This is a genomic window from Vibrio sp. S/42/10 (assembly GCF_029890535.1).
Lineage (GTDB): Bacteria > Pseudomonadota > Gammaproteobacteria > Enterobacterales > Vibrionaceae > Vibrio > Vibrio cyclitrophicus.
The window spans coordinates 57,672-173,014 of the sequence record NZ_JAKMZC010000006.1 but is presented as its reverse complement, the minus strand read 5'-3'; the positions used below and the strand labels follow the sequence as shown (position 1 = coordinate 173,014).

Genomic DNA, 115,343 nt, shown 5'->3' with positions numbered 1-115,343 from the left:
CGTAAGTGTATACCTTGACGAAGGTGATCCATCGCAGCCAAGTGCTCTTTCCAAAGACCGTCTAGCGTTTGTAGCATCACAGACTTTTCGAAGTTACGCAGTACTTGAGCACCAACCACTTCTTCTTTTTGTTTGTACGAGTCAACCGCCATACCAATAATACGCTCACGCAATGCTTCTTCATAAAGCTTGTCGTCTTCGTCCAACCAACCTTGAATATCAAAGTCTAGATCGAAGTCGTTTTTCAGGCGATCTTGTAGACCAGCGATATCCCACATGTCTTCAAGAGATTGAGGTGCAATGTACTCATCGATAACCGAAGTAAACACGTCTTCACGGTTGTGTTCGATCATTTCGCTGATGTCGTCAGAACTCATCAGTTCGTCACGAAGCTCATAAACCACTTTACGTTGGTCATTAGCTACATCATCGTACTCAAGAAGCTGCTTACGGATATCGAAGTTACGACCTTCCACTTTACGTTGTGCTTTTTCAATTGAGCGAGACAGCATCTTAGATTCAATCGCTTCGCCTTCGTCCATACCACTTTGAATAAGGCCAGCCATACGATCAGACGTAAAGATACGTAGCAGAGAGTCTTCCATTGATAGGTAGAAACGAGAAGAACCCGCATCACCTTGACGACCAGAACGACCACGTAGCTGGTTATCGATACGGCGAGATTCATGGCGCTCAGTACCAATGATGTGCAGACCACCGGACTCAAGTACTTTATCGTGGATAACTCTCCAGTCAGCTTTGATCTTATCGATCTGCTCTTGAGTTGGGTTTTCTAGCTTCTCTACCTGAGCCTGCCAGCTACCACCTAATACGATATCGGTACCACGACCAGCCATGTTAGTTGCGATAGTTACCGCGCTTGGCGTACCCGCTTGTGCAACGATCTCGGCTTCCATTTCGTGAAACTTAGCATTGAGAACGTTATGCTTAATTTTTGCTTTTTTCAGTGCGTTAGACAGTAGTTCTGATTTTTCGATAGAAACCGTACCAACCAGTGATGGCTGACCAGCCGCAACACGATCTTTAATGTCTTCAATGATCGCATTGAATTTGTCTTCTTCGGTACGATAAACCACATCTGGCATATCGTTACGAACCATAGGCTTGTTGGTTGGGATAACCACCGTTTCTAGGCCGTAGATAGACTGGAATTCGAAAGCTTCTGTATCGGCTGTACCTGTCATACCAGACAGTTTCTCGTACAAACGGAAGAAGTTCTGGAAGGTAATCGATGCTAACGTTTGGTTTTCGTTTTGAATCTTTACACCTTCTTTCGCTTCAACAGCTTGGTGTAAACCTTCAGACCAACGACGACCAGGCATAGTACGACCAGTATGTTCATCAACAATAACCACTTCGCCTTCTTCAGTAACGATGTAGTCTACGTTTTTCTCAAACAATACGTGCGCACGAAGAGCCGCATTTACGTGGTGAAGTAAGCTGATATTGGTTGGAGAGTAAAGTGTATCGCCCTCTTCCATCAATCCATTTTTAACCATTAACTCTTCAACAAATTCTTGACCGTTTTCAGTCAGGTGAACCTGTTTAGATTTTTCGTCCATGGTGTAGTGACCTTCACCACGGTACTCTTCTGAATCTTCTTTATCTTGACGCTCTAGAGAAGGGATCAGCGTATTAATGCGCGTATAAAGATCTGAGCTATCTTCAGCAGGACCAGAGATAATTAACGGAGTACGAGCTTCATCGATTAAGATTGAGTCAACTTCATCGACTACAGCGAAGAAACGTTCACGTTGAACTCTATCTTCAGCACGGAAAGCCATGTTGTCACGCAGGTAATCAAAACCAAACTCGTTGTTTGTTCCGTATAGGATATCGGCTTGGTACGCTTCTTTCTTCTCTGGCGGAGCCATATTTGGCACGTTCACGCCAACTGTCATGCCAAGGAATTCAAATAGTGGTCGGTTTGTTTCCGCATCACGCTTCGCTAGGTAATCGTTCACCGTTACAACGTGAACACCTTTGCTTGGTAGGGCGTTAAGATAAGCTGGTAGAGTTGCGGTAAGAGTTTTACCTTCACCAGTACGCATCTCTGCGATTTGGCCAGCATTTAGAACCATGCCACCAATCAACTGCACGTCAAAGTGACGCATGCCGTAAACACGTTTAGACGCTTCACGTACTGTAGCAAATGCTTCAGGTAAAAGTTGATCTAGCGATTCGCCTTTATCTAAGCGCTCACGAAACTCAACCGTTTTAGCTTTTAACTCTTCATCAGAAAGTGCTTCTAACGTTGGTTCGTAGTTATTAATTTCTTTTACAATTTTTCTAAGGCGGCGCAGTGTTCTGTCATTGCGACTGCCAATTACCTTTGTCAGCAGCTTAGTAATCATGTGCTTGGAATCTCTTCGTTCTCAGATCGTCCGCGATCTATTTTAAATGCCGTCAGTCTCTACTAGCTATGAACTAGTCTTCAGTTACTAACCAAGGATACTGAGATAAATCTAGTATCTTTGATATTGTACTTGAGAGTAGAGTTTTCAAGGCTTGAGTTAAAATTAATGCTCTCTAGTGTAAGTAATTTTCACACTAACGACCATTTATAACCCCATTTGTTTGATGTGCTTGGAACTTTTCTTTCTAATTGCTGACGGATTAGCCAGACTGCAGTCTATTGGTAGACAACTTTCGGATGTTGACGACACTGTATCTGGAAAATAGATACAAAAAAACCAGGTCAATGACCTGGTTTTCGAAATCTTATATTGTTGTAAGCAACAATTACGCTAAAACCATACCTGGTTCAGCAAACGCAACTGGAGAGCCTACTTCTTCTTCGAATGTTGCCCATTCCCAAGCTTCTGCGTCAGCAAGTACTGCACGTAGTAGTTGGTTATTTAGGCCATGACCTGATTTGTATGCACGGAACTCACCAATAATAGCGTGTCCACACATATAAAGGTCACCAATCGCGTCTAGTACTTTATGAGTTACGAACTCATTGTCAAAACGTAGACCTTCTTCATTAAGAATTCGGTACTCGTCAAGTACGATAGCATTATCAAAGCTACCACCAAGTACTAGATTTTGGGATTGTAGATACTCAATATCACGCATGAAACCGAAAGTACGAGCGCGAGAAATTTCTTTCACAAAACCTTGTGAAGAGAAATCAAACAACAAACGTTGCTCATCAGATTCAATAGCGGGATGGTTAAAGTCGATCTCAAAGTCCATGCGGAAGCCGTTAAATGGGACGAATTCTGCCCACTTATCGCCATCTTCAAAACGGATAGGCTTTTTGATTCGAATAAAACGCTTCGCTGCATTCAGTGTTTCTACACCTGCTTGCTGTAGCAAATATACAAATGGGCTTGCGCTACCATCCATAATTGGGATCTCTGGTGCATCAACCTCAACAATAATGTTGTCGATACCCATACCCGCTAAAGCTGCGTTAAGGTGTTCCACTGTAGAAATACGTACGCCTTCGTCGTTAACAAGAGCAGTACATAACATAGTGTCACGAACTGATGCTGGATCAGCTGGGAAATCTACAGGTGGATTTACATCAGTACGACGATAAACAATACCTGTATTTGCAGCTGCCGGGCGAAGAGTAAGTGTGACTTTACGACCAGAGTGGAGACCCACACCAGTTGTTTTCACAATTTCTTTCAGAGTACGTTGTCTGATCATCTGCTTGCCTCGTTATCAGTGCTACAAATCACGGTCAGTATTTACCGACCGCGAATTTTACCATTAATTCGACGATAGTCAAATTTTGGGTATTTGTTAATCAGCCTGACGTCGTAAGAATGCTGGAATATCTAAGTATCCACTCTCTTTCTCAGCTTTAGGTGCAGCACTCTGGCTAGCGCCTGTACCTGAAGAAACAGGTGACGTTGTTGGCTGTGGCTTAACTTGAGGTTTAACCTCAGTTTTCTCTTGCAATGGCTGTGCCATTTTCTCTTCCACTTTTGGTGCAGTTTGAGCTGCAACTTGTGGTTGAGGCGTTGGCGCTACTTTAGCCTTGCCACCAGCAACTAATGTAATGTCTGGTTTTTTCTCTGTTCCGATACCTGTTGCAACAACAGTTACACGGATTTCATCCGTCATGTCAGGGTCTAGAGAAGTACCAATCACGACAGTTGCGTTATCAGAAGCGAATGCCTTAACTGTATTACCCACAGTTTCGAATTCATCTAGACGCATGTCCAGGCCTGCAGTGATGTTCACAAGAACGCCACGCGCACCAGCTAGGTCGATGTCTTCTAGTAGTGGGCTAGAAATTGCCGTTTCAGCAGCTTCTTCAGCACGGTCTTCACCTTTTGCGATACCGCTACCCATCATTGCATGACCCATCTCAGACATTACAGTGCGAACATCCGCGAAATCGACGTTAATCATACCAGGGCGAGTAATTAGCTCTGCGATACCTTGTACAGCATTTTTAAGCACATCATTTGCACTTGCGAAAGCTTCTAGCAGTGTTACGCCACGGCCAAGTACCTTAAGTAGCTTTTCATTTGGAATCGTAATTAAAGAATCCACATGCTTAGAAAGCTCTTCAATACCTTGCTCTGCAAACGCTAAACGTTTTTTGCCTTCAAAGCTAAATGGCTTAGTTACAACAGCAACTGTTAGCACACCTAGCTCTTTCGCAACTTCAGCAATAACTGGAGCAGCACCTGTACCCGTACCACCGCCCATACCAGCTGCGATAAATACCATATCGGCGCCAGTTAGAACTTCTTTAATTCTTTCTCGATCTTCGAGAGCTGCATCACGGCCTACTTGTGGGTTTGCACCAGCGCCCAAACCTTTAGTGATATCACCACCAATTTGGATCACGCTGCTCACGCTTGTTTTACGAAGTGCTTGGGCATCAGTGTTAACACTGATGAATTCTACGCCTTCGATTGATTCACGTACCATGTGCTCAACAGCGTTACCGCCACCGCCACCAACTCCAACGACTTTAATTACTGCATCGTCAGACATTTCCATCATCGGTTCAAACATGTGTTATCTCCGTTTTTTCCTGCAACTCAGGTTAAAACTCTTTTTGTATCCAATTACGCAATTTGCCAAACAAGCCTGACATAGAAGGTGCTGAACGCTTAGGTTCGCTGTAATCACCTTCATCACTTATCTGACAATCTCTTGCGTAATGAAGTAAACCAACCGCCGTAGAATGATACGGCTCTTTAACATAGTCAGTTAAGCCACTAACTTCTAATGGCTTACCAACTCGAACTTGATTGCGGAAAACGCGTTCCGCACACTCTACCAATCCGTCAATTTGTGCCGCTCCACCAGTGAGAACGACGCCAGCTGCAAGGTGGTGTTTAATACCTTCATCGCGTAGCTGTAATTGAACCGTATCAATAGTTTGGTTAACGAGCCCCATAAGTTCAGTGTAACGTGGTTCAATCACTTCCGACAAAGTTTGTCGTTGCAAACTTCTCGATGGGCGACCACCAACACTTGGGACGTTAACAGAGTCATCCTTGCTTACGAGTTCACTCAGAGCGCAACCATGGTTTACTTTTATCTCTTCAGCATCGCTCACTGGCGTGCCGAAAGCGAAGGCAATATCACTGGTTACTGCATTTCCTGCGTAGGAAAATACTTCTGTGTGTCGAAGCGCGCCGCCAGTCCATATGGAAATATCCATTGTACCCGCACCGATATCTACCACACACACTCCAAGCTCTCTCTCGTCTTCAGTAATTACCGCGTTACTTGAGGCAAGTCCTGAAAACACGATCTGTTCTACTGTAAGACCACATCGTTCAACAGCTTTAATAATGTTTCTCGCCATGTCGCTATGGCAAGAAATTAGGTGAACACTGACTTCCATTCGAACACCAGATAAGCCAAGTGGGTTCTTAATCCCTTCTTGATAATCAATGGTAAATTCTTGTGGGATCACGTGCAGAATTCTCTGCTCATCACCTATTTTAATTGATTTCGCGGTATGGATCGCTCGATCCATATCGTCTTGAGACACTTCTTCATCTGAAATAGTGCCCATGCCTTTTTCAATTCGGCTTGCGATATGTTTGCCTGATAGCGAGATAAACACATTGCTGATTTGGCATTCCGCCATCAACTCTGCTTGATCAATAGCTCGCTGAACCGACTTAACTACCGACTCTAGGTCGTTTACACCACCTTTATCCATACCTCTAGATGGGCTTTGCCCTGATCCAATGATATTGATTTGACCATCAGGCAATATTTCACCAACCAGAGCTGATATGGTCGCAGTGCCTATATCAAGACCAACGATTATGTTGTCATCTGCGGTCTTAGTCATCTGTGCTCTCTTCTAACTCTTGCTCTGGAAACCAGCCTACAGCGGCTCCCGTATCATACCTGAGGTCGATGTAGCTCACTTGATTCGCCTTACTACCTAATTCGTTGTAAAGCGAAATGAAGCGTTCAACACGCTCATCTAAAGAATCTTTACCTAGTTCTAAACGGATACCGTTATCTAGGATTATTTGCCACGCGCGACGCTCATTGAGAACGAGCGAGGTAACGGTTAACCCTAGACTATTAATCAAAGGAGTTATCTGTCGCCATTTTTCTATCACTTCTTGGCTGGTGCCGTCTGGGCCGTAAAGCTTGACTCGATCGCCCTTTAATAGGCCGATATCACCATTAAACACCTGACCATCGTCATTAAGCAGCATGTTACCGTTCCAGATTGCTGCTGCATGATACTCAGTCAAAAATACTTTTATTGTGTCTGGCCACTGTTTACGAATTGAGACAACAGACACCCAAGGCAATGCTTCTAAACTGTTTTGCAACACACCAATGTCCTGTGACATGAATGTTCCAATATGCTCAAGCTCGCCAAAGGCATGCTGAACATCACCAGCCGTTACATAAGTTAAGTCGCCCTGAAGTACTATTTTGGAAAGAGGCAATCGCTGATCGTCCCACATCCAAGTCAGTGTGATATAGAAAAGAAACCCAATGAATAGCAGCACCACAACAAAAAAAGACCCGCCTAAGGCGTGTTTCTTGAGCGACGGTAAACTGAATAGGTGGCGGTTTTCGCTAAAAGTACTTTCTACCAAAGCCCGCATTCCCTGTCGTTGGTTCGCAATTCTATTCCCTATCTTCGTAATAGAGGTAAAAGCACTTACTTTAACCTATGAATTATACTGAGCAAAATCAAACTATCAAACGTTGATAATAAGATTTTTGGTCAATTTTAGGTCAATCGCAAGAAGTGAGCGATCAACCACAGTCTGTAGACGGTATTCTGTTACGCGTTCTGCATTTTATTAATGTCTAATTGTAACGATTCAAGCTGCTTCGCTACACGGCCAACATCACCTGCACCCTGCGTTAAAACAAGATCACCACCTTGAATTACGTTAGCAAGAGCCGACGGCAGCGCGTTGATATCAGCAACAAAGATTGGATCTATCTTACCACGACCACGAATAGTTCGACTTAACGAACGCCCGTCCGCACCTGCAATAGGTTTCTCACCTGCCGAGTACACATCTAATAAAATTAGAACATCAACCTGCTCAAGAACGTTAGCAAAGTCATCATACAGATCGCGAGTACGGCTATAACGGTGAGGTTGGAAGATCATCACAAGACGTTTGTCAGTCCAGCCGCTGCGTGCAGCTTGGATAGTAACATCCACTTCAGTTGGGTGATGACCATAATCATCAACCAACATTGCAACGCCTTTACCGGTTTCGTACTCACCTAAGTGATCGAAACGACGGCCTGTGCCTTCCGTTCCTGCCATCGCTTTTAGAATTGCTTCATCACTGATGTCATCTTCAGTCGCAACCGCAATTGCAGCTGATGCATTTAACGCATTATGACGGCCCGGAATGTTCAATGTAATATCAAGGTTAGCTTTGCCTTCACGTACCACAGTGAACTTGCCTTGTTGCCCTTCTTGTACGTAATTTTCAATACGGATATCAGCATCTTCTGAGAAACCGTAAGTAATCACTTGGCGACTCACCTGAGGAATAAGCTCACGTACAACAGGATCGTCAACACACATCACAGCCTGACCATAGAATGGCAGGTTGTGTAAGAAATCAATAAACGTCTGCTTTAACGTTTCAAAATCACCGCCATAGGTATCCATATGATCCGCTTCAATGTTAGTCACAATACTAACCATTGGTTGCAGATGCAGAAATGACGCATCACTTTCATCAGCTTCAGCGATAAGGATACGACTTGAACCTAAGCGAGCATTAGTGCCTGCACTTTTCACCAAACCACCGTTTACGAAAGTGGGATCGAGGCCTGCTTCCGAGTAAATCTGTGTAACTAGCGCTGTGGTCGTTGTTTTACCGTGCGTACCAGCCACGGCAATACCGTGACGAAAACGCATCAGCTCAGCCAGCATTTCCGCACGACGAACAATCGGTGTACGCGCTTCACGAGCAGCAACAATCTCTGGATTTTCTTCGTTGATAGCGGTTGAAACCACCACTACACTTGCATCAGCAACGTTACTTGCTTGGTGGCCAATGTAAACTGTCGCCCCCTTGCTAACTAAACGATCAGTCACTGGGTTTTGAGCAATATCAGAACCCGTGATCTGATAGCCTTCATTTAGTAAGACTTCAGCAATCCCGCTCATTCCAGCACCACCAATACCAATGAAGTGGATAGATTTAACACGGCGCATTTCTGGCACCATTGCACGGATTTGCGCTAAGTCTTGGGTATGTTCAATCGTCATCAATTCAGTCTCGTTATTTTGCTAAAGCTTTAATTGCTTCAGCGACGGTCACATCAGCATCAAGCTTGGCTGCTTGACGAGCTTTTGTTGCCATCATTTTTAATTCATTTCTATCAAGCTGAGCGATAGCGTTCGCTAGCTTATCAGCCGTCAGTTGTGGCTGTTCAATCATTAATGCTGCGCCACATTCAACTAAATGGTCGGCATTCAACGCTTGCTGCCTGTCTTTGTGCATGAACGGAACAAAGATAGAACCAACACCAGCAGCTGACACTTCAGATACGGTTAATGCACCTGAACGACAAACTAATAGATCTGCCCATTCATAAGCTTGCGCCACATCATCAATAAATTCAGTTACTTGAACATTATCTACAGAGTGTGATTTGTATTGTTCAATCACTTGCTGTTGATTGTTCTTACCGGCTTGATGCACCACAGTAAAACCTTCACCAAGCTGGGCCATGGTCACTGGCAAGGTATCGTTCAGAATTTTAGCGCCCTGACTGCCGCCCATCACTAGGATACGAATATCACCGTCGCGCTCTGCCATGCGTTGCTCGGGTTCAGCTAAGGCAACCACATCTTCACGTACTGGATTACCCACTACATCAGCAGTAGGGAAAGCACCTGGGAAAGCTTGGAATACTTTTTTGGCAATTTTAGATAGCCATTGATTAGTTAAACCCGCCACTGCATTTTGTTCATGCAGAACTACTGGAATACCGGATAACCATGCCGCGATACCACCGGGGCCACTCACGTACCCCCCCATTCCAAGCACTACATCTGGCTGCCATGCTTTGATGTGATGTCTTGCTTGAAGTATGGCATTAATAATCTGGAATGGCGCTTTAATTAACTTGCTAATGCCTTGACCACGCAGGCCTTTCACTTTGATAAAGTCGATCTCAATACCATGTTTTGGCACTAAGTCCGCTTCCATTCTATCCGCGGTTCCTAACCAGCGAATTTCCCAACCTTGTTGCTGAAGCTTTTTAGCCACGGCTAAGCCAGGGAAAACGTGACCACCAGTACCACCAGCCATCACTAAAAGTTTTTTGTTTTGTTTCATAACGTTGGATTCTTATTCTACTAATTCGTTTTGATTGTCGGCTTGTTCTTCTTGTTGTATTCGACATTCGTGATCAATGCGCAATAGCATTGAAACCGCGACTGACATGACGATAAGACTTGAACCACCGTAGCTGATCAATGGCAATGTTAGACCTTTGGTTGGAACGATACCTGAAGCGGCACCTACGTTAACAAGCGTCTGAAATGCAAACCAAATACCAATACCAAAAGCAAGATAACCGCTGAATAACTGGTCGTTCTCGAATGCTTTCTTACCAATTAAAATCGCTTTCAGTACCAAACTAAAGATCAGAATCAGCACGAGAGTTACACCAACAAAGCCTAACTCTTCTGCCAATACAGCAAACACAAAATCGGTATGTGCTTCAGGCAAATACTCTAACTTCTGAACCGAATTACCAAGACCTTGTCCCATCCAATCACCACGACCAAATGCCATTAGTGATTGAGTTAATTGGTAGCCACTGCCGAACGGGTCATTCCAAGGTTCCCAGAATGAGGTCACACGTCGAACACGATAGGGTTCTATAACAATTAATCCAACGACCGCGGCAATGCCCGCCACCATCAAGGCAATAAACTGTGAAAGCTTAGCACCTGCAATAAACAGCATGCCAAACAAGGTCACCAACATTACAACAACCGTACCTAAATCGGGCTGGCCGAGAAGCAAAACAGCAAAGGCACCAAACACCATGATTGGCTTACCGAAACCGCCGAAAAACGTTTTTCTGACCTCGTCTTGTTTACGAACCAGATAGCCCGCCATAAAGATAAACAGCGATAACTTAGCGACTTCTGCGGGTTGTAAGTTAAACAGTCCAAGTGGAATCCAGCGTGATGCACCATTAACCGACTTACCAACGGCCAGCACCACCACTAGCAAAAAGAAGGACAAACCCAACAGATACATACTGTATTGAAACCATCGCTTCATTGGGATCTGCAATATTACGCTGGATACACCTAGCGCCAACACAAGGAAAATGGCGTGGCGAAACATAAAGTGAAATGGCTGATCGGTTAAACGAGCACTGATAGGAAACGAAGCCGACGTTACCATCACCAAGCCTGTCAGCATCAGTCCAAGAGCAATCCATACTAATTGACGGTCGTAAAGCGCCTCTGGTGTGGCACGATTAAGCCATTGCCAAATAGATTGATTGATCTCTTTCACTCTTTGCACTGAATGTCAGTCCTTCAACACGTTAGGCGTATTCATGAGCGAGTTCAGTGAAAGCATCACCTCTCGCCATGAAGTTATTAAATTGATCAAAGCTTGCACACGCTGGAGACAGCATCACCATATCACCGGGCACCAACTGCGTTGAGATGCTTTCGATAATGTCACTCATGGTTTCAAACGTCTTAGCCGATTGATGCAACGACATAAATTGCGCTGCATCTTCACCGAAGCAACACAGCTGAACACGCTCCAGTTGCGCCAACACAGGCTTGAGCTCACTAAAGTCAGCACCTTTACCTACACCACCAACCAAAAGATACAAAGTACCTTGGCACTCTAGCCCCGACAAAGCCGCCAATGTACTGGCTACGTTGGTCGCTTTCGAGTCGTTAACCCACTTGATAGAACGCTTATCAGCTACCACTTGGCAACGATGCGTTAAACCGTTGTAGGTCTTCAGAGCTTCAAGGCTTTTGCTGTAATCAATACCGACTTGTTTAAGCAGTGCTAGCGAGACTAGCGCATTTGCCACATTGTGACGTCCAACCAATGTTAAATCTTGAGTAGGAAGTACTGGCTTGCTGCTATCCACCAACCATTCAGTACCATCAATCGTCGCCACACCAAACTCTTGGTCGTCGAGTCCGAATGTCACTAATGGCATACTGTTGTCAGGATAAGTCTCTTTGTCTTCGCGGTTTACAATCGCGTACTGAGCGTTGTAAAAAATTCTTAATTTGGCGTCACGGTAATCGGCCATGCCTTGATAGCGATCCATATGATCTTCTGACAAGTTCAAAAAGGCCGCCGCTGCAAGGTTTAAACTGGATGTTGTCTCTAGCTGAAAGCTTGAAAGCTCAAGGACATATAAGTCGGCATCAAGCTCTAAAAGATCTAAGGCAGGAATACCGATGTTACCACCAACACCAACATTGAGACCTGCGGCTTTCGCCAGTACACCTGTAAGATCAGTCACCGTGCTCTTGCCGTTTGAACCTGTTATTGCCACAACGGGTTTATTTACCGCCCAGCCAAACAGTTCAATATCACCAACAACCGGAACACCCGCTTGAATAACATCTTGTATTTCCGGGGTCGCTAAGGCGATACCCGGGTTAGCAACGACTAAATCCGCTCCCGCTAACCATTGGCTATTCCAACTTCCAGAATGCAGTTCCACAGATTCAGGCAAAGATTCTCTGCCCGGTGGTAGCTCGCGAGTATCAATCACCTTCACATGTGTGTGAGGTTGATATTTTACGAGATGTTTAACGACAGAGAGCCCGGTAATACCGAGCCCCACAACCACTACATTTTGAATATTTTGCCAACGTTCCATTTAAACAAGATGCTCTTAATAGTTTTAAAGAGCCTCTAATCTGAGGCTCACATAGGATTAACGAACTTTCAGTGTCGCTAGACCAACCAATACTAATACCATTGAGATGATCCAAAAACGCACGATTACACGCGGCTCCGGCCAACCTTTAAGTTCGTAGTGGTGATGAATCGGTGCCATGCGGAAAATACGCTGACCACGCAATTTGTAAGAGCCTACCTGCAGAATCACTGACAAGGTCTCCATTACAAACACACCGCCCATGATAACCAGTACCAATTCTTGGCGAACTAACACAGCAATCACACCCAATGCACCACCAAGCGCTAGAGAACCAACATCGCCCATGAATACTTGTGCTGGGTAGGTGTTAAACCATAGAAAGCCGAGACCTGCACCCACGATAGCAGTACATACAACAACCAGCTCAGAGGTGTATGGGATGTATGGAATGTGTAGGTACGCGGCGAAGTTAACGTTACCTGTCGCCCAAGCAATCACAGCAAAGCCAGCCGCAACCATCACCGTTGGCATAATGGCCAAACCGTCTAGGCCGTCCGTTAGGTTTACCGCATTACTGGTACCCACAATAACAAAGTACGTCAGCACTATGTAGAACAAGCCTAACTGTGGCATCACATCTTTGAAGAAAGGAACAACCAATTGTGTTGCCGCAGTATCGTGACCATGAGCGTATAGAGCGAATGCGACAACCAATGCAATCGCCGATTGCCAGAAGTACTTCCAACGAGCAATCAAGCCGTCTGTATTTTTACGAACGACTTTACGGTAGTCGTCAACAAAGCCAACCGCACCGTAACCGCCAAGAACAACCAATACCGCCCAAACGTAAGGGTTAGAAAGGTCAGCCCACACTAATACCGTAATAATGATCGCAGCTAGGATCATCACGCCACCCATGGTTGGTGTACCACGCTTACTGAAGTGAGACTCAGGGCCGTCATTACGAACAACTTGGCCAATTTGTAGCATTTGCAGACGCTCAATTAAACGAGGTCCCATCCACAGTGACAGACATAATGCCGTCAAAATACTCGCGATTGCACGAAACGATAGGTATTCGAACAAACGGAAAAAAGAAAAGTGTGGCTGTAGTAGCTCTGCAAGCCAAATTATCATGAAAAGTTCTCCTTTAAAGCAGCGGCTATTTTACTCATTCCTGCACTGTTTGCGCCTTTTACCAACAAGGTATGTGACGCGTTTTCTGGCAAGCATAAGTGCTGCTCTATGTGCGCGATCATCGCTTGATGCGTTGCAAAGTGAGTACCATTACAGACCTCACTAATCACCTTAGTATCATTACCGTAAGTGAGTACATGCTCAAAAGCGAATGGGGCAGCATATTCACCGACTTGACGGTGAAGTGCAAGGCTTTCGTCGCCTAATTCAGCCATATTGCCTAAAATCAACCAACGTTGACCTTTGAAGCTCGATAGCAATTTAGCTGCCGCCTTCATTGCAGGCACGCTGGCGTTATAACTGTCATCTATCAGCTTGATATTCTGACTTAATTGTTGAACCTCAACTCGTCCTTTGACTGAGATAAGATTCGCTAAACCATTTTTTATTTCATCGAGCGTTGCGCCAAACTGAATGCTCAACGCTGCTGCTGCTAAGGCATTCGCTACGTTATGCTGGCCGATAATGCCAAGTTCAACGGGCACAGAACCTTTTGGTGTCTGCATATCAAAGCACGCTTCACCTTGCTCGTTGATACGAATATTTTTGGCAAAGTAATCCGCTGTATCATCACTTTCTGAAAAGGTCAGAACCGCTTTATCTGCGAGAACTTCACTCCAAAATTCGCCACCGTTACTCTCTAAACTAACAATAGCAGTGTCACCAGCTGCAAGCCCCTGAAAAATTTCACCTTTTGCTTGCTTCACACCATCAATTGAGCCAAATCCTTCTAGGTGCGCCGCTGCCACATTATTTACCAAGGCAACCTGTGGTTTCACAAGCTGGGTAGTGTAGGCGATTTCACCGATATGGTTAGCGCCTAATTCGATCACCGCATAGTCATCGCTTGGTTCACTACGTAGCAAAGTCAAAGGCACACCAATATCATTATTGAAGTTACCTGCCGTAAACAGCACCTTGCCACGTTGTTGCAGAATGCTCGCCACCATCTCTTTGACGGTCGTCTTGCCACAACTGCCAGTAATCGCCATGGTTGGCACGTCACATTGTTTATGGATCCAAGCACTTAACTGACCTAAAGCAAGTTTAGTGTCTTCAACAACAACTTGAGTAATATTTAAGTCAAGTTTTCGTTCGACTAACAACGCACTCGCATTCGCCTCAACGGCTTGATGACAAAAGTCATGCGCATCAAAACGTTCTCCGACGAGAGCAACAAACAATGCGCCCTCTTCAACGGTGCGAGTATCCGTAGAAACGGCATTAATTACGTTATGACTGGAGTTGACAGCCTCAATCAACTCGCCGCTGACTGCTGAACAAATTTGTTCGAGTGATACATCAATCATGATGAAATACCTAAAAGTTGAAGCGCAGACTCTCGGTCTGAGTAATGTACCGTATTGTCTTTCAATACTTGGTAATCCTCATGGCCTTTACCAGCCAAAAGAATAATGTCATTGCTGTCTGCCTGCTCAAGTGCAAACTTAACCGCTTGGTAGCGATCGTGCTCGACGAACGCCGATTCCGGCTCACTTAAACCAGCAAGCATATCTTTGACAATCAAAACCGGATCTTCGCTGCGAGGGTTGTCATCTGAAATAATAATTTTATCGGCAAACTGCTCTGCGGTCGCTGCCATCATCGGGCGTTTCCCTGTGTCACGATCTCCACCGCAACCAAAGATAGCCCACAATTTTCCCGAGCAGTGCACGCGCAATGCTGCCAGAGCTTTCTCTAACGCGTCTGGTGTATGAGCGTAATCAACAACTACTTTAGCTTTGCTCGGCACTTGGAACAGTTCCATACGACCAATAACAGGCTGAAGCTGAGGTGCAGTATCGACTAATATTTTCTTATCGATGCCCAATGAAAGCAGAGTCGCGAAAGCAACCAATACATTTGATGCGTTAAACTGACCAATTAAAGGAACCGAAAGATCGCCTTGTCCCCAGTTACCATCGAAAGACATCTGAATACCAGTTTCTGCATAAGCGACATCAGACGCCCATACCGATTGTTGATAACCCGCTAGCGGTGATAGTGAAACAGCAATGGCCTTGGATAAATCTATCATCCAAGCCTTACCCACTTCGTCATCCACATTAATGACGGCATGCTTGCATTTGTGTTGAGTAAACAAGCTCTTCTTCGCCAGAGCGTACTCTTCCATGGTGCCATGGTAATCAAGATGATCACGACTCAAGTTAGTAAAGACACCAACTTCAAAGTCCAAAGCCTTTACTCGACCTTGCACCAAACCATGAGAAGAGATCTCCATCGCAGTATAAACGGCTTTTTCTTCAGCCAACTCACTCAGCGTGCGCTGTATTTCAATCGCGCTGCCTGTGGTGTTAGCCGCTGTTTTTAGATTATCTAGGAAACCATTACCTGTGGTGCCCATTACCGCAGAGCGTTGACCAACGAGATCAAGCCATTGAGCAATCAATTGAGTGATGGTGGTTTTGCCATTGGTGCCAGTAACACCAATCAGTTTGGTCGCTTGAGAAGAATAAACTCGACCAGCCAGTTCAGAGAGAATTGAATTTAGCTCCGCTACATAAACAACAGGAACTGCATTTAACCACTCAACCAAGCCATGAGCTTTGTCATCACCAGCCTGTGCAATGACGGCTTTAGCTCCTTGAGCGACCGCTTTGTCGATAAAACGGCGACCATCAACGGCATGTCCAACAATGGCGACGAAAATATCACCTTTCTTGATGGCACGACTATCCAACTCCAATTGCTCAACAGCAATCGACTCTAGTTCTGTTGAATCAAAGTCCCCCCAAGGAGAAAGTAAAGATGACAGCGTGAGGCTATTACTCATATTGAATCCTGATTAACTCTATTCTTGAAACTTATTTTCATCAGCCGGGACATTCATGATTTGTAGTGCACCCTTCATGATCTCAGAAAATACAGGGGCTGCGACTGAGCCACCATAGTAAAGGTCACCTTGAGGCTCATTGACTACAACAACCAACGCAACTCTTGGGTCACTTACTGGGGCAAAGCCTGCAGTGATCGCAATGTATTCATCACTGTATCCGCCAGCCTCTGCCTTACGAGATGTACCCGTTTTGGCTGCAACGCGGTAACCCGGAACGGCGGCTCTTGTCGCCGTTCCACCTTTTTGAGTCACCCCTTCGAGCATGTTCAAAACCAGTTCAGCGTTTTCTCGCTTGATAATCTGCTTAGAAAAATCTTGGTCGTTGCTCTTAATAATATGAATTGGCTCATATAAGCCTTTGTTGGCTAGCGTCGCATAAGCATGTGCTAACTGCATCGGTGTAACAGACAAACCATAACCAAACGCTAAGGTCGCAATCTCAAACTTTGACCAGCGACGGCGATTCGGGAAAATACCGCTCGTTTCACCAACCAAATTCAGCCCAGACATCTCACCTAGACCAACCGAGCTGTACATACCAAGCAAGGCTTCGAGTGGCATATTAAGCGCTAATTTCGCAACACCTATGTTACTCGACTTTTTGAGGATCAACGCTAAGTCAGCCTTACCCACTTTAGACGAATCTCGCACACGACTACCACCGATCTGCATAATACCGTTGCCAGTATCAATAACGACATCTGGGTCTGCGGTGCCGTTCTCTAGCGCCGCTAAAACCACAAAAGGTTTCACGGTAGATCCAGGTTCCATGGCGTCGGTTAATACGCGGTTTCGCATCTTAAAGCTTTGTAGGTCAGCACGGTTATTCGGGTTGTAAGATGGCGCATTGACCATGGCTAACACGGCACCTGTTTTTACATCGAGCAGTACCGCAGAGCCTGAAGTCGCCTTATGATCGGCCACCGCTTGCTTGATCGCTCGATAAGCAATGGCTTGTAATCGTTGGTCGATGGTTAATTCTAATGGCTTGCCTTCTTCACGCTCTTCTAAGGCAATATTTTCGACAACGCGTCCATAGCGATCTTTACGAATGGTACGTTTACCCGCTTCACCAGTGAGCCACTGATCATAACTGCGTTCTACACCTTCAAGACCATGACCATCGATACCGGTTACACCAATAAGATGAGCACTGATTTCACCTGCAGGGTAGTAACGACGAGATTCAGCTTTAAGCCCCACACCCACGAGTTTAAGATCGCGGATATATTTAGCCATCGCAGGGCTAACTTGTCTCTGAAGATAAATAAATCGGCGGGATTTGTTACTAGAGATCTTATCGATCATCGGTTGTCGTTCTAGGCCAAGTACATCAGCTAACGCATACCAACGATCAATTTGAGCCATACCATTTTTATCGAAAATGGTTTTCGGGTCAGCCCATACCGCTTCAACAGGAACACTGACAGCAAGTGGCTCACCATTGCGATCAGAAATAATGCCACGAGCAGAAGGAATAGCCTTAACACGCACCGAACGAAGGTCGCCCTGACGAATTAAGTTATCTGGTTCAATGATTTGTATATAAGCCACACGACCAACAAGTGCAGCAAAGGCAAGAAACACGAAAGCAATAACGACGTTAAAACGCCATTTTATCAGAACTGGATCCGAATCCTTTTCGCTCTTCACACGCTTTTTCGTTGATTTATTAACGGTTTTCGCGGGTGATTTTTCCTTTTTACCGGTCATTTCAGTGTGATCACAACTTCTTTATCAGAGTCTGGACGTTTCATGTCTAACTCTCGTTTTGCCGATGCTTGAACGCGACTGTGTTCAGCCAAAGCTGTCTCTTCAAGCATTAAATTTCGCCACTCATCATCTAGCTGCTCTCGTTCGACTAATGCCATGTCTTTTTGCGTAATCGCCTGACGTGACATATGTGTCGTAAGAACGACCCCCATCGCACTCGCAAAGATACAGATAAGAATCACCAATGGGACCTTACCCACGGAGATCAAATCAAAAAATATTATCTTGGCTAAGTTAGGCTTGGAGGTCTTCATTGACTACAGCTTTTCTGCGATTCGTAGTACTGAGCTGCGTGAACGAGTATTTTCATCCACTTCACCTTTAGAAGGCTTGATCGCTTTACCAATTGGTTTTAGATCGGCACTGCCTAAAGCTTTAATTTGATCTTCTGTTAATGGTAAACCATGAGGTACCTGAGGGCCTTGACTCTCTTTACGGATGAAGCGCTTCACCATACGGTCTTCAAGAGAGTGAAAACTGATAACAGAGATACGACCTTGGGGAGCAAGAATACTTGCAGCGCCTTTCAGTGCGGTATCGATCTCTTCAAGTTCACTATTAATGTAGATACGAAATGCTTGGAAAGCTCGTGTCGCTGGGTGCTTTTTCTCTTTAAAGTTCTTTGGAGCGACATCAGAGATAAGCTTAGCCAATTGGCCAGTACGTGTTAACGGTTCGTTCTCTTCGTTCTCTTGATAAGCAATGATGCCCTTCGCGATACGACGAGCGTGTTTATCTTCACCGAACTCACGGATAACCCATGTGATGTCATCAAGATCCGCATCAACTAGCCACTGAGAAACCGGAATACCCGTCGTTGGATCCATACGCATGTCTAGCGGGCCGTCTTTCATGAAGCTAAAGCCACGTTCAGCATCATCTAGCTGTGGTGAAGACACACCTAAATCCAGTAAAACACCATCCACTTTACCCACTAAGTCATAACGCTCTGCATATTCAGCCATACCTGAGAATGGGCCGTGAATAATCGTAAAACGGGGGTCATCAATCTTCTGAGCTTCAGCAATTGCTTGTGGATCGCGGTCGATACTAAAGAGTCTTCCATTCTCGCCCAGTTTAGACAGGATTGTACGGCTGTGCCCACCACGGCCAAAAGTACCATCGATGTAGGTACCGTCAGGTTTGATCGCAAGTCCGTCAATAGATTCGTTAAGCAATACTGAAATATGTTTGAATGCTTCTGTCATAGTCTTCTCAGTGAGTGGATTGAGCCATTAGTTCGGCAATAATTTGTTCTATTAACGTTTTAGTGTACTGATTTCACGCTGTATCTCCACCATATTGTGTATAGGCATTTGGAATTTTTGACCCAAGCTTATATCAGGGTGAAAGATTTTAAGGAAATCTAAATAATTTACGTCAATATAAAGCAAAAAACCCATCACTACGGTTAAGTAATGATGGGTTCTTTATATAGGTGGAGTTGACACATACGCCGGGTTCTGTTCCGCTTGCGCGGTGGTAACCATTCGTCTAGGCCTGCAATCGCTCACAGGCTCAAGCAATCTACCCGCCCCCATACGCGAGCAGCGCAATGCGAGGGCCTATTTGATCTTGCTCCGGGTGGAGTTTACCTTGCTACGAACTGTTGCCAGTCGCACGGTGCGCTCTTACCGCACCCTTTCAGCCTTACCTGTGCCTCTTCCGAAGAAATGAGGCCATCGGCGGTCTTCTCTCTGCTGCACTTGTCGTGGGCTCGCGCCCCCCAGACGTTATCTGGCACCCTGCTCTATGGAGCCCGGACGTTCCTCCCCTCTACCAGTCTCCCGAAGGACTTCAACGTCAGTTTCCCGAAGGACCTCAACGTCAGTCTCCCGAAGGACATCAGCAAAGCAGCGATTACCCGTTCAACTCCGAAGGCGGATTGTATAGAGATTCGTGTGCAGTGTCTAGCGAGATCACAAATATGGTGCAAACCTCTAAGCAACTGCGTGAATTTCACACAATCCAGACAAAAAAAGAGGAATGACGGCAATACCATCATTCCTCACAAGCTTTTCAATACAGGTTAGCTACTCTTTAAAGAGGTATCTAGTTGTCTAGATACTCTAGGCCCCATTTATATAAAGCGTTCTTTTTCAGATTGTAGATTTCTGCCGTCATCGCCGCCGCTTTTTTAAGGGGTAGCTCTTTGGTTAGAATACCTAGCGTGCGAGTCGCTTCGTCTGGTAATTCTGTGGTCGCTTCTTCACGGTGACCATGAATCAGCAGCACCATCTCACCACGTTTGCGGTTAGCGTCTTCTTCAATCCACTCAATCAGCTCACCAAGTGGCAGCCCTTGGATGGTTTCGAAGGTTTTGGTTAGCTCACGCGCCAATACAACTTCACGGTCAGGTCCTAGAATATCTAGCATATCCTGCAGAGAATCCGTAATACGGTGCGGTGATTCATAGAAGATACACGTGCGTTCGGCTTTTGCGATCTCTAAGAACTTATCTTTGCGACCCTTACTCTTTGGTGGCAAGAAGCCTTCAAAGCTGAAGCGATCCGACGGTAGACCAGAAGCACTTAACGCAGTAATCACTGCACAAGCACCAGGAAGTGGCACAACTCTCACACCCGCTTGACGACATTGTGAGACAAGATGGTAACCTGGGTCACTGATTAAAGGAGTACCCGCATCAGAGACTAATGCGATAGACTGACCTTCTAATAACCTTTCGACTAGAACTTGTGCTTTAGTTTGTTCATTATGATCATGTAAAGCGAACGTTCTGGTTGATATATTGAAGTGAGCAAGCAGCTTACCCGTGTGGCGTGTGTCTTCGGCTGCAATAACATCGACACTTGATAAAATTTCAATTGCTCTTTGAGTGATATCTCCCAAATTTCCGATTGGGGTTGGCACAATGTAGAGAGTTGGGCTCTCTGTGAGCAAGGTTTTGTTATCTGTCATTTGTTTACCATCACTTCAACGATTAATATAGATACAAATTTATACGGAATTTAAAGAACTCATGGCAACGATGAACCATAAGAGACTCAGTGTACCACGCTTACTAACTCCAATTGCATTAGCAATTACATTGGCGGCTTGTTCTTCAGGTCCTCAAGCACCAACGAGCGTTGATATTACACTAGATCCAGCGCAATCAACTGAAAGTTACATGATGCAGGCGGATAGTAGTCAAGGAAGTCTACAAAACGACTGGTTAATCATGGCGCTTAAATCTTCTGTGCAAGCTGGAAAAACCGATCAAGCAACACTGCTTATCAAACGCTTAGCAAAACAAGAACTAAGTGAAGTTCAACAAGCGGAATGGCAATTAGCTCGCGCTCAGCTGCTAGTGAATAACTCACAGCCTGATCAAGCTTATAGCCAACTGAACTTTCAGCCTTGGTGGAAGCTACCTGACGAACAGTGGAAAGATTATCACGAGCTACGCGCGAACATCTCAGAGATGAAAAGTGAGTATTTCGAGGCAAGCCGTGAGTTAGTGCTCTATTCAGAGTACCTAGACACTGACGACGAGCTTCAACAGCAAACTGCCGACCGTATTTGGCAGAATCTGAATAGCTACTCTCAATACAAGATTCTAGAACTGAAAACATCGCCGACAGAAGATGTGCTTTCAGGTTGGTTACAACTGGCTATCTACATGAAGACGCTCAACTCGAACCTTCCAAACCTACAGGAAACTCTATCTGATTGGTTAGCCGAGAATCCTCAGCACCCTGCGGCTACTTACACACCTCAAGCGATCACCGATATTTTAGCACTAGAGATCAGCAAGCCAACTAGCACAGCACTGTTGCTGCCGCTAACGGGTAAGTATGGTAAGCAAGCACAACTGGTACGTGATGGCTTCATCTTTGCGATGATGAACGACAAAGAACGCGAAGAAGATGCAACACTGACCGTTATGGATACCAACGTGCAAAGTGCTGCTGAAATCAAAGCGACATTGGAAGAGAACAACGTTGATTTCATCGTTGGCCCGCTGATTAAGAGCAACATCACTAAGCTTCAGCAAGCACAGAAAAACCACGATAACTCGATTCCAGCTTTAGCTCTGAACATTCCAACGCAACTAGAACCTGATACCAATATTTGCTATCTCGCTCTATCACCTGAACAAGAAGTCGCTCAGGCCGCGAAACACCTTTTTGCTCAAGGTTACAAGTACCCGCTAATCCTTGCGCCAAAAGGACGTTTGGGTAATCGAGTTGAGCAAGCTTTTAAGGAAGAGTGGAAAAAATACAGTAGCAACGACGTCGCGATGAGTTTTTTCGCTGATAAACGTCAGCTGCAGCGCACGGTAAACCAAGTCTTCGGATTACAAGAAAGCCAGCAGCGTATCGCTCAAATGGACGGGTTACTGAACCTAGACCTAGAAACAGAACCACGCAGTCGCCGTGATATCGATTCTGTCTACATTGTGGCTAAGAACTCGGAGCTAACGCTAATCAAACCGTTCATTGAAGTCGCAATTAATCCAGATGCTAGTCAACCAGCACTGTTCTCAAATTCACGCAGCAACAGCGGTGATAAACAGTATGAAGACCTAACCGGTGTTTTCTACAGCGATATCCCACTGTTAGTTGAGAACAAGAACGAGCTCAACAAAGAGCTAAACGACTTATGGCCTGCACATTCAAACGGCCAAAAACGTTTGCAAGCTCTGGGAATGGATGCTTATTACCTAATGGATGCACTGCCACAGATGAAAGCTGTACAAGGTTACAGTATTCCGGGTGAAACCGGTGTGTTAACCATCGATAATAATTGTGTCGTACAACGCGAAATCAGCTGGGCAGAGCATGGGGCTTTTTAGCCGTACGTTTTTGTCCAAAGCAACCGTCACCCACAAACAAGTGGGTGATAAATACGAGACCGTGGCGAAGAATTATTTAATTGGCCACGGTTTATCGTTAATTCAACAAAACTTCATAGCTAAATGTGGCGAGATTGATCTTATAATGCGCCATAACAATACCGTAGTGTTTGTCGAAGTAAAATACCGTAAGCAAACCCGTTACGGACATGCCGCTGAAATGGTAACAGCAAAGAAGTCACACAAGCTGCTCAAAACAGCCAATGTTTGGCTTATGCAGCAAGGCTTGTCAGTGCATTCTACGGATTTCAGGTTTGATATTGTTGCCATTGAAGGGCCGAATGAACATATCGACTGGATTCAAAACGCAATTACCCAAGGATAAACATGCTAGACAGCATTAAAGAAAGTTTTACAGAAAGTATTCAAATCCAAATTGCGGCTGCAGAAGCACTGCCAGACGCAATCACGCATGCCGCTCAAGCTATGGTTGCTACCCTGCTCAACGGAAACAAAATTCTTTGTTGTGGTAATGGTGGTTCGGCGTCGAATGCTCAGCAATTTGTATCATGCTTACTCAACCGCTTTGAAACAGAACGCCCTAGCCTTCCAGCGATGGCACTCATGGCTGATAACACCACGCTAACTGCAGTGGCAAACGACTATCACTATGAAGAAATCTTCTCTAAGCAGGTACGAGCATTTGGTCAAACAGGTGACATCTTACTGGCTATCTCGACTAGCGGTAACAGCAAGAACATCATCAAAGCGATGGAAGCTGCGGTAACACGCGACATGACAATCATTGCCTTTACTGGTAAAGATGGTGGTGAAATGGCAGGCTTACTTGGTGAGCACGATGTTGAAATTCGTATCCCTTCACACCGCACAGCGCGCATTCATGAAGTACACATGGTGACACTACACTGCCTATGTGACCTAATCGACCAAGTACTCTTCCCTGCTCACGAAGAGTGATATACGGAGCATCACAATGAAATCATTAACCTCTATGAAGCTGTTCAAGCTGATTAGTGTTTCGCTACTTACACTGTCCCTATCTGGTTGTGCTGGCATTTTCATTGCTGGTGCGGCAACCACAGCAAACCTAGTCACGGATACGCGAACCACCAAAGAAATTTGGAACGATAACAACATCGAATTTGAAGTTGCGGCGATAACCAATAAACAACCATTTCGTGGCAATGTTCGTGTCACTGCCAGCTCTTACCGAGGTTCTGTCGTGCTGATGGGACAAGCCATGACAGACTCTGAACGTCGTGCTTTTGAAAACCAAGCCAAGGATGTTACCGGTGTAAAGAGCATTCACAATCAAGTTCGAGTTAAAGAACCACTATCTGTTAGCGCTATTAGCAAAGACAGTTGGATTACCACCAAGGTGAAGTCTGCACTACTTGCCAATGCTGAGCTTAACGGCATTAAAGTAAAAGTCATCACTGAAGATTCAGAAGTATTTTTGCTTGGATTGGTTTCTCGAGAACACGCTGATATCGCAACAGAAGTTGCACGTAATATATCTGGTGTGAAGCAGGTAATTCGAGCGTTTGAATATGGTGAAGAAGAAGAGACTTCGGTTAATTAACGAATCAATCTATATGCTCAATACTGGATAATGCAGATGCTCAGTAGCCCGTTCAAAAAGCTGGGCAGTAACTGACTGAAGACAGAATAAGAAAGCACAAAAAGAAAAAGCAGCGATAGATCGCTGCTTTTTTATTTGGTTGTTATTTTACTAACGTTATTTGATAACGCGAAGGCTTGGGCGACCTTTCGCAGGACGAGGAGGCTCAGGATCTGAGTCAGGCTCTTCTTCAGCGTCTTCGTCTGCCGTTGCTACGCTCAAAGATGGGCCTTTTTCTGGTTCTTCAAAAGGACTTTCTTCGATCCCTTCTTCAAACGCTTCCATGTATGCCTCTTCAGGTTCAAACATGGTACCAGCACCGTTTTCACGAGCATAAATCGCTTGTACTGCGTAAAGCGGAACGATCACAGAATGTGGACGGCCACTAAAGCGAGCACTAAACGTTACTGCTTCGTTACCCAATTCAAGTTGCCCAACAGCACGAGGCGCGATGTTCAGAATGATCTGGCCATCTTGAACAAACTCTTCAGGAACTCGCACACCGGGTAATGTTGCTTCAACAACCAAGTGAGGCGTTAATTCGTTATCAACCAGCCATTCATAAAATGCACGAAGCATGTATGGTCGGCGTGGGGTCATATTAGAAATATCCATAACGCTTAGCGAACGAGTCGCATCTCACGCTCAGCTTCAGTTAGAGAAGCTAGGAATGAATCACGTTCGAATACGCGGTTCATGTAAATCTTAAGCTCTTTAGAACCAGGACCAATTAGTTCGATACCAAGCTCAGGTAAACGCCATAACAGCGGAGCTAGGTAACAATCAATTAGGCTAAACTCTTCGCTCATGAAGTATTCATATTCAGCGAAGATAGGAGCAAGAGTCAGTAGGTCATTGCGCAGTTTAACGCGAGCAGCTTCTGATTCTTCAGCGTTGCCTTTAACGATTTTCTCAGCAACTGAATACCAGTTACGCTCAATGCGGTACATCATTAGACGGCTATTACCACGAGCAACCGGGTATACAGGCATCAATGGTGGATGAGGGAAACGCTCATCAAGATATTCCATAATGATCTTTGAGTCATATAAAGCAAGCTCACGATCAATAAGGGTAGGTACTGATTTGTACGGGTTCAGTTCAACAAGCTCTGCTGGTAGATTTTTTTCATCAACCAACTCAACTTCAACACTTACGCCTTTTTCAGCAAGAACAATGCGCACCTGATGGCTATACATATCAGAAGCACTTGAGAAAAGAGTCATCACAGAACGTTTATTGGCAGCTACAGCCATGGAGCCCTCCAGTACACTTTAAATAAAAACAATGGAGGCCTAAAAGCCTCCATTGAACATTAACATAATTTGGGAATTAGCACGGTATTATAGCACAATTAGTGCACATCACGCCAATACTCTTTCTTCAGTAAAATCACAATGATAGTGAAGATTACTAAGAAGGCCATTACCCACCAACCCATAGCGTGGCGCTCAAGTTGTACCGGGTCGCCCGAGTAAACAAGGAAGTTTACAAGGTCGCGAACCGCTTCATCGTATTCACCAGTGCTTAGCTCACCAGAACCGTCAGTTTCAGTGCCAACAACAACCTTCACTTCCTCACCATCTACCATGTGAGTATCGTAGATTGGCGTTGGGATTCCTTGTAGCTCTTCAAGAACATGTGGCATACCAACACTTGGGAAAACGATGTTGTTCACCCCAAATGGACGAGACGGGTCTTCATAGAAAGTACGAAGATATGTGTATAGCCAATCTGCACCACGAACACGAGCAACCAGAGTTAAGTCAGGTGGCGGAGCACCAAACCAACTAGCCGCTTGATCAGAAGGCATAGCATTAACCATCAAACTACCAATTTTCACTTCTGGGTCGAAAATCAGGTTTTCCTTCATTAGGTCTAAAGGAATTTCTAAATCATTCGCAACACGCTCATAACGTTGGTACTGCGTTGAGTGACAAGCGAAACAATAGTTCATGAACATCTTAGCGCCATTTTGCAATGAGGCTTTGTCTGTTAAATCATTGTTCGCTTTGTCTAATGGTACGCTTGCACCCGCTGCCATCGCCAGTGACGGCAACATAGCAAATAAAATTACAATCCACTTTTTCATTTGAATGTCACCCTTTCTGGTAATGGTTTCGTCGCTTCATTTTTACTGTAGAACCACAGCAGAACGAAGAACATGAAGTAACCTAAGCTAAAGATTTGAGCTAGTAGCGTGTATGTTGGCGTCGCTGGAAGCGCACCAAGGACACCAAGCGCAATAAAGCTTATTGTGAATTGGATGATGTTAATCAAATGCAGTTTGCTACGGTAACGGTAAGAGCGCACTTTACAACGATCGAACCAAGGTAGTAGGAAGAGCACGACAATAGAGGCGCCCATTGCTACTACACCTAACAGCTTATCGGGAACAGCACGAAGTACAGCGTAGAACGGCGTGAAGTACCAAACTGGAGCAATGTGCTCTGGTGTTTTCAGTGGGTTTGCAGCTTCAAAGTTTGGCGGCTCAAGGAAGTACCCACCCATTTCTGGGTTAAAGAACAGCACGTAACAGAACAAGAATAGGAAGCCAGCAACACCAACCATATCTTTTACCGTCCCGTATGGGTGGAAAGGAATAGAGTCAATGATGTCGTATTTCTTAGTGTAATCCTTGTGGAATGGGAACTGAGTCTTGTAGTCGTCGCCCATCGTACCTTTAGGAAGCTTGGTTTCGATACCGTCAGGGTTATTCGAACCTACTTCGTGCAGTGCTAGTACGTGAAGTACGATAAGCAGCAATAGTACGATTGGTAAAGCGATAACGTGCAGTGCGAAGAAACGGTTCAGCGTTGCACCAGAGATGATGTAGTCACCACGGATCCAAAGCGTTAGGTCATCACCAATAACTGGGATTGCACCAAACAGAGATATGATTACCTGAGCACCCCAGTAAGACATTTGACCCCATGGTAGTAAGTAACCCATGAAAGCTTCAGCCATAAGCACTAAAAAGATCAACATACCGAAGATCCAAAGTAGCTCACGAGGTTTTTGGTATGAACCGTAGATTAAACCACGGAACATGTGCAGGTAGATAACCACGAAGAATGCCGAAGCACCCGTTGAGTGCATGTAACGCAGTAACCAACCGTATTCTACATCACGCATGATGTATTCAACAGAAGCGAACGCACCTTCACCAGACGGTACGTAGTTCATTGTTAACCAAATACCCGTAAGGATTTGGTTAACCAGTACCAACATTGCTAAAGAACCGAAAAGGTACCAAAAGTTAAAGTTCTTAGGCATTGGGTATTCAGATAAATGCTTTTTATAAGCATTCATCGCAGGTAGACGTTTCTCTACCCAATCAAGCAATCCTTGCATTACGCGTCTCCCTCGTCCACACCGATCATGATCTTAGTGTCACTCAAATACATATGCTTTGGTACAACAAGGTTCAATGGAGCTGGTACGCCTTGGAATACTCGACCTGCCATATCAAACTTTGAACCATGACAAGGACAGAAGAAACCAGACTTAACACCCTGAACTTGTTCTGCAAAAGAATCCGGTAGGTAAGTTGGAGAACAACCTAAGTGCGTACAGAAACCAACAGCAACGAAGAATTCCGGCTTAATCGAACGGAACTCGTTCTGTGCGTATTCAGGTTGTTGTTCAGCTTCAGATTGAGGGTCACGAAGTTGACCACCGATCGCTTTTAGGTTTTCTAGTACCGATTCAGCTCGGCGTACAACCCATACAGGCTTACCTTGCCACTCGACACGAACCATTTGTCCCGGTTCTAACTTACTGACTTCCACTTCCACCGGGGCGCCTGCAGCTTTCGCCTTAGCACTCGGATTCCATGATTTAATAAAAGGCACGGCTACAGCAGCTGCTCCTAAACCACCAACAACGGCTGTTGTTGCGGTTAAGAAACGCCTGCGACCGTTATTTAAAGGCGCGTTGCTCATCCAAACATTCTCCCATTTGCTCCTTATGGATTGAAATAATTCCGAATAAAGAGCATGGCTAACAAAATATGTATTTAGTTCTATTTATTGACGGCAAATGATAAATAAAACCCTACTTTTTGACAAGATAAAGCTACCTTTTTGTAACAATCATGAGGCAAAGCGCACATTGGGTTACAAAAGCTTTCAAAATATAAGAATTTGGAAATAAAACGAGGGAGGGAAAGCGTTTAGAGGGGGTATAAAAACAAAAAGCCCGGCATATAGCCGAGCTTTGAACCACAATTCCAGTCGTAAAACTGGGAGCGTGTACTTTTTCGTAAAGAAAAATTAACGCTTAGAGAATTGAGGTTTACGACGTGCTTTACGTAGACCAACTTTCTTACGTTCAACGCAACGAGCGTCACGAGTAACGTAGCCAGCTGCACGTAGAGCAGGACGTAGAGTTTCATCGTACTCCATAAGAGCGCGAGTGATACCGTGGCGGATTGCGCCAGCTTGACCAGAAATACCACCACCAGAAACAGTGATGTAAAGGTCAAGTTTCTCAGTTAGTTCAACTAGCTCAAGAGGTTGCTTAACAACCATACGAGAAGTTGGACGACCGAAGTAAACATCAAGGCTACGCTTGTTGATTACGATCTCACCAGAGCCTGGTTTGATGAAAACACGAGCTGCTGAGCTTTTGCGACGACCAGTGCCGTAGTATTGATTCTCTGCCATTTTCATAATCCCCTTAGATGTCTAGTACTTGTGGCTGTTGAGCAACATGGTTGTGCTCAGTACCAGCGTACACTTTAAGCTTACGGTACATCGCGCGGCCTAGAGGACCACGTGGAAGCATACCTTTAACTGCTAGTTCAAGAACCATTTCTGGTTTCTTAGCAATTAGCTTTTCAAAAGTGATAGTTTTAAGACCACCTGGGAACTCAGAGTGACGGTAGTAAACCTTACCCTTAGCTTTGTTACCAGTTACAGCAACTTTCTCAGCGTTAACAACGATGATGTAATCACCAGTGTCTACGTGAGGAGTGTATTCTGCTTTATGCTTGCCGCGTAGGCGAGAAGCGATTTCACTTGCTAGACGGCCAAGAGTTTTGCCTTCAGCGTCTACAACATACCAGTCGCGTTTTACAGTTTCTGGTTTAGCAACGAAAGTTTTCATGCTAATAATTACCTATTTAAAAAATTTACACTTAAGGAATACTCGCGTACTCCCACTGTCTAAGAGTTACCATTCATCACCCCTTCGAGTGTTGGAAAACTCTTGGCATAACGTGATTTTACTCATCGCTAGAGGCCCGCAGTAACGGTAGGTCGCAGGATTATAGAGAAGAGCGAAGAAAAAATCACCTCTTTTTGAACAAAATCACGATTTTTTTAATTCTCTTTCTTATTCGAGATAATCAAAGCTAACTTAAGTGTTCTTTTGCCAAATATTCGTGGCTCTGCATTTCGATTAAGCGCGACTGACAACGTTTAAATTCAAACTCCAGCTGACCATGAGTATACAAACTTTCTAGCTCAACCTCTGCTGAAATTATCAGTTTAACATTGCGCTCGTAGAACTCATCGACTAACGCAATAAAGCGTCGTGCCGCGTCATCTGAGGTGGAACCCATTTGCAAAACATTTGCCAATAATACCGTGTGATAAACCTTAGACAGTTCAATATAGTCATTCTGGCTACGGGCCGACTGACAAAGCTGAGCAAAGGTTCCATGTAGAACGCCGTCACTTGCTTCTATTACGTCTAATTGACGATGGTTAACCTCTATTTGCTTTAACTTCTGTTTATCTTCGCCCACCAACTGTGCGTAGTACTTTTCAAGATTGATATTCGCTTGGCTATCTAATGGGTAATGATAGATTTCAGCTTGCTCTAAAGTACGCAGTCGATAATCGATCCCGCTATCGACATTAAGAATGTGACAGTTGTCTTGAATAAGCTTGATTGCAGGTAAGAATCGCGCGCGCTGCAAACCATTGCGATACAAATCTGCAGGTGGGATATTTGAGGTCGCGACTAAAATAACGTTTCGTGCGAAAAGTTCTTGGAACAAAGTCCCTAGAATCATTGCATCCGTAATGTCCGAAACAAAAAACTCATCGAAACAGATAATGTCCGCTTCTTCTTTTAGCTTATCTGCCACCAAAGGCAATGGATCGCTCACATTACCTAATGCTTTCAACTCATCATGCACGCGATACATAAAACGGTGAAAGTGAACTCGCATTTTATTTGTGGTCGGTAAGGCATCATAGAACGTATCCATTAAATACGTCTTACCGCGCCCTACACCGCCCCAAAAATAGAGACCTTTGGGTGGTTTCGGTGATTGAACTTTTTTCCCTAGTAGCTTCTGAAATCGAGTCAGCTCAGGAATAGGAGTATTCATATATTCTTGGAACTGATGAAAGAGTTCATCTAAAGATTTAACGGCTTGCTCTTGTGCTGGATCTCTTTGAAATCCATGTTCTTTTATATCTTGTTCGTATTTTTTAATGGGATTCATGACGACATTTCCACAATGAAAGCAATATCAGACAGCGAAGAAAAATGAGCCTAAACAATTCTAGAGTTAATGCCATACGGCGAATAAAGCAGCACTAAACTGCTAACTAGCGCACACGCATTTCTCTTTATACTGCGGCTTTCTCATAGTACCATGGAGCCGTACCACGTGTAACTAAGCAGTAACAAACATGTTAAAAAACAATAATAAGGAGCTGTTATGCCTTGGATGTATGCCGTTGCCGGTTTACTAGTCGGAGTTATTTTAGGGGTCGCTATTTCTCGTCTCATGACACCTGAATACAAAAAACAAAAGAACGTACAGAAAGAATTAGATAGCGCAAAGTTTGCCCTTGAGCAACAGCGACAAGAGCTGGCTGACCACTTTGCGAAATCAGCAGAAATGCTGGATACCTTAGGTAAGGACTACACGAAACTGTATCAGCACATGGAAAAAACGAGCTCAGAACTCATCCCTAATCTACCTGAGCAAGACAATCCATTTGTGAAAACAGCGGCTGCACACTCAGACAAGCCACAAGATAAAGCTTCTGTTAAAGAGGCAACACTTGAGGAACAACCCAAAGATTACGCCAATGGCGCAACGGGGTTATTTACTGAGCAGAAGAAAGAAATTATTGATGCTCCGGATGTCGTTACAGCAAAAGCATCGTAAACATTTAATACTTCTGTGAACTTTACAAAGGTTTTTGAGTCATAACTTTCACTCAGGTCATTTGAAATTTCTCATATCTATAGCAAATATGAGAAGGCTAAGACCTTAACTAGAGAGGAGTTTATGATGAAAAAACCTTTGCTTGCTTTATCGGTACTGACTTTAAGCTTAAGTTCAATCATCACGCCAATTCAAGCGACAGCCGCACTTCCCCTAAGTGTGGGTAATGAACAATTACCTAGCCTAGCTCCTATGCTTGAGCAAGTTACCCCCGCAGTGGTTAGTATTGCTGTAGAAGGCAAACAAGTACAACGTCAGCAAATCCCTGAACAATTCCAATTCTTTTTTGGCCCAGAGCAAACTCGAGAGCGACCGTTCCGAGGTTTGGGGTCGGGTGTCATCATTGACGCTAAAAAAGGCCATATCGTCACCAACTATCACGTAATTAATGGCGCCGACGATATCAAAGTGAAACTTCATGATGGTCGAGAATATGATGCCGAACTCATCGGTGGCGACCAAATGTCTGATATTGCGCTTCTGAAATTAGAGGAAGCCAAGAACCTAACCCAGATAAAACTCGCAGACTCAGATCAATTAAGAGTCGGTGATTTTAGCGTGGCTATCGGTAACCCATTTGGACTCGGGCAAACTGTCACATCAGGTATCGTATCGGCCCTAGGAAGAAGCGGCTTAAACCTTGAGAACTTTGAAAACTTCATTCAAACCGATGCCGCGATCAATAGTGGTAACTCTGGTGGCGCGCTAGTCAACCTTAACGGTGAACTGATTGGTATCAACACCGCCATTCTTGGCCCTAACGGAGGCAATGTCGGTATCGGTTTTGCCATCCCGTCTAATATGATGAAAAACCTGACAGAACAGATTCTCGATTTCGGTGAAGTGAAGCGCGGTATGTTGGGAGTTCAAGGTGGAGAAGTGACCTCTGAATTAGCAGAGGCGCTCGGTTATGAATCAAGTAAAGGTGCGTTTGTTAGCCAAATTGTACCAGACAGCGCAGCAGATAAAGCAGGCCTGAAAGCGGGTGATATAATTACCTCTATCAATGGTAAACGCATTGATACCTTTAGCGAATTAAGAGCCAAAGTGGCCACTCTCGGTGCAGGTAAGCAAATTGAGCTTGGAATCGTTCGTGACGGAAAAAGCAAAACCTTTGATGTCACGTTAGGCGAATCAACCAATAACAAAACACAAGCTGAAAAGCTCCATGAAGGACTTGCGGGTGCTGAGTTGACCAACACTAACGATAGCGATGCAGCTACAGGAGTGAAGGTATCAAATGTGGCTAAAGGCTCACCAGCAGAAGCCTACCAGCTTCTGAAAGATGACATCATCATCGGCGTAAACCGCCAAACGGTTAAGAACCTTGCGCAGTTCAGAGATATTTTAGAGAAACAACCTGGCGTATTGGCATTGAATATCCAACGAGGAAATAGAACTATCTACCTAGTCATTCGTTAATAATTTGTCAGTATAACCAAAGGGAGGCCGCATAAGTTTGCTTGAAACTTACTCAGTCTCCCTTTTCTTTAGATGAATCAAAATGCTATGCTTCACTTGTAATTAAGTCATCCATTCGCTGATGGCTTCGTACCTTACTTGTTGAAGAGGGAAACATGCTGTCCTTTCTATTTCGTTCTATTTCCCTTGGACTTGTTTCAGCGGCGCTTATTCTTCTCGCATTTCCGAGTTTAAGATCAGGCATTGTTTCTGACGTCACCACCCCTAAAGTGGATAATATCGCCTCTCTTCAGATTTCATTTAACCAAGCAGTACGCCGTGCAGCACCTGCTGTTGTGAATATCTATAGCCGTAAATACGCAGAGAGCGATCGCAACAAACTGCTGACTCAAGGCTTAGGGTCAGGAGTCATTGTCAGCGAAAAAGGCTACATCATTACCAACTTCCACGTTGTAGCTCAAGCTGACCAAATTGTAGTAGCACTTCAAGATGGACGAGTCGCTGCCGCGCAATTAGTCGGTTCTGATAAACGCACCGATATCGCAATACTTAGAGTCAGTGGTGACAACCTACCCGTGATTCCACTCAATCCAAGTTACAAGGCCAATGTCGGTGATGTGGTTCTGGCGATCGGTAACCCATACAACCTAGGTCAAACGACCACTTTTGGCATTATCTCAGCTACGGGCCGATCTTCGATCAGTGCTGACGGCCATCAAGCCTTTATCCAAACCGATGCTGCGATCAATGAAGGTAACTCAGGGGGAGCACTCGTCAACTCACAAGGCGAACTAGTCGGTATCAATACCGCGTCTTTCCAGCAAGCCACAGACATGGAAACCTACGGGATTTCATTTGCTATCCCCTACCCACTGGCTAATAAAATCATGGAAAAGATCATTGCAGATGGTCGTGTAATTCGTGGCTACATTGGTATTGACGGGCAAGACATCAACTCAGTAACGTCACGCTTACTTGGCAATAAGAACATTGGTGGCATTGTCGTATTAGGCATTGACCCGAACGGCCCTGCAGCAGATGCTGGTTTTGAAGCACAAGATATAATTATCAGTATCAATAATACCCAAATTAACGGGAGACAGAGCGTGATGGATATTGTTACTGATCTTCGACCGGGTACGGTGATTGAGGTTGGTATATTGCGCCAAGGAGAGAACAAAACTCTCAAGGTTACGATAGCGGAAGATACTCGCTTGTAGAGCGAATCATGGCGCTAGATTCAAACCACTAAAGTACGCATAGAAAAGAACATAGATACAAAAAACCCAGCTCTCAGGCTGGGTTTTCTTTTATCTAGTCACGAGAACCTAGAACAAACGTCTTTATGATTCGCTAGGAGCTTCGATATCGATGCGAGTCACTCGCTGTAGACCTCTTGGCAGCAACCCTCCACGACGGCCACGCTCACCACGGAAGTTTTCAAGATCTGCAGGTTTCAAGCCAAGCTTACGTTTACCCGCGTAGATAGTTAGCGTTGCATTCTCAGGGATAGCCATTAAATGCGAGACAAACTCTTCACGCTCTTTTGCTTTCGCAGAAGGAATGTTGATGATCTTGTTACCCTTACCTTTACTCAACTGAGGTAGGTCTTTAATCGGGAACAACAACATGCGGCCTTGATTAGTAATCGCCAGAATCTGGTTAGTATCCAAGTCAGCAATCGGGCTTGGCAACATCACTTCAGAAGCTTGTGGCAAGTTAACTAACGCTTTACCACTCTTGTTCTTAGACAATAAATCACTGCCTTTACAAACAAAACCGTACCCAGCATCAGAACCCACTAACCATAGCTGCTCATTCTCTCCCATCACCACTTGGCGAATCGAAGTGCCAGGGCTGACGTTCAGGCGACCTGTAATAGGCTCACCTTGGCTTCGAGCCGACGGTAATGAATGAGACTCAAGGGAGTAACTTCGACCATCACTGCCCAGGAATACCGCTTGTTGGTTACTCTTACCCTTAGCGCTCGCCAAGAATTTATCACCAGATTTGTAGTTCAAGCCTTCAGCATCAACTTCATGCCCTTTAGCATGACGAATCCAACCTTTCTCAGACAACACAACCGTGATTGGCTCGCTTGGTACTAAGTCGCGTTCTGTTAGCGCTTTCGCTTCAGCACGTTCAATCAACGGAGAACGACGATCATCGCCGTATTTATCCGCATCTGCTTGGATCTCTTTTTTGATCAGCGTATTCAAGCGACGCTCTGAACCAAGTAGCTTCTCAAGCTTTTCACGTTCAGCTTCAAGCTCTTCTTGTTCAGCTCGAATCTTAAACTCTTCTAACTTAGCTAAGTTACGAAGTTTAATATCAAGAATCGCATTGGCTTGAATTTCAGAAATATTGAAACGGCTCATCAATACAGGACATGGTTCGTCTTCTGTACGAATGATCTCAATGACTTCATCGATATTAAGATAAGCAGCAAGCAAACCTTCTAAGATGTGCAAACGTGCCAGTACTTTATCTAAACGGTACTGAAGACGGCGGCGAACCGTTGTACGGCGGAACTCAATCCACTCTTTCAGAATTTGAACCAGGCCTTTAACTTGAGGGCGACTGTCTAAACCAATCATGTTCAAGTTAACGCGGAAGTTCTTCTCTAGATCCGTCGAAGCGAACAAGTGACTCATCAGTTGATCACAGTCGATACGGTTCGAACGAGGAACCACGACGATACGCGTTGGGTTCTCGTGATCAGATTCATCACGCAAGTCGTCAACCATTGGCAGCTTCTTAGCGCGCATCTGGTTAGCAATTTGCTCAAGTAACTTAGCACCTGACACTTGATGAGGAAGAGCCGTGATAACAATATCAGAGCCTTCCTTGTGCCAAACCGCGCGCATCTTAATGCTGCCACGTCCAGTGCGATAGATCTTTTCGATGTCCGACTTTGGCGAAATAATTTCAGCCTCTGTCGGGTAATCAGGGCCTTGAATGAAACCCATCACATCAGGAAGCTCTGCTTTCGGCGTGTCAATCAAATGAATCGCTGCATCCGCCACTTCACGGACATTGTGAGGGGGGATGTCGGTCGCCATACCAACCGCAATACCAGTGATGCCGTTAAGCAGGATATGAGGCAGGCGAGCTGGCAACATTTGAGGCTCTTTCATCGTGCCATCAAAGTTGGGTTGCCAATCAACGGTGCCTTGACCTAGCTCACCTAGAAGAACCTCAGCAAACTTAGATAATTTCGCTTCGGTATAACGCATTGCAGCGAACGATTTCGGGTCATCCGGAGCACCCCAGTTACCTTGACCATCTACCAATGGGTAGCGGTAAGAGAAAGGTTGTGCCATCAATACCATCGCTTCGTAACAAGCAGAATCACCGTGTGGGTGATACTTACCTAACACGTCACCAACGGTACGAGCTGATTTTTTATATTTCGATGCAGCTGATAAGCCGAGTTCTGACATCGCATAGATAATACGACGCTGTACTGGCTTTAAGCCATCACCGATATATGGCAATGCACGATCCATGATCACGTACATTGAGTAATTTAAATAGGCGTCTTCAGTGAACTTGCGCATCGGCAGTTGTTCAACACCATCATATGTAATTTCGTTAGACATCCATTATACCTCGGCCATATCACCGTTAGTCTGTAGCCATGTACGGCGATCATCTGCACGCTTCTTACCAAGCAGCATGTCCATCATCTCGTTGGTTGCTTCGTTGTCATCAATCGTTAATTGAACAAGGCGACGAGTGTTTGGATCCATGGTGGTTTCACGCAACTGAAGTGGGTTCATTTCACCCAGACCTTTGAATCGTTGCACGTTAATCTTGGCTTTCTTCTGCGATAGTCGCTCAAGCACACCATCTTTCTCTGCGTCATCGAGTGCGTAGAACACTTCTTTACCGCAATCGATACGATACAGAGGAGGCATTGCCACATAGATATGACCCGCTTCAACCAGAGCATGGAAATGGCGAGTAAACAGTGCACATAGCAGTGTCGCGATATGAAGACCATCCGAGTCCGCATCGGCAAGGATACAGATCTTACCGTAACGCAGGCCCGACAAGTCATCGTTATCAGGGTCGATACCCAGAGCAACCGAGATATCGTGTACTTCTTGTGAAGCCAAGACTTGGTCTGCTGACACTTCCCATGTATTTAGGATTTTACCACGCAGTGGCATTACCGCTTGGAACTCACGATCACGAGCTTGCTTAGCAGAACCACCCGCCGAATCCCCTTCCACGAAGAAGATTTCGGTGCGACTTAAATCTTGAACTGAGCAGTCAGTTAATTTACCCGGCAACGCTGGGCCAGATGCGATCTTTTTACGAACAACTTTCTTACTCGCGCGCATACGGCGGTGAGCATTGGCAATACAAGCTTCAGCCAATTGCTCTGCCAGTTGCGGTTTTTCATTCAACCATAGGCTGAAGGCATCTTTTACAACACCAGAAACAAACGCTGCGGTTTGACGAGAAGATAGACGCTCTTTTGTTTGACCAGCAAACTGCGGATCTTGCATCTTCACCGATAGTACGTATGAACAGCGATCGAAGATGTCATCACCCGTTAGCTTAACGCCACGTGGTAGTAGGTTACGGAATTCACAGAACTCACGCATTGCATCAAGCAAACCTTGACGAAGACCATTTACGTGCGTACCACCTTGCTTGGTTGGTACTAAGTTCACGTAACTCTCGGTGATCATATCACCGCCTTCTGGCTGCCAAATGATTGCCCAGTTAGCCATTTCCGTTTCAGCAACGAACTCACCAACATATGGGTCTTCAGGCAATAAGGTGTAACCTTTTACGCCCTCAGCTAGATAGTCTTTTAGACCATCTTCATAGAACCATTTATGCTCTTCACCACCAACTTTATCAACAAAGGTAATTTCTAAACCAGGGCAAAGTACCGCTTTTGCTCGTAGGTTATTGATAAGACGAAGTGTCGAAAATTTAGAGCTATCGAAATACTTTGGATCCGGCCAGAAATGCACCGTAGTACCAGTATTGCGGTGACCACAAGTTCCTGTCGCTGTCAGGTCAGTAACAGCATGACCACCTTCAAGGGCGATCTCATGCACTTGACCATCACGACGAACCGTTACTTCAACACGTTTTGACAGCGCGTTTACGACCGAGATACCTACACCGTGCAAACCACCAGAAAACTTGTAGTTGTTGTTTGAGAATTTACCGCCAGAGTGGAGCTTAGTTAAAATCAGCTCAACACCTGAGATCCCTTTTTCAGGGTGGATATCAACAGGCATACCACGGCCATCATCGGTAACTTCTAACGATTGGTCAGCATGAAGCACAACTTTGATTTTCTTAGCGTGTCCCGCTAATGCTTCATCGACCGAGTTATCAATGACTTCTTGGGCAAGGTGGTTGGGTCTTTCTGTCTCGGTATACATTCCCGGGCGGTGTCGCACCGGATCGAGACCTTCAAGTACCTCGAGGTCTTTTGCATTATATTGTTCAGTCATAATACGGAGTTTACTCAAAAAGTTTGCGTCAGTTCGCTGGCTCTAGTTTCACTAAAGCAGAATCATTACTATGAACCGTCATAGTAGAGCGAATGAGCGAAATATTGGGGAATATAGTCTGGAAGCTGAGTAATGATGTCAAGCTAGTTCAAAAACTAAGACATCAAACTATGATATTTCACCATTGATAGATGAAATAACAGACAAACAAGAGAAAATTACTCAGTTAATGGAACAGGTTATAAATCTAAAAAAGTAATGATTTGTTGTGGGTAACGCTCAAAATCAACAAAGCTATGATCCCCACCCTTTTCTATTGTTTGTGTTGCACCTTGGTACTTTTCGACAGCTTGTCGATAATCCAGAACTTCATCTTCCGTTTGCTGAAGTAACCAGAAATCACTCGGCTGAGAAAGAGCCGGAACCTCTAACGCCTTCAGTTCATCAATATGCTTTGTTTCCAGTACATATCGCTCATGTGTGTATGGGTTTACTTGTTCACCCAAATAGTCGGCAAGAAGCTCATACGGCTTCACTGCTGGATTTACAACAACCGCTTTAAAACCATAATGACTATTCAGCCATGTTGAAAGATAGCCACCCAATGAGCTACCGACCAATGCAATCTGATATTGCTCTTTATATTGTTCCACCAGCTGTTGCAGATGAAGTGCCGCTTGCTGAGGGAAACTCGGCAGTTGAGGAGTGACGACTTTGATATCAGCCCGATGCTCCGCACAGTAATTAGCCATCACATTCGCTTTATGAGAACGAGATGAACTGTTAAACCCATGAATATAGAGAAGCAATGATGGCTTAGCGACTTGCTGATTAGAACCGGACATTAATAGCCTCCTACAACAATAATCACTAACATCAATAACCACCCGCTTCAAAATCAGGTAAGAACTGCCCATTAGGCAAGCGGCGCACTTGAGTGCTTACTGTGCCATCTTGATGTAATTCAATCTCTCTCCAACCCGGAGACAATGTATCAACGGCAAAGTCATCTGAATTAGGTTTGAATTGCACACAAGTCGACGGGGTTGCCATGACTTGCACACCATGATGATCTCGATTCATGTCTTGATGAACGTGGCCACACAGTACCGCTTTGACATTGGTATGCTGCTGAACCACATCCCAAAATTGATCCGCATCTTTTAGGTTATGTTGATCCAGCCATGCGCTGCCCACTAATAACGGGTGGTGGTGCAGTAAAACCAAGGTATTACGCTCAGGGAATTCGATCAATTTTTGTTCTAACAGATCAAGTTGTTGATCGCTTAGACGCCCATGAGGCACACCAACCACTTGCGAGTCCAGCATCACCATCTGCCAGTTATCACCCAGTAAGACATGGTCAACGCACTGTATTTGAGGTGATGGTAAGACACTGCCCATATTAGGCTTGAAATCATGGTTTCCTGGCAACCAATAACATGGCTTTTCCAGAGGTTGAATACCTGATTCAAATTTTTGATACGACTCAGCACTGTGATCTTGAGAGATATCACCCGTCGCCAAGATCGCCTCATAATCGAAGCCTTGGTTAACAATGCCATCAACTACAGCACGAAAGCTATCTTGAGTATTGATGCTTAATAAGCTGCCATTGCTCGGCGCAAACAAATGCGTGTCCGTTAGCTGTACAAGCTTAATACTGCTCTCATCAAATTTTGAAGTGTGTGATAATTCCAAAATACCAAATCCAGATACGTTACTGTTTAAACTTTAAAGTGTTTTTACAATGGGGCTCAATTAAAAAGGAATTGGCGAACGGCTGATACCCGTTTTTAAACAAAACGTTAACCATTCTCCAAGAAATTTGTTCAACTGAAATTTCTCATCCTTTTGCAGAAGCTTAGTGTTGGGATAGTCATATTTCGCTTTGACTCGTGAAAAATCCCCGCTAGCGCACACTTCTGCAACTCGAGCGTCGTGATATAGCCTGACAGACATTTTTGGCAAAGGAAACACTGGCGTCTCGTCACTCTGACATATGTCTATTAATGTGGTGTATTTTGTGACCTCATTCACTGTCAATTGATACACCATATTAACGGCTTGGTAACAGCGAACATCACCAACCTCATGCCCTACCGGTAACAGAGCGTTAAGCTTGGCATAGTTAGTCTCGTAAACTCGCATCAGTTCAGCAAGATCAACATGATACGGTTTCTTGACTGCTATATTTGGCATAACGTTAATCTATCCACTCTGACTGTAATTCTTGGTAGTTCAATTGTAGCCACTGCAGCGCAATAATTGTGGCCCCATTTTCAAACACACCCTCTTTTACTAACTGATAAGCCGCATCGCGAGTCATCACTTGTACGCGAATATCTTCACCTTCGTAATCTAAACCGTGTACACCTTTTGCTGTGGTTGTATCAACACAACCAACAAAGACGTCGAGCTTTTCTGAACAACCGCCAGATGAAGGGTAATACGAAGTGATAGGCAATACAGATCCGACTTCAACGCCCGCTTCTTCCATCGCTTCACGACGAGCAACATCTTGTGATGATTCGTTCGTATCAATGATCCCGGCCACAATTTCATATTGCCAAGGGTTCTCATGCTCTAGAGCGCCGACACGGATCTGTTCTACGATCACCACTTCGTCACGAATAGGATCATAAGGTAACAAAGCGGCAGCATGACCACGTTCAAACATCTCGCGTTCTATAGGTTGGCTCCAGCCCCCCTCAAACAGCTTATGTTTAAATGTGTATTTAACCATTTTGAAAAAACCACGAAACAGCGTCTCTTTTGAGACTATTTCCACATCTTGAGGAGTAAACTCGTGTCGTTGATTATCATACTGTTGCATTTGGTACCTCACTAAGTGATCTTTATAGTTTACTCATTGTCCGAGTTAACTACCAAGGATAAGGTTCAACTTTTTGTATAAATTTTATAATTAAAGTTAAGTTTTAAAAAATAAATATTGCACAAGTGGACAGTTAAATGTAAAAAAGTGCAAAGTTTCGAGTAAATTACCATCAAACTGGGTTAAACTCTTTCAGAGAAAATTCTATTAAAGGCAGGAATAGGAAAATGAAAAAACTGCTTCCACTATTTATCAGTGCAGCAATTGGCAGCCTGAGTTCGTCAGCTTTCGCTGATACGCTAGCTGAAGTTTACGACCAAGCAAAACAGAACGATCCACAACTTCTTCGTTCAGCAGCGCAGCGCGATGCCGCTTTTGAAGCAGTAACGTCAAGCCGTAGTGATTTGCTACCACAAATTAACCTAACAGCGAACTACGATATTAACCGTGGTGACAGAGATACTTCTGGTTCAGGTAGCTCAAGTATTGATAATAACACTTGGGGAGCAGCGATCGGCTTCACTCAAGAACTTTATCAACGCTCTTCATGGATCACGTTAGATACAGCAGAGAAAACCGCTCGTCAGGCTGATTCAGCGTATGCAGCAGAGCAACAAGCTTTGATCCTGCGTGTAGCAACAGCATACTTCGAAGTACTGCGTGCTCAAGATAACCTAGAGTTCGTTCGTGCAGAAAAAGCAGCGGTTGCTCGCCAACTAGAGCAAACAAAACAGCGCTTTGAAGTAGGTCTTTCAGCAATCACCGATGTACATGATGCGCAAGCTCAATACGATGCTGTTTTAGCTGATGAAGTTTTAGCAGAGAACACTCTGATTAATAACTACGAAGGTCTACGTGAGATTACTGGTCAAGAACACTCTAACCTAAGCATCCTAGACACTGACCGTTTCTCAGCAAGCAAATCTTCTGAGTCTGCGATTGCACTGGTTGAACAAGCTGAGCAAAAGAACCTTAGTCTACTTGCTGCTCGTATCTCTCAAGACGTAGCAAAAGATAACATCTCCCTAGCAAGCTCTGGTCATCTACCTAGCCTAACTCTTGATGGTAGTTACGCTCTTACAGATCAATCAAACAGCTCAACTGATTATGATCAAGATAACCTAAACCTAGGCTTGAACTTAGTGGTACCTCTATATACGGGTGGTAGCACAACTTCTTTGACTAAACAGGCTGAATACAACTACGTTGCAGCAAGTGAAGATCTAGAAGCAACTTACCGTAGCGTTGTAAAAGACGTACGTGCCTTCAACAACAACATCACAGCTTCTATTGGTGCTCTACGCGCTTACGAACAGTCTGTTGTTTCAGCTCAGTCTGCTCTAGAAGCAACAGAAGCTGGTTTTGATGTGGGTACTCGTACTATCGTTGACGTACTAGATTCGACTCGCCGTCTATACGATGCGAACAAAAACCTTTCAGATGCTCGTTACAACTACATCCTAAGTGTTCTTCAGCTTCGTCAAGCGGTTGGTACACTAAGCGAACAAGACATCGTTGATGTAAACGCAGGTCTAAAAGTAGCAAGCAAGTAATTCTTAAATCCTAGTTAAAGACTCTAATCAAAGTCTTTAATAAAGCGACTAGATTACCGTTACAAAAATGCCGCTCATTGAGCGGCATTTTTATTATCTATCAAAAGTTAGATTTACAATCTGACTATGAGCTTGAGGCTAAAGGTTTTATACTCGAAGGCGAAGGGTTAACCTCGACCACCTTTAATCGCTTTGATAATTTCAGTTGTAGAGCAACCATCTTCAAAGTTAAGTACTTTAACTTCGCCACCAGCCGCAATCACTTCCGCACCGCCAGCGATATCTTCAGGTTTATAATCCCCGCCTTTTACCAAAATGCTTGGCAATACTTCAGAGATCAAACGTTGAGGCGTATCTTCAGAAAACGGAACAACCCAATCAACCGCACCTAAACCAGCCAATACCGCCATACGACGATCGGTTGGGTTCACTGGACGACCTGGGCCTTTCAAGCGTTTCACTGACTCATCAGTATTAACGGCAACGATCAAACGGTCACCCAACTCAGCGGCATGGTTCATGTAAGAAACATGTCCGGCATGCAGAATATCAAAGCAACCATTAGTCATAACCACTTTCTCACCTTTCGCACGAGCACGTTTCACCGCTTCAACTAATGCCGCTTCAGAGATCACGCCGTAATCGGTATCTTGGCTTCCGTGAATCGCTTCCGCTAACTCAATTGTAGACAGTGTCGATGTACCAAGTTTGCCAACTACCACACCAGCCGCCGCATTCGCGAGTGCACACGCTTCATCTAGAGGTTTGCCCGCAGCCACCGAAGCAGCCAATACTGAGATAACCGTATCGCCCGCACCGGTCACGTCATACACTTCTTTCGCTTGAGTCGGCAAATGGAATGGCGCCTGCCCTTTACGAAGTAAGGTCATGCCATGCTCACTACGAGTCACTAACAAGGCTTCAAAGTCGTATTTTTCGATTAAGGCGATGCCTTTCTCGATAAGATCTTCTTCCGATTTAACCTTACCTGCAACCAACTCGAACTCAGACATATTTGGCGTAAGCAAAGTCGCACCACGGTAGCGTTCTAAATCAGCACCTTTCGGGTCGATAAATACCGGAACCTTTGCCGCACGAGCTTTTTGAATAAAACTTTGCACATGCTCTAACGCACCTTTCGCGTAATCAGAAAGAATGACCGAACGTACATTTGGAAGCGCTTGCTCCATGCGAGACAAAATAAGCTCAGGGTCTGTATTCTCAAACTTGTCTTCAAAATCAAGACGGATCAGCTGCTGACCACGGCTCATTACACGCAATTTAGTAATGGTTGGGTAATCTTCTAACTCAACGAAATCACATTTAACCTTTAGTGCGCCTAAGGTATTTTTTAACACCTCAGCAGGCTCATCTTTGCCAGTTAAACCAACAACATGAGCGTGACCACCGAGAGACGCAATATTCATTGCTACGTTGGCAGCACCACCTGGACGCTCTTCGTTATTTTCTACTTTAACAACGGGCACAGGTGCTTCAGGTGAAATACGGCCAGTTGGGCCATACCAGTAACGATCAAGCATGACGTCACCGACAATAAGAACACCTGATTGGCTGTAGTCAGGTAGAATTGGTTTCATTATTGATCTCCAAAAATCAAATCTGGCTAGAGTCTAGCACACTGATTACAGTGGCTAAACTATAGATAAATGGGTAAAAGCTTATCAAGATAGACACAGCAGCCACTACGCAATGGCTGGGTTACGCTTCCATCCACTGCTTCCATGCTTGCACGACATGCTCTCTTTCCATTTCAAACTTATCGATCGCCACATCCGCATCAAGGTTAAGTAGATTACGGTGGTGGATTTCATCCCTTAATGTGGTGTACGCATTGGTCAATGCCATACCTTGTTGCTCGCCCATTATTCCTTGCGACAACAAGCTTTCAAAGATTCTCACATTGTCACACCAACGAGTAAGCTTAGGTTTCTCGTTGCTGTATCTAAGTACTAAATATTGCGCCAAAAACTCAATATCAGTGATACCACCAGCATCTTGTTTCAGCATGAACCGGTCGACTTTTTTGCCACCTAAATGACCACGCATTTTTTCACGCATATCGACAACTGACTTTTTGAGTGTTGCCTCATCTCGTGGCAAGCACAAAACCTCATGCCGAGTTTTGTTAAACGCAGATGCCAATAAGTCATCACCGTAAATCATACGAGCACGAGTGAGCGCTTGGTGCTCCCATGTCCACGCGTCATTGTGCTGATACTCATCAAAAGCATCTGTAGGGCTCACAAGCAAGCCAGAGACACCTGAAGGTCGTAGGCGAGTATCGACCTCGTATAAAATTCCAGAAGCCGTTCTGGTCGAGAAAATATGAATAATTCGCTGCGCCAACCTTAGGTAAAACTGGCGTCCATCTATCTCTTTTTTGCCATCAGTATAGATGTGTACCGGGCAATCGTGTATGAACACAATATCGAGGTCGGAGTTGTATCCAAGCTCCCAACCACCAACTTTTCCATAACCAACCACCGCAAAACCACGCCCTTCGCGATCTTTGACATGGGTAGGTTCGCCAAACTTAGCCGAGACCTGCAACCAAGCTTGGTTAACACCAGCTTCTACTATCGCTTCAGCCAAATACGTCAGGTGGTCACTGACCTTCATCACCGGAAGCACACCTGCAATATCAGCCGCTGCGATACGGAGAATGCAAGTCTGCTTAAACTGACGCAGACCTTCCATCTGCTGCTCCATATCATCTTCTGGGATACGAGCAAGGTAATCACGCAGCTCCGTCTTGTAAGATTCCAATGGCACAGGGTTATAAAGTTGCTGAGGATCGATAAGTTCATCCAGCAGAATAGGATAGCGACCCAGTTGTTCCGAGATCATCGGGCTTGCTGTACATAAGCGAACTAACTGAGTCAGCGCTGCTGGGTGTTCATCCAATAGCTCAAGGTAAGTGGTACGCGTCACTATTTTTTGCAGTAAATGTAGCACTCGCGACAAACCAAACTCGGCGTCTTTATTCGTATATAAAGCTTGAAATACTTTAGGCATTAAACGATTCAGGACTTCCCGCCCACGAGGGCCAAGGGTCTTTTTAGCCAAATCGGCTTTAAACTGAATGATCGTTTTCGCCGCATCAGGCGGGCTCGCGACCGCAATATCGTGTTCCAACACGTGCTCAATTACATCGGGTTTATGGGCCATATCCCACAACTCGCTAAAGTGGCTCGCGATTGGGTTCGCATCTTCTTCATCGACCCCAATCAAGTCTTCAAATACCGTATGTACATTTGCCATATGAGCACGGGTCGCATCAATCAAACCATCCCAATCGGAAAACTGCATGGCGACGGCTAGCTGTAACTGTTCGAATTCACCATCGGGTAGGGTTTGAGTTTGCTTATCGGCCATCGCTTGTAATAGGTTTTCTAGGCGGCGTAAAAACAGGTAAGCTTCACGTAAATGTCCCACCTCTTGAGCTTCCAGAAGGTTAAGTGACTCAATCGCACTCAAGGTTTCTAATAATCCTCGGCCACGAAGGCTTGGTTCGCGTCCACCACGAATCAATTGGAAGACTTGGGCTATAAACTCAACTTCGCGAATACCACCAGAACCAAGCTTGATATTGTTTGAAAGGCCACGGCGGCGTACTTCGCTGCTGATCATTGATTTCATACGGCGCAGAGATTGAATCGCACTGAAATCGATATAACGACGGAACACAAATGGACGCAACATTTGGCGAAGCTCTTGGTATTCAGGGTACATTTCGCTGCCCATCACCCGTGCTTTCACCATCGCGTAGCGTTCCCAATCACGACCTTGTTCTTGGTAGTAATCTTCCAAAGCCGCGTAACTCATGACCAATGGGCCACTCTCACCAAACGGGCGAAGGCGCATGTCGACTCGGTAACAGAATCCATCAAAGGTTTGTTGATCCAACGCTTTGATAATACGTTGCCCTAAACGCGTGAAAAATTGCGCGTTGGCAATGCTGCGTCTTGCTCCTTGGGTTTCGCCATTCTCAGGGTAGGTAAAAATCAGATCGATATCAGAAGAGAAGTTAAGCTCACCACCACCGAGCTTGCCCATGCCAATGATCAACATTGGCTGCGCTTCACCTTGCTCATTGCAAGGTGTACCCCACTCTTTACAACAAATATCGTACTGCCATTGGTAGGTTTCGAAGATCATCGCCTCAGCCAACATCGATAGATGGTTTAGACTCTGCTCTAGCTCCCACGCCCCCATAAAATCGCGCCACGCAATGTAGGTCATTTCTCGATTACGGAATTGGCGTAACACACGTTGGCCACTCATTTCATCCGTGCAACCAGAAAGCAACTCGGCCAATCGCTCACGATACCCTTCAGCACGATCTTCGCATGCCAACATATCAGGTAAAGTACTGGATAGTATCGTGTCTCGTTGTAAGCAATCACCCACAAAACAACTCAAGCCCAATACACGCTTAAGATCGTCAATAAGTGGCTCGGGCCAAGTACTAATAGCTTGACTTTGGTGCTCTAACAATTGCTCAAAAGCAGGCTGGGAATGAGTGACGAGTTGAGAAGGCAATGGCATGTTTCTTCCTTGTGTTAGCTGCGAGCCGAAAAATCAGTTTTGTTTTTAATAAAGAGTTCTAGTAGACGAGTTTCAATGACTGTTTAGAAAAACAAAAGTAAGTTATACCAAAGTTACGCCAATAAAAAACGCCCACATTAGCAATGTGGGCGTTTTATCAGTTAACTTATCGAGTAGTGCCTTCGTCTATCGTAATAAACCTCTAGGGATATCCCCCTGAGAACAAAGGCTAGAACCTAAAATTTACACCTTAAACTGCTTAATCTTACCGTCCAGTTCTTGCGCGTTGGTTTCCATGATCTGAGATGTTTCAAGAAGCTCACCAACGACAACTACAGATGCTTCAACCAACTCACGAACATTGGTGAGGTTGACACTCATCTCTTCCGCTACGCTGCTCTGCTGCCCCGCAGCCGTTGCAATTTGGAAGTTCATATCATTAATCTGATTTACTTGGCTCACGATACCATCGAGTTCAGACCCAGCATTAGTAACAAGTTCAACACCTTCAGCCGCTTCCACCACGCTTTTTTCCATCAGTTCTACCGCAGAGTTAGCGCTGCTTTGTAGGTGACTGATCATGTCTTGGATTTCTACTGTTGCTTGTTGAGTACGCTGCGCAAGGTTACGAACCTCATCGGCAACAACCGCAAAACCGCGTCCAGCTTCACCCGCACGCGCTGCTTCTATCGCTGCGTTCAGTGCCAGTAGGTTAGTTTGCTCTGAAATGCCTTGGATAGTGCCCACAACGCTACCAATTGAGTCAACGCGCTCTTCAACTTGGTTTACCGCAGCAGCAGAGGCTGCGATATCTGAAGACAACTCACTCATCTTGGAAACAGAACCTTGAACGAACTTTTGACCAGTCAGAGCTTGGCCTGAAGCCTGCTCAGTCAATGAAGAAGCACTTTGTGCATGCTCGGCTACGGTTTGCACGGTAGATGTCATCTCACTCATTGCAGTTGCTAGCTGGTCGATTTCGTTGAACTCTTCTTGAGCAGAATCTTTGGTTTCAGACATGCTTATGGTCATCACTTCGGTCAAAGCGAATAGCTCGTCTGAAGATGCCACTTGAGTTTTAATCATGTCATTCAATTGAACACGAGTTTTTTCAAGCTCGCGTGCCACATCACCGTATTCATCTTTACAGTCCATTTCAATCGGTACTGATAAGTTCTTATCGGCCATGGTTTTAATAGCATCGTTTAGGTACTGGGTTTGACGCAACATCACGCGAGCGGCAGCTAATAAGAGAACCACAAACACGACGATCATTAAAGCGGTTTGCCATGCGACTTGAACTAGATAAGTCTCATAGTGCTGCTGAGCAACCTGCGCATTGTTCGTTACTGCAAGCAATGAATCATAAAACGTACTTGCGTCCCATAGCTGTTTTGAAATGATCAAAATAGTGCTGAATATCATCAGCATGACCATTTTCGGAACGAGACGAACGTCAGAGATTACCCTTTCCCACGGCTTGAATGACAGTTTAGTCATTGTCAGTTCTCCATTAATTCTTATATATTGATGGCTTCTATATCCGCGAGGTGGCTATGTCAGTCAAAGTCGCGATTTATTTTGAGCCTCGTATGAATGTTGAATAGTACCAAAGACGCAACCAAGCCGATGAGCTTATTATCACTGATTCTCTCTTTCTTAGCGTTATTTGTGATCTCAGGCTTATTGTTTGCACCGATTGATAAAGAATCAAAACAAGTCCTTATCGGCCTCGATTTTGTAATCTGTAGTGTTTTTCTTTTTCAGCTCACAATTGATCTATTCAGATCACAAAACAAGAAAGAATATCTAAAAGTACACTGGATCGATTTCTTAGCAAGTCTCCCAATGATCGAACCTCTTCGTTTCGCTCGCATTTTTCAAATCCTGCGTGTCATTCTCGTTTTGCGGTCAGGTAAACGGGTTTTCAGAGAGCTCTTTCGTAATCGAAGAGAGACCACGCTCGCCTCAATCATTCTACTGCTGGTTATTTTATTGACCATAGGTGCAGGCACTATCCTGCTCTTGGAGCACAAAGATCCCAATGCCAACATTACCACTGGCCAAGATGCTTTATGGTGGGCTTTTGTTACCATCAGTACTGTAGGATACGGTGACCATTATCCTGTGACGAGCTCAGGCAAATTAGTTGCCTCTCTGGTGATCATCTGTGGTGTGGGTGTGTTCGGTATGATTTCAGGCTTGATTACTTCTTTGATCACCTCTCCAACTCACCATGAAAATAAACGAGCAGAAAACAAAGAGAAGCACCTTGAAAAGATCATAGAGCAACAACAAAAAATACTAGAGCGACTAGAAAAGCTCGAGCAACAAACAAAAAAATAGGGCCGAGGCCCTATTTTCAAATTCATATTAATATTGATACCGGTATTGGGTTTAGTCTTGCCAGTACGGCTCAACCTCAACACTGATTTGGCGCGTCTGCTCCATCGCATGCAGAATAGACACTTCTTGGCGAGCCAACCAACGCTCTAGCTGAACCTTCTCGTCGCCTTCCAGCTTCTCAGTCAAAGGCTCTAATGTTTTAAGTGCTAGCAAGTCATCAATGCCTTGCACCATATCGGCCCATGGCAAGCGGAAGCTGTTTCGTTCAGCGTCATCATACAAACTCGCGAAACCAACGCCAGAATATAGGTTTCGCATCAAACGGTATTGCTGATCAATATACGCTTGGCTGGTCATGACACGTTCTGGTGGGAAGGCTTCCATCAACTCTGCCCACGTTCGATCGAGTTGCTGCACTGAAAACCATTCAATACCACGTTCCATTTGCTCACGCGCTTTATCATCAAGAAACGGCTGCCAGCCACGAGACAAGATCCAGCGGCTCAAATCCAATAATAAACCAGTGTAACGTGCCGAACTTAGCAAAGTGAGTAAGTCTTCACGATCAGGAAGCTGATCTTGCATTTCTTTAAGCTCAGCTACCAAGAATTTACGTGCGTCCAATTTGCGCAGCACATGGCCTTTGTCTTCAAGTAAATCCTCGAAATGGTCATAGATCTTAAGCCAATCGAGTTCTTGCTCAAGCCACTTCAACTCTTGACGCAGAATAGCACTCGCACGGCGTGGCACGATACCGCCATAAATGGTGAAAGTTTGACGAATGAAACTCAGCGAATGACTGATCTCATGTAACGCTTCAATCGATTGGCGTTCCGTGAAAATCTGTTCGTGATAATGCCAATGAGCGAGAGCGTGCTCTAAAGATTGAATGAAACACGATTCAACAGTATCACTTTTGCTAGTATCAACTAAGGTCAAAGGAGTGACTTCATCCCCTTGATAACCTTGGGCAAGACGATACCCCTTAGCCGCTTTGCTAAGGTTACCCAGGCGCATGCCTCCTTGCTCGCAAAATTGACGAGAAAGTGTAAACAGCGCATCCGTTTGACCAGATTTAAGTTCTAACTCAACTTCACAAATGGGTTCTTGCAGCTCACCGGATTCAACAAAGCCTTGGTCAAACGCAACCTCGACTTGGCTACCATCAGGCATACCAATCAACCACTGCTCGCGCGTGAAGTTAGTAGAAAATAGAGGCGTCAGCTCAGCTTGCAACGTTTCAATATCTTTACCCTCAGGCCAAATGTCTTCTGGATGTAAAGATAACTTGGGTTCGTTGCTGTCATGCTCAGCATTGTATTCAGGCCTTTGGTGCAGGCCAGCGACCACACGACCAGCGGTCTTTACGGTTTGTACAAATACGTCATCAAAGCGTCGAATGCGCAAGCCTGTATCGTGCTTACGTAGCCAGTTGTCAGGTGTGTCAAAGTAGATGTTACCTAGCTCTCGACAACTGTGCTGAAGTACTTTAGTTTCAGCAATTTTATTGCGTAAAGTCTCTGAAAAATCAGGCGAAACAAAAAACTTCAGTTCTATCTCGGTTTCCATAGTTATACCTTTCTGTGAAGATAGGGACAGGATATTGCCAATTTCAAAAGTCAGCAAGTCAGAAATATCGCCCTTATGATGATCTAAAACAGTTTTAATGAGACATTGATTAGGTTAACATGCGCGACTTTGTAGCCATCGCTTAACATTTCACCATGAATATGGTGTATGTTGTTTTAAGGTTATTATTTATTAGGTTGGATGACCATGCCAGTAAATACAATTATGGGGTTATTTGCAAAGTCCCCAATTAAACCTTTGCAGCGTCACGTAGTATGCGTGAACGAATGTTGTTCTCACCTGGTTAATTTCTTTGAAGTTTCTTCAAAAGGTGACTGGGAAAAAGCATCAGAAATTCGAGCTCAAATTTCTCACCTTGAGAAAGAAGCTGACGTACTAAAACGTGAAATTCGCCTTAAACTTCCTCGTGGTTTGTTTATGCCAGTTGATCGCACCGACATGTTGGAGCTATTAACGCAACAAGACAAACTCGCAAACCTAGCGAAAGACATTGCTGGCCGTGTATATGGTCGACAACTTGTCATTCCTGCTCCTATGCAAGAAAACTTCATCGCTTACGTTAAACGTTGTTTAGATGCAGCGAACCAAGCACAAAACGTAATCAATGAATTAGACGAATTACTTGAGACTGGCTTTAAAGGCCGTGAAGTAACTCTCGTTGCTGAAATGATTCATCAATTAGATGTAATTGAAGATGACACGGATGCGATGCAGATCGAACTACGCCAACAACTAATGGCGATTGAAGGCGATCTGAATCCAGTTGATATCATGTTCTTATACAAGATTCTTGAATGGGTCGGTGGTATTGCAGATCAAGCACAGCGTGTAGGCGCTCGTCTTGAAGTAATGCTTTCTCGATCTTAAATCATACGTTAACCATATAACGAAGAGCATTTTTTGAACAAACCACTTATGCGCTGAGTATTTCTCTCGCTGAGCGGTTTTTTGCGTCTAAATTTGTTCCGCTTGTTATCAAACAACTAGGTATTACGATGGATATCCTTGCTAACTACGGCACTGTCCTGATTATTGTTGCAGCAGCTTTCGGTTTCTTGATGGCTATTGGTATTGGTGCAAATGACGTTGCGAACGCAATGGGCACCTCAGTAGGCTCTAAAGCTCTAACCGTAAAACAAGCGATCATTATCGCAATGATCTTTGAATTCGCAGGTGCTTACCTTGCGGGCGGCGAAGTAACTGACACAATCCGTAAAGGTGTTATCGAAACATCTCTTTTCGCAGACCAACCTGACGTACTTGTTTACGGCATGATGTCTGCACTACTTGCTGCTGGTACATGGCTACTTCTAGCGTCATACATGGGCTGGCCAGTATCAACAACTCACTCAATCATCGGTGCAATCATCGGTTTTGCGTGTGTGTCTGTAGGTACAGAAGCAGTAGACTGGAACAGTGTTCAAGGTATTGTTGGTAGTTGGATTGTCACACCGTTGATTTCCGGTATTTTCGCCTATCTCATCTTTGTCAGTGCTCAACGACTGATATTCGATACAGAAAACCCGCTATTCAATGCGAAACGTTTTGTACCTGTATACATGTTCATTACCACAATGGTCATTGCACTTGTAACGATCAAGAAAGGTCTTAAGCACGTAGGTCTTCACCTAAGCAACTCTGAAGCGTGGATGTGGTCTGCTGGCGTATCTGGCCTGATCATGGTCGGCGGCTACCTATACATTCAGAAGAAATTTGCTAACCGCGAAGAAGACCATGGCTTTACTGGCGTAGAAGGCATCTTCAGCGTACTAATGGTTATCACAGCTTGTGCGATGGCATTTGCACACGGTTCAAACGATGTAGCAAACGCGATTGGCCCACTATCAGCGGTTGTTTCAACGGTTGAGCACATGGGTGAAATCTCAGGTAAGAGCACCATCGCATGGTGGATTCTTCCTCTAGGTGGTATTGGTATCGTTGTTGGTCTTGCGACCATGGGCCATAAAGTAATGGCAACCGTAGGTACTGGTATTACAGAACTAACACCTAGCCGTGGCTTTGCAGCTCAACTAGCGACAGCATGTACAGTTGTATTGGCTTCTGGTACTGGTCTTCCAATCTCAACCACACAAACATTAGTTGGTGCGGTTCTGGGTGTAGGTTTTGCTCGTGGTATCGCGGCGCTGAATTTAGGTGTTGTACGTAACATCGTTGCATCTTGGATTGTAACGCTACCAGCAGGTGCTCTGCTTGCTGTTGTATTCTTCTACGCAATTCAGGCTGTGTTTAGCGTGTAATAGCGATTTCGTTAGTGAATACTAGCGTCAGAATACTGTGAGCTTCAGTAACGATATGTAAATGCCATGTCATTATTGACTCAAACGCACAGAAAGGGAGGCTTTGCCTCCCTTCTTTGTTGCACCGCATAAAGAAACTAAATATTATTTGTGGATTGAGGCTGACTCATACGCCTACCCAATTTGAATCGTTAAGGGATTTACTGTGAAAAAACTGATTAGCTTAGTTTTGTTCGCAATGCTTGCGGCTCCAGCTGCCTTTGCACAAGACCGTTATATTGCTGACAAACTATTTACTTATATGCATTCTGGCCCAAACAATACGTTCCGTATCATCGGTAGTGTTGACGCTGGTGAGAAGATTACCTACTTACAAACGAACAAGAGCACGGGTTACACCCAGGTTCAAGACAGCCGTGGCCGTAAAGGTTGGGTTGAAAGTAAGTTTGTAAGCACACAAGAAAGCATGGCACTGCGCATGCCTAAGCTAGAAAAAGAACTCGCTGAAGTAAAAGGCAAGCTAGCGAATGCTCGTCAGAGTGCTGACAGCGAAAAAGCAGGCCTAGCGAGCTCTCTAGAGTCTCGTAACAAGCAGATTGCTGAACTAGAACAGAACTACAGTGAAATTAGCCAACAGCTAACGAGCTCTCAAACAGAGAACCGTGAACTACGCGCTAAACTAGACACTCAAAAAGATGATCTACTATTGAAGTACTTCATGTACGGTGGTGGTGTTGCTGGTATTGGTCTACTTCTGGGCCTTGTCCTACCACACATTATGCCTCGTCGTAGAAAGTCACCAAACGGCTGGGCGTAAGCGATTCGTTTGTCGATTTCTCGTGTTGTACGTGAATCAAAGTAAATTCAGTATCGAATATCAAAAAGGAGCACCAAGGTGCTCCTTTTTATTTGCCTTTTATCTAGATGCTTTTAGAACTCGCTAGCCTTTCCATTCATACAGCGCGGGAATTTCTATCTTCTGCTGATTGAATTCAATCACTATCGATTGAGGTTTAATCTCAAGCAACTGAATGTCCTGTCCTATCCAGTCTCCTTGCGCCACTTCTTGGCCATTCACTTTGACCCAACGCTTCGTTTCACTGCTTGAGTACATGTGAGTTTGTAGATCTAACTTGGGTAACACTCCAGATAAGCTATTGCTATGAGACTCGAGTTCTATTGTCTGAGATTCCGTTTGTGTTGCTGGTCTTGAATCCATTGGTTCGGGCGCGTCTTGCTGCTCTCCCATAATCGATTCAAGCTTCAACGCCAGATCAGGAGGCAGTTCACTGAAGTCTAGCCCTTGCAGTAAATCACTGTCCGATTGCAAATCACGGCTCTCATCGCTCGCTGTAGGTTGAGCTGATGATTGCACCGTTGATGAATCAGAGCTGGCTGTCGCTTGTGTATGGTTGTCTGCGTTTGCCGCAATCACGTTTGAGCCACCAGCACGATTGCCGCTATCTGAGTCAATCTGTGCATAAACCGCTTGGCGTGGCAGTGCTGCTAATGTCTGACTTACCGGAGCAGCACGAACAGCAAACAACGCTTTGTTTTTAACTCCTTCTGACGCAGTATCCACACTTTGCGTACCAGCCTCAGCTATTTCAACTTCAACGTCTGGTTGAGGTGCCTGTTCTAGTTGCACGACGTCAACGGGTTGCTTTGCTGATGGTGACTGTTGTTGGTCGTTATACGATTGATAAGCTAAAGTTCCACCCACTATCAGGGAAGGAACCAACATAAAGAGTAAGCCCATAGCAACCGAGGAACCTTTCTTTTTACTGATCGCCATTGCAGAGTTCGGTACATGATGACTTTGATAACCTCTAAGCTCAGATTGTTTAAGCTCGTGCATAATGCGTGACATTAGCTTGCACCTCCATCCAGTGACATCAGCTTAGGAGAATCGAGTTGAGCTAACCTTTGAAGTCTTGCTAGCGTGCGTTTTCCAGCGATACCATCTACCGACATCCCTTGCCAAATTTGAAAGGCTTCGACCTTCATTTTCAATTCGCTATCGAAAATATCACTGCCAGATACAACATCATCCAAAACTTCAGAAAGTAACAGATCAAGCAGTGCAACTGCCTCACCTTGATAACCTTCTTTAAGCGTCTCTCTTAATGGCTGTTTCCAAATCGCGACATAATCACCTTGCCATATTTGCTCTAGAGATCGCTTAGGCATTACCAAAAGCTTTTCATTAACTAATAATTCCACCGAATCTTCGGACGCACCATAAAGTACCGCGAACACAGGTTCTTGCTCAATATCTAACTCAAGGACAACAGGCACACCAAGCTCTAATAAGGACTCTAGATTGGACTGGTGTTGCTCACATACGAAAACACTTTGCGGCTCACTTAAACACAAGCCATCACGTAGTGAAGACTGATAACCCCATAAAGTATAGAGATCTTTAATCGCCAGAGAACGGTTGGTTCCCTGCATCAAATGCTGCTGAATGTGTTGTGGTAATGCAAATTTTGAAGATTCAGGTTGCAAGACCAATTCTGGTGAGCCTACCACTAAAGAGCGCTGAACGGTTGGAAAGGCTTCAATGCTCGCTTCGCTTAAAGGCTCAGTAGATAACCAGGAGTCGATATACGATGGCGCGAAATTAAAGGTCGCGAATGCTAAACCAATGCTTAACACAGCAACACTTGCGTATTGGATTAACTTTGGAGCCACATAAGCCATGCGAGGTTTTTCAACGTGATAGACCTCGGCTTGAAAGGCCATGATCTGTTGGCAAGCTCGGCTAACCGTGTCATTCGAAGGAGCTCGTTCACCATCATGAAAAGAGAGCTGAAGCGCTTTATCACACACCAAGTTAATCAACCTTGGGATGCCATGGGTATATTGGGCAATTAACTTAACCGAGCGATTTGAAAACAACATCTGCTCGCCACCCGCCGTTTCCAAACGAAACGCGATGTACTTGCCAGTTTCCTCAATATTGAGTGGCAGCAAGTGATAACGCCCCGTAATACGCTGCGCTAGTTGACGTAGCTGAGTGGTTTGTAAGTGTTGCTGTAATTCAGGCTGACCAACCAACAAAACTTTTAATAATTTACGACTGTCAGTTTCTAAATTAGTCAGAAGACGCAACTGCTCCAGCACATCGGCTGCGAGATGTTGGGCTTCATCGATCACCAATAAAGTTTGAATGCCTTCGGCATGGCTATCGAGTAAGAAGTGATGAATCGCCTGAGTCAATTGTTTCAACGATGCCTGTTCAGGGTACTCAACCTCAAACTCATCGCAGACAGCTTCAAGTAAATCAGTATTGGAAAATGTAGGGTTAAGTATAAGGCCAGCTTGAGTCTGACTATCGAGAGAGGACAGCATTGCCTTGGCGACCGTAGTTTTCCCTGTACCAACCTCACCGGTGAGCATTGCAAAGCCCCCACCTTCGCCTAAACCGGCTTGTAGGTTCTGCATCGCCTCTTGGTGACGCTGACTCAAAAACAAATAGCGAGAATTTGGTACAATCGAAAATGGCATCTCAACGAAGCCAAAATATTCCTTATACATGTGCTGCCCTATAATTACGATTAATGGAAAGTACCATTGCTTGCAGTAAAGTCCAGCAGTGATAAAACATTTCGAGGTGATAAGTTGCAAATATTCGATAGCCTACCAAAAGAGAATGGGCTACAACGCTATCTCGTCGGCGGTGCGGTACGCGACCAACTGCTCAACATTGAAAGTTATGATAAAGATTGGGTGGTCGTCGGAAGTACTCCTCAAGAGATGGAGAGCCTTGGCTTTACCGCTGTCGGGAAGGATTTCCCTGTCTTCTTACATCCAAAAACCAAAGAAGAGCACGCACTGGCTCGTACCGAAAGAAAGTCTGGCTCAGGTTACACCGGCTTCGAATGTTACTTTGCGCCAGACGTAAGTTTGGAAGAAGATCTGATGCGTCGAGATTTGACGATCAACGCTATTGCTCAAGATGACAAGGGCCAACTTTACGATCCTTACCATGGCGAGAGAGATCTCTCTGATCGAATTCTAAGACACGTTTCTGATGCGTTTATAGAGGATCCTCTACGAGTGCTGCGCGTCGCTCGCTTTGCAGCAAAACTTCACCATCTTAACTTCACGGTTGCACCTGAAACCATGGATATGATGAGTAAGATCGTCCAATCCGGTGAACTCGCACACCTCACCGCAGAACGAGTTTGGCAAGAGTGGCATAAGTCTCTTAGTACATCACATCCAGAGGTGTTCCTTTCCGTTTTAAGAGAATGTGGCGCATTGGCTGTTGTATTACCTGAAATTGATGCTCTATTTGGCGTACCTCAGCCTGAAAAATGGCACCCTGAGATCGACACGGGGATTCACACTCTGATGGTTGCTCGACAAGCAGCACTCTTAAGCCAGTCATTGCCTGTGCGCTTTGCTGCTCAAGTGCACGACTTAGGCAAAGGCGTCACACCAGAGAAAGAATGGCCAAGCCACAAAATGCATTGTCACACTGGTTTAAAGATCATTAAAAGGCTTTGCCAAAGAGTACGAGTGCCCAATGAGTTTAGAGATTTAGCACTGCTGGTATGCGAGCAACACTCTAATATCCATCGAGCAAGTGAGCTCAAACCAGCCACTTTCCTCAAAATTCTCAATAAGTTCGATGTTTGGCGTAAACCAGATAGGCTAGATAACATATTACTTTGCTGCCAAGCTGATCACGCAGGTCGTAAAGGATTAGAAGATCAGCCTTATCCTCAGAAAGCGCGTTTTGAAGTGGCTTACCAAGCGGCGCTTCAAGTCGAGGTTAAATCGATTATTGCCGATGGTTTTCAAGGTAAAGAGATTCGAGAAGAGCAAGAGAAACGCAGAGCTGCAGCCATTGAAAACGCATTATCAGAGCTCACTAATACTTAGTCTTCACTCCATTAGTAAGCACGCATTAAAAAGCCCGCGAGTCAGCGGGCTTTTTATTTCAATCTTTACGACGAGACTGTTATCAACGTCTGTTATTGCATCATTAAGAAAGCAAACAGACCACAACCTAGAATTAGGCGGTAGATAACAAATGGTGTCATACCCATGCGTGAAATAAGCTTCAAGAAGAAGTGAATACAGATGTAAGCACTGATGAAAGACACCGCAACACCCGTTAGCAGAGTGCCAACATGGATTGGGTCACCGCTTGTCACCAACTTAAGACCCAAGTAGCCACCAGCCAAAGTGATGATTGGAATAGACATCAAGAAAGAAAATCGAGCTGCCGCTTCACGAGTAAAGCCAAGGTAAAGCGCTGCAGTAATGGTTGCGCCAGAACGAGACGTTCCCGGGATAATCGCCATTGCTTGAGCCAGGCCAATAAACAAAGCCTTTTTCCAACCCGCTTGGTATTCGTCATCACGTAGGCTTGAATTCTTATCCACCCACCATAGCAATAGGCCAAAAATGATCGTCGTCGTTGCAATCACCCACGCGCTACGCAAGTAAAGCTCAACAATGTCTTTCATCAACAAGCCAAAGACACATGCCGGGATCGTTGCGAGAATGATCATCCACGCTAACTTCGCTTCTTTACTGCGATCACCCTTAAATACCGAGCCAAAAAACGCACTCAACAAAGAGACCACTTCTTTGCGGAAATAAATAACCACTGCAGCCAACGTACCAACATGTACTGCAACATCAAAAGCCAAACCTTGATCTTCCCAACCCAATACCGCGGAAGGAAGGATTAAGTGTGCTGAACTGGAAATAGGTAGAAATTCAGTAAAGCCTTGTACCAACGCCAATATAAACGCTTCAAAATAACTCATTACTTACCTTAAAAATTATAGTTTTATGTCTACGACAGAGAGCGAGTCTAGTTGCTGCATCTTCTGCCATATTTCACCGACGGTTCGTCCGTCTTGCGGGATGACTCTCGCAGGACAGAGATCATAAAGTGGTTGTGTTACAAAAGGATATTTATAGATATCACTGCGTGGTAATTCTGGATCGCTCTCAGAAACCACCTCTCCAAACAACACAATATCAAGATCGAGCTTTCGATCTTGAAGCTTATGAGCGTCTTCAGAGCGACCCCATTTAAACTCAATCTTACGCAGTTGCTGTGAAAATTCAGTCAATGATAGTGATGTGTCGAGTTCTATCACAAAGTTATAAAACGAGTGGCTTTTAAACCCCACAGGCTCACAGTGATAGATTTTAGAGCATTTAAGGTTAGTCCCTAACGATTGAAGCTCTGTCCATGCCACCCTTGCATGCTTGTCGCGGTCTATGTTCGTGCCGACACCAACATAGGCTATTGTCATGCCTGACCTCGTTCGATGATCACACCCACAGCTTTCGCTTGTGGCACTGCGCCAGGTTTAGCCAAACGGATCTTAATCCAAGGCACAGAGAATTGAGTCATGATCAATTCAGCGACTTCTTCTGCTACACGTTCAACCAATAAGAAGCGACCATTAGCAATATGATCTAATACCGCAGTGCTCACTGTCGAATAATCCAAAGCATCGACTACATCGTCACTTTTTCCCGCAGGGCGGTTGTCATGAGCCATTTCAATATCAAGTACAAGTTTTTGTTTAATCTCTTGTTCCCAATCGTAAACACCGATCGTTGTAATTACTTCTAGCTGTTCAATGAAAACTTTATCCAGTGCCATGACTTGTCCTTTTAGAGGTCGGATACCCATATTGGGGAAAAAAACGTATTATTCGTGTAATTCCAGATATGATATCAATTACTCTTGGATTGAGCATTATTTTCCCACCGTTAGGCTTACAACCGTTTAAGGAAAAACATGACCCCTTTGGCACTTATCATGATCATTGCAGCCTATTTGCTAGGTTCAATTTCGAGTGCGGTCTTGATATGCCGAGTCTTAAGACTTCCTGATCCAAGAACGGTAGGCTCCAACAATCCAGGGGCCACCAATGTACTCCGCTTGGGCGGTAAAGGCGCCGCGGCAGCCGTGCTACTTTGTGACATGCTTAAAGGCACCATTCCAGTCTGGCTTGGCTACTACCTCAATATCGACTCGATCATTTTAGGCGTTGTCGCTATTGCTGCATGCCTTGGTCATATGTACCCGATATTCTTCCACTTCAAAGGCGGTAAAGGCGTTGCCACCGCACTTGGAGCCATCGCACCAATTGGATTCGATTTAACAGGCATGATCATGGCGACATGGTTAGTGGTGGCATTTTTGTTTCGTTATTCTTCTTTAGCGGCATTGGTTACTGTGTTGCTTGCGCCTTTCTACGCTTGGTTAGTCAAACCTCAATACACACTGCCAGTAGCCATGTTGTGTTGCTTAATCGTTCTACGTCACCATCAGAATATTCGTCGCTTACTCGATGGCAGTGAACCAAAACTCGGGCAAAAAAAATCGGCTTAAACTGTCATGTCTAAGCCGAACCATTTTAAAACCGAGATACGTTTAAAGCGACGTAAGTATGAGTCGATCAATCATACTCAGTATTTTAGAGCTTACAGCAGATGTTTATCTAAAAACGTCTTCAGCATAGCGTTAACAAACTCTGGCTGCTCTAGCGAACTAATATGACCCGCCCCAGGAATCACCACTAACTCACTGCCTGTAATGCAATCGTGCATTAAGTAAGATTCCAATGCTGGACGTGGCTTATCTTCTTGTCCAACGGCAATCAAAACTGGCAATGCAAAGTTCTCTACCACTTCAATCATATCGCGACGTCCAAACACCATTCGACCGATTCGCGCTACTTCTTCAGCCTTATCACCCTCAAGTGATGATAACTGCTGAGTAAAACCGTCCACTAAAGTTGGCGTGTTGGTTTGAGCATCATTCGCAAAGAACAATGGAACCACCGCTTCAACAATCGGTTGAGGCACCATCTTGGTTTGAGTAATGGTGTCTAACATGTGGAAGTATTTAGCATGAGCAACTTCTGGCTCAAGGCCTACGAAAGTATCCATTAGAACCAAAGACTTGATGCGTGCAGGTGCAAGTTCCGCTAACTCTGCTCCCCACATACCGCCAACCGATAAACCAACCACTGAGAATTCTTCGATCTCTAAATGATCAAGCAGAGCCAAAACGTGCTGAGCGTAATCTTTTAGGTTACGCATTGAACTTGGTGCAGCTTGAGATTCACCATGAGACCAAAGCTCTGGAACAATACAACGATACTGCGCTTTTAGCGCATCGTTCTGTGGCTTCCACATCGCACTATCCCAAAGATAGCTGTGGCCGAATACTACGACAGGGCCTTGACCTTCATCGAGGTACGTCATTGACTGATTATCTACAGTAAACTTGTTCATTTTCTTCCCTAATATCTCTCTACGAATATCGCTCAGCTTATAAAACGACGATATATAAAAACGGCCGCACGAGGCGACCGTTTATCGAAACACACTGGTTTATTCTGCGCTTAGTTTTTGTTGATCGACTGTTTTTCGTTGAACGACTGCGACTAGTTAAGCAATTGGCTCTAGTTGGTCAATTGGCCAACGCGGCGTGGCATGAACAGACAAATCAGCCGTTTCACCATTTTTAAGGCGTTGCATACCCGCGTAAGCAATCATCGCACCGTTATCAGTACAGAACTCAGTGCGTGGGTAGTACACCTCACCACCGATTTTCTTCGCCAGCGCTTCAAGCTCAATACGTAGCTGTTTGTTGGCACTTACACCACCAGCAATCACTATACGTTTCATGCCCGTTTCCGCCAAGGCACGCTTACATTTGATTACCAAGGTCGCACAAACGGCTTCTTGGAACGCGTAAGCGATATCAGCACGTGTCTGATCGTCGTTGTCATTCGCACGAATCGTGTTCGCAGCAAATGTTTTTAGACCAGAAAAGCTCATATCGAGCCCTGGACGATCGGTCATTGGACGCGGGAACTTAAAACGACCTGGAGTGCCTTTTTCTGCTAAACGAGACAGCAATGGACCACCTGGGTAATCTAAACCCATCAACTTCGCGGTCTTATCAAAAGCTTCACCGGCCGCATCATCAATCGATTCACCAAGAATTCGATACTCGCCGATGCCTTTCACTTCTACCATCATGGTATGTCCGCCAGAAACCAGCAGAGCCACAAATGGGAATGGTGGCGGGTTATCTTCTAACATTGGCGCAAGAAGGTGACCTTCCATATGGTGCACTGGCACAGCAGGCACGCCCCACGCATAAGCAATACTACGACCAATGGTTGCACCCACGAGCAGTGCACCAACTAAACCTGGGCCAGCCGTGTAAGCAACACCATCAATGTCTTTGGAGGTCAAGTTAGCTTCCGCTAATGCCGCTTTAATCAATGGAATGGTCTTTTTCACGTGGTCACGTGATGCAAGTTCAGGCACCACACCACCATAATCGGCATGCAGTTTTACTTGGCTGTATAATTGATGAGAAAGCAGCCCTTGCTCATCATCATAAATCGCGATTCCTGTTTCATCACAAGAGGTTTCAATACCAATAATGCGCATAATTTTCTCGGCACGCTTTCGTCTAAAATGGGAAATTAGCGCAATATTACCCTGCCTAAGCTCTTCAAACAAATATTGTACAGACTATAATCGACAAAGTGCTTTACAAAGCCACTGTGATCGGATTAAAATTCCGCACCATTTTTGATCAAGCTGGTTAATGGCCAAACGCGAATAGAGAGTTAGCTCGATGGTAACTTCTCTGATTTGGTACTGAGTGACCAGCGATAATGAATAACCCCTGAGGTGAAAGGCATATGCCAATAGTTAAAGTACGTGAAAACGAACCGTTCGACGTTGCACTACGTCGTTTCAAGCGCTCTTGTGAAAAAGCAGGTATCCTTTCTGAAGTGCGTCGTCGTGAGCATTACGAAAAACCAACTACAGTTCGCAAACGCGCTAAAGCAGCAGCTCAAAAGCGTCACGCTAAGAAGCTAGCTCGCGAAAACGCACGTCGCGTTCGCCTGTACTAATAACTTAATCCATAAGGACTGAGTTATGGCTCTTATTGAACAACTCAAAGAAGAGCAAAAATTAGCGATGAAAGCCAAGGACAAACCGCGCCTTGGCACTATCCGCTTAGCTCTTTCAGCAATTAAGCAACGTGAAGTTGACGAACGGATCACTCTGAACGACGACGACATTCTTGCTGTATTAGTTAAAATGGTTAAGCAACGTCGCGATTCTGTTGCTCAATATGAATCGGCAAATCGTCAAGATCTTGCTGATGTGGAAAAAGCAGAAATTACTGTACTTGAAGGCTTTATGCCTCAGCCGTTAACCGAAGAAGAAGTTATTGCACTACTTGATAGCGCAATCGCCGAAGCTCAACCAGCGGGCATGCAAGACATGGGTAAAGTAATGGCTATCTTGAAACCACAAATTCAAGGGCGTGCAGATATGGGTAAAGTGAGTGGTTTAGTTCGTTCTAAACTCGCTTAATCCCAAATCAAATTGCAACAAGCCGTGCAATCCTTCGGAACGCACGGCTTGTTTGTATCTGTAACCCATTCAAACTATTATTATCCACACTCTCAGTTAGTGCATTTTTCTAAGGTTTTATGGCAGGACACATCCCGCGCAGTTTCATCGATGATCTCCTAGCACGTCTCGACATTGTCGATATTGTCGACGCACGCGTGAAACTTAAGAAAAAAGGCAAAAACTATGGTGCTTGTTGTCCATTTCACAATGAGAAAACCCCCTCTTTCAGCGTAAGCCAAGAAAAACAGTTTTATCACTGCTTTGGCTGTGGCGTACATGGCAATGCCATCGACTTCATGATGGAGTTCGAACGCCTCGATTTCGTGGAAGCGATTGAAGAGCTTGCTTCCTTTCTCGGGTTAGATGTCCCAAGAGAACAGCGCAGCGGTGAAATATCAACAACACCAAGAGCCAACAGCGAACAAAAACGTAACCTCTACGATTTGATGGGCGGAATCAGTAATTTTTACCGCTCTCAACTGAAGATCTCAGCTAACAAGCCTGCGATTGATTACCTAAAAAATCGTGGACTGTCTGGTGAAATCGTCCAGAAATTTGGTATTGGTTACGTTGCCGACGAGTGGGACCTTGTTCGTAAAAACTTCGGGCAACAAAAAGAAGCCCAAGACATGCTAGTTACTGGCGGCATGTTAATAGAAAACGATAAAGGCAACCGATACGATCGATTCCGTGGACGCGTAATGTTCCCGATTCGTGACCGTCGTGGCCGAGTGATTGGATTTGGTGGTCGTGTTTTAGAAGACGGCACGCCGAAATATCTAAACTCACCAGAAACGCCTATCTTCCATAAAGGTAAAGAGCTTTACGGCCTTTATGAAGTGATGCAAGCCTACCGTGAACCGCCTCAGATACTTGTTGTAGAAGGTTACATGGATGTCGTCGCTCTCGCGCAATATGGTGTCGATTATTCAGTAGCCTCACTGGGCACCTCAACTACAGGTGACCACGTTCAAATGTTATTCCGACAAACCAGTACCGTGGTTTGTTGTTATGATGGCGACAGAGCAGGTAAAGAAGCGGCGTGGCGCGCATTAGAAAACGCATTAGAGTTTCTAAAAACAGGTAATACGCTGAAGTTCCTATTTTTGCCTGATGGCGAAGACCCTGACAGCTATATAAGAGAACACGGTAAAGACGCTTTTGAACAACTGGTACAAAATGCGACCCCGCTCTCGACTTACTTGTTTGATAACCTCATCGAACTGCATAAGCTAAACTTAGGAACAACCGAAGGAAAATCGGCCCTGCGTGCACACGCCAGCGCCCTGATTAATAAAATCCCTGACAGTTACTTCCAAGAACTGCTCGAAAAATTACTCGATGAACGTACTGGATTTGATAACCAATTGAGACGTGCTCGCGTTCATACAAAGAACCCGACACCTCAACCGCATAAAGAGCTCAAGCGCACTCCAATGCGTGAAGTTATCGCTTTGCTTATCCAAAATCCGAGCTATGCTGATATGGTACCGGACTTATCAAGCGTCAAAGGCTTACAGTTGCCTGGACTAAGTTTATTCGTTGAAGTACTTGATAAATGCCACGCGCATCCCCATATCAACACAGGCCAATTATTAGAGCATTGGCGACATAATAAACATGAGGCACTTCTGTCTCGTCTCGCGAGCTGGGAAATCCCCCTCGACGAAGACAATCAAGAAGACATATTTTTAGATTCATTGGACAATATCCTTGCCCAGTGCGTTGAAAAACAAATTGAAAACCTGCAGGCCAAAGCAAGAAGTGTCGGTTTATCAGCCGAAGAAAAAAGGGAGCTACTAGCTTTAATGCTAGATCTAAAAGCGTAACCCTGTTTGATTAGTCAGCATTTAATAAATTTGTTAACATAATTGGTTTGCATTTGAGAATGCAACGTCCTTCACCAGACCTGAAGTTGGATATCATCTATGGATCAAAATCCGCAGTCACAGCTAAAATTACTTGTTATTAAAGGCAAGGAACAAGGCTATCTGACCTACGCCGAAGTAAACGACCACCTACCTGCAGAAATCGTGGATTCTGAACAGGTAGAAGACATCATTCAAATGATTAACGACATGGGTATCAAGGTAGTAGAAACTGCACCTGATGCTGATGATCTAGCTCTTAATGATGACGATGCCAATATAGATGAAGATGCAGCTGAAGCTGCTGCTGCTGCGCTTTCAAGCGTAGAGAGCGAGATTGGCCGTACTACTGACCCTGTTCGTATGTACATGCGTGAAATGGGCACAGTTGAGCTACTAACTCGTGAAGGCGAGATCGACATTGCTAAGCGTATTGAAGACGGTATTAATACCGTTCAACTATCCGTTGCTGAGTACCCAGGCACCATTCCATATATCTTGGAACAGTTTGACCGCGTACAAGCAGAAGAGATTCGCTTAACAGACCTAATCAATGGCTTTGTTGACCCAGACGACGATGGCACAGCTGCGCCAACGGCAACACACATCGGTTCAGAACTTGCTGAAACTGATCTGGAAGACGAAGACAAAGAAGAAGCTGAAGACGACGAGGAAGAGGAAGAAGAAGATACAGGTATTGATCCTGAGCTTGCTCTTGAGAAGTTTACAGCGCTTCGTACTAGCTACCAAAACCGTCAGCTAGCAATCAATGAATACGGCCACGAAAGCCCGAAAGCAACGATTGCAACAACAATGATGCAAGACGTATTCAAAGAATTCCGTCTGACACCAAAACAGTTTGACTACCTAGTAAATGAACTTCGCACTTCAATGGATCGTGTACGTACTCAAGAACGCCTAATCATGCGTCAAACGGTTGAGTACGGCAAAATGCCGAAGAAATCATTCATTGCCTTATTTACTGGCAACGAATCTAGCGAAGCATGGTTGGATGAAGTTCTTGCTTCAGATAAGCCATACGCAGAAAAAATTAAACGTAACGAGCACGACATTCGTCGTTCTATCCAAAAACTGGATATGATCGAACGCGAAACCTCTCTTACTGTTCAAAGCATTAAAGACATCAGCCGTCGTATGTCTATCGGTGAAGCGAAAGCTCGTCGTGCGAAGAAAGAGATGGTTGAGGCGAACTTACGTCTAGTAATCTCGATTGCTAAGAAGTACACAAACCGTGGTCTACAATTCCTGGATCTAATCCAAGAAGGTAACATCGGTCTGATGAAAGCCGTAGATAAGTTTGAATACCGTCGTGGTTACAAGTTCTCTACTTACGCTACGTGGTGGATCCGTCAAGCAATCACTCGTTCGATTGCCGACCAAGCTCGTACTATCCGTATTCCGGTTCACATGATCGAAACGATCAACAAACTAAACCGTATCTCTCGTCAAATGCTACAAGAGATGGGTCGTGAACCACTTCCGGAAGAATTGGCTGAACGCATGCAAATGCCTGAAGACAAGATCCGCAAAGTACTGAAAATCGCTAAAGAGCCTATCTCAATGGAGACACCAATCGGTGACGACGAAGATTCGCACCTAGGTGATTTCATCGAGGATACAACTCTTGAGCTTCCTTTAGACTCAGCAACGGCAACCAGCCTACGCGGTGCAACTAAAGACGTTCTTGCGGGCCTAACTCCTCGTGAAGCTAAAGTACTACGTATGCGTTTCGGTATCGACATGAACACAGACCACACTCTTGAAGAAGTGGGTAAGCAGTTCGACGTAACTCGTGAGCGTATCCGTCAAATCGAAGCAAAAGCACTACGTAAACTTCGTCACCCAAGCCGTTCAGAAACTCTGCGCAGCTTCCTAGACGAGTAATCACACGCTTTAATGTGATTAGCTTTTAAGCTTAAAATAGAAAAGGTGAGCGTTGGCTCACCTTTTTTGTGCCTACATGATTTAAGTGGCTAAGATGTAAGCGGAATTGGCCCCTATAGTGTCTAGACACCATTGAGCGCTTCCCCTATAATCTATGCCCTACGGCCCCTTAGCTCAGTGGTTAGAGCGCACGACTCATAATCGTTCGGTCCCCAGTTCAAATCTGGGAGGGGCCACCAAATTAGAAAAGCCAGAACAGTTTATACTGCTCTGGCTTTTTGCTTTTCTGAAGCAGTACAACTCAATAGCTATATTTCCTACAAATAGCGAATCGTCCCGAACACAATTCCAATTGCCTCTCTGTGACTGAGCTTACTTTTCTTTTATAAAAAAATCGGCAATATGAGAGTACACAAATCATTCAATAGTTCAGGGAAGACTCATGAAAGACGAAACGCTCTCGATTCACTTCGGCTACGAAACCGATCCAACAACCAAATCGGTTGCTACTCCTATTTACCAAACCGTTGCTTATGAATTCGATGATGCACAACATGGTGCCGACCTGTTTAACCTTGCAGTACCAGGTAATATCTACACTCGTATTATGAACCCAACCAATGATGTGTTGGAAAAGCGCATGGCAGCCTTAGAAGGTGGTATTGCCGGATTAGTGGTGAGTGCTGGCAGCGCTGCGATCAACTACGCGATTCAAACGTTGGCCCAAATCGGCGACAACATCGTTTCAACTCCTCAGCTTTACGGCGGTACTTACACCCTATTTGCTCATATGTTACCAAACCAAGGGATTGAAGTTCGCTTTGCAAAAGACGACAAGCCTGAGAGCTTAGCCGCGCTGATCGATGAAAAAACCAAAGCGGTCTACTGTGAGAGTATCGGTAACCCAGCAGGCAATATCATCGACTTAGAACGTGTGGCAGAGCTTGCTCACGCACAAGGTGTACCTGTGATTGTTGATAATACGGTGGCGACACCAGTGCTATGCAAACCTATCGACTTTGGTGCCGATATCGTGGTTCACTCACTCACCAAATACGTTGGTGGTCACGGAACAACGTTGGGTGGTGTTATTGTCGATTCAGGTAAATTCCCATGGGCAGAACACAAAGATCGCTTCCCCGTGTTTAATCAGCCAGAACCTTCTTACCACGGTGTGGTTTATACCGAGGCTTTTGGCGAAGCCGCGTTTATTGGTCGTGCTCGAACGGTTCCACTGCGTAATACGGGTGCTGCGCTGTCGCCAATGAATGCCTTCATGCTAATGCAAGGTCTAGAAACTTTATCGCTACGCATGGAGCGACACACAGAGAATGCACTGAAAGTAGCTGAGTACCTTCAGCAACATGAGAAAGTGAGTTGGGTGAGCTACGCGGGTTTACCAACGTCTGAGTTCTATCCGCTGGCTGAGAAATACATGCAAGGTAAGCCGTCTGCCATTTTATCTTTTGGCTTGAAAGATGGTTATGAAGCAGGTGTTCGTTTCTATGATGCTCTACAAATCTTCAAGCGCTTGGTGAACATCGGCGATGCAAAATCTCTCGCTTGTCACCCTGCCTCTACAACACACCGTCAATTAAGCGAAGCGGAACAAAAGCAAGCTGGTGTATCACCAGAGATGATTCGCCTCTCAGTAGGCATTGAGCATATTGACGATATCTTGGCTGACCTAGAGCAAGCACTTAGCGCTTAATGACGCTACCGCTAGCTCTAACACTGATCGTTAATTAACAGACACAAAAAAAGCCCATCACAGGATGGGCTTCTTATTATCTAATTTTCTTAGATGGGCTAACGATTACTCAACCGTTACTGCTTTCGCAAGGTTACGAGGTTGGTCAACATCGGTACCCTTGATTAGCGCTACGTGGTAAGACAACAGCTGCATTGGTACTGTGTAGTAGATAGGTGCTGTTACTTCACTTACGTGAGGCATCTTGATGATCTTCATGTTCTCATCGCTTTCAAAGCCTGCATCTTCATCTGCGAATACGTAAAGTAGACCGCCACGAGCACGTACTTCTTCAACGTTTGATTTCAGCTTCTCTAGCAAGTCGTTGCTTGGTGCAATAACCACAACAGGCATATCTGCATCGATAAGAGCCAAAGGACCGTGCTTAAGCTCACCAGCCGCGTAGGCTTCTGCGTGAATGTAAGAGATCTCTTTCAGCTTAAGAGACGCTTCCATCGCGATTGGGTAGAACTCACCACGACCCAAGAACAGTGTGTGGTGCTTATCTGCAAAATCAGGTGCTAGCGCTTCGATCTCTTTATCAAACGCTAATGCTTTCTCGATATCAGCAGGCAGTTGATGCAGTGCTTGAACGATCTCTGCTTCTTTCTCTTCATTGATGCGACCTTGCAGGCGACCAATTGACGTTACCATCATCAGCATAGCCGCTAGTTGAGTTGTGAAAGCTTTAGTAGAAGCAACACCGATCTCTGTTCCTGCGCGAGTCATGAAGGCAAAATCAGATTCACGAACTAACGAAGAACCTGCAACGTTACAGATAGTCATTGCTGACATGTAACCTTTTTCTTTTGCAAGACGAAGTGCAGCAAGCGTATCAGCCGTTTCACCAGATTGAGACAGAGTTACCAATAGGCTGTTCGGGCGAACAACGAAGTCACGGTAACGGAACTCAGAAGCGATCTCTACGTCACAACTCACGCCAGCTAGAGATTCAAACCAGTAGCGAGCCGCCATACCTGAGTTGTAAGACGTACCACATGCGATGATCTGCACGTGTTCAACCTTGCTTAGGATCTCTTCTGCCTTAACACCAATTGCATTAGTGATAACAGACGTTTCAGAGATGCGACCTTCCATCGTGTTGATTAACGCTGTTGGCTGTTCAAAGATCTCTTTCTGCATGAAGTGACGGTATTGACCTTTATCACCCGCATCGTGTTCTGCATTTGACTCAACGATGTCACGTTCAACACGCTCACCCGCTACATCAAATACCGTAACATCACGACGAGTTACCTCAGCAACATCACCTTCTTCAAGGTACATGAAGCGACGAGTTACACTTAGTAGTGCCAATTGATCAGATGCTAGGAAGTTCTCACCAACACCGAAACCGATAACAATCGGGCTACCAGAACGAGCCACAACAATACGGCTAGGATCTTTACGATCAACAGCTACCGTGCCGTATGCACCGTCTAATTGTTTTGCTGTTTTTTGCAGTGCTTCAACCAAAGAGTCTGATGTGCGCAATTCCCACTCAACTAGGTGAGCAATAACTTCAGTATCCGTTTGTGAAGTAAACACGTAACCACGCTCTTGCAATAGAACGCGCAGTGCTTCGTGGTTTTCGATAATGCCATTGTGTACAACGGCAATATCGCCAGACATGTGTGGGTGTGCGTTCGCTTCAGATGGCTCACCGTGTGTCGCCCAACGAGTATGAGCGATACCTGTACCGCCAATCACTTGTTGCTCTTCTACTGCGTCAGCTAGCTCTTGTACTTTACCTAGGCGGCGTACACGAGTTAGGTTAGATTCAGTATCGACGACAGCGACACCAGCTGAATCGTAGCCACGGTATTCTAGACGACGAAGGCCTTCTACTAAAATTTCAGCTACATCACGCTGTGCTACTGCACCAACAATTCCACACATAGTTTTACTCCATCAATTTCGTTTATTCCTACTGGCAGCAAGCAAAGGCCATATCTTCAATAGATCAATTATAGGAAGTTAAATGCACAATAATTTAAATTAGGTTTAGGTTGGATCCGTTAGGATCACTCGAACGTCATGTGATTCAATACTTGCTTGGGATTCTTTACCCAAGTCTGTATCTGTTATCAAAATATCGATGTGTTCCCACGCTAGTTCCAAATTAGGGATCTTTCGTCCCACTTTTTCAGACTCAACCATCACGATGACTTCTCGTGACACTTCAGCCATAACTTTGCTCAGACCAATCAATTCATTGAAAGTAGTCGTTCCTCTATCAAGGTCGATACCATCAGCACCAATGAACAATTGGTCAAAATCGTAAGCACGAAGTACCGACTCTGCGACCTTGCCTTGGAAAGAATCCGAATGGGTATCCCAAGTACCACCCGTCATTAATAATGTCGGTTCACTTTCAAGCTCATTAAGCGCATTAGCCACGTGCAACGAGTTGGTCATAACAACCAAACCACGCTTAGTATTAAGTTGCTGGATTAAGGCACCTGTCGTACTACCACTATCAATCACAATACGATTATGGTCACGAATCAAATCTGCAGCGGCTTTTGCTAGTGAAATCTTTCGAGTCGAAACTTTTTGACCCAGTTCTTCGTTCACAACCTCTTTCGGCAATGAAATCGCACCACCATAACGGCGTAAAAGCTGACCGTTTTTCTCTAAAGACGCTAAGTCCTTTCTAATAGTGACTTCTGAGGTTTCAAACTTAGCGGATAATTCATCAACACTAACCTCCCCCTTTTCATTCACTAGGTTAGAAATTGCATGTCTTCTGAGCTGGGTGTTTCGTTTCGACATTTAAAAAAGGCCAATAAGTTTCGATATGAAACACATTATAGTTACAACGAAACTATTTAGTCCATTTATTTTGATCCAAAAAATTAATAAATAGCGATGAAACCTTGTCCTAAGACAATTGTTAAGCAGTGATATTGAAGTCATTAGGTGGTAGAATCCGCACCCGAAAAGAAAAAAAATTACAGAACTGACCGTTATTTTTCTGCAACTTTCACCTGATATGTTGGTGTAAGTCACAGAAACACGACGTTGAATCAAAATCTTTTAGTCATAAAATGACTAAAATTGATGAAAGACTTACAACTCTGAAGGACATATTGGAAGTCCCACGCTTTTACACAACAGGCACAAAATGTTGATGTAGCGGGCCAATCTTCAGAACTTAAATAAATTTCAAATTGTAACAATACTTACCGGAGAGTACCTTCCATGAAAAAGACCAAAATCGTATGTACGATTGGCCCTAAAACTGAATCTGTAGAGAAGCTAACTGAACTAGTAGATGCTGGCATGAACGTTATGCGTCTTAACTTCTCTCACGGTGACTTCGCAGAGCACGGCACTCGTATCGCGAACTTCCGTACAGTAATGGAAAACAAAGGTGAGCAACTTGCTATCCTTCTAGATACTAAAGGTCCTGAAATCCGTACTATCAAGCTTGAAGATGGTAACGACGTAGATCTAGTAGCTGGTCAAGAGTTCACTTTCACAACTGACGCAACAGTTGTTGGTAACAAAGACGTAGTAGCAGTAACTTACCTAGGTTTCGCTAAAGACCTAACTGCAGGTAACACAATCCTTGTTGATGACGGCCTAATCGAAATGGAAGTTATCGCAACAACAGAAACTGAAGTTAAGTGTAAAGTTCTTAACAACGGTGCTCTAGGCGAAAACAAAGGTGTTAACCTTCCTGGCGTATCTGTTCAACTTCCAGCTCTTTCTGAGAAAGACAAAGCTGACCTTAAGTTTGGTTGTGAGCAAGGCGTTGATTTCGTAGCTGCTTCTTTCATCCGTAAAGAAGACGACGTTAAAGAAATCCGTGAGCTTCTAAACGCTAACGGTGGCGAAAACATCCACATCATTTCTAAGATTGAAAACCAAGAAGGTGTAGATAACTTCGATTCAATCCTTGAAGCTTCTGATGGCATCATGGTTGCACGTGGTGACCTAGGTGTTGAAATCCCAGCAGAAGAAGTAATCTTCGCTCAGAAAATGATGATTGAGAAGTGTAACCGTGCACGTAAGATGGTTATCACAGCAACTCAAATGCTTGACTCTATGATCAGCAACCCACGTCCAACTCGTGCAGAAGCGGGTGACGTTGCGAACGCAATCATGGATGGCACTGATGCTGTAATGCTTTCTGGTGAAACTGCTAAAGGTAAGTACCCAGTTGAAGCTGTTACTATCATGGCTCAAATCGCGAACCGCACTGATTCAGCTCTTAAAGCTGAGCTAGGTTCTCGTCTAGACAGCCCACGTCTACGCATCACTGAAGCAGTATGTAAAGGCGCTGTAGACACAGCAGAGAAGCTAGCTGCTCCTCTAATCGTTGTTGCAACTGAAGGCGGTAAGTCTGCACGTTCAGTACGTAAGTACTTCCCAACAGCAAACATCCTTGCTCTAACAACTAACGAAAAGACAGCTGCACAGCTAGTTCTTACTAAAGGTGTTAAACCAGTTCTTGTTGACTCTATCGAGAACACAGACACGTTCTACATCAACGGTAAAGAAATCGCTCTACAATCTGGCCTAGGTAACAAAGGCGATATCGTAGTAATGGTTTCTGGCGCTCTAGTGGCTTCTGGTACTACAAACACGGCATCTGTTCACGTTCTATAAGAATGAACCGATTCGCATAAAAATATAAAAGAGGGCTTCGGCCCTCTTTTTTTATGAAACAAATCTTGCCTAACTTTTCAGTACGCTATATTATCAAACAATATAGAACTACGTACTGTTAATATCCAATGGCTCTTTCCAAGAGATGGATTAGCAGACTAGAAATCAAATATACATGAGGTTTGTAATGTCTAGTCCTACTCTCACTGACAAAGTATCAAAGATGATTCGCCAAGATATTCTCAACGGTGAATTAACCCCAGGTCAAAAGCTCGTTGTTGCTGATCTAAAAAATAGATACAACGTTGGTGCATCTCCAATTCGTGAAGCCCTAGTGCAATTGTCTTGGAGTAAATACGTCAAACTAGAGCCACAAAAAGGCTGTTGGGTTTCTCCTGTTTCAAAGAAAGAACTCAATGATCTTTACGAAAGCCTTCGTGTTGTCTCTTCTGTTTTACTTAAGAAAGCGATTTCTGCAGGCGATGAAAGCTGGGAACTAGAAGTACTGACGTCTTACCATAAACTGTCACGCGTCCAACATGTATCAGAAGAGTTTGATTGTGTTGAGTGGGAAGAACGCCACCAACGATTTCATGCAGCATTGCTCGAAGGTGCAGACTCAGAGAACATGTTTAAGTTCTTTGACGACCTGATTAACCAAGTAAAGCGCTACCGTTTTCTAGCTATGTCAGCAGAAACTGTCGCTGATGATCTGTTCAATATTGATGAACACGAAATGATCATGAAGTTAGTATTGGCTAAAAATATTGAACAAGCGACAGAACTACTCGATCAGCATTTACTAGGCTCAATGAAACGTATTGAAGAGATTATCGAAGCCGCATAATACAAAAATAAGCTTTGATCATATAAAAACGGAGCCTAATAGCTCCGTTTTTTGTTTCCAGCATTACAACTGAACTACCACCCAAAAAACTCTTTATGATGAGTATTGAGCAGCACAACCATAGGTAAAAAATACAACGCACTGAGTTGAAAACCAAGAATGGCCAATGCACCTATAGTTAATCTCACTAAAAAATCGACAAACATACCACGCCTCTTTTAACCAGACAGTATGATCCCCAAACTCTTGCTCCTGCTAACCTAATTCTACTGCTGCCAATCAACTAATTGATAAGGCTAGATAACCAGTTGAATTACGTTAACGGTGTCGTCCTTTACATCTGGTAAACACTTTAATTTACTGTTCCGCTCTATACGGTCCAATTCGAAGCAAGGTAGTTTACTTATCGTTCAGTTTAGCTCAAATTATCACCAGCATTAGACTTTAGTCTAACTGTAAGGATTTCGTGACACAGATCGCTCAAAAGTGAGATTCATAGAAATAGCACCTACCAAAGTGCTGGTTATGACGAGAAAAAGTCGAGTTAAAGTTGGGATCAAAGCGTGGATCTCATGTAGGGTTTAAGAGCGACGTTAAGGCGTTAGACAGATCGAGAGTAGGCAATTATCTACTTGTTTGGTCTAATGAACCAATAAGATAACTACGCCACATCAGCATGACTTGGACACATTGAAACAGTATTACGCCCAGACGATTTTGAGTCATAAAGCCCGACATCAGCGCATTTATATGAACGAGTGCTGTTACTCGTTAAATCCGTAAAGCCAACGCTCACTGTCACTTTAGTACCAACAGACAGTTCTATCTCTATTCGCAAGCGATCCAATACACGTTGAGCTTCAGATAATGAAGTGTGTGGCATCAGAAGGGCAAACTCTTCACCACCGACCCTAGCAACAAAGTCAGTACTACGAAGACTGTCTTGCAAAATCTTAGCAACACAAGCAATCACACGGTCACCTTCATCATGGCCAAGCTCGTCGTTAATTCGCTTAAAGTTATCGATATCGACTAAGGCTAAACAAGTGGTCGCTTCATTAGGGTAACGCTCGACCAAACGAGAATAATACGCGAGCTGTTCTTCGAACTTACGTCGGTTCCAAAGGTTACTCAAAGAGTCTCTCTCACTGAGTACACGCAAACGCACTTCAAGCTCTTTTCTGACAGAAATATCGACTAAGGAAGTAATATAATAGCTGACCTTTCCAGAGCTATTTTTAACCGCTTGGACTCTCATGATCGCGGTGAAAGGAATACGCAGTTTGTTCTTACACTCTACTTCACCTTCCCAGACTTCTTCTTGCTCTAAATGACTCCAGATATCAGAACTTGAGAGCACTTGGTCGGTATTCTCAAGCAATAGCTGCAATGCATTCTTTCCGATAACTTGAGTTTTGCTGTACCCAGTCATGTTCTCAAATTCGTTATTGATCATCATAGTACGGTGGTGCCTATCTGAGATCATCACAGCGGACATACCATTCAAAGCGGCGCGCGCCAACTTACTCTCTAAACTACGACGTCGATAATGAGTCACTAAATAAGCAAACGGGAACGCAAAAACCAGTACCGTCAGTAACACAAACACCTCTTCTTGAGAGAGGTCACTTAGGCTTTGTTCAGCCCTATCCATCAATTGCTTCTGATCAAGATGGATCAGTAGATGGATTTTTTGATTATTGGCGAGCATAACGGTGTTAAACGCAAACAAATTACCATCTTCGAAAACGTACCCTATCTGATCGCTACTGATTGCTTGCCACGTTTTCGGGGCAATATTTTTCAGGTTGTGCCCTTTCCTTTCAGAAATAGCATCACCAAATAGCTTATTACTATTGCTGCTTGCGATGTAGTAGCCCGCCTCATTAATGACTTCGGCTCTTAAGTCATTGTCTGGTGAAAAACTAAGACGTGACGATAATCCCCATACATCGAGGTTGATAACAAGATAGCCAACTCGCTTCTCTGGTGTTTCCACAGGCGTAAATACGTGGATTACTGGCATATAGGGGAAAGTTAGCTCACCGTGCTCCGTTTCAAGCTCAATTCCCCAGCCGCCAATTTGTTCGGCCTCTAAGTTTTGAGCATGTTGGAAATAGCTTGAATCAGACTTGTTTTGTAACTCTTCTGGGATTGTCACCTTTCCAGTGTCTGACGAGTAATTCACTCGAACTAGCTCTTTACCAGTGATATCCAATAAGTGAATCTGGGTATACCATTTCTGATTGACGAGAACAGATTGCCAGACCTCTTCGAGTAGATCTTTGGTTCGTTCCGACGGGGATTCGGCAAAATTGACAAGACTTTGGCTTTGGCTGAGCAGCCCCATTACTGAAACTAATTGAGTCTTAAGCAGATCGTAATCTCGCTTGGCATAAACGAGTTGATGGACAGCTTGTTTCGCTGAGTAGTCGAAGCTCTGCTGTTTAACTTCTTTGTAGCGCTGTAAGTAATAAAGGGCAACGGCAGAACAGAGTGTGATTGAGATAATTAGTAATGTAATTATTGATTTTTTATTTCTCATTACTAGCTCAGGAGGAAAAATAGAGCGGAGGATTATAGCACTCTATAAAATTAACAAAATAAAAGCCGCCTAAAAAAGCGGCTTAAAAGCTGTTTTTAAAAGATTTATTGTTTAGGCTTTCAACGCTCGCTCACCGCGAGCAATACCAACAACACCGCTTCTAGCGACTTCAAGCACTTCTGTTACTTCAGACAATGCCTGAATGAAGGCATCAAGTTTCTCGCTAGTACCAGCCATTTGAACAGTGTACTGAGACGCGGTTACATCCACAATCTGTCCACGGAAAATATCTGCGGTACGTTTAACTTCAGCACGAGCAAAACCACTCGCACGTACTTTTACCATCAATAATTCACGTTCAATGTGCTCAAGTTCAGAGACTTCTTGTACTTTCAGTACATCGATAAGCTTATGTAGCTGTTTCTGGATCTGCTCAAGCTGCATTTCGCTTGAATTAGTGGTGACGTTCAAACGAGAAAGTGTTGGATCATCGGTCGGAGATACATTCAAAGACTCAATGTTATAGCCACGCTGAGAAAACAGACCAACCACTCGAGAAAGTGCACCAGGTTGGTTTTCCATTAATAGTGAAATAATGTGTCTCATATTATGTTCTCTCCGTTTTACTTAGCCACATGTTGTCCATACCCTCGCCTTTGATCTGCATTGGGTATACGTGCTCGGTGTCATCCACACTGATATCGACAAATACCAAACGGTCTTTCATCGCTAGTGCTTTTTCCAAACCTGATTCCAGTTCATCCGGAGATGAAATACGCATACCAACATGGCCATAAGCCTCGGCAATTGCAGCGAAATCAGGAACAGAGTCCATATATGAATTAGAGTAACGACCTTGATAAACAATGTCTTGCCACTGTTTTACCATGCCTAAGAAACGGTTGTTAAGGTTAATAATCTTAACTGGAATATTGTATTGCAGTGCAGTCGACAGCTCTTGGATATTCATTTGAATACTACCGTCACCAGTTACTACAACCACCTCTTCATCTGGTTTAGCAAACTTAACGCCCATACCTGCAGGTAGACCAAAACCCATCGTGCCTAGACCACCGGAGTTAATCCAACGGCGTGGCTTGTTAAACGGGTAATACAAAGCAGCAAACATTTGGTGTTGGCCTACATCAGAAGCAACATAAGCATCGCCATTGGTTACTTTATGCAGTGTTTCAATAACTTGTTGTGGCTTAATTCTCTCAGATGATTTCTCATAAGCTAAACAGTCGCGTTCTTGCCACTGTTTAATTTCACTCCACCAGCTTTCCATCGCTTGCGCATCGTTACTTCCACCTTGTTCAACAAGCAGGTTGACCATGCTCTCTAGAACTTTCTCCGCTGAGCCTACAATCGGTAGGTCCACTTTCACGTTCTTAGAGATAGAAGATGGATCGATATCAATGTGCATGATCTTCGCATCAGGGCAGTACTTATCCAGGTTATTGGTCGTTCGATCATCGAAACGCACGCCAATACCAAAGATCAAATCTGCGTTGTGCATTGCCATGTTGGCTTCATACAAACCGTGCATGCCCAACATACCCAAAGAGTTTCTATGGGTGCCCGGAAAAGCGCCAAGCCCCATTAGGGTGCTAACCACGGGTAAATTCAATGCCTCTGCTAATGTTAACAGTGGCTTATCAGCCTCAGAAATAACCGCACCACCACCGACATAAAGTACTGGCTTCTTCGCTTCAAGGAGTGCTTTTAATGCTTTCTTGATTTGACCTTTATGACCCGTAACCGTTGGGTTATACGAACGCATCTTCAGCGTTTCTGGGTATTCATAAGGAAGCTTGATTTGTGGGTTTAAAATGTCTTTAGGCAGATCAATAACCACAGGACCAGGACGTCCTGTCGTTGAAATATAGAATGCTTTTTTAACGACTTCAGGGATATCTTCCGCTTTCTTCACGAGGAAGCTGTGCTTAACGATCGGACGGGATACGCCCACGATGTCACACTCTTGAAAGGCGTCGTTACCAATAAGGTTATTTGGTACGTTACCAGAAATAACAATCATTGGGATTGAGTCCATGTAGGCTGTTGCGATACCAGTAACGGTATTGGTTGCGCCTGGACCAGAACATACCAGTACTACACCAGGTTTACCGGTAGAACGAGTATAGCCATCGGCCATATGGGTCGCGGCTTGTTCGTGTCTTACTAATACGTGTTTAATTTCAGCAGTTTTAGCATGCAGTGCATCATAGATATCAAGTACAGAACCACCTGGGTAACCAAAGATTTGTTCTACACCCTCTTCAATTAGAGACTGCACCACCATCTCAGCGCCGGATAACATTGCTGTTTCAGGTTTTGTTGTCATATTGCTCTCCTCATCAGTTTCCAATCATATTTGGTGAACATGTTGGGCTGATTTTTCATAGTCTAGGGCTTATTCGTAGCCTAATTCGAAATACTTCCACTTTTTCGGCTATGGCTGTCTGTAGTGATAACAACAAACAGTAATACGAAACAACTTTAACGCTTTATTATCATCTGGTCTAACACCTGTTATCTGACAATCGTGGTAAAAAACCAACTATCAGCTCAAAGCATTAAATAAAACCTAAACTAAGCCCATTAAATAGCTATAACAACTAGATTGACCAACAAAAAAAGCACTTAATATTTAAATGAATCGCTATTTATCTATAAATAACAGCTTAATCAGTGTGCGCTTTCGCACATTGTGTTGGATCGCTAGACACAAAAAATCCCCCTAAAAATGCAATCACATTCGTAGGGGGATTTTTGAACAACTGAAAATTTATCTAAGCAGAAAACTACTTATCTTTAGGCTTTTCATTGTACATTTCTTCGATTTCGTCTTGATACTTATCGTTGATAACTTTACGACGCAATTTCTGAGTCGGTGTCAGTTCACCATCATCCATAGAAAATGCTTTTGGCAGCAGTTTGAATTTCTTTACTTGCTCAAACTTAGCCAGTTCTTGCTGTAGGTTATTCACACGTTTCTCTAGCATCTCGATAATTTGGTGATGCTTAACAAGCTCAACGCGGTCATGATATTTGATATTAAGCTCTTTGGCATACTCTTCTAGAGAGTCATAACAAGGAACAATCAGAGCTGAAACGAATTTGCGTGTATCAGCGATAACGGCTATCTGTTCGATAAAATGATCTTTACCAATCGCGCCTTCAACCACTTGTGGGGCAATGTACTTACCGCCAGAGGTCTTCATCAATTCTTTGATACGATCAGTAATGAACAGGTTACCATTTTCATCAAAATGACCCGCATCGCCGGTTTTCAGGAAGCCATGCTCGTCAAACGTGTTAGCGGTCTCTTCTGGCATCTTGTAGTAACCACGCATCACCATTGGACCACGAACAAGAATCTCGTCCTTAGCACCAATTTTTACTTCAGCACCCGGCATCGACATACCAATCGAATCAGGGTTAAAACAGCGGTCATCCCAGCACGATACTGTTGCCGTGGTTTCTGTCATGCCGTAGCCAAGTTTTACGTTGATTCCGATAGCATGGAAGAAGCGACCAATGGTTTCATCAAGCTTCGCGCCACCACATGGCATGAAGTTGATATTACCGCCTAGCAGAGCTCTCAATTTAGATAGCACAAGTTTATCGGCTAAAGCATGACTCTTCTTCAGCATAAACGATGGAGTACGACCTTCTTGGTGACAAACAGAAAGCTTTGCTCCCATGTTCACCGCCCAAGTAAACAGCACCTTACGGATAAACGGTGCTTTTGATACCTTCTCGTGAATCGCTGAGAAAATCTTCTCGTAGAAACGTGGAACTGCACACATTACTGTCGGTTTCACATCGCTTAGAGCATCACGCACTTGCATCGTGTCTTGTAGGTAACAGTTGGTTGCACCTTTATAGAGGGCATAGAAAGTCCAAGCGCGCTCAAACACATGTGACAAAGGTAAGAAACACAGTGATACATCATCTTTAGTCAAGCTGAGACGTTCATCGTGACCTTTTAATTGATAGCCAATATTGGTGTAATCAAGCATCACACCTTTTGGTTGGCCTGTCGTGCCAGAGGTATAAATAAGGGTCAGTAAGTCATCCATGCTTGCATCAGCCAAACGAACGTCAAGTTCAACTTGTTGAGCTTCAACACCACGTGCCATGAAATCTTGCCACGATACGGCAAAGCTGTGTTCTTGAATGTTGATATCATCAGACATCGCCACAACAACTTCCAGCTGTTCGCACTCTTCAAAGAGGCTAACCGCAGCATCGAATTGAGCTTGCTCACCAACGAATAAGATCTTCACATCCGCATTTTGGATAATGTAAGAAGACTGCGCAGCAGTATTGGTTGGATAAATCGGCACAGTGACAAGACGAGCCTGCAAAGATGCGAAATCTGCCACAGTCCACTGAGGCATATTGTTGGAAAAGATACCGATCTTATCTTGAACTCTCAATCCTTGAGCCAATAGTGCTAATGAAAGCGTATCGATCTGCTGTCCAAACTGCTCCCAGCTAATACCTTGCCATACATTGTCGACTTTGTGCTTCAAAGCTGTACGGTTGCCGCCTTGGGCAATTTGGTCACGAAGTCTTTTTACGATATGAAAATCTAAATTGGCCATCTCTTTACCTTTGGCTTACACCTGTAAGCTTTTTTGAGCGCACAAGTGTACCTCCGATCATAGAAAAGGCAACTGACGAAGCTCAAAGTTATAAGTAATAGTACGTCTCACGCTAAGTTTTCTATCAACAAAAATAGCAGGTACAAAAAAGCCCTAAGCCAGACTCCCAGCTCAGGGCTTATAAATCATAGGGATTAGTGTCTAGTTAAGTGCCACTACTTCGCCACAGATCATCATTAACTGATCTCGTAACCAAATGTGTCCTTTATCCTTTTCACTTGATTCGTGCCAGCTTAGGAAGCCTGAAATTGCCGCATTATCGAATGGGAAATCTAGAATCTGAAGCTGCTCTTTATTTGCTGCATGTTCTACCATCCAACGAGGTGCAATCGTCACTAATTCAGATTGACCAACAACGTAAAGAACGTTGCTCAAGCTCGTACCTTCGTAGAAAGGCGTGCAATCTAGGTCACGGTAAGCTTGCTCAGAGAAGCTACGTTGACCGTGAATACGAGACAATTTTGCGTGCTTTTCATTCAACAACTCAGTTGCTGAAACTTCACCATTAATTCGAGGGTGAGAAGCAGAAGCAACCACAACCAATTCATCTTGGAAGATCTCAGTGCTTGAGAAACCTTGCTCATCAAAACGAGCGTAATCAATCACGAAGTCGATTTCTTGGTAACGCATACGCTCAGAAAGCTGACGATCGAACTCTGCATCCATATGCAGCTTAACGCTAGGTGCTTGGTCGTTGATTGTCGACATAATCTTAGGAGCAAAACGCATATCACAAGGGCTACAAATCGCAAGTTTGAACAGGCGAGAAGACGACTCTGGCGAGAACACAGAACTTGGTAGTTCGTTGCGTACTAACTGCAGTGCTTGGCGGATTGGGCCAAACAGTTGACGAGCACGTTGAGTTGGTTGAATACCACGACCTTGACGCATGAATAGTTCGTCGTTAAACATCACTTTTAGACGAGCAACAGCGTTACTTACAGCAGGCTGAGACATGCCCAGGTTGTGAGCTGCACGTGTAATGTTTTGCTCTTGCATAACTGCATCAAATACAGTCAAAAGATTTAAGTCGACTCCACGAAGTGTGCTTTCCATTCTGTAGCTTGCAATTGCACTCATTGCGTCTTTTTTCTCTAACATTCAAGTTGCCTCTAGTCGCTTCGACAGCGTTAAATTGGTAATGGTATGGCAATAGATAACCACTAATTCTTATATTTACCAGACCGATACTTTTCGGATTGCCATTACTATTAACCAATACATCTCGAGCTACCAACAAGATTGATAAAGAATAATTTAATTTTACCTTAATGATTAAATAACATTTTAAAATCATGCATTTATGGAGTTATAAAAAAACATAAAATAAGACATTTATGAGTTTCATTTCGACTTATTTAGCTGTTCTATCGTTCAGTTACATTTGTTACAATTTATTGAACTCATGAATTGTTTAGCTAGTTAATTCAAAAACTCCACTTATGAATCAGGTTAACGATGCATAACTAGGAAAATCCACCTTATCCCAAAGCTGTTTACTTAAGGCATCTTGGTCAGACCAATTCCCCGCTAAAACCCACTCAACGAGTGCACTTGCCACGTCGGGATAGGTCACTATTTCTGCCTGTTTTTCATTGAGCCAGCTACGTAAAATAGCCGCATCTAAAAAGCTCATCGTTTGTGCCAACCCCAGGGCTTCTAGCGTGGCGACATTGCTCTGTTGTTCGAACTGCCCATCAAGCGGTTTGAGAAGCAACTTTTTACCCAAAGTTAAGGCTTCTGATGGCAATTCGAAGCCACCGTTAGCGACCACACCAGAGCACTGATTCAGGTCAAATTGGAAGCCTGCATGACTGAGTGGTTTGAACTCAATATTTTCGACTCGACTGTGCTCAATAACATTGGGGTGATAACAGATAAAATGATGAGAAATGAACTTCATCAACAACTCCGAAATCGCCTCAAGATCTTCAAACGGTAAATAAACCAAAGTGAAATTTTGTGGCGCTGTCGTTTGTTCATGGTGAGTCAGCGTGTGAACTATAGGAGGTAATATGGGTTGCTCAAAGTGATACCAATGAAGACCAATAGAGTGCTCTGTTGGCGCGAAGTACTGAATCACTGAATGTTCAATCCAGTTTCCTCCTTCTTTAGGCACATCGTAGCGGAACGCATTTTGGTGGCTTATGCCAATACATGGTACACCCTGTCTCTTAGCCGCCCATGCAGTCACAGGTTCAAAGTCATTAAGCACTAAGTCATAAGGCATCAAATCGATCTGGTTAATTTCACGCATAAATCGCCAGATATTATTCTTGATGAATGTTTTACCGTACTTAACCTGCCCTTGCTCACTGAAAAAAGTTAAGCCATCGCGGGTTTGATAGTTCCCAAACTCTTCCATTGAGAAGTACTTGCTCTCATCTCGTCCTGAGAATAGGAAGTCGACATCGATATTTTGTTGGCGAAAAGCCACCGCCATTGCTCTTGCACGAGCGATATGACCATTCCCTGTACCTTGTACGCCATATAATATTTTCATGGGTGTTCCTTTAGGTTTGAGCTTAAGCTCGGCAACGACTGACAAAAGTGATTACAAAATGAAGCTGATGGCTAGGCTAGTACAAGCTATCCCCAAGACAGCGCCAATTAGCACATCCGTTAAAAAGTGCACACCAAGCAAGATTCGCGATCCCGCAATCGCTGCAGCCCAAATCAAACTAAAGAGATACAAGCTTGGATAGAAATGTCCGATTAAAGTCGCCATAACAAAAGCAGCAGCCGAATGTCCAGATGGAAGGCTGTATTTGTCAGATGGAACGATATGGGAGTAAAGCAGTGAAGAGAATTCGGCTGGTCTGCGACGCTTGAGGGTATTTTTGGCAAACCAGTAAATAGGTAACTCGATTGCAAAGGCAGTTAAGCCCACCAAGAGAAAATCTCGGCCAGCATTGCTATCCACCAACAGCGCGACCAGAGCAATCAAAATGTAAAGGTGTCCATCTCCGGTATGAGATATCGCTTTACTCAGCGTTGCATGTTGCCCGCTATAACGACTCTTCAAACAGAAAACAGAAAATGCCACATCCCAGCGGACAATAGGTTCGATAGTACGCATACGATCTCCTTAACAATCCTTATTCAGTTAAGGCTCAAGTTATGCCTCACAAATGACAGTTAAGTGACGTTTTGAATGAAGTAAAATGAAATTTGTTCTAGAGACTGTGTTGCCACTGGACCATCCGAAAGGCCAAGGATGTACACGAAGAATCGCACCCAGCAAGTTAACCCAGATAGACAAAGACTCAACCAATAAAAAAGCGACACTAGGTCGCTTTGTTTTAAATCGATTTCGCTCCTTTATAAAGGAGTCAATACAACGTCTATAATTCGAGTGGCTCGTGCTTTTTCACTAAACCAAAGTCCGCCAGTATCGCGTAAGCCGCCGGAATCATAAACAGCACTAGCAAGGTCGAAGCAAAAATACCAAACACAATTGATATCACCAGCGGTTGGATAACCTGAGCCTGCAAGCTGGTTTCTGTTAGCAGTGGTAGCAAACCTGCTGCTGTGGTCATTGAAGTCAAAAATACTGCTCGGAAACGCTCGCGACTCGCTTTCACCACTGAGTCATGTACGCTATCGCCTTCATCGACGTGATGGCGAATGTATTGCACTAACAAAATCGAATCATTGACCACGATTCCGGCCAGCGACACAAAGCCCATCATGCTTGGCATACTCAAAGCGTGCCCAAGTATCCAGTGACCAACAACCACGCCAATAAAGGCGAGTGGAATGGCTAACATCACGACCACAGGCTCTAAGTAGCTTCGGAACTGATAGCTAAGAATCGCAAACACACCGAATAAGCCGAGTAAGAACCCTTTACCCATTGATGCTCCTGTCTTAGCGGCATCTTTGGCTTCACCTTCAAAATCAAAGCGCAAGCCTGGGTATTTTTGAACGAGCTTGGCTGCTTCATCTTTTTGGAACTGAGCCAAAATCGCCGACGAGCTCGCCTTCTTATTATCAATATCACCAAAGATGCTGATAGTTCTCAGTCCATCAATACGCTGAATTCGCACGTAGTTACGTTGGAAATCTAATGTCGCCAACGTTGCTAACGGGATCTGACTGCCGTCGGCGGTAATGATCGGGAAGTTAGCCAGCTGCTGTATGTCGCCCGCTTGTTCCTTATCAAGACGCACCTCTATCGAGATATTCTCAACACCGATTTGAATCTCATCCGCCGTTTGCCCGAAGAATGCAGCACGCAACTGAGAAGCAATCATCTGCCCATTCACATTGTAGGTTTCGGCTCCTGGGCGCAGCTTCACTAAGATCTCCTCTTTACCCATGCGCATGTCATCGAGAACACCATGCACGCCATCAAACTGATTGAGGTATTCCTGAATATCCAAAGAAGCCGATTTCAACGCTGCAAGATCATCATGTTTAGCGCGGATCTCAATAGCACGACCGCCAGGCCCCATGGTGGGTTGTTTAAAAACTAACGAGATAGGATCTGCCAAGTCACCGATATCTTCTCGCCATGCATCAATGAAATCATCGATCACCGTGTTTCGACTTTCTGCACCACGCAGATCTAAACGGACAGTCGCGAGATGCGGTCCAGATTCACTGGCATCAGCATTAGCATTAAATTGGCTCGTGATGTGTTCCACCAACTCATTGCCCTCTTCGACCTCTTCACTCCACCGCACGTTCAAACGCTCAGCAGACGCGACTATTTTATCGACGACTCTCTCGGTTTGAGACAATGACGCACCCGGCGGAAGAATGATACGCGCTTCAGCAATGTCTCCATCCAATTCGGGGAAAGGTTGGAACTTAACAGCACCACCCGCAATCAAGGCAATAGAAAGCAACAACAGTGTCAGCACTCCGCCCATAAATGCATAGCGGAACGTCACGACCTTCTCGACCATGTTCATCAAAGTTGTATTGCGGAAGTTCTCAAATTTTTCAAGCAACACTACTTTGAAGCGCAGCGCTGGCTTATCATTTTTTTCTTTGTGTAATGAATGAGATAAGTGATTGGGTAAAATAAGAAACGCTTCGATTAAACTCAGAGACAACACCAAGATAAGTACCTGAGGCACCGCTTTAAGCACCGCGCCCATTTCCCCATCAAGGAATAGTAAGCTACCGAAAATACACACCGTGGTTAAAAAAGAAGATAACACCCCGGGGAGCACTTTCTTAACACCGTTGTACACCGCATCATCAACGTTTTGCCCCCTATCTAAATGGGAGGCTATCGATTCGGCAATCACGATGGCGTCATCCATCATAATACCAATCGCCATTAATAAGCCGACCAGTGACATGATGTTGATCGATAGGCCAAGGTTCGCCATTAAGAACAAGCCACCAAGGAAGGCTACGGGCAAACCTGCCGCAACCCAGAATGAATATCGCAAACTGAAGAACAACCACATAGTAGCAAACACCAGCACAATACCTTGCCAGCCGTTGCGTACCATCATGGTTAGACGATCCCAAAGTACCGATGATAGATCATTGGTCATTTGTAGCGTCACGCCATCGGGTGCAATCGTGCTTTGATCTTCCACGAATCGAGTAACGTTCTCTTTGATTCGTAGCGCATCATCTTCTTTGTTTTTACTGATCTTCAATAGCGCAGAAGGCTTACCATCAAACAGAACCTTCTGTTCATCCAGTTCAAAGCGATCGGTGATCTTGGCAATATCCCTCAAACGGATCACTGAACCATTCGGCGCAGAACCCACCACGATACTCTCTAATTCAACCGGAGTGATGCGTCTCTCATCAAAACGAATCAGGAAGTTTTTGTCTTGCGTTTCAACATTGCCGCTCGGTAGCTTTACATTCTGACGACCGATTTGGTCCGCAATATCACCGACACTCAAACCTAACTGACGAATGGCTTGGGTATCCAGTTCCACACGATATTGGTGATCCGAGAATCCACTGACTTCGACCAATGAAACGTCGTAATCGAGCTTCATGGTACGTTTTAAGTCTTCCGCATAGGCCTTAAGTTCCGGCCATGACGTTTCTGCTGTAATCGCGATATCAACAACCGGTTCATTCCAATCTAGCTCTTGAACAACCGGAGATTCAATCTCGCTCGGAAAATCATTGATCGAATTGATCTGAGTTTGCACGTCCACCAGCATTCGACCGATGTCTGCTTTCTCATTGAGCTTCAAAATTAAACGCGCACTGCCTTCAATCGCCTCACACTGAGTTTCTTCAATGTTGGCTAGGCCATCAACAGCATCTTCCATTCGTACACATAAGCTCTCTTCCACTTCTTGTGGGGAAGCTCCGGGATAAACAATGGCCGCCATGATGTAAGGTGGGTCGTAGGCAGGGAAAGTCTCACGCTTAATGGTTGATAATGAGGTTAAGCCCATAATCAACAACCCAAGCATCAACAGGTTCGCTGCTGTTGGGTGCCTAGAGAAAAACTTGATCATGACGCACTCTCCTGAGTATCAGGTTCAAGTGCCACTTCTTTTGAGCCCGATTCTTTGAGTAACATGCCTTCAATGGCTGGTAATAAGTCATTGAGAACCAGTTTGTCGCCCGTTTGAAGCTCCCCGTTCACAACCACTTGGTTGTCTCTACGATAAAGCACTTCAACATTCACCATTTTCAGACGAGAGTTATCGTCCATTAGATAAATTTTGTCACCATGTAGCGCTCGTTCAGGCAACACCCAACTTAGATTTGCTACACCTTCAATCTCAGCTTTTACAAACATACCGTTGACCAAAGGGGTCGCATTGCTTGGCTGCAGTTGTGAATAGTCTTGAGCGATCTCGAGAATAATCCCCGCCGTCGCTTGGTTTTCATCAACGGTTTCACTAATTCTCGCTACCTTTGCAGGCCAGCTCAGATTCAAACTGCCACTATTCAGTTGAACACTCGCTTTGATCGGTGCTTGGTCAGGGGTTGGAATTCCAGCAGCATCGCGAGGGAATTGAGTAAAACTTGAAGCTAAAGTTTGCATGTCGTGAATAGAAAGTTGTGCCTCAACTTCCATAATATTAATCCCATGAGCAACAAACATTTCTTGCTGAAGATTAACTACTTGGTTTTGTTCGATATCGACTTGAGCAATTCGCATCGCTCTTGGCAAAGTGATGGTCGTCTTATCCAAAGAGCGTTGTGCCTCTTTCACCTTAGACACGTTGACCTTAATCACGGCCTCCGCGACGCGTTTTTCATCAGGCATCAAGGTAATTTGGTTAGCAATATCTAACACTAACTTCTGTTGAGACAACGCGCTTTGTTGTTGGAGGTCGACATCCGATTGAGATGTCAGCCCTTTCTTACGCAGGTCTTGTTTACGTTGTAGCTCTTTATTGCTGATCACCAAGCGATTCTTTTCGATCTTTAGAGTCTGATTCAGGTTGTCTTCTTCTTGATTCAATTTTGCTAGCGAAGTTTGGCTTGATTTAAGATCCGCTTCCGCTTGTATCAGCTTCAGCTCGTAATCCAAAGGATCAACCTTGAGTACAACCGTCCCTGCAGGGATCACTTGGCCTTTATCAAGATCCGGATGTCGATACACAATCTGTCCTGTCACCTCAGCAATCGCTTTCCATTCGACTTTTGGCACCACTTTGCCAAAGCCAACCGCTAATGGCGCTATCAGTTGCTGTTCTAAGCTTAGAGTTTCCACTAAACGAGCTCGGTCACCCGCAGGTTTAGTTGGAAGATCCGGCTTCAAATTAATCGCAACCACCAAACCAATTACACCAACTGCCAACGCTGGAAAAAAGAGGAGTTTTTTACTTATTTTCATTATCTTGGTTCCTGCAAGGTCGAAGTGCTCTCTACATTAATAAAGCCTTCGGTCATCAATTGGATGTTGTGTTCGATTAAACGATTTAGAAACTCTTCATTAAGCTCAATACCATGAATCGCTAGTAAAGGAGGTGGTGCAATAAAGGGGAAAACCATCAAGCTTATATACGAAACACGACACAGTTTTGGATCCATGCTTTGTTTCAATATTCCCTGTTCAACAAGCTTTTCAAAAATGACGTCTTGCGCCGGTTTGGCAACATCGAGGAAGACCTTTTCGAGCAACTCTCTTTGCACTTCCGATGGCGGCATATTCATTACCTGGGCAATCAAGCGAGGAAAATTGGGCACTTTAACCATCTCTTTGTAGTAAGTCCGCATTAAATCGAGAAAGTTCTCATGACTGCTTTCTTCAACTAACTTCTGCATTTGTAGCTGCATCGGACGAAGCGTTTCCCGCAGCATCGCCTCGAACAACCCCGCTTTATTACCGAAGTAATAACGGATCATGGCAATGTTTACTCCAGCACGCTCTGCAATTAGGCGTGTCGATACTTTATCGTAGGATTGAACAACGAACAGATCCCGAGCGTGTTCAATGAGTAGTTGCCGCACATCAAGGTTCTGCTGAGGTCGCCCGGCTTTACGTACTGTCATTGCTTTGACCTGCTCTATAATTAATCGTTTGATTAATTATAGAGATAAACAAGCACAACTGTAGAAGATTAATTACTCATTATTTAATCAATTGATTAATTAATTTCGCCGCACATTCGATTTTGCTGGTGAATCGTTCCAACAAAAAGATTTACTACAAAGTTTTAACCTATACATAAGCCAATCGATAAACTAACCCGCCAACACAAAACCAACAAACAAATGAATAAACCAACATAATGGACAAAAACAGCATAAACCAAACAAAAACACCAGCGATGCACACTGATATTGGATTTTCTTGTTTGACGCTTAGAATAAATTGCGGTAAATATGGTGTTAACAGTTTATTTACGGATATTTGTGTAATGATTTTTTCTTCTTCTCGACTGCTGAAACTTCTCCTTATCGTGAACCAATCGCGCGGGTAAGTTGTGGGTCAAGAACTACACAAATATTAAAACCCGCGCTGAGCGGGTTTTTTTGTAACTGGCACTTTTAAAAGAACATCATTCTTAATAATAATTTGGATAGCAATCGATTCATTATCGATATAAGGAAGCACCCATGAACGATCAAGTAATAATTTTTGATACGACCTTACGTGACGGCGAGCAAGCATTGGCTGCAAGCCTGACAGTAAAAGAGAAGTTACAGATCGCTTACGCTCTTGAGAGACTGGGTGTAGATGTTATCGAAGCTGGCTTCCCTATCTCTTCTCCAGGTGATTTTGAGTCCGTACAAACCATCGCTAAACACATTAAAGGTAGCCGTATTTGTGCGCTTTCTCGTGCCGTTGCAAAAGATATAGACGCCGCTGCAGAAGCACTAAAAGTAGCTGACCAGTTCCGTATTCATACCTTCATCTCAACATCAACGGTTCACGTACAAGACAAATTACGCCGTAGCTACGATGATGTCGTAGAGATGGCAGTGAAAGCAGTAAAACATGCACGTAACTACACCGACGATGTTGAGTTCTCTTGTGAAGATGCTGGTCGCACCCCTATCGACAACCTATGTCGTATGGTTGAGGCCGCGATTAACGCAGGCGCAAAAACCATCAACATTCCAGACACCGTTGGCTACACAGTACCGAATGAATTCGGTGGCATTATCCAAACACTATTTGATCGCGTACCCAACATCGATAAAGCAATCATCTCTGTTCACTGTCACGATGACTTGGGTATGTCGGTTGCTAACTCAATCGCTGCCGTTCAAGCTGGTGCTCGACAAATTGAAGGCACAATCAATGGTATTGGTGAGCGTGCGGGTAACTGTTCTTTAGAAGAAATCGCAATGATCATCAAAACTCGCCAAGAGTTTTTGGGGGTTCATACCGGCTTAGATCATAAAGAGATTCACCGTACAAGTAAGTTGGTGAGCCAGCTTTGCCACATGCCAATTCAAGACAATAAAGCTATCGTCGGTGCCAACGCATTCAGTCACTCTTCAGGTATTCACCAAGATGGCATGCTTAAGAATAAGAACACTTACGAGATAATGACACCTGAGTCTATTGGCTTGAAAAACAAGGCATTGAACCTAACAAGTCGTAGTGGCCGAGCGGCTGTTAAGAGCCACATGGACGCAATGGGTTATAAAGATAATGAGTACAACCTAGATTCATTGTACGAAGACTTCTTGAAGCTAGCTGACCGTAAAGGTCAAGTATTCGATTACGACCTAGAAGCATTAATGCACTTCGCCAATCTACGTGACGAAGATGACTTCTATAAACTTAACTACCTAAGCGTACAATCTGGTAGTGTTATGTCTACCACCAGCATCAAATTGCAATGTGGTGATGAAGAAAAATGCGAAGCGGCTGTAGGTAACGGCCCTGTTGATGCTTTATACCAATGTATCTACCGCTTAACGGGTTACGAAATTGCATTGGATAAATTCGACCTTACTGCAAAAGGTGAAGGCGAAGATGGCTTAGGCCAAGCGGATATCATTGCGAATTATAAAGGCCGTAAGTACCACGGCACAGGTGTTTCAACAGATATCGTTGAAGCTTCTGGTCAAGCGTTACTGCATGTTATCAATAGTATTCAACGTGCAGACACTATCGCTGAAATGAAACAACAAAAATTCGCAACAGTTTAATACCCAATAACAGAGCCCTAGAGCCGATGTTGTTGGCTTTAGGGACAAAATTTAAAACGAGCCAAACCGCTCAGTAACAAGAATTAAAGGATTAACATGACAGATAAATCATACAAAATTGCCGTACTACCTGGTGATGGCATTGGCCCAGAAGTAATGCAGCAAGCACACAAAGTGCTAGACGCGATTGAAAAGAAGCACGCGATTAGCTTTTCTCGTGAAGAGTATGATGTTGGTGGTATCGCCATTGATAACCACGGCTGTCCACTTCCAGAAACGACAGTAACAGGCTGTGAAGAATCTGACGCAGTACTATTTGGCTCGGTTGGCGGTCCTAAGTGGGAACACCTTCCACCAAACGATCAACCAGAGCGTGGTGCCCTACTTCCTCTACGTAAGCACTTCCAACTGTTCTGTAACCTACGTCCTGCGCAAATCCACAAGGGTTTAGAGTCTTTCTCTCCTTTACGCGCTGACATTTCAGGTAATGGTTTCGACATCGTTGTTGTTCGTGAACTAACCGGCGGTATCTACTTCGGCCAACCTAAAGGTCGTGAAGGCGAAGGCGCAACTGAGAAAGCTTTTGATACAGAGGTTTACCACCGTTACGAAATCGAACGTATTGCAAAGATTGCGTTTGAATCTGCACGTCTACGTAACAAAAATGTTTACTCTATCGACAAAGCGAACGTTCTGCAGAGCTCTATCTTATGGCGTGAAGTGGTTGAAGAGATCGCAAAAGATTACCCAGATGTCACGCTAAACCATATGTACATCGACAACGCGACCATGCAGCTAATCAAAGATCCATCTCAGTTTGACGTAATGCTATGTTCAAACATCTTTGGTGACATCATCTCTGATGAGTGTGCAATGATCACAGGTTCGATGGGTATGCTTCCTTCTGCAAGCTTAAACGAAAGCAACTTCGGCCTATATGAACCAGCAGGTGGCAGCGCACCAGATATCGCAGGTAAGAACATTGCAAACCCAGTCGCGCAAATTCTTTCTGCAGCACTAATGCTTCGTTACAGCCTAGGCGAAGAAGCAGCAGCACAAGACATCGAAGCAGCGGTATCGAAAGCACTTTCTGCAGGCGAGCTAACGGCAGACCTTGCAGGTAAGAACCAAGCACTGACTACCTCAGAAATGGGTGACAAGATCGCTGAGTACATCTTAGCTTCATAAGCGAGATGCTTAGATTAGAAGCAAGTACATAAGAATAATATCAAGCCAAGTCTGCTTAAACCGCATGACTTGGCTCGAAACAAACACTGGGACTGATGCTCCCAAGGAAGAAAAGCTATGTCGACAAACCAGCAAGCAAAAACCTTATACGAAAAAGTTTATGACGCTCACGTTGCAGTTGCAGCGAAGGGCGAAACGCCAATTCTTTATATCGATCGCCACTTAGTCCACGAAGTAACGTCGCCACAAGCCTTTGATGGCCTGCGTGAAAAAGGTCGTAAAGTTCGCCAAGTAGGCAAAACCTTCGCGACCATGGATCACAACGTATCGACACAAACCAAAGACATCAACGCTTCTGGTGAGATGGCTCGTATCCAAATGGAAACGCTATCGAAGAACTGTGAAGAGTTTGGTGTCACGCTTTACGACCTAAACCACAAATACCAAGGTATTGTGCACGTAATGGGGCCTGAGCTAGGTATTACTCTGCCGGGTATGACCATCGTATGTGGTGACTCACACACGGCGACACACGGTGCATTTGGTTCATTAGCATTCGGTATCGGTACTTCAGAAGTAGAGCATGTTCTAGCGACTCAAACGCTAAAACAAGCGCGCGCTAAAACCATGAAGATCGAAGTAAAAGGCAAAGTCGCAGAAGGTATTACAGCCAAAGATATCGTACTGGCGATCATCGGCAAGACAACAGCTGCAGGCGGAACAGGCTATGTAGTTGAATTCTGTGGTGAGGCAATTACAGACCTTACAATGGAAGGTCGTATGACAGTATGTAACATGGCAATCGAGCTAGGCGCGAAAGCGGGTCTAATCGCTCCAGATGCAACCACATACGAGTACATAAAAGGTCGTAAGTTCTCTCCAGAGGGCGAAGACTTAGAAGCGGCAATCGAATACTGGAACACATTGAAAACCGATGCTGACGCAGAATTCGATGCAGTTGTCACGCTAGAAGCAGCTGAAATCAAACCACAAGTCACTTGGGGTACTAACCCAGGTCAGGTTATTTCAGTAGACACACCAATCCCAGCACCAGAAAGCTTCGCAGATCCTGTTGAAAAAGCATCGGCTGAAAAAGCGTTGGCTTACATGGGGCTAGAAGCAGGTAAATCTCTATCTGAATACAACGTCGATAAGGTCTTCGTGGGTTCTTGTACTAACTCTCGTATCGAAGATATGCGCGCAGCCGCTGCGGTAGCGAAAGGCCGCCAAGTAGCGAAACATGTTCAAGCATTGATCGTTCCGGGCTCAGAGCAAGTTAAAGCACAAGCAGAAGCTGAAGGTTTAGATGTAATCTTTAAAGAAGCCGGCTTCGAATGGCGCTTGCCAGGTTGTTCTATGTGTCTTGCAATGAACAACGACCGCCTTGGTCCACAAGAACGCTGTGCTTCTACATCAAACCGTAACTTTGAAGGTCGCCAAGGCCGTGATGGTCGTACGCACCTAGTTAGCCCAGCAATGGCAGCCGCAGCAGCAATCGCTGGTCACTTTGTCGATATTCGTGAACTTTAATTAGAGGATTTAACATGTCAGGTTTTCAACAACACACCGGATTAGTCGTTCCTCTAGATACGGCCAACATCGATACGGATGCGATCATTCCAAAGCAGTTTCTACAGAAAGTAAACCGCATCGGTTTTGGTAAGCACTTATTCCACGATTGGCGCTTCCTAGATGATGCAGGCCAACAACCAAACCCAGAGTTTGTAATGAACGCTCCTCGCTACAAAGGTGCTTCAATTCTCCTCGCTCGTGAAAACTTCGGTTGTGGTTCATCTCGTGAACATGCACCTTGGGCGCTTGCTGATTATGGTATTCAAGTGATGATCGCGCCAAGCTTCGCAGACATCTTCTATGGTAACTCGATCAACAACCAAATGGTGCCAGTTCGATTGACTGAGCAAGAGGTAGATGAGCTATTCCAATTCGTAGAAGCGAATGAAGGCGCTGAAATCACTGTTGATTTAGAAGCGATGAAAGTCAGTGCTAATGGTAAAGAATACTCGTTTGAAATTGATGAGTTCCGTCGTCACTGCTTACTGAATGGTTTAGACAACATAGGCCTTACACTTCAGCACGCCGATAAAATCTCAGAATTTGAAGCAAAGATTCCTAGCTTCCTGAAATAAAGAACCATGAAATAGCACAGTCTAGAAATAGAGTAAGCGTTTTCAATAACACCTAAAGGTTGGCCCAGTGCCAACCTTTTTTATTCGATTCAACTTCTTCATTTAACTCAACTCTGTGGTTTAACTGAAGAGCTATGAAAGAAAATAGTAAGCCACAAGGTCTTAGTAGTCAGTCATCAGGAGAATGCCATGAAACAACTACTTGTTATTATCAGCCTACTTTTCTCAACCTTCGCGTGGTCTGCGCCTAAGTCCGAACTTTGGCCTTACTGGAATCAAAGTAATGAAGCCAACTCTGAGCAAGTTTCTCATCAAGATTGGCAACAATTCCTCGATAACTATTTAGTAAAACAAGGTCAACACGCCTTAGTTAGATATCAAACGGTGAGTTCTTCAGACAAAACCAAACTGAAGCAGTACATAAGCCGACTTGAACAGATTGACCCTCTCGACTATCCAAAAGCTGAACAGTATGCCTATTGGGTTAACCTATACAATGCAGTGACTGTTGATTTGATTCTTAATGCATACCCAATTAAATCTATCACTAAGCTCGGCGGACTATTCAGTTTTGGACCTTGGGGAGATGATGTAGTTGCAGTTAATGGAAAGACACTGACACTCAATGATATCGAACATCGAATTTTAAGACCGATTTGGCAAGACCCTCGCACTCATTACGCGGTGAACTGTGCAAGTCTAGGTTGTCCTAATCTACAATCTCAAGCATTTACTTCTGATAATACAGAAATGTTGCTAGAACTCGCTGCAGCTGAGTATATCAATAGTGATAAGGGTGTATTGGTTAACAACAACCAGCTTCAATTGTCATCGATTTACGAATGGTTTGCTGTTGATTTTGGCAACCAACAACAACTGATTAAACACTTAGATAAATACAGAACAAAGCCGGTAACGTACACGGGGAAAATAAGTTATGACTATGATTGGTCACTTAACCAAGCAAACTAGTTCTAACGCGAGAGTTAATCACTAAAGCTAAACAAAAAAAGAGGCTAGAGGTTTTATTAACCACTAGCCTCTTATCAATTCTTTGACCGTATATCCACAATTAAAAGTTTGAGTCTGGTTGCTGTAAGAACTCAACTTCCTCAGGAGTCGAAGTTCGACCTAGTACTTCATTGCGGTGGGGGTAACGACCAAAACGCTCAATGATCATCTTGTGCTTAAACTCAAAATCAAGGTTATTCTCTAGCCCTGTCTGGGAAAAAAGCAGCACCGCTTGTTCATGCATCAGCAAAGATTCGCTGTGCATATAAGGCATGTAGAGGAAGCTTTTCTGTTGTTGATTGAGTTGGTGATCAAAGCCACTCGCTACCGCTTCTTGAGCTAGAACCAACGCCATAGGATCTGCAGTAAACGCATCTGGACTATTTCTACCAAGATTCCGAGAAAACTGGTCAAGCACGATAATCTCAGCCAAGCGACCCTCTGCTGTCTGACGCCATTCAAATAACTCACCTTGAATGGCGGCTTTGTGCAGTTCAGAAAAACGAGACGCTATCAAAGCGTCAATCTCGGCGCCGCCAGTAAACCAATCTTTAGGCGTCAATTCATCGAACCAAAACTCTAGAACATTCTGATACGTTAACGTCATATAATTCCCTTTAATAAAAAACCGAGTAACTTTGTTATTACTCGGTTTGGTGTTCGATTACTTAAAACCTTTGACCTTCTTTATCAGGTCATAAGCATTTTGAATTTCTTGCGATTTTTCTTTCGCAACATTCATCATCTCAGGCGGTAAGCCCTTCGCCATCAGTTTATCTGGGTGATGCTCATTCATCAATTTACGGTAGGCTTTCTTCATCTCTTTACCATCAGCACTTTCACTCACACCAAGAACCTTATATGCATCGCCAAGCTGGTTCTGTTGCGAAGCCTGTTGCCAACCTGATGATTGCCCATGGCCTTGATGCCCCCCAAAGCTTCCACCTTGCTGTTGGAAACGGAACGCTGCTTCCTGCATCTGCAAGCGGCGCTCTAGTTGCTCTGCCGAAAACCCTAGGCCTTGAGCTATCTTATGCAGAACCTGACGCTCACTCGGGTGCAAGCTTCCATCAGCAAACGCAGCAGAGACTTGTAGCTCTAAAAAGAACTGCAAAAGATCAAAACGACCACCCGATGAGATTTTTACACGCTCAAGTACGTCGCTCAGAGGGAAGTCGCTCTCTTTTCCATCTCGGAATGCATCTTGCGCCGCTTTGCGCTGTTCGCCATGCAGGTTCATGCGTTCCATCATGGTAGAAGCGAGTTGAATCTCTTCCGGCGTTACCTGCCCTTTCGCTTTAGCAACGTGCCCCATAACCGCAAAGGCGGATTTAAAAAACTCGTTCTGTCTTTCTGCTTGGCTTGGACCTCGACCAAAACCAGAACTATTGAAACCAGATTGGTTCAATCGGCGAGCTTTATCGAATTGGTGCCCTAAAAATAGGCCAAAAACTAAACCAAGCGGCCCTCCAAATAGAAAGCCAAAAAAAGCGCCCAAAATTTTGCCAAATATTTGCATTATGTGTTCTCTATCTATGAATTTTGTCTGAGTAATGCTGTCTGATGATGCTGAATGCTAATATTTCCTTTATCATAAGGAAAATGGTTTATTAATTGGATTGATACTAGATCAACCCTTCATCTAGTGACACAGGATAGTTCAACTTCATGCAATGTTTTTCCCGCACCTTGTTAGCCGCGTCGATAACGACAGCGTTATACGTGTCGACAACTCAAGCTGAAACAATTACCGATAGTAGTGTGCAGGAAATGCCCTCTATAGATCAATGCTTGATCGAGCCCGCTGCAGAAAACGAGACACAGCTACCCGCTCATGTTGAGTCAGATCGCTTAGAAGCTATCAATGGTGACAAAGCAATATATTCAGGAGATGTAAGAGTTACGCAAGGAAATAAAACCATTCTTGCTGACAATGTAACTCTACACCAACAAGAAAACATCGTTGTAGCTGAAGGCAACGTAAACTTTAGTGATGGTCAAATCAAGTCAGTGTCAGACAGAGCAACGAATAATCTGACTACAGATGAAATGACGCTAGAAAATACCGATTACGAATTTCTTTGCGAGCCAGGGCGCGGTAATGCAGTCTACGTATCTAAGACGGGCAAAGCAGTTTATGAAATCGAAGACGGTTCCATTACCTCTTGCCCTATTGGCGACAACGCCTGGCGCCTAAGAGCATCAAGTATCAGCGTCGACCAGAACGAAGAACAAGCTACTTTTTATAATCCACGCTTTGAGATCCAAAGTGTCCCTGTTTTTTACTTACCGTATTTAACCGTACCAGTCGGTGATACACGTAAAACCGGTTTCTTGTATCCAACCGTGTCATACGGTTCTAGCGATGGTTTTGAAGCGGAGATTCCTGTTTATTGGAACTTAGCTCCAGACTACGACTTGGAAACCACCTTCAAGTATATGCAAGAGCGTGGCACTCAACTTAACAGTAAATTCAGATACTTGAGTGACTTCGGTTCAGGCAGCCTCGAGTCTGAATATTTACCAGACGATCAAAAGTACACAGACAAAGGCGATCGTTGGGGTTTCCAACTAGAACATTCAGGAATATTTCAGCAATCTTGGTTGTTCGAAGTCGATTACTCTAAAGTCAGTGATATTGATTATTTTACGGATATGAGTTCAGGAATCGGTAGTCGTGAAGACGGACAATTACTTCAAGAAGGGCAAGCAACTTACCGTTCTCAAAACTGGGATGCATCAGTATTGGTCCGAGACTTCCAAGTCCTCACAACAAGTAATAACTTGCCTTATCGCTTAATGCCACAACTTGAGTATAACTATTATGCTCCTGAGGTGATGGATTACCTAGACTTCGATTTAATCAGTCATGTTTCATTATTCGATACAGACGCCTCGGGCAAGCCATCCGCAACTCGTGTCCACGTTGAACCTGGTATTACGATTCCTGTCGGCAACACCTGGGGTACGTGGACAACAGAAGCTCGATTACTTGGAACTTATTATCAACAGGATCTTGATGGTGTTGACACTGGTTCTGGTTCCGATTACGAAGGCCTAGAGGAATCGGTAAGTCGAGTGATTCCTGAGTTTAGAAGTCACGCTGGTATCGTTCTAGAAAGAGATACCAAGATAGTCAACAACTACACTCAAACACTCGAGCCACAAGTACAGTACCTGTATGTTCCCGAACAAGATCAAAGCGATATTGGCCTTTACGATACAACGCTACTACAGACCGATTACTACGGCCTATTCAGAAGCCGTAAATACAGTGGTGTAGATCGTATTGCAGCGGCAAACCAGATAAGTTATGGCGCGTCATCTCGATTCTTTGATGACGAATATAAAGAACGTCTTAATATCTCTTTTGGTCAAATTTTTTATTTCGACAAAGACACAAAGCAAGCTCTGAGCAGCAGCGAAGACTCGGGCGAAAAAACCAATTATTCATCTTGGGCTATTGAAATGGACTTCAACTACGATGATTATCTGTTCTACCATGGTGGCGTGCAATACGACATTGACTCAGCTTCAATGCAACTTGCCAACAGTACACTTGAATACCGCTTTGCTGGTGGTTATATACAAACCAACTATCGCTATGTTACGGAAGAATATATTGAGGATAATGTAGGCGAAAGTATCGATGTTGGGTCAATAACTCGTGATGGTATCTCTCAAGCCGGTTTGCTTGGTGCTTATCAAATTTCGCGGAAGTGGAATGCCAGTGCTCAATACTTCTATGATTTAACGACACAAGAGAATCTAGAGTGGTTGGCTCGCTTGAACTATAAATCGGATTGTTGGTATATCGGATTTACGTATAGCAACCAGTTGACAAATAATATTAGTGATCCAAATACTACACCTGAATATGAAAATAACTTTGGTGTGAATTTCGGTATTGTTGGCTTTGGTACTAATCTAGGCTCTGATTCAGGCGCAGTTGGGGATAGTAGTTCAGACAACTCTCTAAGTTACGGTCGCCCATTCTTCTTAAATAATTAATTCTCTTTATTGATAAAACATCAGTAAATTTAAAGGACTACACATGACATTGTGGAAACGCACATTAATCGCTATCGCATCGGCTTGTACTTTATCTGTAAGCTATGCTGCGCCAGTTGAACTCGATAGCGTAAAAGTGATCGTTAACGAAGGCGTAATTTTACAAAGCGATATCGACGCTTCAATGAAGACGTTACGTGCAAACGCGAAGAAAAGCGGTCAAACATTACCATCACAAGACGTGTTGAATGAACAAGTTCTAGAAAAATTAATCATTGATACGATTCAAACTCAAGAAGCGGAACGTATTGGCGTTCGTATCGATGACGCTCGACTCGACCAGGCAATTGAAGGTATCGCGAAAGACAACAATCAAACGGTAGAGCAACTTACCGCATCGGTTGCAGAAGAGGGCCTTAGCTACAATGCATTCCGTGAGCAAGTAAGAAAAGAAATTGCAGCCAGTGAAGCTCGTAACGCCTTAGTTCGTCGCCGCATCAACATTCTTCCAGCTGAAGTCGATAACCTAGCAGACATCTTAGCGCAAGAAACTAACGCGACCGTTCAATACAAAATTGGACACATTCAACTTCGCTTTAACGATGACCAAACAAAGGAAGAGCTAGAAGCTCAAGCTAACGATTTAGTTGAAGAGCTAAACTCAGGTAAAGACTTCAGCACCATGGCTTATACTTACTCTAAAGGCCCGAAAGCACTACAAGGTGGTGATTGGGGTTGGATGCGAAAAGAAGAGATGCCAACCATTTTTGCAGACCAAATCAAAATGCAAAACAAAGGCAGCATTATCGGTCCTTTCCGCAGCGGTGTTGGCTTCCATATTTTAAAAATTGAAGACGTAAAAGGCTTAGAAACCGTTGCTGTTACCGAAGTTAATGCACGTCATATCCTGATTAAACCTACCGTAATCCTGAGTGATGACGGTGCCAAAGAACAACTTGAAGAAATCACTCGTCGCGTGAACGCTGGTGAAGCGACCTTTGGAGAGCTTGCTCAGCAGTACAGCCAAGACCCAGGTTCTGCAGTTCAAGATGGCGAACTAGGTTATCAAACGCCTGATTTATATGTTCCAGAGTTCAAACACCAAGTAGAAACTCTTCCTGAAGGGAAAATCAGCGCACCATTTAAAACGGTTCACGGTTGGCACATTGTTGAAGTATTAGACCGCAGAGAAGTTGATCGTACGGATTCTGCTTTGAAGAACAAAGCTTACCAAATACTATTTAACCGCAAGTTCAATGAAGAAGCTGGCGCTTGGCTACAAGAAGTAAGAGCAAGTGCCTTTGTTGAAATGGTTGAGGACGACCAAAATGACAACTAAACGCCTTGTCATTACCGCAGGTGAACCCGCAGGGATAGGTCCAGATTTAACTCTGGCTTTGTCTCAAGAAAGTTGGCCTCATCAACTCGTGGTGTGTGCCGATAAAAATTTACTCGCGCAGCGAGCGGAAATGTTAGGGATTGAAGTTGAGCTGTTGGATTACGACCCAATGGCGCCTAAGCAACCCCAACGCTCTGGTACTTTAGTAGTGAAACACGTTCCATTAGCTGAAAGCGCCATCGCAGGCCAACTCAACGAAGCTAACGGTCATTACGTATTAAATACTTTAGAAACCGCCGCAATTGGCTGTATGAATGACGAATTTGATGCTATTGTCACCGGCCCTGTTCACAAGGGTGTAATTAACCGAGCTGGCGTTGCTTTTAGCGGTCATACCGAGTTCTTTGCAGAGAAGTCCAATACACCACTCGTGGTGATGATGTTGGCAACTGAAGGGCTGCGTGTTGCATTAGTCACAACGCACATCCCACTAGCTTATGTATCTCAAGCTGTGACCGAAGACAGATTAGAGCAAATTATTGCGATTCTGAATAAAGATTTGGTCGAAAAGTTTGCAATAGAGAAACCGACTATCTACGTGTGTGGCTTAAACCCACATGCAGGTGAAGATGGTTGTTTAGGCCGTGAAGAAATAGAAACCATCACCCCTACGCTAGAAAAAATTCGCCAGAAAGATGGCATCAATTTAGTTGGCCCATTGCCAGCAGATACCATCTTTAATGAAAAATATTTGCAAGATGCAGATGCTGTTTTAGGTATGTATCACGACCAAGTACTCCCTGTATTGAAATACAAAGGGTTTGGTCGCTCAGTGAACATCACACTAGGCTTACCGTTTATTCGTACATCAGTCGATCACGGTACCGCCTTAGACTTGGCAGGGAAAGGCCAAGCCGATACAGGGAGCTTTAGAACAGCGCTCACGCACGCCATTGAATTAGTAGAGAAAAAGCAATGAGAAATGATGTCCACTTAGGGCACAAAGCGCGTAAACGTTTTGGTCAAAACTTCCTTAACGATCCATACATTATAGATGGCATCGTATCGAGTATTAACCCACTACCAGGCCAAAACTTGGTAGAAATTGGCCCTGGTCTTGGTGCTATTACAGAGCCTGTTGGCAAACTTGTCGATAAATTCACAGTAATTGAACTGGATAGAGATCTTGCTGAACGTCTGCGTAATCACCCTGATCTTGCTGAGAAGTTAACGATCTATGAAGGTGATGCAATGAAGTTCGATTTCGAACAACTTGTTAAGCCAAACAACAAGCTACGTATCTTCGGTAACTTGCCATACAACATCTCTACACCATTGATGTTCCATCTTTTTGAGTTCCATAAAGATGTGCAAGACATGCACTTTATGCTTCAAAAAGAAGTGGTGAACCGCCTAGCAGCAGGCCCTGGCACTAAAGCTTATGGTCGTCTAACAGTCATGGCTCAATACTACTGTAAAGTGACACCAGTGCTAGAAGTACCACCAACAGCATTCGTTCCGCCACCAAAAGTAGATTCTGCTGTCGTACGCCTTCAGCCATATGAAGTGCTGCCTTATCCGGCAAAAGATCTTAAATGGTTGGACCGCGTATGTCGCGAAGGTTTTAACCAACGTCGCAAGACAGTACGTAACTGCTACAAAAGCTTAATCAGTAAAGAGGTGCTTGAAGAGTTAGGGGTAAACCCTGGCATGCGCCCTGAAAACCTGACGCTCGAACAGTTTGTCGATATGGCGAACTGGTTGCATGACAGTCACAACACTGAAAAATAAGTCAAAAGGCTCCTACACTACGGTGAGGGGCCTGTTTTTTATGTAAAACTTTTATAGGGTCTTTTGCCCTTAGCATACAAACAACAAAAGGTGCGAATATGGATATATCTACGCCTTGTATCAAATGTCAGGTTCACTCTAAATACATAGAGGAACAATCTGAACCTACGAAGAACCGCTACGTCTTCGCTTACATCATTACCATCAAAAACCTCAGTAAAACAACGGTACAACTTATGTCACGTCGCTGGCTAATTACTGACTCCAACGGTAAACAACTCACTATTGAAGGTGATGGTGTGGTTGGGCAACAACCTGTGATTGAAGCCAACGATGAATATACTTACACCAGTGGTACCGTCATCGAAACTCCTGTGGGTGTTATGCAAGGTCATTATGTTATGACTGATCACAAAGGCATCGATTTCATAACTGAAGTCGACCCGTTCAGGCTCGCCATCCCTAACATTCTTAATTAGTACACACCTCTACTACTTACAGGAAATTATTTTGTCGAATTACATTGTCGGAGACATTCAAGGGTGCTTCGACGAACTTCAGTTGCTGCTTGAAACTATCAGTTTTGATAAACACAAAGATACTTTATGGGTCGCTGGTGATTTAGTCGCTCGAGGTCCTAAATCATTGGAGACACTACGCTTTATTCGCAACCTTGGTGACGCAGCTAAGGTTGTATTAGGCAATCATGACTTGCATCTACTTGCGGTTTCCTTAGGGCTATTTTCGGCTAAGCCAAAAGATAAAACTCAAACTATCCTTGATGCAGAAGATAGGGAGACGTTACTTGAGTGGCTAAGGCAACAACCTTTAATTCAGGAACATTCAGAGTTCGTAATGTCTCATGCAGGTATCTCACCGCAATGGGATCTAGAACGAGCACGTATCGAAAGCCGAGAAATAGCTGACTTATTAAAATCAGAACAATGGCAATGGCTTATCGAGAATATGTACAGCAATACGCCTGATTTATGGCATCAAGATTTAGAAGGCATTGAGCGCTATCGCTATGCGATCAACAGTCTGACTAGAATGCGATTTTGCTTTACTGATGGTCGACTTGATATGGCCTGTAAACTTCCACCAAACGAAATTACCATTGAGCCTTTGGTACCTTGGTTTGACCTTACACAACGTATAGAACTGGATAAGACGGTTTTATTTGGACACTGGGCTGCATTAGAAGGCTACTCAGGGAAAGATGTGATAGGTTTAGACACAGGGTGTGTTTGGGGAGGACAATTGACGGCACTGCGCTGGGAAGACAGACAGTTTTTTACTCAAGAAGCACTATAAAAACACGAAAAAATCATGCTTGCGATATAGCTAAATAGCTAAATAGCTAAATAGCTAAATAGCGCAAGCATGCATCAAGATATTACGACTTAAACCTCAATCTAACGTTCGAGAATAACAAACTCCATGTTGTGCTTATTCTTCTCATCCGATTGATAAGTCTCACTAAAAACTTGCTTCCAACCCTCTCCCCACTCAGGGAACTGAGTATCTCCATCAACAACGAAATCGATGTAAGTCAGGTACAGTTTGTCAGCTTTAGGTAAGCAACTCTCATAAATTGAACCGCCACCAATAATCATCACTTCATCAGCATCATTTAGCAGTTCTAATGCTTGTTCAATCGAAGTAACTGTCGCCACACCTTCAATCTCTAAGTTTTCATCGCGGCTGATTACGACATTCAATCGACCAGGTAGAGGACGTCCAATAGAGTCATAGGTCTTACGTCCCATCACGACAGGTTTACCCATGGTTGAGCGCTTAAACCATGCAAAGTCCGCAGGCAAATGCCAGGGCATCTGATTATCTTTACCGATTACACGATTGTCTGCCATTGCCGCTATCATACTGATGATCATAAATCGAAGGTCCTGTCCTTACTTGAGAGTGAAATTGAAGCTAGACGATAGGTCTACGGCGGTAGAATAACAGGCCGGGCACCGCTAAGCCAACCGCAAGCCCTGCGATAATAAACATCGATTTCAAAAAGTTCTCCATCAACAAAGCCAATAACTCCGGGTTGTATCCTGCCCGGTTAATTTCAACCATGGCAATCATCGCCTTAAAGGCAAACACACCAGGTACCATGGGAATCAGCGCTGCGACGGTAAACACTTTAGGGTGTGCCAAGAGCTTATGTGACCAATGGACTCCAATCATCCCTACCAATGTAGCCGCGAAGAACGTCGCCCACTCAATAGGTATGCCGAAATGCATCATTAAATAACGGCTACCGTGGCCAATAGACCCTCCGAGAGCACAGTAGATCAACGCACGTTGTGGTACGTTAAAGACCAATGCAAAGCCGACGGCAGGTATCGCCGCAAAAAACATATCGTTCAGAAGGCCTACCAATAATTCAAAGATAGTCATTAGCTTGCCCACCCCCACACGTCTGAAAGGCTCATCGCTGCAACAATACCTAAGCTTGTCGCTAGGGTTAATAGACTGGCCATGGTAAAACGAGCCAACCCCATATTGATGTGGCCTTTAAGCATATCCGCAACAGAGTTAATCAAGGGAAAACCGGGCACTAGCATCAATACTGACGAAGCCATCACGATGGTGGGTTGACCACCAATATTGTAGAGCACCGCCTGAGCAGAGATGGTCGTAGTAACGAATGCCGTAATGGCAAAATTTAGTAGTGGGTTAAAGTGACGGTGACCAATCTCTTGTCTTACGATCATGCCGCAAGCGGATGCAATAAAGGTCATGATGAACACGTGCCAATCGCCGCCAGCAAGATGACTAAAAGAAGCACATGATAATCCAATCATCACTACAACCAGCCAACGGTTATAACGTTCAGGGCTGATCCCTTGGATCTTCTTGTAAGCTAAATCATAATCAAGAATCCCTTTCTCCATCATGATACAAACACGTTGAATCTCTGTTATCACCTGCATATTAATGCCACGATCAGCACAGCTTCTAGTTGTCGTTATACAATGGTCATCCATTACTGTTGTCACGACCAACGCATTGGCTGACAGTGCAACTTCAACCTCATTCACCCCACAAGCGATACCGATACGGCGCATAATATCGCCGACTAATGTGCTCTCTGCACCATGTGCTAATAACATTTGTCCTGATTGAGCGACGAGTCTTGAGATCGCTCTTTGCTTCGATGCCATGATTTCCTTCCCATAGGCGTTAATTATCTAAAGATAAATTTTGCATAAAAAATAGAGAGACGTCATGATTTAGATACAAAAAAACCGCAATTTTCATTGCGGTTTAATAAAACTATCAGCGTATCTTAGAAAAAGTGACTAAAGTGCGCATAAGAAACAGCGAGGATTAGTCACGAACGTAGATAACATGACCGTCATCTTCTTCGTCATCCCAATCATCCCAGTCGTCGTCATCTTCAGTTACGACGTTCTTACCGCTCATTGCATCTTTATGGTAGTCATCCCACATAAAGTTAACTTTTTCTTCTTCTTCAATTGCTTCAACTTCACGAGGTAGGTTCTCCATGAACTCACCCAGTTTAAAGCAAAGATCTTTAGTGCCGATTTTGTTCACTGCAGAGATCTTGAAGTACTCGCCTTCCCAACCCAAAGCTTCAACGATTTCTTGAATTTTTTCATCAGCTTCTTCTTCAGGCATTAAGTCAACTTTGTTAAACACTAACCAACGTGGTTTCTGTGCAACTTTTTCACTGTATTGCTCAAGCTCATCAATGATCGTCAATGCATTCTGAATAGGATCAGAGCCGTCAATCGGCAGAATATCGATCATATGCAGAAGAACACGACAACGCTCAAGGTGTTTCAAGAAGCGAATACCAAGGCCTGCGCCATCAGCTGCGCCTTCGATTAGACCAGGAATGTCGGCAACAACGAAACTCTTCTCAGGAACGACACTCACCACACCCAAACTTGGGATCAACGTAGTAAATGGGTAATCAGCCACTTTTGGTTTCGCAGCAGATACTGAGCGAATAAAGGTAGATTTACCTGCATTTGGTAAGCCAAGCATACCAACATCAGCCAATAGAAGAAGCTCTAAGCGTAGTTCGCGAACTTCGCCTTTAGTACCCATTGTCTTTTGACGAGGAGCACGGTTAACAGACGACTTAAAGCGGGTGTTACCAAGACCATGCCAACCACCTTTACCAACCATTACTTTCTTGCCGTGTTCAGCAACTTCAGCAACGATTTCATTAGTGTGAATGTCAACAGCACGAGTACCTACAGGTACTTTCAGTGTAATATCTTTACCACGTTTACCAGTACAGTTGCCACCGCGGCCATTCTCGCCACGTTCAGCGCTGTAAAAACGTTGGAAACGATAATCGATCAGTGTATTTAAGTTTTCATCAGCTTGAATGTAAACATCACCGCCGTCACCACCATCACCGCCATCAGGACCACCTTTAGCAACGAATTTTTCGCGCCAAAAGCTGACTGTACCATTACCGCCATCACCGGCTTCTATTTTTACTGATGCTTCATCAACGAATTTCATTTTTTAACTCCGCACTTACGTTGCGTTACCACTCATCAAGGAGTGATATAAATTCTAGCAGATCCGAGTTTAGATCGATCACCTAAGATCTAGATCGATCTGCAATCAAGGAACAAATAAGGAGAGGTTCTTTGCTTTACGTGTTTTAAAAACCAAGCTGCTTTTTAAAAACCGAACTGTTTATCAAAAAGCCATACAGCTTCCAAAACCCAAGCCAGAGCGTCTACTTTTTTATTCTCGCTATAAATAAAAAACCCTGCCGAATCGGCAGGGCTTTTGAATTCAGCTTGAAAGCTAGTATAAATAATCTAGTTAAAGATTAAATTACTCAGCTTCGATGCTTACAAACTTGCGGTTTTTAGGACCTTTTACTGCAAATTTCACTTTACCTTCAGTAAGAGCGAAAAGAGTATGGTCTTTACCGATGCCAACGTTTGTGCCAGCGTGGAATTTAGTACCACGTTGACGAACGATGATGTTACCTGCAAGAACAGATTCACCACCAAAACGCTTAACACCAAGACGTTTGCTTTCTGAATCGCGGCCGTTATTAGTAGAACCGCCAGCTTTTTTATGTGCCATTGTTAAACTCTCCTAATACTTAAGCGTTAATGCCAGTGATTTTCACTTCTGTGAACCACTGACGGTGACCAGCTTGCTTGCGAGAGTGCTTACGACGACGGAACTTAACGATTTTTACTTTATCGCCACGACCGTGTTGTACTACTTCCGCAGTAACCTTACCACCTTCTACAAGAGGTGCACCAACAGCGATTTCTTCGCCGTTAGCAACAAGAAGAACTTTATCAAATTCAACAGTTGCACCAGTTTCAACGTCTAATTTCTCTAAACGAAGTGTTTGACCTTCGCTTACTCGGTGTTGTTTGCCACCAGATTGGAAAACAGCGTACATATTTTACTCCGCTTTTTCCGCACAGCCTATGGTTGTTAATTGTACAACTCGGGTGTGCGCTAAACTAATCAATAGGGCGCAGATTCTACGGGAATCATGGCGCTATGACAAGCCATATTTTTAAAATATTGGCGAAAACATGTTCGCCAAAGAAAAGTGCGGCAATGATGCCCTTAAGTGATGTATTAATCAACGTTTTTTAGTGTATTATTCAACAATTAAATACAACGTATAAGCCTTACAGGGTCTAACTTCAGCCGGATGAACAATGGATTTTAAAGCTATCCAAACGCTTACTGCCAATGATATGGCAAAAGTGAATGAAACAATTCAAGCCCAACTTAATTCTGACGTAAGTTTAATCAACCAGCTTGGTTTTTATATCGTTAGCGGCGGTGGCAAACGCCTACGTCCTTTGCTTGCTCTTTTATCTGCTCGTGCTCTTGGTTATCAGGGTGAAGCTCATATCACCTCTGCGGCCTTTATTGAATTTATTCACACAGCAACTTTGCTTCATGATGATGTCGTCGACGAATCGGACATGCGACGTGGTAAAGCGACAGCCAATGCTGCTTTCGGTAATGCCGCTAGCGTTTTAGTTGGAGATTTTATTTACACTCGCTCATTTCAGATGATGACAACGCTAGGATCTTTAAAGATCCTCGAGCTAATGAGTGAAGCGGTAAACGTGATTGCCGAGGGTGAAGTTCAACAATTGATGAACTGTAACAACCCCGACACCACAGAAGAAAGCTACATGCAAGTCATCTACTCTAAGACAGCTCGCCTGTTTGAAGCTGCAACACAAATCGGCGCAATTCTCACAGAGTCGTCACCTGAAATCGAAACAGCAATGCAGAACTACGGTAAATATCTAGGTACCGCATTCCAACTGATTGATGATGTGATGGATTACACAGCTGATGGTAAAGAGATGGGTAAGAACGTTGGTGACGATCTTGCCGAAGGCAAACCAACACTGCCTCTACTTTACGCAATGCATAATGGCTCTCCAGAACAAGCAAGTATGATTCGTGAGGCTATTGAAAAAGCCAATGGCATGGAACGTCTTGACGATATTATGGCTGTTATGAAAGAAACAGGTTCTTTGGAGTACACTACAAATAAAGCTTATGAAGAAGCAGATAAAGCCATAACTGAGCTTGCTGTGCTTCCTGACTCAGAATATAAGCAAGCATTAATTACGCTCGCACATCTTGCTGTTAAACGTAGTAAGTGATTCCGACGTCATTAACAGTAGAATAACGACACGCTATAAATAAACAAAAGAGCCTCAGGGCTCTTTTTTGGTTTTAGCGTCTTGTGCGAGTTAAAGCCAATCAATATCTGCTCGACTCTAGAGATAACGGCTGCTCAGTTTCAATTTCTTCAAGCTCAGCCATTGGCACTGCGTACTGATATTGTCCGCTGTAAGTCTCCACTAGGGCAAATTGTTCTTGTTCATCAATAACCAATATTTTCCCCAAACGCCCTAAATATTCGACATTCATTCCTTTTTGAACACTAGACATAACTTTTCCTCTAACTTAGCTATAGAGACCGTTACGAATCGCTTGAGCTAAAGGATCAAAAAAGCCGATCACAATGATCGGCTTTCGTTAACTGTCTTTTTAGCAGAGTTTAGTTATCTATCACTTATTTAGCGAATTCAACACCAATCTCAATATCGCCATTTAACGTTTCTAGCATGCTGTCTAGTGCGTTGCGTTCGAAGTCGCTCAACTCACCGTAGCTAAGGATCGCTTCTGCACCCTCTTTGCCAAGTTTAACTGGTTGTGCGAAGAATGGTGCGTGCTCGCCTTCGCCTTCAACGTATGCACACTCAATCACGTTCTCTTCGCCTTGAAGCGCTTTCACTAGAGCAAGACCGAAGCGACAAGCCGCTTGACCCATAGATAGAGTAGCACTACCGCCACCCGCTTTAGCTTCAACAACTTCAGTACCTGCATTTTGGATACGAGTCGTTAGCGCTGCGATCTCTTCATCAGTGAACTCTACGCCTTCAACTTGAGAAAGAAGAGGAAGGATCGTAACACCTGAGTGACCGCCGATAACAGGAACACGAACATCGCCTGGATCTTTATCTTTAAGCTCAGCAACGAACGTTTCAGAACGAATCACATCAAGAGTCGTAATACCGAATAAACGACGCTTGTCGTAAACGCCCGCTTTCTTAAGTACTTCAGCAGCGATTGGCACTGTTGTGTTTACTGGGTTAGTAATGATACCAACACAAGCTGTAGGACAAGTAACTGCAATTTTCTCAGCTAGAGACTTAACAATGCCAGCATTAACATTGAAAAGATCCGCACGATCCATACCAGGCTTACGAGCTACGCCCGCAGAAATAAGTACAACATCCGCACCTTCTAGTGCTGGTGTTGGATCTTCGCCCGCATAACCTTTGATCGAAACAGGGGTTGGGATATGGCTAAGATCGGCAGCTACACCCGGTGTTACCGGTGCAATGTCGTAAAGTGCAAGATCTGAACCAGCAGGTAGACGGTTCTTAAGTAATAGGGCTAGGGCTTGACCGATGCCACCAGCGGCACCAATAACAGCTACTTTCATTGTTATTCTCCTTGAGAGCTTTCTCTTATAAATTCTTTGTAGGGTAGTTCTTGAGCTAGATTAAGGCTAAAAAGCTAAATTATCGTTAAAAAACTATATTAATCACAAAGTGATTACAATCAATTAACGCCAGCTTTGCGACTTCGCGCAAGTCAATAAAACCGTGCTACACAGCGAGTTCGCATTATGGCGATAATCGACTGAAATAACAAAATAACTCGTCGCAAATAACACATTATTCTATTAAAAATTTACAGTGATATGACTAACAAATTACTGGGATACTTTGGCTAAAATTGAATATGTATGCGAGAATATGCAAATATCTTTGTTAATGAATAAGAATGACATATGCGCAATACAGAAAAACAAGACAACTTAGTTCGCGCTTTTAAAGCTCTATTAAAAGAAGAACGTTTTGGTTCGCAAGGTGAAATTGTTGACGCCCTCAAACACGAAGGTTTTGAAAGCATCAACCAATCCAAAGTTTCGCGTATGTTAACCAAGTTTGGTGCTGTTCGAACTCGCAATGCAAAAATGGAAATGGTTTACTGCCTTCCAGCTGAACTTGGTGTTCCGACAGTTTCTAGCTCTTTAAGAGAGTTAGTACTAGATATTGACCACAACAATGCATTAGTTGTGATACACACAGGCCCTGGTGCTGCACAACTTATCGCTCGTTTATTAGACTCATTAGGTAAGTCAGAAGGCATACTGGGTGTAGTCGCAGGCGATGATACAATCTTCATCACCCCAACCTTGACGGTCACCACTAAGCAATTGTTCGATTCAGTATGCGAACTGTTTGAATACGCTGGCTAATTGTTCCCGGTTTCATAACTATCAACCGTACTAATGGATCATGAATATCTATTTACTTCGTGATCCAAATCACATCCTAGAATATATCCCCCCTCCCCCTGCTATCTACACTAAACCATTGATTTTAAAAAAATCAGTAGCAAATTAAACACGATATCTAAGCCTCATTTGTTAGATTTATTAGCTATATCTTTTAACATTCGAGTAATTTTCTGCCAATTTTTGATATTATTCAGACACTTTTTCATCACATGGATTGAAAAAGGTGCCGTTTCCAAATAGGAAACTCCAGAAACAACTACACTTGTTTCAGGGTTAATAATGAATAAAGGAAGGGAAATTCATGGCATTTACCAAACTGATTAAAGTTGGTGCTATTGCAGCTGCTGTAATGGGCGCTGGCGCAGTTAACGCTCAAGAGTTCATCACAATTGGTACTGGTTCAGTTACAGGTGTTTACTACCCAACTGGCGGTGCAATTTGTAAGCTAGTGAACAAGGGCCGCAAAGACCACAACATCCGTTGTTCTGTAGAGTCTACTGGTGGTTCAATCTACAACGTTAACACCATCCGTGCTGGTGAACTTGATTTCGGTGTTGTTCAATCGGACTGGCAATACCACGGCTACAACGGTACAAGTAAGTTCAAAGATCAGGGCGAATACAAGAAACTTCGCGCTATGTTCTCTCTACATACAGAACCGTTCAACATCATCGCTCGCACCGATGCTGGTATCAACAATGTTGCTGACCTTGCTGGCAAGCGTGTAAACATTGGGAATCCAGGCTCTGGTGATCGTGCAACCATGGGTGTTGTAATGGACGCTATGGGTTGGACTAACGACAGCTTCAAGCTTGCTTCTGAACTAAAAGGTTCTGAGCGCTCGCAAGCACTTTGTGATAACAAGATTGATGCATTCATCTACATGGTTGGTCACCCGAACGGATCAATCAAAGAAGCAACAACGTCTTGTGATGCAAAACTGGTTTCAGCAACAGGTCCACAGATCGACAAGATCGTAGCTGAAAACCCATACTACGCTTACAGCACAGTTCCTGCTGGCATGTACCGTGGTACAGACGCTGACGTAAACAGCTTTGGTGTTGCTGCAACAATGGTAACGACTTCAGACGTTTCTGAAGAAGTTGCATACAACGTTGCTAAGGCAGTATTTGAAAACTTCGCTACATTCAAACGCCTGCACCCAGCATTTGCTAACTTGAAGAAAGAAGACATGGTTAAAGCGGGTATCTCTATCCCACTTCACCCTGGCGCAGTAAAATACTACAAAGAAGTAGGTCTTCTAAAGTAACTCTACTTTAAGCTTACTCTACCAATAAGGAGGCATGCCCTCCTTATTGGCTTTTCACGTTTATAAAAATAACCCAAGTGAAAAGAGCAAACCTTTAAGTTTCTCCAATTTGGAGAACTTACCTTCGTATCAAGCCTAAGACAAAGACGAACAAAAACGCATTTACCTGTCAGTTCACTACACTAGATAAGGGATAAATAATGTCTCGTTGTTCGTAAGAAAGGCAGACCATCAATAAAAGGATAAAGTACATGACGCAGACAACAACACCGTCTCCAGATGTGCAAGAAATGGTGGCACAATCAGATACTGGTGCGCGTAGCCCTCACGGTATCCAAGGCCGTATTTTATGGTTTGTGCCTCTATGTTGGTCACTGTTCCAACTTTGGTATGCATCTCCGCTGCCGTTCATTTTTAACTTCGCAATTTTAAACGATACTGAAGCTCGAGCAATTCACCTTACATTTGCTATTTTCCTAGCCTTTACCGCTTATCCAGCCATGAAAAATTCGCCTCGGGATCACATCCCTGCTGTCGACTGGATATTAGCGCTTGTTGGTAGCTTTTCAGCTTCTTATATCTATATTTTCTACACTGAACTCGCTGAACGTT

General features: G+C 44.3%; 99 protein-coding genes, 1 tRNA gene and 1 other RNA gene (2 of these 101 cut by a window edge). 37 read left to right on the top strand and 64 right to left on the bottom strand.

Annotation, left to right across the window (positions count from 1 at the left end):
- The 17 genes from secA to rsmI all read right to left on the bottom strand — a co-directional run.
- Positions 1-2,375: the 5' portion of a preprotein translocase subunit SecA gene (gene secA / locus L8S15_RS09475; RefSeq protein WP_016767751.1), read on the bottom strand. It extends 352 nt beyond the left edge of the window; only the first 2,375 of its 2,727 coding nucleotides appear in the window; its start codon is at positions 2,373-2,375; the stop codon falls past the left edge of the window.
- A gap of 388 nt (positions 2,376-2,763) precedes the next feature.
- The gene (lpxC, locus tag L8S15_RS09470) at positions 2,764-3,681 is read right to left on the bottom strand and encodes a UDP-3-O-acyl-N-acetylglucosamine deacetylase (protein ID WP_010434751.1); all 918 of its coding nucleotides are present in this window, start codon (positions 3,679-3,681) and stop codon (positions 2,764-2,766) included.
- Positions 3,682-3,777: 96 nt separating this feature from the next.
- A complete protein-coding gene (gene ftsZ, locus L8S15_RS09465; protein ID WP_010434749.1) occupies positions 3,778-5,007 on the bottom strand; it encodes a cell division protein FtsZ in 1,230 nt (409 codons plus the stop codon).
- Positions 5,008-5,038: 31 nt separating this feature from the next.
- Positions 5,039-6,307 carry a cell division protein FtsA gene (ftsA, locus tag L8S15_RS09460; protein WP_010434747.1) on the bottom strand — a complete coding sequence of 423 codons (1,269 nt, stop codon included), beginning with the start codon at positions 6,305-6,307 and terminating at the stop codon, positions 5,039-5,041.
- Positions 6,300-7,079 carry a cell division protein FtsQ/DivIB gene (locus L8S15_RS09455; protein ID WP_280572817.1) on the bottom strand — a complete coding sequence of 260 codons (780 nt, stop codon included), beginning with the start codon at positions 7,077-7,079 and terminating at the stop codon, positions 6,300-6,302. The genes ftsA and L8S15_RS09455 overlap by 8 nt, the downstream gene beginning before the upstream one ends.
- A gap of 191 nt (positions 7,080-7,270) precedes the next feature.
- Positions 7,271-8,731: a UDP-N-acetylmuramate--L-alanine ligase gene (gene murC, locus L8S15_RS09450; protein ID WP_010434743.1), complete on the bottom strand. Its 1,461-nt coding sequence runs from the start codon at positions 8,729-8,731 to the stop codon at positions 7,271-7,273.
- Between the two features lie 13 nt (positions 8,732-8,744).
- Positions 8,745-9,806, bottom strand: coding sequence for an undecaprenyldiphospho-muramoylpentapeptide beta-N-acetylglucosaminyltransferase (gene murG, locus L8S15_RS09445; RefSeq protein WP_016793009.1), 1,062 nt, complete (start codon positions 9,804-9,806; stop codon positions 8,745-8,747).
- Positions 9,807-9,818: 12 nt separating this feature from the next.
- Positions 9,819-11,015 (bottom strand): cell division protein FtsW, encoded by a 1,197-nt coding sequence (gene ftsW, locus L8S15_RS09440; protein ID WP_010434740.1) that lies wholly within the window; start codon positions 11,013-11,015, stop codon positions 9,819-9,821.
- Positions 11,016-11,037: 22 nt separating this feature from the next.
- Positions 11,038-12,354 (bottom strand): UDP-N-acetylmuramoyl-L-alanine--D-glutamate ligase, encoded by a 1,317-nt coding sequence (gene murD, locus L8S15_RS09435; protein ID WP_016767753.1) that lies wholly within the window; start codon positions 12,352-12,354, stop codon positions 11,038-11,040.
- Positions 12,355-12,411: 57 nt separating this feature from the next.
- The gene (gene mraY / locus L8S15_RS09430) at positions 12,412-13,494 is read right to left on the bottom strand and encodes a phospho-N-acetylmuramoyl-pentapeptide-transferase (RefSeq protein ID WP_010434722.1); all 1,083 of its coding nucleotides are present in this window, start codon (positions 13,492-13,494) and stop codon (positions 12,412-12,414) included.
- A complete protein-coding gene (gene murF, locus L8S15_RS09425; RefSeq protein ID WP_010434721.1) occupies positions 13,491-14,864 on the bottom strand; it encodes a UDP-N-acetylmuramoyl-tripeptide--D-alanyl-D-alanine ligase in 1,374 nt (457 codons plus the stop codon). Before murF ends, mraY begins: the two co-directional genes overlap by 4 nt.
- On the bottom strand, positions 14,861-16,348 hold the full coding sequence (gene murE / locus L8S15_RS09420; protein WP_016789749.1) for a UDP-N-acetylmuramoyl-L-alanyl-D-glutamate--2,6-diaminopimelate ligase: 1,488 nt from the start codon (positions 16,346-16,348) through the stop codon (positions 14,861-14,863). The genes murF and murE overlap by 4 nt, the downstream gene beginning before the upstream one ends.
- 18 nt (positions 16,349-16,366) lie before the next feature.
- On the bottom strand, positions 16,367-18,124 hold the full coding sequence (locus L8S15_RS09415) for a peptidoglycan glycosyltransferase FtsI (protein WP_010434717.1): 1,758 nt from the start codon (positions 18,122-18,124) through the stop codon (positions 16,367-16,369).
- Positions 18,121-18,438: a cell division protein FtsL gene (gene ftsL / locus L8S15_RS09410; protein WP_010434716.1), complete on the bottom strand. Its 318-nt coding sequence runs from the start codon at positions 18,436-18,438 to the stop codon at positions 18,121-18,123. Before ftsL ends, L8S15_RS09415 begins: the two co-directional genes overlap by 4 nt.
- A 3-nt stretch (positions 18,439-18,441) precedes the next feature.
- Positions 18,442-19,392: a 16S rRNA (cytosine(1402)-N(4))-methyltransferase RsmH gene (rsmH, locus tag L8S15_RS09405; protein WP_010434714.1), complete on the bottom strand. Its 951-nt coding sequence runs from the start codon at positions 19,390-19,392 to the stop codon at positions 18,442-18,444.
- A 228-nt stretch (positions 19,393-19,620) separates the two neighbouring features.
- An RNA gene (gene rnpB / locus L8S15_RS09400) (RNase P RNA component class A) lies at positions 19,621-20,060 on the bottom strand.
- Positions 20,061-20,236: 176 nt separating this feature from the next.
- A complete protein-coding gene (rsmI, locus tag L8S15_RS09395; protein WP_010434711.1) occupies positions 20,237-21,103 on the bottom strand; it encodes a 16S rRNA (cytidine(1402)-2'-O)-methyltransferase in 867 nt (288 codons plus the stop codon).
- A gap of 61 nt (positions 21,104-21,164) precedes the next feature.
- Between rsmI and L8S15_RS09390 the strand changes: the two genes are divergently transcribed.
- The 4 genes from L8S15_RS09390 to L8S15_RS09375 are packed head-to-tail and all read left to right on the top strand — an operon-like array spanning position 21,165 to position 24,585.
- Positions 21,165-22,982 carry a penicillin-binding protein activator gene (locus L8S15_RS09390; RefSeq protein ID WP_280572806.1) on the top strand — a complete coding sequence of 606 codons (1,818 nt, stop codon included), beginning with the start codon at positions 21,165-21,167 and terminating at the stop codon, positions 22,980-22,982.
- Entirely contained in the window at positions 22,969-23,367 is a 399-nt protein-coding gene (locus tag L8S15_RS09385; protein WP_016797226.1) for a YraN family protein, read from the top strand. Before L8S15_RS09390 ends, L8S15_RS09385 begins: the two co-directional genes overlap by 14 nt.
- Before the next feature lie 2 nt (positions 23,368-23,369).
- Positions 23,370-23,960, top strand: a complete 591-nt coding sequence (locus tag L8S15_RS09380) for a phosphoheptose isomerase (protein ID WP_010434705.1) — start codon at positions 23,370-23,372, stop codon at positions 23,958-23,960.
- A 16-nt stretch (positions 23,961-23,976) separates the two neighbouring features.
- Positions 23,977-24,585: a BON domain-containing protein gene (locus L8S15_RS09375; protein WP_010434703.1), complete on the top strand. Its 609-nt coding sequence runs from the start codon at positions 23,977-23,979 to the stop codon at positions 24,583-24,585.
- A 156-nt stretch (positions 24,586-24,741) separates the two neighbouring features.
- On the opposite strand, the gene sspB is transcribed toward L8S15_RS09375, so the two are convergent.
- From sspB to zapE, 8 genes are all read right to left on the bottom strand, one after another.
- Positions 24,742-25,239: a ClpXP protease specificity-enhancing factor gene (gene sspB, locus L8S15_RS09370; RefSeq protein ID WP_010434702.1), complete on the bottom strand. Its 498-nt coding sequence runs from the start codon at positions 25,237-25,239 to the stop codon at positions 24,742-24,744.
- A 5-nt stretch (positions 25,240-25,244) separates the two neighbouring features.
- Positions 25,245-25,880: a stringent starvation protein SspA gene (sspA, locus tag L8S15_RS09365; protein ID WP_010434700.1), complete on the bottom strand. Its 636-nt coding sequence runs from the start codon at positions 25,878-25,880 to the stop codon at positions 25,245-25,247.
- A gap of 98 nt (positions 25,881-25,978) precedes the next feature.
- Positions 25,979-26,716: a cytochrome c1 gene (locus tag L8S15_RS09360; protein WP_010434698.1), complete on the bottom strand. Its 738-nt coding sequence runs from the start codon at positions 26,714-26,716 to the stop codon at positions 25,979-25,981.
- Positions 26,713-27,978: a cytochrome bc complex cytochrome b subunit gene (locus tag L8S15_RS09355; RefSeq protein WP_009848941.1), complete on the bottom strand. Its 1,266-nt coding sequence runs from the start codon at positions 27,976-27,978 to the stop codon at positions 26,713-26,715. Before L8S15_RS09355 ends, L8S15_RS09360 begins: the two co-directional genes overlap by 4 nt.
- Positions 27,978-28,568, bottom strand: a complete 591-nt coding sequence (gene petA, locus L8S15_RS09350; protein ID WP_010434692.1) for a ubiquinol-cytochrome c reductase iron-sulfur subunit — start codon at positions 28,566-28,568, stop codon at positions 27,978-27,980. The genes L8S15_RS09355 and petA overlap by 1 nt, the downstream gene beginning before the upstream one ends.
- 330 nt (positions 28,569-28,898) lie before the next feature.
- Complete coding sequence (rpsI, locus tag L8S15_RS09345) at positions 28,899-29,291, bottom strand: 30S ribosomal protein S9 (RefSeq protein WP_004740758.1); 393 nt, start codon at positions 29,289-29,291, stop codon at positions 28,899-28,901.
- Between the two features lie 13 nt (positions 29,292-29,304).
- The gene (gene rplM / locus L8S15_RS09340; RefSeq protein WP_010434689.1) at positions 29,305-29,733 is read right to left on the bottom strand and encodes a 50S ribosomal protein L13; all 429 of its coding nucleotides are present in this window, start codon (positions 29,731-29,733) and stop codon (positions 29,305-29,307) included.
- Positions 29,734-29,980: 247 nt separating this feature from the next.
- Positions 29,981-31,084, bottom strand: coding sequence for a cell division protein ZapE (zapE, locus tag L8S15_RS09335; RefSeq protein WP_010434686.1), 1,104 nt, complete (start codon positions 31,082-31,084; stop codon positions 29,981-29,983).
- A 219-nt stretch (positions 31,085-31,303) separates the two neighbouring features.
- Here zapE and zapG point away from each other — a divergent pair, with 219 nt between their 5' ends.
- The 3 genes from zapG (at position 31,304) to degS (ending at position 34,461) form a co-directional block, all read left to right on the top strand.
- A complete protein-coding gene (gene zapG / locus L8S15_RS09330) occupies positions 31,304-31,759 on the top strand; it encodes a Z-ring associated protein ZapG (RefSeq protein ID WP_010434684.1) in 456 nt (151 codons plus the stop codon).
- A 126-nt stretch (positions 31,760-31,885) separates the two neighbouring features.
- Complete coding sequence (locus tag L8S15_RS09325; protein WP_010434682.1) at positions 31,886-33,241, top strand: DegQ family serine endoprotease; 1,356 nt, start codon at positions 31,886-31,888, stop codon at positions 33,239-33,241.
- 155 nt (positions 33,242-33,396) lie between these two features.
- Positions 33,397-34,461: an outer membrane-stress sensor serine endopeptidase DegS gene (degS, locus tag L8S15_RS09320; RefSeq protein WP_010434680.1), complete on the top strand. Its 1,065-nt coding sequence runs from the start codon at positions 33,397-33,399 to the stop codon at positions 34,459-34,461.
- Between the two features lie 123 nt (positions 34,462-34,584).
- On the opposite strand, the gene parC is transcribed toward degS, so the two are convergent.
- From parC to nudF, 6 genes are all read right to left on the bottom strand, one after another.
- Positions 34,585-36,843, bottom strand: a complete 2,259-nt coding sequence (gene parC / locus L8S15_RS09315; RefSeq protein WP_010434678.1) for a DNA topoisomerase IV subunit A — start codon at positions 36,841-36,843, stop codon at positions 34,585-34,587.
- A 3-nt stretch (positions 36,844-36,846) separates the two neighbouring features.
- Positions 36,847-38,727 (bottom strand): DNA topoisomerase IV subunit B, encoded by a 1,881-nt coding sequence (gene parE / locus L8S15_RS09310; protein WP_280572796.1) that lies wholly within the window; start codon positions 38,725-38,727, stop codon positions 36,847-36,849.
- A gap of 239 nt (positions 38,728-38,966) precedes the next feature.
- Positions 38,967-39,572: an esterase YqiA gene (yqiA, locus tag L8S15_RS09305; protein ID WP_010434674.1), complete on the bottom strand. Its 606-nt coding sequence runs from the start codon at positions 39,570-39,572 to the stop codon at positions 38,967-38,969.
- 31 nt (positions 39,573-39,603) lie between these two features.
- On the bottom strand, positions 39,604-40,428 hold the full coding sequence (gene cpdA, locus L8S15_RS09300; protein ID WP_010434672.1) for a 3',5'-cyclic-AMP phosphodiesterase: 825 nt from the start codon (positions 40,426-40,428) through the stop codon (positions 39,604-39,606).
- 60 nt (positions 40,429-40,488) lie between these two features.
- Positions 40,489-40,929, bottom strand: coding sequence for a DUF1249 family protein (locus tag L8S15_RS09295; protein WP_010434670.1), 441 nt, complete (start codon positions 40,927-40,929; stop codon positions 40,489-40,491).
- A 4-nt stretch (positions 40,930-40,933) separates the two neighbouring features.
- Complete coding sequence (nudF, locus tag L8S15_RS09290; protein ID WP_010434668.1) at positions 40,934-41,563, bottom strand: ADP-ribose diphosphatase; 630 nt, start codon at positions 41,561-41,563, stop codon at positions 40,934-40,936.
- A 227-nt stretch (positions 41,564-41,790) separates the two neighbouring features.
- Here nudF and tolC point away from each other — a divergent pair, with 227 nt between their 5' ends.
- Complete coding sequence (gene tolC, locus L8S15_RS09285; RefSeq protein WP_010434666.1) at positions 41,791-43,116, top strand: outer membrane channel protein TolC; 1,326 nt, start codon at positions 41,791-41,793, stop codon at positions 43,114-43,116.
- A 167-nt stretch (positions 43,117-43,283) separates the two neighbouring features.
- Here the strand turns inward: tolC and hldE are convergent, their stop codons facing one another.
- The 3 genes from hldE to L8S15_RS09270 all read right to left on the bottom strand — a co-directional run bounded on the left by hldE (position 43,284) and on the right by L8S15_RS09270 (position 49,185).
- Entirely contained in the window at positions 43,284-44,714 is a 1,431-nt protein-coding gene (gene hldE / locus L8S15_RS09280) for a bifunctional D-glycero-beta-D-manno-heptose-7-phosphate kinase/D-glycero-beta-D-manno-heptose 1-phosphate adenylyltransferase HldE (protein ID WP_010434661.1), read from the bottom strand.
- A gap of 121 nt (positions 44,715-44,835) precedes the next feature.
- Positions 44,836-47,685 (bottom strand): bifunctional [glutamate--ammonia ligase]-adenylyl-L-tyrosine phosphorylase/[glutamate--ammonia-ligase] adenylyltransferase, encoded by a 2,850-nt coding sequence (gene glnE, locus L8S15_RS09275; protein ID WP_280572791.1) that lies wholly within the window; start codon positions 47,683-47,685, stop codon positions 44,836-44,838.
- 243 nt (positions 47,686-47,928) lie between these two features.
- Positions 47,929-49,185 carry a methyl-accepting chemotaxis protein gene (locus L8S15_RS09270; protein ID WP_010434658.1) on the bottom strand — a complete coding sequence of 419 codons (1,257 nt, stop codon included), beginning with the start codon at positions 49,183-49,185 and terminating at the stop codon, positions 47,929-47,931.
- A gap of 96 nt (positions 49,186-49,281) precedes the next feature.
- Here L8S15_RS09270 and L8S15_RS09265 point away from each other — a divergent pair, with 96 nt between their 5' ends.
- Positions 49,282-50,031, top strand: coding sequence for a potassium channel family protein (locus L8S15_RS09265; RefSeq protein WP_010434656.1), 750 nt, complete (start codon positions 49,282-49,284; stop codon positions 50,029-50,031).
- Positions 50,032-50,082: 51 nt separating this feature from the next.
- On the opposite strand, the gene L8S15_RS09260 is transcribed toward L8S15_RS09265, so the two are convergent.
- Positions 50,083-51,600, bottom strand: coding sequence for an inorganic triphosphatase (locus tag L8S15_RS09260; RefSeq protein ID WP_016788285.1), 1,518 nt, complete (start codon positions 51,598-51,600; stop codon positions 50,083-50,085).
- Positions 51,601-51,807: 207 nt separating this feature from the next.
- On the opposite strand from L8S15_RS09260, the gene L8S15_RS09255 reads away from it, so the two are divergent.
- The 3 genes from L8S15_RS09255 (at position 51,808) to L8S15_RS09245 (ending at position 54,696) form a co-directional block, all read left to right on the top strand.
- On the top strand, positions 51,808-52,488 hold the full coding sequence (locus L8S15_RS09255) for a TIGR00153 family protein (RefSeq protein WP_010434644.1): 681 nt from the start codon (positions 51,808-51,810) through the stop codon (positions 52,486-52,488).
- Between the two features lie 128 nt (positions 52,489-52,616).
- Entirely contained in the window at positions 52,617-53,879 is a 1,263-nt protein-coding gene (locus L8S15_RS09250; RefSeq protein ID WP_016783976.1) for an inorganic phosphate transporter, read from the top strand.
- A 205-nt stretch (positions 53,880-54,084) separates the two neighbouring features.
- Positions 54,085-54,696: a TIGR04211 family SH3 domain-containing protein gene (locus L8S15_RS09245; RefSeq protein ID WP_010434638.1), complete on the top strand. Its 612-nt coding sequence runs from the start codon at positions 54,085-54,087 to the stop codon at positions 54,694-54,696.
- A 123-nt stretch (positions 54,697-54,819) separates the two neighbouring features.
- Here L8S15_RS09245 and L8S15_RS09240 read toward each other — a convergent pair whose 3' ends face one another.
- On the bottom strand, positions 54,820-55,749 hold the full coding sequence (locus tag L8S15_RS09240; RefSeq protein WP_280572784.1) for a general secretion pathway protein GspB: 930 nt from the start codon (positions 55,747-55,749) through the stop codon (positions 54,820-54,822).
- Positions 55,749-57,419, bottom strand: a complete 1,671-nt coding sequence (locus tag L8S15_RS09235; protein ID WP_280572782.1) for an AAA family ATPase — start codon at positions 57,417-57,419, stop codon at positions 55,749-55,751. The genes L8S15_RS09240 and L8S15_RS09235 overlap by 1 nt, the downstream gene beginning before the upstream one ends.
- A gap of 36 nt (positions 57,420-57,455) precedes the next feature.
- Between L8S15_RS09235 and L8S15_RS09230 the strand changes: the two genes are divergently transcribed.
- Positions 57,456-58,772 carry a multifunctional CCA addition/repair protein gene (locus L8S15_RS09230; RefSeq protein ID WP_016767762.1) on the top strand — a complete coding sequence of 439 codons (1,317 nt, stop codon included), beginning with the start codon at positions 57,456-57,458 and terminating at the stop codon, positions 58,770-58,772.
- A 92-nt stretch (positions 58,773-58,864) separates the two neighbouring features.
- Here L8S15_RS09230 and L8S15_RS09225 read toward each other — a convergent pair whose 3' ends face one another.
- The 3 genes from L8S15_RS09225 to folB are packed head-to-tail and all read right to left on the bottom strand — an operon-like array spanning position 58,865 to position 60,522.
- Positions 58,865-59,668, bottom strand: a complete 804-nt coding sequence (locus tag L8S15_RS09225) for an undecaprenyl-diphosphate phosphatase (RefSeq protein WP_016767763.1) — start codon at positions 59,666-59,668, stop codon at positions 58,865-58,867.
- Between the two features lie 15 nt (positions 59,669-59,683).
- Positions 59,684-60,166, bottom strand: a complete 483-nt coding sequence (gene folK, locus L8S15_RS09220) for a 2-amino-4-hydroxy-6-hydroxymethyldihydropteridine diphosphokinase (RefSeq protein WP_010434622.1) — start codon at positions 60,164-60,166, stop codon at positions 59,684-59,686.
- The gene (gene folB / locus L8S15_RS09215; RefSeq protein ID WP_004735969.1) at positions 60,163-60,522 is read right to left on the bottom strand and encodes a dihydroneopterin aldolase; all 360 of its coding nucleotides are present in this window, start codon (positions 60,520-60,522) and stop codon (positions 60,163-60,165) included. Before folB ends, folK begins: the two co-directional genes overlap by 4 nt.
- Before the next feature lie 138 nt (positions 60,523-60,660).
- Between folB and plsY the strand changes: the two genes are divergently transcribed.
- Positions 60,661-61,257 carry a glycerol-3-phosphate 1-O-acyltransferase PlsY gene (plsY, locus tag L8S15_RS09210; RefSeq protein ID WP_016767764.1) on the top strand — a complete coding sequence of 199 codons (597 nt, stop codon included), beginning with the start codon at positions 60,661-60,663 and terminating at the stop codon, positions 61,255-61,257.
- A 92-nt stretch (positions 61,258-61,349) separates the two neighbouring features.
- On the opposite strand, the gene L8S15_RS09205 is transcribed toward plsY, so the two are convergent.
- Positions 61,350-62,165, bottom strand: a complete 816-nt coding sequence (locus tag L8S15_RS09205) for an alpha/beta hydrolase (protein WP_280572779.1) — start codon at positions 62,163-62,165, stop codon at positions 61,350-61,352.
- 156 nt (positions 62,166-62,321) lie between these two features.
- Positions 62,322-63,338: a tRNA (adenosine(37)-N6)-threonylcarbamoyltransferase complex transferase subunit TsaD gene (gene tsaD, locus L8S15_RS09200; protein WP_010434613.1), complete on the bottom strand. Its 1,017-nt coding sequence runs from the start codon at positions 63,336-63,338 to the stop codon at positions 62,322-62,324.
- Positions 63,339-63,595: 257 nt separating this feature from the next.
- On the opposite strand from tsaD, the gene rpsU reads away from it, so the two are divergent.
- The 6 genes from rpsU (at position 63,596) to L8S15_RS09170 (ending at position 69,806) form a co-directional block, all read left to right on the top strand.
- Positions 63,596-63,811 (top strand): 30S ribosomal protein S21, encoded by a 216-nt coding sequence (gene rpsU / locus L8S15_RS09195; protein ID WP_004396009.1) that lies wholly within the window; start codon positions 63,596-63,598, stop codon positions 63,809-63,811.
- Between the two features lie 25 nt (positions 63,812-63,836).
- On the top strand, positions 63,837-64,280 hold the full coding sequence (locus L8S15_RS09190; protein WP_010434610.1) for a GatB/YqeY domain-containing protein: 444 nt from the start codon (positions 63,837-63,839) through the stop codon (positions 64,278-64,280).
- A gap of 119 nt (positions 64,281-64,399) precedes the next feature.
- A complete protein-coding gene (gene dnaG, locus L8S15_RS09185; RefSeq protein ID WP_010434609.1) occupies positions 64,400-66,151 on the top strand; it encodes a DNA primase in 1,752 nt (583 codons plus the stop codon).
- Positions 66,152-66,250: 99 nt separating this feature from the next.
- Complete coding sequence (rpoD, locus tag L8S15_RS09180) at positions 66,251-68,095, top strand: RNA polymerase sigma factor RpoD (RefSeq protein ID WP_010434608.1); 1,845 nt, start codon at positions 66,251-66,253, stop codon at positions 68,093-68,095.
- 163 nt (positions 68,096-68,258) lie between these two features.
- A tRNA-Ile gene (locus L8S15_RS09175) sits at positions 68,259-68,334 on the top strand.
- Positions 68,335-68,537: 203 nt separating this feature from the next.
- Positions 68,538-69,806, top strand: coding sequence for an O-acetylhomoserine aminocarboxypropyltransferase/cysteine synthase (locus L8S15_RS09170; protein WP_010434545.1), 1,269 nt, complete (start codon positions 68,538-68,540; stop codon positions 69,804-69,806).
- Positions 69,807-69,911: 105 nt separating this feature from the next.
- Here the strand turns inward: L8S15_RS09170 and glmS are convergent, their stop codons facing one another.
- Together glmS and L8S15_RS09160 are read right to left on the bottom strand one after the other, a co-directional pair.
- Positions 69,912-71,744 (bottom strand): glutamine--fructose-6-phosphate transaminase (isomerizing), encoded by a 1,833-nt coding sequence (glmS, locus tag L8S15_RS09165; RefSeq protein ID WP_280572777.1) that lies wholly within the window; start codon positions 71,742-71,744, stop codon positions 69,912-69,914.
- 105 nt (positions 71,745-71,849) lie between these two features.
- On the bottom strand, positions 71,850-72,620 hold the full coding sequence (locus tag L8S15_RS09160; protein WP_010434523.1) for a DeoR family transcriptional regulator: 771 nt from the start codon (positions 72,618-72,620) through the stop codon (positions 71,850-71,852).
- Positions 72,621-73,049: 429 nt separating this feature from the next.
- Here L8S15_RS09160 and pykF point away from each other — a divergent pair, with 429 nt between their 5' ends.
- Positions 73,050-74,462, top strand: a complete 1,413-nt coding sequence (gene pykF, locus L8S15_RS09155) for a pyruvate kinase PykF (RefSeq protein ID WP_010434521.1) — start codon at positions 73,050-73,052, stop codon at positions 74,460-74,462.
- Positions 74,463-74,637: 175 nt separating this feature from the next.
- Positions 74,638-75,309, top strand: a complete 672-nt coding sequence (locus L8S15_RS09150) for a GntR family transcriptional regulator (RefSeq protein ID WP_080572722.1) — start codon at positions 74,638-74,640, stop codon at positions 75,307-75,309.
- Positions 75,310-75,970: 661 nt separating this feature from the next.
- On the opposite strand, the gene L8S15_RS09145 is transcribed toward L8S15_RS09150, so the two are convergent.
- The 10 genes from L8S15_RS09145 to L8S15_RS09100 all read right to left on the bottom strand — a co-directional run bounded on the left by L8S15_RS09145 (position 75,971) and on the right by L8S15_RS09100 (position 90,975).
- Positions 75,971-77,854, bottom strand: coding sequence for a diguanylate cyclase (locus tag L8S15_RS09145; RefSeq protein WP_016789709.1), 1,884 nt, complete (start codon positions 77,852-77,854; stop codon positions 75,971-75,973).
- 111 nt (positions 77,855-77,965) lie between these two features.
- Positions 77,966-78,460 (bottom strand): acetolactate synthase small subunit, encoded by a 495-nt coding sequence (gene ilvN, locus L8S15_RS09140; RefSeq protein ID WP_008219984.1) that lies wholly within the window; start codon positions 78,458-78,460, stop codon positions 77,966-77,968.
- A 1-nt stretch (position 78,461) separates the two neighbouring features.
- The gene (locus tag L8S15_RS09135; protein WP_016788295.1) at positions 78,462-80,201 is read right to left on the bottom strand and encodes an acetolactate synthase 3 large subunit; all 1,740 of its coding nucleotides are present in this window, start codon (positions 80,199-80,201) and stop codon (positions 78,462-78,464) included.
- Between the two features lie 460 nt (positions 80,202-80,661).
- Complete coding sequence (locus tag L8S15_RS09130) at positions 80,662-82,470, bottom strand: long-chain fatty acid--CoA ligase (protein WP_016790936.1); 1,809 nt, start codon at positions 82,468-82,470, stop codon at positions 80,662-80,664.
- Positions 82,471-82,671: 201 nt separating this feature from the next.
- Complete coding sequence (gene leuO, locus L8S15_RS09125) at positions 82,672-83,631, bottom strand: transcriptional regulator LeuO (protein ID WP_010434501.1); 960 nt, start codon at positions 83,629-83,631, stop codon at positions 82,672-82,674.
- Between the two features lie 346 nt (positions 83,632-83,977).
- A complete protein-coding gene (locus L8S15_RS09120; RefSeq protein WP_016767771.1) occupies positions 83,978-85,033 on the bottom strand; it encodes an MJ1255/VC2487 family glycosyltransferase in 1,056 nt (351 codons plus the stop codon).
- Between the two features lie 51 nt (positions 85,034-85,084).
- Entirely contained in the window at positions 85,085-85,609 is a 525-nt protein-coding gene (locus L8S15_RS09115; RefSeq protein WP_010434498.1) for a phosphatase PAP2 family protein, read from the bottom strand.
- Positions 85,610-85,874: 265 nt separating this feature from the next.
- Positions 85,875-88,982, bottom strand: a complete 3,108-nt coding sequence (locus tag L8S15_RS09110; RefSeq protein ID WP_280572775.1) for an efflux RND transporter permease subunit — start codon at positions 88,980-88,982, stop codon at positions 85,875-85,877.
- Entirely contained in the window at positions 88,979-90,316 is a 1,338-nt protein-coding gene (locus L8S15_RS09105) for an acriflavin resistance protein (protein WP_010434494.1), read from the bottom strand. Before L8S15_RS09105 ends, L8S15_RS09110 begins: the two co-directional genes overlap by 4 nt.
- On the bottom strand, positions 90,316-90,975 hold the full coding sequence (locus tag L8S15_RS09100) for a TetR/AcrR family transcriptional regulator (RefSeq protein ID WP_280572772.1): 660 nt from the start codon (positions 90,973-90,975) through the stop codon (positions 90,316-90,318). Before L8S15_RS09100 ends, L8S15_RS09105 begins: the two co-directional genes overlap by 1 nt.
- 567 nt (positions 90,976-91,542) lie before the next feature.
- On the opposite strand from L8S15_RS09100, the gene leuA reads away from it, so the two are divergent.
- From leuA to L8S15_RS09075, 5 genes are all read left to right on the top strand, one after another.
- Positions 91,543-93,090, top strand: a complete 1,548-nt coding sequence (leuA, locus tag L8S15_RS09095) for a 2-isopropylmalate synthase (RefSeq protein ID WP_010434490.1) — start codon at positions 91,543-91,545, stop codon at positions 93,088-93,090.
- 96 nt (positions 93,091-93,186) lie between these two features.
- Entirely contained in the window at positions 93,187-94,278 is a 1,092-nt protein-coding gene (gene leuB, locus L8S15_RS09090; RefSeq protein WP_010434488.1) for a 3-isopropylmalate dehydrogenase, read from the top strand.
- 117 nt (positions 94,279-94,395) lie between these two features.
- Positions 94,396-95,808, top strand: a complete 1,413-nt coding sequence (gene leuC / locus L8S15_RS09085; RefSeq protein ID WP_016767777.1) for a 3-isopropylmalate dehydratase large subunit — start codon at positions 94,396-94,398, stop codon at positions 95,806-95,808.
- Positions 95,809-95,822: 14 nt separating this feature from the next.
- A complete protein-coding gene (leuD, locus tag L8S15_RS09080; protein ID WP_010434463.1) occupies positions 95,823-96,425 on the top strand; it encodes a 3-isopropylmalate dehydratase small subunit in 603 nt (200 codons plus the stop codon).
- A 189-nt stretch (positions 96,426-96,614) separates the two neighbouring features.
- Complete coding sequence (locus L8S15_RS09075) at positions 96,615-97,397, top strand: DUF547 domain-containing protein (RefSeq protein WP_010434460.1); 783 nt, start codon at positions 96,615-96,617, stop codon at positions 97,395-97,397.
- A 100-nt stretch (positions 97,398-97,497) separates the two neighbouring features.
- On the opposite strand, the gene L8S15_RS09070 is transcribed toward L8S15_RS09075, so the two are convergent.
- Both L8S15_RS09070 and djlA read right to left on the bottom strand, forming a co-directional pair.
- Positions 97,498-98,043: a DUF924 family protein gene (locus L8S15_RS09070; RefSeq protein WP_280572764.1), complete on the bottom strand. Its 546-nt coding sequence runs from the start codon at positions 98,041-98,043 to the stop codon at positions 97,498-97,500.
- 57 nt (positions 98,044-98,100) lie between these two features.
- Positions 98,101-98,955 (bottom strand): co-chaperone DjlA, encoded by an 855-nt coding sequence (gene djlA / locus L8S15_RS09065; protein ID WP_280572762.1) that lies wholly within the window; start codon positions 98,953-98,955, stop codon positions 98,101-98,103.
- Positions 98,956-99,104: 149 nt separating this feature from the next.
- Here djlA and lptD point away from each other — a divergent pair, with 149 nt between their 5' ends.
- The 6 genes from lptD (at position 99,105) to L8S15_RS09035 (ending at position 105,891) form a co-directional block, all read left to right on the top strand.
- Positions 99,105-101,447, top strand: a complete 2,343-nt coding sequence (gene lptD / locus L8S15_RS09060) for an LPS assembly protein LptD (RefSeq protein WP_081323873.1) — start codon at positions 99,105-99,107, stop codon at positions 101,445-101,447.
- Positions 101,448-101,490: 43 nt separating this feature from the next.
- On the top strand, positions 101,491-102,786 hold the full coding sequence (gene surA / locus L8S15_RS09055) for a peptidylprolyl isomerase SurA (RefSeq protein ID WP_010434450.1): 1,296 nt from the start codon (positions 101,491-101,493) through the stop codon (positions 102,784-102,786).
- A complete protein-coding gene (gene pdxA / locus L8S15_RS09050) occupies positions 102,776-103,765 on the top strand; it encodes a 4-hydroxythreonine-4-phosphate dehydrogenase PdxA (protein WP_016767782.1) in 990 nt (329 codons plus the stop codon). Before surA ends, pdxA begins: the two co-directional genes overlap by 11 nt.
- The gene (rsmA, locus tag L8S15_RS09045) at positions 103,762-104,577 is read left to right on the top strand and encodes a 16S rRNA (adenine(1518)-N(6)/adenine(1519)-N(6))-dimethyltransferase RsmA (RefSeq protein ID WP_010434444.1); all 816 of its coding nucleotides are present in this window, start codon (positions 103,762-103,764) and stop codon (positions 104,575-104,577) included. Before pdxA ends, rsmA begins: the two co-directional genes overlap by 4 nt.
- A 98-nt stretch (positions 104,578-104,675) precedes the next feature.
- The gene (apaG, locus tag L8S15_RS09040) at positions 104,676-105,056 is read left to right on the top strand and encodes a Co2+/Mg2+ efflux protein ApaG (RefSeq protein WP_016767783.1); all 381 of its coding nucleotides are present in this window, start codon (positions 104,676-104,678) and stop codon (positions 105,054-105,056) included.
- Positions 105,057-105,087: 31 nt separating this feature from the next.
- On the top strand, positions 105,088-105,891 hold the full coding sequence (locus L8S15_RS09035) for a symmetrical bis(5'-nucleosyl)-tetraphosphatase (RefSeq protein ID WP_010434437.1): 804 nt from the start codon (positions 105,088-105,090) through the stop codon (positions 105,889-105,891).
- 101 nt (positions 105,892-105,992) lie between these two features.
- Here L8S15_RS09035 and folA read toward each other — a convergent pair whose 3' ends face one another.
- The 6 genes from folA to rplU form a co-directional block, all read right to left on the bottom strand.
- Entirely contained in the window at positions 105,993-106,472 is a 480-nt protein-coding gene (folA, locus tag L8S15_RS09030) for a type 3 dihydrofolate reductase (protein WP_280572753.1), read from the bottom strand.
- A gap of 40 nt (positions 106,473-106,512) precedes the next feature.
- Entirely contained in the window at positions 106,513-106,986 is a 474-nt protein-coding gene (locus L8S15_RS09025; protein WP_016767785.1) for a threonine/serine exporter family protein, read from the bottom strand.
- Positions 106,986-107,753 (bottom strand): threonine/serine exporter family protein, encoded by a 768-nt coding sequence (locus L8S15_RS09020; RefSeq protein WP_010434431.1) that lies wholly within the window; start codon positions 107,751-107,753, stop codon positions 106,986-106,988. The genes L8S15_RS09025 and L8S15_RS09020 overlap by 1 nt, the downstream gene beginning before the upstream one ends.
- Before the next feature lie 166 nt (positions 107,754-107,919).
- On the bottom strand, positions 107,920-109,092 hold the full coding sequence (gene cgtA, locus L8S15_RS09015; RefSeq protein WP_010434429.1) for an Obg family GTPase CgtA: 1,173 nt from the start codon (positions 109,090-109,092) through the stop codon (positions 107,920-107,922).
- Positions 109,093-109,416: 324 nt separating this feature from the next.
- Positions 109,417-109,674: a 50S ribosomal protein L27 gene (rpmA, locus tag L8S15_RS09010; RefSeq protein ID WP_004735905.1), complete on the bottom strand. Its 258-nt coding sequence runs from the start codon at positions 109,672-109,674 to the stop codon at positions 109,417-109,419.
- Positions 109,675-109,693: 19 nt separating this feature from the next.
- Positions 109,694-110,005, bottom strand: a complete 312-nt coding sequence (rplU, locus tag L8S15_RS09005; RefSeq protein WP_004740823.1) for a 50S ribosomal protein L21 — start codon at positions 110,003-110,005, stop codon at positions 109,694-109,696.
- A gap of 268 nt (positions 110,006-110,273) precedes the next feature.
- Between rplU and ispB the strand changes: the two genes are divergently transcribed.
- A complete protein-coding gene (ispB, locus tag L8S15_RS09000) occupies positions 110,274-111,245 on the top strand; it encodes an octaprenyl diphosphate synthase (protein WP_016789716.1) in 972 nt (323 codons plus the stop codon).
- 100 nt (positions 111,246-111,345) lie between these two features.
- Here ispB and L8S15_RS08995 read toward each other — a convergent pair whose 3' ends face one another.
- Both L8S15_RS08995 and mdh read right to left on the bottom strand, forming a co-directional pair.
- Positions 111,346-111,537 (bottom strand): hypothetical protein, encoded by a 192-nt coding sequence (locus tag L8S15_RS08995; protein ID WP_010434417.1) that lies wholly within the window; start codon positions 111,535-111,537, stop codon positions 111,346-111,348.
- Positions 111,538-111,661: 124 nt separating this feature from the next.
- Positions 111,662-112,597, bottom strand: coding sequence for a malate dehydrogenase (gene mdh, locus L8S15_RS08990; protein WP_010434414.1), 936 nt, complete (start codon positions 112,595-112,597; stop codon positions 111,662-111,664).
- A gap of 351 nt (positions 112,598-112,948) precedes the next feature.
- Here mdh and argR point away from each other — a divergent pair, with 351 nt between their 5' ends.
- The 3 genes from argR to L8S15_RS08975 all read left to right on the top strand — a co-directional run.
- Positions 112,949-113,419, top strand: coding sequence for a transcriptional regulator ArgR (argR, locus tag L8S15_RS08985; RefSeq protein WP_010434411.1), 471 nt, complete (start codon positions 112,949-112,951; stop codon positions 113,417-113,419).
- A 343-nt stretch (positions 113,420-113,762) separates the two neighbouring features.
- A complete protein-coding gene (locus L8S15_RS08980; RefSeq protein ID WP_010434410.1) occupies positions 113,763-114,731 on the top strand; it encodes a TAXI family TRAP transporter solute-binding subunit in 969 nt (322 codons plus the stop codon).
- A 251-nt stretch (positions 114,732-114,982) separates the two neighbouring features.
- Positions 114,983-115,343 carry the beginning of a TRAP transporter permease gene (locus L8S15_RS08975; protein WP_016789717.1) on the top strand. It continues 2,219 nt past the right edge of the window, so the window shows 361 of its 2,580 coding nt (coding positions 1-361); it begins with the start codon at positions 114,983-114,985; its stop codon lies off the right edge, out of view.

Excerpts from the sequence above, each read along its gene's own strand:
- cgtA (WP_010434429.1), bottom strand. The coding sequence starts at position 109,092 with ATGAAATTCGTTGATGAAGCATCAGTAAAAATAGAAGCCGGTGATGGC.
- sspA (WP_010434700.1), bottom strand. The coding sequence starts at position 25,880 with ATGGCTGTAGCTGCCAATAAACGTTCTGTGATGACTCTTTTCTCAAGT.
- rsmH (WP_010434714.1), bottom strand. The coding sequence starts at position 19,392 with ATGACAGAAGCATTCAAACATATTTCAGTATTGCTTAACGAATCTATT.
- L8S15_RS09260 (WP_016788285.1), bottom strand. The coding sequence starts at position 51,600 with ATGGAAACCGAGATAGAACTGAAGTTTTTTGTTTCGCCTGATTTTTCA.
- pdxA (WP_016767782.1), top strand. The coding sequence starts at position 102,776 with ATGACAACTAAACGCCTTGTCATTACCGCAGGTGAACCCGCAGGGATA.
- argR (WP_010434411.1), top strand. The coding sequence starts at position 112,949 with ATGCGCAATACAGAAAAACAAGACAACTTAGTTCGCGCTTTTAAAGCT.
- ilvN (WP_008219984.1), bottom strand. The coding sequence starts at position 78,460 with ATGAGACACATTATTTCACTATTAATGGAAAACCAACCTGGTGCACTT.
- murF (WP_010434721.1), bottom strand. The coding sequence starts at position 14,864 with ATGATTGATGTATCACTCGAACAAATTTGTTCAGCAGTCAGCGGCGAG.
- dnaG (WP_010434609.1), top strand. The coding sequence starts at position 64,400 with ATGGCAGGACACATCCCGCGCAGTTTCATCGATGATCTCCTAGCACGT.
- parE (WP_280572796.1), bottom strand. The coding sequence starts at position 38,727 with ATGACTGAACAATATAATGCAAAAGACCTCGAGGTACTTGAAGGTCTC.
- L8S15_RS09415 (WP_010434717.1), bottom strand. The coding sequence starts at position 18,124 with ATGACCGGTAAAAAGGAAAAATCACCCGCGAAAACCGTTAATAAATCA.
- lptD (WP_081323873.1), top strand. The coding sequence starts at position 99,105 with ATGCAATGTTTTTCCCGCACCTTGTTAGCCGCGTCGATAACGACAGCG.
- murG (WP_016793009.1), bottom strand. The coding sequence starts at position 9,806 with ATGAAACAAAACAAAAAACTTTTAGTGATGGCTGGTGGTACTGGTGGT.
- L8S15_RS09130 (WP_016790936.1), bottom strand. The coding sequence starts at position 82,470 with ATGGCCAATTTAGATTTTCATATCGTAAAAAGACTTCGTGACCAAATT.
- rsmI (WP_010434711.1), bottom strand. The coding sequence starts at position 21,103 with ATGACAGATAACAAAACCTTGCTCACAGAGAGCCCAACTCTCTACATT.
- pykF (WP_010434521.1), top strand. The coding sequence starts at position 73,050 with ATGAAAAAGACCAAAATCGTATGTACGATTGGCCCTAAAACTGAATCT.
- rplM (WP_010434689.1), bottom strand. The coding sequence starts at position 29,733 with ATGAAAACTTTCGTTGCTAAACCAGAAACTGTAAAACGCGACTGGTAT.
- L8S15_RS09265 (WP_010434656.1), top strand. The coding sequence starts at position 49,282 with ATGTTGAATAGTACCAAAGACGCAACCAAGCCGATGAGCTTATTATCA.
- L8S15_RS09385 (WP_016797226.1), top strand. The coding sequence starts at position 22,969 with ATGGGGCTTTTTAGCCGTACGTTTTTGTCCAAAGCAACCGTCACCCAC.
- leuA (WP_010434490.1), top strand. The coding sequence starts at position 91,543 with ATGAACGATCAAGTAATAATTTTTGATACGACCTTACGTGACGGCGAG.
- L8S15_RS09145 (WP_016789709.1), bottom strand. The coding sequence starts at position 77,854 with ATGAGAAATAAAAAATCAATAATTACATTACTAATTATCTCAATCACA.
- L8S15_RS09120 (WP_016767771.1), bottom strand. The coding sequence starts at position 85,033 with ATGAAAATATTATATGGCGTACAAGGTACAGGGAATGGTCATATCGCT.
- hldE (WP_010434661.1), bottom strand. The coding sequence starts at position 44,714 with ATGAAACCAATTCTACCTGACTACAGCCAATCAGGTGTTCTTATTGTC.
- L8S15_RS09135 (WP_016788295.1), bottom strand. The coding sequence starts at position 80,201 with ATGACAACAAAACCTGAAACAGCAATGTTATCCGGCGCTGAGATGGTG.
- L8S15_RS09170 (WP_010434545.1), top strand. The coding sequence starts at position 68,538 with ATGAAAGACGAAACGCTCTCGATTCACTTCGGCTACGAAACCGATCCA.
- L8S15_RS09110 (WP_280572775.1), bottom strand. The coding sequence starts at position 88,982 with ATGATCAAGTTTTTCTCTAGGCACCCAACAGCAGCGAACCTGTTGATG.
- folA (WP_280572753.1), bottom strand. The coding sequence starts at position 106,472 with ATGATCATCAGTATGATAGCGGCAATGGCAGACAATCGTGTAATCGGT.
- surA (WP_010434450.1), top strand. The coding sequence starts at position 101,491 with ATGACATTGTGGAAACGCACATTAATCGCTATCGCATCGGCTTGTACT.
- L8S15_RS09255 (WP_010434644.1), top strand. The coding sequence starts at position 51,808 with ATGCCAGTAAATACAATTATGGGGTTATTTGCAAAGTCCCCAATTAAA.
- murE (WP_016789749.1), bottom strand. The coding sequence starts at position 16,348 with ATGAGTAATAGCCTCACGCTGTCATCTTTACTTTCTCCTTGGGGGGAC.
- ftsL (WP_010434716.1), bottom strand. The coding sequence starts at position 18,438 with ATGAAGACCTCCAAGCCTAACTTAGCCAAGATAATATTTTTTGATTTG.
- L8S15_RS09325 (WP_010434682.1), top strand. The coding sequence starts at position 31,886 with ATGAAAAAACCTTTGCTTGCTTTATCGGTACTGACTTTAAGCTTAAGT.
- L8S15_RS09025 (WP_016767785.1), bottom strand. The coding sequence starts at position 106,986 with ATGACTATCTTTGAATTATTGGTAGGCCTTCTGAACGATATGTTTTTT.
- zapG (WP_010434684.1), top strand. The coding sequence starts at position 31,304 with ATGCCTTGGATGTATGCCGTTGCCGGTTTACTAGTCGGAGTTATTTTA.
- mdh (WP_010434414.1), bottom strand. The coding sequence starts at position 112,597 with ATGAAAGTAGCTGTTATTGGTGCCGCTGGTGGCATCGGTCAAGCCCTA.
- plsY (WP_016767764.1), top strand. The coding sequence starts at position 60,661 with ATGACCCCTTTGGCACTTATCATGATCATTGCAGCCTATTTGCTAGGT.
- nudF (WP_010434668.1), bottom strand. The coding sequence starts at position 41,563 with ATGCAACAGTATGATAATCAACGACACGAGTTTACTCCTCAAGATGTG.
- murD (WP_016767753.1), bottom strand. The coding sequence starts at position 12,354 with ATGGAACGTTGGCAAAATATTCAAAATGTAGTGGTTGTGGGGCTCGGT.
- rpoD (WP_010434608.1), top strand. The coding sequence starts at position 66,251 with ATGGATCAAAATCCGCAGTCACAGCTAAAATTACTTGTTATTAAAGGC.
- leuC (WP_016767777.1), top strand. The coding sequence starts at position 94,396 with ATGTCGACAAACCAGCAAGCAAAAACCTTATACGAAAAAGTTTATGAC.
- tsaD (WP_010434613.1), bottom strand. The coding sequence starts at position 63,338 with ATGCGCATTATTGGTATTGAAACCTCTTGTGATGAAACAGGAATCGCG.
- lpxC (WP_010434751.1), bottom strand. The coding sequence starts at position 3,681 with ATGATCAGACAACGTACTCTGAAAGAAATTGTGAAAACAACTGGTGTG.
- parC (WP_010434678.1), bottom strand. The coding sequence starts at position 36,843 with ATGTCTAACGAAATTACATATGATGGTGTTGAACAACTGCCGATGCGC.
- L8S15_RS09270 (WP_010434658.1), bottom strand. The coding sequence starts at position 49,185 with ATGACTAAACTGTCATTCAAGCCGTGGGAAAGGGTAATCTCTGACGTT.
- mraY (WP_010434722.1), bottom strand. The coding sequence starts at position 13,494 with ATGATAATTTGGCTTGCAGAGCTACTACAGCCACACTTTTCTTTTTTC.
- tolC (WP_010434666.1), top strand. The coding sequence starts at position 41,791 with ATGAAAAAACTGCTTCCACTATTTATCAGTGCAGCAATTGGCAGCCTG.
- L8S15_RS09355 (WP_009848941.1), bottom strand. The coding sequence starts at position 27,978 with ATGCAAGGATTGCTTGATTGGGTAGAGAAACGTCTACCTGCGATGAAT.
- leuB (WP_010434488.1), top strand. The coding sequence starts at position 93,187 with ATGACAGATAAATCATACAAAATTGCCGTACTACCTGGTGATGGCATT.
- degS (WP_010434680.1), top strand. The coding sequence starts at position 33,397 with ATGCTGTCCTTTCTATTTCGTTCTATTTCCCTTGGACTTGTTTCAGCG.
- leuO (WP_010434501.1), bottom strand. The coding sequence starts at position 83,631 with ATGTTAGAGAAAAAAGACGCAATGAGTGCAATTGCAAGCTACAGAATG.
- L8S15_RS09250 (WP_016783976.1), top strand. The coding sequence starts at position 52,617 with ATGGATATCCTTGCTAACTACGGCACTGTCCTGATTATTGTTGCAGCA.
- folK (WP_010434622.1), bottom strand. The coding sequence starts at position 60,166 with ATGACAATAGCCTATGTTGGTGTCGGCACGAACATAGACCGCGACAAG.
- L8S15_RS09115 (WP_010434498.1), bottom strand. The coding sequence starts at position 85,609 with ATGCGTACTATCGAACCTATTGTCCGCTGGGATGTGGCATTTTCTGTT.
- apaG (WP_016767783.1), top strand. The coding sequence starts at position 104,676 with ATGGATATATCTACGCCTTGTATCAAATGTCAGGTTCACTCTAAATAC.
- L8S15_RS09295 (WP_010434670.1), bottom strand. The coding sequence starts at position 40,929 with ATGCCAAATATAGCAGTCAAGAAACCGTATCATGTTGATCTTGCTGAA.
- L8S15_RS09075 (WP_010434460.1), top strand. The coding sequence starts at position 96,615 with ATGAAACAACTACTTGTTATTATCAGCCTACTTTTCTCAACCTTCGCG.
- sspB (WP_010434702.1), bottom strand. The coding sequence starts at position 25,239 with ATGGATATTTCTAATATGACCCCACGCCGACCATACATGCTTCGTGCA.
- L8S15_RS09235 (WP_280572782.1), bottom strand. The coding sequence starts at position 57,419 with ATGTATAAGGAATATTTTGGCTTCGTTGAGATGCCATTTTCGATTGTA.
- L8S15_RS09380 (WP_010434705.1), top strand. The coding sequence starts at position 23,370 with ATGCTAGACAGCATTAAAGAAAGTTTTACAGAAAGTATTCAAATCCAA.
- petA (WP_010434692.1), bottom strand. The coding sequence starts at position 28,568 with ATGAGCAACGCGCCTTTAAATAACGGTCGCAGGCGTTTCTTAACCGCA.
- L8S15_RS09205 (WP_280572779.1), bottom strand. The coding sequence starts at position 62,165 with ATGAACAAGTTTACTGTAGATAATCAGTCAATGACGTACCTCGATGAA.
- L8S15_RS09390 (WP_280572806.1), top strand. The coding sequence starts at position 21,165 with ATGGCAACGATGAACCATAAGAGACTCAGTGTACCACGCTTACTAACT.
- rplU (WP_004740823.1), bottom strand. The coding sequence starts at position 110,005 with ATGTACGCTGTTTTCCAATCTGGTGGCAAACAACACCGAGTAAGCGAA.
- glnE (WP_280572791.1), bottom strand. The coding sequence starts at position 47,685 with ATGCCATTGCCTTCTCAACTCGTCACTCATTCCCAGCCTGCTTTTGAG.
- L8S15_RS08995 (WP_010434417.1), bottom strand. The coding sequence starts at position 111,537 with ATGTCTAGTGTTCAAAAAGGAATGAATGTCGAATATTTAGGGCGTTTG.
- ispB (WP_016789716.1), top strand. The coding sequence starts at position 110,274 with ATGGATTTTAAAGCTATCCAAACGCTTACTGCCAATGATATGGCAAAA.
- L8S15_RS09150 (WP_080572722.1), top strand. The coding sequence starts at position 74,638 with ATGAGGTTTGTAATGTCTAGTCCTACTCTCACTGACAAAGTATCAAAG.
- folB (WP_004735969.1), bottom strand. The coding sequence starts at position 60,522 with ATGGCACTGGATAAAGTTTTCATTGAACAGCTAGAAGTAATTACAACG.
- leuD (WP_010434463.1), top strand. The coding sequence starts at position 95,823 with ATGTCAGGTTTTCAACAACACACCGGATTAGTCGTTCCTCTAGATACG.
- zapE (WP_010434686.1), bottom strand. The coding sequence starts at position 31,084 with ATGAATCCCATTAAAAAATACGAACAAGATATAAAAGAACATGGATTT.
- L8S15_RS09360 (WP_010434698.1), bottom strand. The coding sequence starts at position 26,716 with ATGAAAAAGTGGATTGTAATTTTATTTGCTATGTTGCCGTCACTGGCG.
- ftsA (WP_010434747.1), bottom strand. The coding sequence starts at position 6,307 with ATGACTAAGACCGCAGATGACAACATAATCGTTGGTCTTGATATAGGC.
- L8S15_RS09105 (WP_010434494.1), bottom strand. The coding sequence starts at position 90,316 with ATGAAAATAAGTAAAAAACTCCTCTTTTTTCCAGCGTTGGCAGTTGGT.
- djlA (WP_280572762.1), bottom strand. The coding sequence starts at position 98,955 with ATGCAAATATTTGGCAAAATTTTGGGCGCTTTTTTTGGCTTTCTATTT.
- L8S15_RS09225 (WP_016767763.1), bottom strand. The coding sequence starts at position 59,668 with ATGAGTTATTTTGAAGCGTTTATATTGGCGTTGGTACAAGGCTTTACT.
- L8S15_RS09020 (WP_010434431.1), bottom strand. The coding sequence starts at position 107,753 with ATGGCATCGAAGCAAAGAGCGATCTCAAGACTCGTCGCTCAATCAGGA.
- glmS (WP_280572777.1), bottom strand. The coding sequence starts at position 71,744 with ATGTGTGGAATTGTTGGTGCAGTAGCACAGCGTGATGTAGCTGAAATT.
- L8S15_RS09240 (WP_280572784.1), bottom strand. The coding sequence starts at position 55,749 with ATGTCACGCATTATGCACGAGCTTAAACAATCTGAGCTTAGAGGTTAT.
- L8S15_RS09160 (WP_010434523.1), bottom strand. The coding sequence starts at position 72,620 with ATGTCGAAACGAAACACCCAGCTCAGAAGACATGCAATTTCTAACCTA.
- ftsZ (WP_010434749.1), bottom strand. The coding sequence starts at position 5,007 with ATGTTTGAACCGATGATGGAAATGTCTGACGATGCAGTAATTAAAGTC.
- L8S15_RS09070 (WP_280572764.1), bottom strand. The coding sequence starts at position 98,043 with ATGACGTTAACGTATCAGAATGTTCTAGAGTTTTGGTTCGATGAATTG.
- rpmA (WP_004735905.1), bottom strand. The coding sequence starts at position 109,674 with ATGGCACATAAAAAAGCTGGCGGTTCTACTAATAACGGCCGCGATTCA.
- murC (WP_010434743.1), bottom strand. The coding sequence starts at position 8,731 with ATGACGATTGAACATACCCAAGACTTAGCGCAAATCCGTGCAATGGTG.
- L8S15_RS09190 (WP_010434610.1), top strand. The coding sequence starts at position 63,837 with ATGGCTCTTATTGAACAACTCAAAGAAGAGCAAAAATTAGCGATGAAA.
- L8S15_RS09375 (WP_010434703.1), top strand. The coding sequence starts at position 23,977 with ATGAAATCATTAACCTCTATGAAGCTGTTCAAGCTGATTAGTGTTTCG.
- rpsI (WP_004740758.1), bottom strand. The coding sequence starts at position 29,291 with ATGGCAGAGAATCAATACTACGGCACTGGTCGTCGCAAAAGCTCAGCA.
- rsmA (WP_010434444.1), top strand. The coding sequence starts at position 103,762 with ATGAGAAATGATGTCCACTTAGGGCACAAAGCGCGTAAACGTTTTGGT.
- yqiA (WP_010434674.1), bottom strand. The coding sequence starts at position 39,572 with ATGTCCGGTTCTAATCAGCAAGTCGCTAAGCCATCATTGCTTCTCTAT.
- L8S15_RS08980 (WP_010434410.1), top strand. The coding sequence starts at position 113,763 with ATGGCATTTACCAAACTGATTAAAGTTGGTGCTATTGCAGCTGCTGTA.
- L8S15_RS09100 (WP_280572772.1), bottom strand. The coding sequence starts at position 90,975 with ATGACAGTACGTAAAGCCGGGCGACCTCAGCAGAACCTTGATGTGCGG.
- rpsU (WP_004396009.1), top strand. The coding sequence starts at position 63,596 with ATGCCAATAGTTAAAGTACGTGAAAACGAACCGTTCGACGTTGCACTA.